We start from the raw sequence: 115343 nt of genomic DNA, 5'->3' as shown, positions 1-115343 counted from the left end.
TCTCACGCCTCGAGTATAGCCCTACCACTTCTGACAAAAGTAAGATTCTGCCCGACAAACGCTTTGGTTAACGGATTCTAAACATCCATCAGGTTTCAAGCTATTAGGTATATCCACGATAGAAACGTAATGGGTAGCGAAAGGGTAATTCACGAGGCCGCGCCGCTGCAAACCCCATAATTCGCACTTCCGTTGAGCAGCATGATATTTCTATCGCGGGCGCACATAACCCCCCCCCCGAGCTCTTGTGGGAATCGGGTTGAAGGAAGCTGGCCCTAGCGCGACTTCACTTCCGACCAGACTTTGTTGAACGCGTCGGCCTGGTCACCCAGGTCGGCCAGCAGCTCGAGGCGGGCTCTTTTCTCCTCTGTGGGGTAAATGAGAGGGTTGTCCCTCTCTTCGATTTTGTCCATCGCAGCCGCTACCGGGGTGGCGTAGCCAATCGAGTTGGAGATTTGTGCAGCAATTTCGGGCTCGAGCAAAAAGTTGATGAACTTGTGTGCCAGCTCGTGATTGGGGCTTTTCTTGAGTATCACCAGGTTGTCCGTCCAGAGCGTAGCCCCTTCCACCGGAATCACATACTTCAGCTTGGGGTTCTCGGACTGCGCTGCCAGGATATCCCCTGAATAAGCAGGCCCTACCGCAATATCGCCAGCAATCAGGCGGTCGCGAATGCTGGTGCCCCCAGCAAAGCCCTGGGAGCGGCGCTTGGCCTCGAGGAGCAGCGCCTGTACCTCGGCCAGCTTGGCCGGGTCGGTGGTGTTCACCGACTCACCCTTGTACTTCAGGGCCGCTCCTATCATCTCGCGCATTTCGTCCAGCAGAAGGAAACGTCCAACCTGCTTGGCGGGGTCGAAGAGCACCGCCCAGCTCTCCACCGGCCCGCTCACCAGGTCTTCGCGGTAGGCCAGTCCAGTAGTACCCCACTGGTACACCACGCTGTACTTCCCACCGGGGTCAAAGGCAGGGTCGGCGAACTGCGGGTCCAGGTTCTGCAGGTTGGGAATTTTGCTCTTGTCCAGCTCCAGCAAGCTGCCAGCCCGGGCCAGCGTGCCTACCGTGTAGTCGGGGGTAATCAATAGGTCGAACTCACTATCGCCGCCTGCCTGAAGCTTCGAGAGCATGGCTTCGGGGGAGTCGTAGGTATCCTCCACCACCTTGACCCCCTCGCGCTTTTCGAACTCGCTCAGCACCTCGCGGGGCATGTAGTCCGACCAGTTCAGCAGCCGAAGCTCCTTTTTCTGCTGCCCACAGCCCGCTACTAGCAAAGCCAGTAAACCGACCACCCAGATTCTGTGCACACTCCACCTCCCATGCCTGGCCCCGGTGCGAGGCTCAGGCCCGTTTCCTCCAGAACAGTGTCCCAAGAAGCAATACCAAAATTGTAATCCCCACCATCAAGGTAGATAGGGCGTGAATCTCGGGGCTCACACCCAACTTCACTGAGGAGTAAATGTAAAGCGGCAGGGTAGTCGAGCCAGGGCCCGCCGTAAAGAAGGTCACCACGAAATCGTCCAGCGACAAACTGAAAGCCAGCAGCGCCCCCGAGACCACCCCCGGCATAATGAGCGGCAGGGTGACCTCACGGAAGGTAAGCCAGGGGGTAGCGCCCAGATCTTTGGCAGCCTCTTCCAGGGTAGGATCCAAGAGCATCAGCCGGGCCCGCACCACCAGGGTCACGTAGGCTATCTGAAAGCTGATATGGGCCAGGATGATGGTAAAAAGCGAGAGCCGGGGCCAGCCGATGGCATCGCGCACCACATCAAATAAAAGTAAGAGCGAGATGCCCATCACCACATCCGGCACCACCACCGGCACGTACAGTAAGTAGCGCAGGGCTGTTTGCAGGCGAAACTGGTAGCGCACCAGCCCCACGGCCAGAAGGGTACCCAGAATGGTCGAAACGACCGTGGAAACCACCGCCACAATCAGGGTGTTGGTGAGGTACTCCAGAATGCGCTCGTTGCTAAAAAGCCGGATATACCAGTCGAAGGTGAAGCCCGTAAACCGAACTCCAAAGCGGCTTTTGTTGAACGAAAGCGCCACGATGACCACAATCGGCAGATACAAAAAGGCAAACACCAGCCAGGCGTGAAAGGAGAGCAATCGCTTCAAGTGAGCCTCCCGAAACCGCCCCGATGGGAACTGCTAAATCGCCGAGAGGAATGGGCCCAGGGCTCTGTGCAGTCTGCACATAAAGCTTTGGGCCTCTGACTTGTAGCGCTGAACCTCATACCAGTTTGTCCAGCCCCCTTTCGCCCTGGGTACGGGCGTAAAGCCACAAACCCAGCAGCACCATGGCCATCAGCACCATGCTGGCCGCGCTGCCAAAAGCCCAGTTCTGTGCAGAACCAAACTGGAGCTGAATCAGGTTGCCGATGAGCGTGACCTTGCCCCCGCCCAGCAGGTCGGCAATCACGAAGGTACCCACCGCCGGGATAAACACCAGCAAAAAGCCCGCAAACAAACCCGGCACCGTCTGGGGGAAGATGGCCTCCCAGAAGGCCCGGATGGGCCGGGCCCCGAGGTCGTAGGCGGCCTCGAGCTGGCTCCAGTCAATCCGCTCGACAGCGGCATACAACGGCAGCACAAAAAAGGGCAGGTAGGTATAAACCGTTGCCACATACACCGCCAGTGTGGAGGGTAGCAGTTCGGCAGGCGGGAGCCCAAAAGCTGTGATCAGGCCATTGAGCAGGCCTTCTTTCTGAAAAACCACAATCCAGGCATACACCCGAATCAGAAAGTTGGTGAAGAAGGGAATCACCACCAGCAGAAGCAAAACCTCCTTGTGGCGGCTCTGGGCAATGTAAAAGGCCAGCGGATAACCCAGCAGCATGATAAAAACCGTAGACCAGAAGCCGATCCACAGGCTGCGACCGATAATCTCAACAAACAGGGGGTCGGAGAAAAAGCGCAGGTAGTTGTGCAGGCCCAAGGGCGGCACCAACTGGCCCAGGCTGCCCCGGCTCATCAGCGAGGCCACCAGCATGATGAGCGTGGGAATCAGGACAAACAGCCCCAACCAAAAAGCCCCTGGCCCAATGGTCAGGAGCACCTGGCGCAGGCGCTCCCAAGGGGTTGCAGCCTCACGCATAGGGGTTACTCCCTTCCACCCCACCTTGAATGACCACCAGTTTTTCGGGGGTGAGCGCCACCCAGACTTCCTCGTCGTAGGTAAACTCCTCGTGGCCGGGCTCCTGAATGTCCTGGTTGAGGGTCTCGCACATCAGCCGTTGGCCGTCGGCAAGCAGCACGTACTGGTTCTCCGAGCCGGTGTAGATGATGTCGTCTACCTTGGCCCGGAATACGTTGGGCAGGTTGGGCTTCTCCCGAAAAAGCCGTATTTTCTCGGGCCGCACTGAAAGCAGCACCTCCTGGCCTGGGGTAAGGGCGTCCTCGTCGTCGAGGACAAACTCGCCAATGGGGGTACGCACCTTGCGCGGCTCCAGAGCCTGGGCCGGAATCAGGTTGGAGTCGCCGATAAACTTGGCCACGAAAGCGGTTTTGGGAAGCTCGTAAATCTCCTCGGTGGGGCCGAGCTGCTCAATGCGACCCTTGTTCATGACCGCAATGCGATCCGACATCACCAGGGCCTCTTCCTGGTCGTGGGTGACGAAAATAAAGGTGATGCCAAGGCGCTCTTGCAGGTTCATCAGGTCTACCCGCAGCTCCTGGCGCAGTTTGAGGTCGAGGGCCGAGAGCGGCTCGTCGAGCAGCAAAACTTCCGGCTCGTTGACCAGGGCCCGGGCCAGGGCAATGCGCTGACGCTGCCCCCCCGACATCTGGTCGGTGCGGCGTTTTTCGTAGCCCGGTAGGTTGATAAGCTCCAGGGCCCACTGTACCCGACGGGCAATCTCGTCGCGGGGCATTTTCTTCATACGCAATCCAAACGCGATGTTCTGTTCCACCGTCATGTGGGGGAAGAGAGCATAATTCTGAAAAACCGTGTTGACCGGGCGCAGATAGGGCGGCACTTCGGTCATGTCCTTGCCGCCAATGATGACCCGGCCTTCATCCGGGGTATCGAAGCCCGCAATCATGCGCAGCAGGGTAGTCTTGCCGCAGCCCGAAGGCCCCAGCAGGCTAAAAAACTCGCCGTCTCGAATTTCAAGGCTCACGTTGTCTACCGCTTTGTGCTCGCCAAAGCGCTTGGTGACGCCCTCGAGGCGCACGGCAACATTCTCGCCCAACTTCCGGTCGCGTCGGCTGCGGAATAAGGTGGGTTCCACAGGGCAGAGTGTACGCTGTAGCAAAGGTTGTGAGCAACAAGCTGAGGTTTCGGTGGGAGATTCGGATGAGTACACCGTCGTATAGTTGTTCATACACCTCCAGGTTTCTGGAAGGAATTGACCTCGAGCCCCCTCCCTACTGCGTAGGGAGGGTGGGAAGGGTATTGGGCGAGGCCCTCAACCGATCGACTACACGAAGTGGCTGCTCAACAAACCCACCTAAGTGCCTCCCGGCTATGTTTTGGCTACTGTGATGATCGAAAATCACTCGGGTATTGCGCCCGGATCATGATTTTCTGGCACGGTCTAGATTCATCTCTAGACCTTATACAGGCACAACTTAACCTCCCCCCTATGCCGCAGGGGAGTAATGAACAGTCACCGGATTCGGCTTCCGACATACAGCGCAGCTAGAGCCGTGACGTTGCCTTTAAACCTAATCATGTATCTGTACAGGCATTTCTACGACTGTGCATTGAATGGGCTTCGCCCAATACCTCTTGACGAAAAGAACAGAACTGGCTACTATTCTTGTTGCCCTGAGCCGGGATGGCGGAATTGGTAGACGCACATGATTCAGGGTCATGCGCCCGCAAGGGTGTGCAGGTTCAAGTCCTGTTCCCGGCACCAAGCTCCCCCTCCTCATGGAGGGGGTTGTTTACACTAAAAACCCTGGTTGGCAGCACAACGCAAGCTACCTCACTTTACCCTCTCATCAAACAGTGATATAACGTTGAATGATAGGAACTCCCAAGATTCCAGGGGGGTGGGTTGCAAACCCACCCTTCTTTCTTGGGGAGGAGGTGAGCGAGTGAAGCCAGAGAATCCCCAGCCAGAAGGGTCTGCTATTGTCAGCAGTGGCGTCCCCCAGTGGGATCAACTGGCCGAAAGCGTCCTGTCGCCACTCGGCTACGATGTGCTCGAGGCCAGCCTCAAGGGTGGCAAGAACCGGGTGCTGCTGGTGCGCATCGAGCGCAAGGATGAAATACCCATCTCGGTCTCGGATCTGGAACGGGCCAACCGTGCCCTGGGAGCCCGGCTGGATCAGCTCGAGGCCCTCTTGCCTGAGCATTACCTGCTACAGGTGGAGTCACCCGGCGCCGACCGCCCACTCTTCACCGCCCGGCATTTTGAGCGCTTTGTGGGACTCAAGGTAAAGGTGCGTAGCCCTGAAGGCAACTTTACCGGGCGGGTGGGGCCGGTCAGGGGCGATATGGTGGAGTTTGTGCTCGAGCATGACCAGACCCGCACCCTAAAGCTCGGCACCTTCAAGGCCCATCTGGCGGAGTGGCCGGATAAACCAAGGTGAGCCAATAGCTGATAGTCCATAGCTCAAAGCCTTTTCGCCATCAGCCATTAGTTATCGGCCATCAGCATCTAAAAAGGAGGCAAATTCTGTGAACAAAGATTTCGTAGACGCCCTTTCCCAGGTAGCCCTCGAGCGCGGGGTCACCGCCGAAGAACTCATCTCCAACTTCGAAGAAGCCCTGCGGCTGGCCTACCTGCGGCAGAAGGGTTTTCGCCCAAAAGAAGTAGAAGAAGAAGGCAAAGGCCCCATAGTGGAGGTGCACCTGGACACCCAGGAAGGCAGCCTCGAGGTGCTGGAAATCCGCCGGGTGGTGGAAACCGTTCAGGATCCCGACAAGGAGATTGACCTGACCACCGCGCAACAGTACGACCCCGAGGTGGCCGTAGGCGAAGAGATGGAGTTCCCGGTAGACCCCGAGGAATTCAGCCGCATTGCGGTACAGATCGCCAAGCAGGTGCTTACCCAGCGCCTCAAGGAAGCCGAGCGTACCCGCGTTCACAACGAATACAAAGACAAAGAGGGCGAGGTGGTAACCGGTAGCGTGGCCCGGGTGGACAACCGGGGCAACGTGTATGTAGAGCTGGGGCGCGGCGAGGCCCTGATGCCCCCAAAAGAGCAGATTCCCACTGAGCGCTACCACCCAGGCCAGCGCATCAAGGTCTATCTCAAGCAGGTGCAGCGCTCGTCCAAGGGCCCCAGTCTGGTGGTCTCCCGCGCCCACGAAGAACTGCTGCGCTACCTGCTGCGCCAGGAGGTGCCCGAGATTGCCGAGGGCATCGTGGAGGTCAAGGCAGTGGCCCGCGAACCTGGCAGCCGCTCCAAGGTAGCGGTGATGAGCCACAACCCCAACGTGGATCCCATCGGGGCCTGCATCGGACACAAGGGCCAGCGCATCCAGGCGGTGTCGGCAGAGCTGGGCCGGGAGCGGGTGGACATTATCCAGTGGAGCCCGAACCCCAAAGAGTTCATCCGCAACGCGCTTTCGCCTGCCACAGTTGGCGAAATCACCATTCTGACCACAGAAGACGGTAAAAATCGCGCCAGCGTCGTTGTTCCCAAGGATCAGCACTCACTGGCCATTGGCAAGGCCGGTCAGAACGTGCGTCTGGCTTCCAGGCTCACCGGCTACGAAATTGACTTTGAGGAAGCCGAGGAAATCACCGACCTTGATGCAGCCCTGCTCAAAGCCGCCGAAAAGGAAGAGGGTGTCAAGGTTTCGCAAGACGCCAAGAGCCGCTTCGAGAGCCTGTTCAAGGATGGCGAGTAGGGAGGAGGGCCGGGGTGTCAAAGGCCAGGCACATCCCCATACGCCAGTGCATCGCCTGCCGAGAGCGCAGGCCCAAGCGTGAGTTGTTGCGGATTGTGCTAACCGAGGCAGGCCCCATCCTCGACCCCACCGGGCGCAAACCAGGGCGCGGTGCGTATGTATGCCCCGACAAACCGGAGTGCTGGGCCGAAAAAAAGCTGCGTCGCTTTGCCGGGGCCAGGGCCCGGGAACTTTCGCAGGCCTTACAAATTGTTCTTGGAAGGGTGGATAGTCAGGCATCACAGGTCGGCAAACCTTCGACCTGAGGCCTGCGACGTACACAGGAGGTCAGCATGGCCAAAATCAGAATCTATCAGCTCGCTAAAGAGCTAAGCATGACCAACGACGAGTTGCTGAAAATCCTCGACGAGATGGGGGTGGCCTACAAATCTCATGCCAGCACCCTCGAGGAAGACACCGCGAGCGCCGTCAAGGAACTGATTGGTGAACAGAGAGTGGCCGAAGCAGCCCGAAAGGCTGAGGAAGCCCGCAAAGCCATTCCCCACCGCCCACCGGTGGTGGTGATTATGGGGCATGTAGATCACGGCAAGACCAGCTTGCTGGACTACCTGCGTAAAAGCCGCATAGCCGAGAAAGAAGCGGGCGGCATCACCCAGCATGTGGGAGCTTTTGAGGTTAAGACGAAGGGGGGTACGGTGGTGTTCATCGACACCCCCGGCCACGAGGCCTTCACCACCATTCGGCAGCGGGGGGCCAGGGTAGCCGATATTGCGGTTATTGTAGTGGCTGCGACCGAGGGGGTCATGCCCCAGACCAAGGAGGCTATTGCCCACGCAAAGGCTTCTGGGGCGAAAATTATCTTTGCCGCCAATAAAATGGATCTGCCGGGTGCAGACATCAATAAGGTCTACCAGGACTTGATGCAACTCGGGATGGTGCCGGTGGCTTACGGGGGCGATGTGGAAGTGCTACCCATATCGGCCAAGACCGGCCAGGGCATCGAGGATTTGCTCGAGACCATCTTGCTCATAGCCGAACTCGAGGATCTGCGGGCCGACCCCAAAGCCGAGGCCCAGGGGGTGATCCTGGAAGCGCGGGTGGACAAGCAAGCCGGGGTGCTGGTGAGCCTCCTGGTACAGCAAGGCACCCTCAAGATTGGCGATTATGTGGTGGCCGGTGAACACTGGGGCAAGATCCGGGCCATGTCCGACGCCGAGGGTGCCCGGCGCAGCGAGGCCGGGCCCGGCAGCGCAGTGCAGGTGCTGGGCTTTTCGGATTTGCCGGTAGCCGGTGACGCCTTCACCTGGGTGCCCGACCAGGTAGCCGCCAAGGAAATTACGGAGGAGCGCATTGAAGAGCGCAAGGCCCGCCAGGTAGCACCAGAGCAGGGCCGGGCCCGCAACCTGGCCGACCTGATGCGCTCCATGCACGAAGCCGAGCAGAAAGAAATCAACCTGATCCTGCGTACCGACACCCAGGGTTCCCTCGAGGCCATCCAGAACATCCTGGCCCGGGAGTCCAGCGAAGAAGTCAAGATTCACGTCTTGCTGGCCGGGGTCGGGGCTCCTAGCGAATCGGATGTGCTGCTGGCCTCTACCGCCAACGGTGCTATCCTCTCCTTCAACGTCAACCCCGGCGGCTCGGTTCGGAAAATGGCCGAGCAAAAAGGGGTACCGCTGCAATCCTTCCGCATCATTTACGAGCTGATTGACGAGATTCGCAAGATGATCAAAGGGCAGCGCGAACCGGTGTTCAAGGAAGAAATCCTCGGTACCGCCGAGGTGCGGGCCATCTTCAAGCTCTCGCGGGGCACCATTGCGGGCTGCATGGTCACCTCGGGCAAAATTACCCGCAACGCCGATATGCGGGTCTTGCGCAAAGGTAAGGAAATCTGGAAGGGCAAGATTGAGGGTCTCAAACGGCTCAAGGACGATGTGCGCGAGGTGGCCCAGGGCTTCGAGTGCGGCATTATGCTGGATGGCTTTACCGATTTCCAGGAGGGCGATATCCTCGAGGCTAGCCAGCAGGTCGAAGTGGCAACGGACTAAGTTGCGCCTGTATAAGGTTTAGAGATGAATCCAGGCCACGCTAGAAAATCATGGTTCGGGCGCAATACCCGAATGATTTTCGATCATGCCACTATCCAAAAACATGGGCGGGAGGTACTTAGCGCGGTTCGCGGACTGTTCGGTTGTAAGAGGGTGTAACCCAAAGGGTATTCTCCATTTCCCGGCTTGTTATCTGCAACCCATACCCTGGGGCCCCTTTCAACAGCGGCGGTATCTATGGGAAACGTCGCACGGTGGATTTTCAACCTGCTGTTCACCCTGATTCCGGTGATCCTGCTGGTGGTGTTCTTCGTGAGCCTGTCTGCGTTTTTCCGCGACCTTAAGGAGTACCGCACCCGGCAGGCCCAGGAAGCCGAGGCCCGTCTGGAAGTGGTTCGGTTGCGGGCAGTTGGGAACGTAAACCCCCAGACGCTCGAAGAAACCCGCCGCCTGTTATCCCGGCGCCTGCAAAACGTCGGGGTGCGGGGCTTTCGGCTCGAGGTTCAAAACAGCACCGTGATTGTGCGCCTGCCGCCGCTCGAGGCTGCGGTACGCAACAGGGTCAAGGCTTTGCTCACCCAGCGGGGCAATCTGGCCCTTCAACTGGTCAAAGCAAGCGCCAGCAATCGCTCCGTTGCTCAAATCCGGCCCACCGACCTGGAAGCACCGGCCCTTACCAACCGTGACCTGTACAGGGTACAAGCCGGCCAGGGAGAGTCGGGCCGCCCCGCCCTGATCCTGCGCCTGAATCGGGAGGGTGCCGCCAGGTTTGCCCGCCTTACCTCAGCCAACGTAGGCCGCCGGCTGGCCATCGTGGTGGATGGGCGTATCCTGATCGCCCCCACCATTCGCAGCCCCATTACTGGCGGTGTGGTCTCCATCTCGGGCTTTAATTCCCCCCAAGAGATCGAGCGCCTGAACGACCTGTTGCAAACGCCCCCACTGCCGGTACGGCTTGAACTGGTCAAACCCTGAGCGGCGTTATAGAGTAACCTGGTCATATTTATGAAGCACTGGCAACGCTGGACAGCCCTCGCAACCCTGGCCATACTGGCCCTGGGGCCGGGGCTCTTCTGGTCACCCTGCAGGGTCAAGGCCGGAAGCGGGCTGAGTCAGGGCTGGACTGCCGTTCCCCTACCCCAGCAGCTGCTCGAGGCCAAAACCAAGCTCAACCCTTTGAGCGCTGGCCTGATGGCCGTAGCCTTTGAACTAACCACCCGCCGCCGCCTCGCCCCAGTTTTTTTACAAGCCCCTCCGTACTCAAACCCGACCTCTCATCAGCGGCTTTACCTGGTGTATGCCCGTCTGCAAACCGATGGTGGCTAACGCCGGAGCCCTCCGTCGGTATATTGTGTCAAGCCCACAGCTAAAAGCTGAAGGGCGAAAGCTCGGAGCCGATGGATTACAACTCAACATCTACAAGTCATCGCCCAGACCATGAACTCTTGACCCTCGAGGTCACTCGGCTCGACCCCCAACCCTTTGATTAGGAACCAATATGACTAATCGCTTGTGGAAATCTGTTTTTCTAATTGGGCTGCTCATAGCAGCCATGGTGGGGCTTTTCCGCCCCTGGGAAGCCCGCAACCCGCAAAACCCTTTGCTACCCCGCGACGGCCTGATTCGCCTGGGCCTCGACCTGCAAGGGGGCCTGCGCATCACCCTGAAGGCAGTGAACCCCAACCCCGACCCGTCGGTTGCCAAAACCGAACTGGACGTGGCCCGTACCGTAATCGAAAACCGGGTCAACGCGATTGGGGTGGCAGAGCCCCTGGTGCAGGTGCAGGGCAACGACCGAATCATCGTGGAGCTGCCGGGCCTGAAGCAGGATCAGCAGCAACGCGCCCTCAGCCTGATTGGTCAGACCGCCAGGCTCGAGTTTCGCATCGTCAACCAGGGGGCGACTGGCACCACGGTTGCTCAGATTAATGAAGAGCTGCGCAATTCCGGCCTGACGGGCGCTGCGCTGGCCGCTCGCCGCGCCGAACTCGAGAAAAACCTGTACAAGCTCCAAGACCTGGGGCCAGCTTTGCTCACCGGAACCGACCTCCGCACCGCCAACGCCTCCTTCGATCAGTTTGGTCGTCCGCAGGTAGACATGGAGTTTACCCCCGAAGGGGCCAAAAAATTCGAGGAGGCCACCCGGGCCAATGTAGGCCGGCAGCTAGCAGTGGTGCTGGACGACAAGGTTTTTACCGCCCCCAACATCCGCCAGGCCATTGCGGGTGGGCGAGCCGTTATCGAAGGGCTTTCGGGCGTCCAGGAAGCCTCCGACATCGCCCTGGTGCTACGCTCCGGCTCACTGCCGGTGAAACTGGAAGTGGCCGAGACCCGCGCCATTGGCCCCACCCTGGGTCAGGACGCCATCAATGCCGGTATTCAAGCCGGCATCATCGGCACGGTCTTGCTGTTTGTCCTGATCTTCGCCTACTACGGTTTCTGGATGGGGTTGGTTGCCGCACTGGGCCTGATTTATACCTCCATCCTGCTGCTGGCCTCCATTTCCATGCTGGGGGCTACCCTCACCCTGCCGGGCATTGCCGGTCTGATTCTGACCCTGGGCGCCGCGGTGGACGGGAACGTGCTTTCCTTCGAGCGCATCAAGGAAGAGCTCAAGATGGGTAAGAAGTTCCGCCAGGCCATTCCGGGTGGCTTCTCCCATTCCATCATCACCATTCTGGACGTAAACATGTGCCACCTGCTGGCCGCAGCCGCGCTCTACCAGTACAGCACCGGGCCGGTGCGGGGCTTTGCGGTGATGCTGGCGCTGGGGGTGGTGACCTCGGTCTTCTCCAACCTGGTCTTTAGCCGCTGGCTCCTGGAGACCATCGGTGACCGCCGCGAGGTCAAACCCCCCTATTGGCTGTGGGGCACCAAAATCAACTTCCTGGGCATTTCTCGCTACGTGACCGCCGCTTCGCTGGGGCTGGCGGTTATTGCAGCAGGCATTGTGCTAACCAAGGGCTTCAACTTCGGCATTGACTTTACCGGCGGCACCGCCTTTACCATCCGGGTACCCGACAGCACCCGGGCCGATCAGATACGCAGCTTCCTGGACAATGCCGGGATTGCCGAAATACGCGGGGCCGAGTCGGTCATCACCTCGCTTTCCAGCGTCAGCGGCAACGAGTTTTCGGTGCGGGTGCGACAGCTGAGCGAAGAGCAGCGCATCGAACTCGAGAAAAAGTTCCAGGAAGGCTTACAAGCAACCATCCTCCAGTCCGAAACGGTAGGCCCGGCCATCGGGGCCGAGTTGCGCCAGAACACCATTCTGGCCGTACTGGTGGGCTTGGCGCTCATTTTGATTTATGTGGCGTTCCGCTTCGACTGGGTGTTCGGGGTAGCCAGCGTAATTGCGGTGGGGCACGACGTAGCGATTGTGGCCGGGATGTACAGTTTGCTGGGGCTCGAGTTCTCCATCCCGACGGTGGCCGTCCTGCTCACCATTGTGGGCTTCTCAATCAACGACTCAGTTATCATCTCTGACCGCATCCGCGAAAACCTCAAACTGATGCGCGGACACAGCTACTACGAGATCGTCAACGCCTCCATCAACCAGACCCTCTCGCGCACCCTCATGACCTCGCTTTCAACCATGCTTCCTGTCCTGGCCCTGCTGTTCCTGGGTGGTCCAGTTTTGCGCGACTTTTCCCTGGCCATATTCGTGGGCTTTATCGTGGGAACCTACTCCTCCATCTATGTGGTCTCGGCCCTGGTGGTCTGGTACAAGACCCGCGAGCAGCAACGCAAAACCGCCACCAAAGCCCGCTCGGCCTGACGCACTCTATCGCGTTTTGACCTTCCCTGCATCGGGGAAGGTTTACTGTCTTGATTCGGATCCGCATCTCCCCCATTCGATGCCCGTGCTGGAGCGAGGAATCCTACATGGCCAAACCACCGTACTGGTGCAAGCGCGTCCAGGGCGTTCTTCAAATATTCTGAGTCATCCGACCTCAAAAAAGCCCTGTCCTGGACAGAACAATGGCCGCCGGGAAACTCGAAACCCAACTCGCCAATGCACCCAGAACGTGGAAACCGGTGAGGGCTTTGCCCACCTCATTTGCCAGTGGAGGTGTGTCCCGATGGGGGTCGTCCCGGCCATACTCGGCTCGTGGAAAATGCTCTACTCCCACTCGATGGTGGCCGGGGGCTTACTGGTAATGTCGTAAACCACCCGCCCGATCTCCGGCACCTGGCGGGTAATTTTGCGGGCCACTTCGTCCAGAAAATCCAGCGGCAAACGGGCCCAGTCGGCGGTCATAAAGTCCACCGTGGACACCGCCCGCAAACCCAGCACGTAGCCGTAGCTGCGTTCATCCCCAATCACCCCTACGCTCTGCATGGGCGTCAGGATGGCCGCGGCCTGCGAAACCTGGTCGTAGAGGTTCCAGTCGCGCAAACCCGAGATAAAAATATCGTCGGCGCGGCGCAAAATGTCCAGCTTCTGGGGGGTGACTTCCCCCAGAATGCGAATGGAGAGACCCGGCCCCGGAAAGGGATGGCGCATGCGAATAGGTTCGGGCAGGCCCAGCAGCAAGGCCAGTTCGCGCACTTCGTCTTTGAACAGGTAGCGGAAGGGCTCGAGCAGCTCAAATTTCAAGTCCTCGGGCAACCCCCCCACGTTGTGGTGGCTCTTGATGTTGGCGCTGCCCTCGCCACTGCCCGCCGACTCGATCACATCGGGGTAAAGCGTCCCCTGGGCCAGCCACCGATAGCCTTGAGCGGACAACTGCCGGGCCTCACGCTCAAAGACCCGGATAAACTCCCGTCCTACAATTTTGCGCTTCTGTTCGGGGTCGGACACCCCCTGCAAGGCCGACAAGAACTGCTCCGAGGCATCCACCACCCGCAAGGCCTTCCCTAAAGGACGCAGGGCCTGCTCGACCTCGAGGCGTTCGCCCAGGCGCAGCAAGCCATGATCCACAAACACCGCCGTGAGCTGGTCGCCAATGGCCCGCGAAAGCAGCAGGGCCAGGGTGGAGGAATCCACCCCCCCCGACACGGCCAGCATCACCTTGTCGTTGCCTACTTTGGCGCGAATCTCGGCGATCAGGTTGTCCAGGGTATGCTCTGCCGTCCAGTCGCGCTCTACTCCGGCCAGCTCGAGGAAATTCTCCAGTACCTGCATTCCCTTGGGGCTGTGCACCACCTCGGGGTGGAACTGTACGCCAAAGGTGCGCCCGTCCGGCGCCGCAATGCCTGCTACTGGGTTTTCGTCGGTTCTGGCAATCACACGCCAGCCTTCGGGCAACTCGGTTACGGCGTCGGAGTGCGACATCCACATCTGCAATTCGCCCTCCAGTCCTGCAAAAAGCGGGCCGTCGTGAAAGACCAGGTTGGCCTTGCCATACTCACGCCGTCCGGCTCGCTCGACCTTGCCGCCATAGTGTTGAGCCAGGTACTGCATGCCATAGCAGATGCCCAGGGTGGGCCAGCCCTGCTCGAGCACCCCCGGCGCAGGTTTGGGGCTGGCAGGGTCGAACACCGAGGCCGGCCCCCCCGAAAGAATCAGGGCCTGGGGATTTTCGGCCTGGATGCGCTCCAGGCTGGCAGTTCCCGGCAGTATGACCGAATAGGCTCGCAACTCGCGGATGCGGCGGGCAATCAGGCGGGTGTACTGGGAGCCATAGTCGAGGATAACCACACTCATGCCAGCAGCATAAGGCCAGGGTAAGTGAGCGTCGAGGGTCAGAGGTCAAAAGCCTGTTTGCCCACCTGACAGCAGGTATAACCTGGTTGACCTCTACCGCAGACTTATGGTTACTCCGCCGGGGTTGGGCACCTCGATCAGCGATTCCACCGGGGCCCGGCCCTGCACCCGCACACGAATGCGGTAGACACCGGGTTTGTCGAAGTCTACCCGTCCGGGGAGCTGAGCAATTTCAGTGTTGAGCGGCATTTTGGAACCTTCGGGAATTTCCAGCAGCACAATACTGGCACTGGGGCCGGGGGGCTGCAGGCGAAACTCAACCGGATAAACTGTGGTTTGTCCCGATGGTGGCGTCCTCGAGCGCAACCATAAGCCAATCCCCCCGGCCAGTAACAAAAGCGGAACAATTAAGAGCCAGAGCAAAAATGTCCGGCGGCTGGCAGGCGGTGGCTCGAGCACCTCGAAGGAGGGCTCGAGGCGTTCCTCAATGCGAATCCGGCGGGGTGGGGTAGTGGTCGGTTGGGGCACCGTTGGTTCGCTCACCTGCACCTTCAAGCTTTTGCTGGTCGCTGGTTTGGAGGGCATGGGTTCAGGGGCGGGTTCGGGGGACGCCGACACCACTGGGGTGTCCACCGACACTGGTGGCAACTGATTGGCGGCAGCCTCGAGCTGCTCCATTAAGGCTGCATAGTCGAGCTGGCCCGTGACATAGTTTTCCAGGGCCTCTCTCCAGGGCAGGGCCGGGTAGGCATCCCCCGCCAGCACCCTGACCGTGTTCAGCAAACCCACAAAATCCCACTTCTGCTCAGGGTTGGCCACCCCCACCCCACCCAGCCATACCCGGCTGCCCCTGGCCCAGATCAGCTCAGGGATAATGTATCCAACAGGAATATCGTTCTCCTGGGCCTGTTTCAGCACCCCTAGCAGTTGCCTGACCCACTGCACCAGGCGGGCTAACTCGACCCGCCCCGCCAGCCAGGAGGTCTGCACCGCTCCCACGGGAATCTCGGCAATCCAGGCATCCTCTTCCCGGTCTATCCAGGAGAGGGTGTGGGGTATGGATAGTTTGGGTGGTTCTTCAGGCAAAGACTTGAAGGCCAACACCTCGATGCCGGTTCGTATATCCTGCCCTTCATACACCTCTGTCGCACTTCCCCCCGGCAGCGCAATACGCCCCCGTAACAAGTAGTGCCCCAGGCTTTCCATAACCCGTAGTATAGAGTACCGATCGTCTTTGATTGCTGTAAAACATCGGCCAGCGTTCAGGCTTTTGTAGTTTTACCCCTTTCCCTCTCCCCTGTAGGACAGGGTGGCGACACCTCCGTTCAGCCCGGCACTCCTTTTACCGGATCGGAAACTTCTGATGATGAACCGGCGTTGCCGGATGAGGGGGCTGCATCCAAAGCTTCCGAACCTGGCTAGCGACTCAGGTCAGGCGCCGCCCCCAAACACATCTCGCCAGAGCACTCAAGACCAGAGCACATCACTACAACTGATTCAGATTGCTTACAAACAATATTGCGTTGACACCCTATTTTTATGAATCCTATAATCGCATTGGTAAGATCAACCCTAATCCCCAGGGGTTCTGCGTTGAAAGGAGCAAGGATGGAGTACAAGGTGACACTCTCCACCGAGGAAATTGTGCGCGGCCTCAAACACTATCGCCGCATTGCCAAGCAGGATGTTCTTCGGGCGCCGGAGACACCGAACCCCGATATCTTCCGCCAGCATGCCGAAGCCCGGCGTGAAATTTATGCCAAACTGGCCGAGGTAGCTGAGGCCGAAGGCCCCGATGCAGTAGTCAGCCAGGCTCTGCAGTTGTATCAGGAACTACCCTTCGTAACCGGGACAGCGGAAGATGCCCACCCCGAGATCAAAGGACAGGAGAATGCCCTCGAGAACTTCTTCCTGATGATTGGCCTCGACCCCAAGGTTCGCCGGGAGGCCCGTAAAGCGCGCAAACCCGTACAGTAGAGTGAACAGAAAACGGGGGACAGGGTACAGGCTCGTCCTGTTGTGGTTGGTTTACGTCTAAAACACTGCTTATGAATCTGGAACTCCTAGCTGCCCAAGCCAGAGCCTGTGTGGCCTGTGGCCTGTCCAAAAGCCGAACCCACGTGGTTTTCGGCGAAGGCAACCCGGATGCCAAGCTGATGATTGTGGGCGAAGGCCCCGGCGAGGACGAAGATTTGCAGGGGCGGCCTTTTGTGGGGCGCAGCGGACAACTGCTGGACAAAATCCTCGAGGCCGCCGGAATTCCCCGCCAGAGCATCTATATTGCCAACATCGTCAAGTGTCGCCCACCGGGAAACCGCGTACCCGAGCCCCTCGAGGCCAAAACCTGTACCTCGCTCTGGCTCCTCAAGCAAATCCAGCTTATCAAGCCCCAGATCATCATTCCGCTGGGTGCTACGGCGCTCGAGTTCTTCGCCGGCGAGAAGCTCCCCATCACCAAGTTGCGGGGCAAGTTTTTCGAGTGGCAGGGCATCCAGATCTTCCCCATGTTTCATCCGGCCTATCTGCTGCGAAACCCCTCCCGCGAGCCCGGCAGCCCCAAACACCTGACCTGGCAAGACATCCAACTGGTCAAAAAAACCCTCGACCAGCTCGGCCCCAAGCAGGGCGTGGAGATCAAAACCATCCAGCAGGAATCCCTGTTCTAAAGAACCTGAGCTTGCAGCTTCCTTTCCAGACCCAACATGCCCCTCTCCCGCGCTGGCCTATTCCACCTGCTGGTGGTTTATCTGGTCTGGAGCAGCACCTATCTGGCCTTCAAGCTTGGCCTCATCAACGGCTTTGAACCGTTCTGGATGGGGGCCACCCGCTTTATTCCGGCCTCCTTGCTGCTGCTGGGGTTTGCGGTCTGGCAGCGCTTCCGGGTGCGGCTAACCTGGGCAGAGGTACGAATGCTGGCCCTCTCGGGGCTGATGCTGTGGCTGGGCGGCAATGGCCTGATTCTGATCGCCACCCAGTACGTGCCTTCCGGCTATGTAGCGCTGATGATTTCCACCGCGCCGATCTGGGCCGCCACGCTGGAGGGCTTGCTGGACCGCAAGCGGCCCCCTGGGCTCTTGATGCTGGGCCTTTTGATTGGTTTGCTGGGTATCCTGGCGTTGAATCTCCCCAAACTGGGTGAAGGCACCCCCACCAACCTGCTGGCCTTTGCCCTGCTGCTCATCTCCCCGCTTATGTGGGCCAGTGGCACCATTTACATCCAGCGCCAAAGCCCCCGGCTGGAACCCGTGGTCATTTCGGGGTTCCAACAGCTATTTGGTGGGGTGGGGTTCCTGCTCCTTTCGCTGTTGCTGGCCGAGCAATGGAACAGCGCTACGCTCCTGGGCTGGGCGGCCAATCTCTACCTGATTGTCTTTGGCTCCCTGATTGCCTATACCTCATACATTTTTGCAGTGCGGCTATTGCCCCTGAGCCTGGTCACCACCTATGCCTACGTAAACCCGGTGATTGCATTGCTGCTGGGCTGGGCCTTTTTGCGAGAACCCCTGGGGGTTTGGACCTGGGTGGGCGCGGCCCTGGTGCTTCTGGGGGTGGGCCTGGTTTTTCGCAGCCGCATGAGGCCTGTGGTACAAACCACGCCCTAGACCCGATACAGCATTATGTGCTTATCTTCACGATAAAATGCTCATGAAGATATTATCCAAGTAGCAGTTGCCATGTGTGGCCGAGCCTTGCAGTGCTTCCACAACGCGTTTTGCTGCTCACCCAGAGCCATTCTCAAAATCAATGTGGCAATCCGTAAGCGTCAAGGTGCTGCGTTGAACTTACAAGGATTGGCGCTAATGAAGCCGATATCCCGGCTTGCTCTTGATCCGGGTACTGCGCTTTTGGTCGTGCCGCCAGCAAACGAAGAGCGGTTTTGGTTCAGTGCTTGAAGTGCCTCGAGCCCGTAAAGACCATCGCCACGCCCAGCTCGTTACAGGCCGCAATCACCTCTGCGTCGCGTTTGGCTCCACCGGGCTGCACAATGGCCGTGACCCCAGCCGCCGCCGCTGCGCGCACCACGTCGTCGAAGGGGAAAAAAGCTTCAGAGGCCAGAACTGCACCTCTGGCCCGTTCGCCGGCATTCTGAATGGCCCGTTCGGCGGCCCAGATGCGGCTGACCGCGCCCGTACCCAGGCCCACCGTCACGCCGTCTTTGGCCAGCACCACATTGTTGGAGCGGGTGTGCTTGCCCACATACCAGGCAAACTTGAGGTCGAGCAGTTCCTGAGGGGTGGGGATTCGCTCGGTCACGTAGGTCAGGTGCAGCTCCTCCCAGCGGCGCAGATCCCGTTCCTGGGCCAGAAAGCCCCCCACCAAGGGGCGAAACTCCAGCAGGTCGGCGTCCTGGCGGGCGGCTACCAGCACCCGGAGGTCGGGTTTTTTGTCCCGGAACCAGTCCAGGGCCTCGGCGCTGACCTCGGGGGCGATGAGCACCTCGAGGAACGTCCCCCGGGTCGCCATCGCCGTCTCCAGATCCACCGGGCGGTTGAAGGCCACTACCCCCCCAAACACCGAGAGCGTATCGGCATCGCGGGCCCGCTCCCAGGCGGTTTTGGGGTTATCGGCCAGGGCGACCCCGCAGGGGTTGGCGTGCTTGACCGCTACACACGCCGGCAGTTCGAACTCCGAGACCAAAGCCCAGGCCGCATCGGCATCGGCGTAGTTGTTGAAGCCCATGGGCTTGCCGGAGCGCACCTGGGCGTGCAGTACCGGCCCGGTCTGGCCCTCGAGGGCATACAGCGCTGCCTGCTGGTGGGGGTTCTCCCCATATCGAAGCGCAACCCCCGGCAGGCGCTCGAGGGTGAGCAGTTTGGTTTGGGGGAACTGCTCGTAGGCCAAAAACTCGGCAATAGCTGCGTCGTAGGCGGCGGTGTGGGCAAAGGCTTTGTGGGCTAGGCGGCGGCGGAACTGGCTGCTAATCCCCGCCCACAAGGCTTCCAAAACTTCCCCATAATCGGCAGGGTCGCAGACCGGCAGCACCGCCTCGTGGTTTTTGGCGGCAGCCCGCAACATGGCCGGCCCTCCTATGTCTATATTCTCGAGGCACTCCTCAAAAGAAGCCCCCCGTGCCAGGGTTTCCCGAAAGGGGTATAGATTCACGCAAAGCAGGTCTATGCGGGTCAGGTTGTGGGCCTGCAACTCGGCCTCGTGCTGGGGGCTTTTGGTTGCCAACAATCCGGCGTGAATGCGGGGGTGGAGGGTCTTGACCCGCCCATCCAGAATTTCCGGAAAGCCCGTAATTTCGGAGACATAGGTTACCGACAGCCCCGCCGACTGCAAGGTTTTGTGGGTTCCGCCGGTAGAGACCAGCTCAAAACCCAAGTCCAGCAAACCCTGGGCAAACTCCACCAGACCCGTTTTGTTTGATACCGATAAGAGCGCTCGCATACCGGAAAATCATACCCTCCATAAACCCAGCTTCTAACCTGGGCTCTGGAGAGTCCTGCGCCAGAGGCTGAAAGCGTCCGAGTAGGTGACTTGTTCAAAGCTCGACGAATCTCGCCCCCTGCTCCCGCCCCCTACAACCCTAAACGCAGCGCCCATCCATTGGCACCTTTACAACGGTGTGAGAACCCAGGGCCGGCTAGACTATGGGCATGAGCACCGCTATTTACGACGGAATCAAAAAGGAGATTATCGAGGCTATGAAGCGCGGCGACACCGCCAGCCGCGACTTTGCCCGGGTGGTCAAGGCCGAAATCGACCGCAAAGGCGACGGCAGACCCCTGCCCGACGCCGACGCCGTGAAGATTCTAAAGGCCCTGCGGGTCACGGCGGAGGAAAACCAGAACGCGTTTGAGATGGCTTTTCTGGACAAATATCTGCCGAAGGAGATGAGCGAGGCCGAAATTGAAGCCTGGGTACGGGCCAATGTGGATTTTAGCTCGCTTAAGTCCCCCATGGCGGCCATTGGAATTGTGACCAAAGCGCTGGGGCCGGTAGCGCCGGGGGATCGTGTGAAGAAGGTTGTTGAAAGGATGGTGGGTGGGCAGAAATAAGTCGCTCAGGAAGCGCATTGAGGGAGAAGAGAGGGTGATTCGAGAACATCAGGAGAAAATTGCCCTCGAGCTCGCCCAAGCTTTCCCCAATCGGCATTTGATCAAAAAGTGGCAGAAGGACATTGAGCGACATGAGCGGATTCGCGCTAAACATAAGCAAGCTACCCGGAAAGGAATAAAGCATGAGTGCCCGCACCAGGCCCCTCAGCGAACATTTATTGGAGGAACTCGAGGAGGAGTGCCTCAAGTACCTCGAGTTGCGCCACCGCTTGCGCAACATGCCCGAATCAGAGGAGCGTGCAGACCTCGAGGGCTATATTTACGCTTGGCTAACCCAACTTGAAAGCACAGCCAGCCAAGCCAGGGAAGCACTGGACAGCGAGATTGAAACCAAAGATGACTAAGCCGGCCAACCCCTGGACGAGGCTGCACCTCGAGGCCCTCACCCAGCACCCCTACCCTATCGTGCGCGAACGGCTCCGCACCCACAACGGGCGCGAGGTAACGTACATGTACGTGCCGGGGCAGCACCAATGGGTCTCCATTTTGCCCATCACCCAGCAAGGTAGCGTGCTGCTGGTACATCAGTACCGCCACGTATGGGGCCAATACTTCTTCGAGCTTCCAGGGGGTGCTGCCGAGCCGGGCGAAACCCCCGAAGAAGGTGCCCGGCGCGAGTTGCGCGAAGAGTTGGGGGCCGAGGCCGGGGCGCTGGTTCCAATTCAGCCCTTCCGCCCCCTGGCGGGCATCGTGGCCGCTACCATCCATCCCTTTGTTGCCCTGCACAGCCAGGTGGTGCGGCCCGCCGAACCAGAGGACGGCGAGCTGATCGAGGTGGTGGAGTTTTCCCTGGACGAGGTGTACGAAATGCTCGCCAGGGGTCTGTTGAACGAGGCTACCCATGTCATCACCCTGCTGCGGGCCAGGCCCATCCTTACCGAAATGGGCTATCTGAGCTAAAATATGAGTGTGGGAAGGGGGCGCAGCCGCTGGTGCTTCACCAGAGGAAAGTCCGGGCAGCACAGGGCATGATGCCAGCTAACGGCTGGGCGGGGTAACCCGACGGAATAGTGCAACAGAAAGCAGACTGCCGGGGCAACCCGGTCAAGGTGAAACGGTGCGGTAAGAGCGCACCAGTGCCCCTGGAAACAGGGGCAGCTAGGCAAACCCCATCTGCTGCAAGTCCCGTAAGTCCGACAGGCAGAACTGACCCGGTTCGCTACGACCTGCGGCAGGGACGCTCGAGGTGAGCGGCGACGCTCATCCCAGAGAGATGGCTGCGGAAACAGAACCCGGCTTACGCCCCTTCCCTCACCAAAAGAATGGTTGCCACCCTTTGCGAGCCCAAAAAACTCAGGGTGGCATTTTTGCAAAGATTCCTCGCCCAACTTTGCGGTGGCATGCCATATCTGTTCCTCTTGCTTTCTCCCCCAGGAGAGATGGTGGCGACCCCTCGCCAGCGTTTTTACAAACAACGACTGCAACGCCATTGATTGCTCCTGGAGTGTTGCCAGATGAGTGGGCTTAGAGATGCCTCTCAAAAAAACTACCCAGGCACATGTTCATAGCCTCGAGTTGGCCCGGCAGGCCGCAACGCAGATGGCAGGGTTTGGAGCGGTACAATCCCAGCTATGAACCGCCGCCTTATCGGCAAGGAGCTTTTGCGCCCACACGAAGAGCGCGGCCCCAACGGGCGCAGGCTGTGCCGTTATGTGCACTGCAACAACGAGGTGCCTCCGGGTCGGCGGACCTGGTGCAGCGACACGTGCGTGCACCAGTACCGCCTACAGGCCCACTGGAGCTATGCCCGGCAGCATTTGCGAAAGCGCGAGAAAGGCGTTTGCCAGGTCTGTGGTACCGACACCCGCCCCCTCAAAAGCGCTCTGATGAAACTGTGGAAGGCGGCGGTGCAAATTGGACGCGAAAACCGGCTTCACCCGAATCTGTACCACCTCGAGGCGTACCGTTTGCTGGCTTTGCAGTACGCCCAACTGACCCAGCAGCTTACCGAGCGGGGCTTTCATGGCTTTTTGCCCGAGCTGCCCAGGAGCTGGCGGCCCCGCAAAGCCTGGAAGGCCCCCTCAGACCTGTGGGAGGCGGACCACATCCGTCCGGTGGTGGAGGGCGGCACCCATGCGCCCGGCAACCTGCGAACCCTGTGCCAGCCCTGCCACAAGCAAGCCACCCGGGCGCTGGCGGCCAAGCGCAAACAGCTTAGCGCCGTTGCAGGATAACAACCGAGAGCAACACCAGGCCCCCACCCAGCAGTTGGGCCAGGCTCAGGCGCTCCCCCAGGATCAGAACGCCCAGGGCAATGGTAAAAAGGGGCTCGAGCATCGAAACAATTGAGGCCTGGGTGGCACGAATCCGGCGCAGGCCCACAAAAATTAGAACCACCGGGAAGACCGTGGCAACGGTGCTGATCCCCAGGAGCAGACCCCAGTCCGGCAGGCTACCAGGCACTTGAAACCGACCATCCAACCAGGCCAGGGCGGTAAACGAGAGCGCTGCCCCCACAAACACATAGCCCGAAGTGCGCACCGGGTCGCTGACGCGGCTTACCCGTGCGCTCAGCAGCAGATAGGTGGCATACACGGCAGCGGAGGCCAGGGCCAACAACACCCCCAAAAGCCCCACCTGCCCGGAGAGATCGGTGGTCAGGGCGATGCCCACCAGGGCCAGGCCCATGGCCAGCAAAGCTGTCTGGGTGGGTCTTTCACGCTCGAGCAGCCAGGCCAGGAGCACCACAAACACCGGGTAAACATACAGCAGCAAAACCAGTACCCCCACCGGCAGCCGCTCGAGGGCTGCAAAGTAGAGGGTGGTCTGGGTCGCATACCCCACCGCCCCCAGCAGAAAGGGAGCCAGGGCCTCGGAGATTTGAAAGCGCCACCCCCCGCGCCAGAGCAGCCAGCCCCAGACCCATACGGCAGCCAGCAGCATCCGCCAGGAGAGCAGTTCCGAGGACGACCAGCCCAGACCAAAAGCAATCTTGCCAAAGATCCCCAGGGTGGCAAATCCCAGGGCCGAGAGCGCGACGAGAAGGATTCCGGCCCGATCCACCCCAGGAATCTATCAGTTGGAGGGCACGACTCCAAGCATTAAGGCCCTTAGCCTCATGCAATCTGAGCGAGTTAGAGACGATGCCCCCCTCAATCAAAATACAGGGGCTTTTCCACGTCCTGGGCAATATAAGTTAGCCAAAGTATATCCGACCAAAGCCCGTTTTCAGCTTGGTGGGGATTCTGCCCATTTGGCTTTCCCAAGGTGGGAAAAAGTGGGACTGAGGTGGGAGATGGTGGTAAAAAGTGGGGAATGCGTGGTACATTACTGTACAGAACAGCACCTCCGGTGGGAAACGCTCGTGGGGAGACGAGCCTGAAAACCGAATCTGCACAGGAGAAAACAAGATGCCCTTCGGTGAACACCAGTATAGCCTCGACGACAAGGGAAGGGTTGTGATCCCACAGCCCTTCCGCTCGTTTATCGAGGATGGGGTGGTGATTACCAGGGGCCTCGAGGGCTGCCTTTACATGTACCCCCTGCTGGCCTGGAGCAACATTGAACGCCAGTTGCAAAACGTACCCCTGATTGACCGGGCCGCCCAGGAGCTGGTGCGCTTCCTGTACTCCGGCGCCCACAAAACCCAGATGGATAGCGCCTCGAGGGTGACCATCCCCCCACCCCTGCGCAAGTTTGCGGGCCTCGAGGACACCAACGATGCGGTGGTGGTGGGCGCGCCCACCCGGTTGGAGCTGTGGAGCGAGAGCCGCTGGTGGGCCAGCATCACCAAGTTTGTGGAGAACCCCACCACCCCCGAGGCCCTGCGCGGCCTGATTGGATGAGCCATGTATGCGGCCCCTGCACGGTTTCCAAGCGCCCAGCCGCCCGTTCAGCAGAGGAGGGGTGTGAGCCATACTTCGGTGCTCTATCACGAAGCCCTGGACTGGCTGGCGGTTCAACCTGGAGGGGTGTATGTGGACGCTACCCTGGGCGGGGCGGGCCATACCCAGGGCATTCTGGAACGGGGCGGGCGGGTGATTGCCTTTGACCAGGATCCCGAGGCCATCGCCCGGGCCCAGGCGCTGGGCCTGGCGAATCTGACGCTGATTGAAGCCAACTTCCGCGAGCTGGTGCCCGAGCTAGAGAAGCGGGGCCTGAGGCAGGTAGACGGCATCCTGGCCGACCTGGGGGTGTCCAGCTTTCACTTCGACGATGCCCGGCGGGGCTTCAGCTACCAGCAGGAAGGCCCCCTGGACATGCGGATGGGCGCAGGTGCGCTTACCGCAGCCGAGGTGGTCAACACCTACCCCGAAGAAGACATCGCCGACATCCTCTACCGCTACGGCGAAGAGCCGCGCTCACGGCGCATCGCCCGCTTCATTGTGGAGAACCGCCCCATCACCACCACCACCCAGCTGGCCGAGGTAATCCGCCGGGCTACCGGGTACCGCGAGGCCGGGCACCCCGCCCGCAAGAGCTTCCAGGCCCTTCGCATCTACGTCAACGACGAGTTAGGTGCGCTGGAGGCGTTGCTTCGGGGCGCCGAAGAAGTGTTGAAGCCCGGGGGCAGGCTGGTCGTCATCAGCTTTCATTCGCTCGAGGATCGCCTGGTCAAGCACTTCCTGCGCGACTCCACCCTGCTAAAACCGCTCACCAAAAAGCCCATTATTCCTTCGGAAAGCGAACAGCGCGCCAACCCCAGAGCCCGCAGCGCCAAGATGCGGGTGGCCGAGCGCACAGATGGAGGCACAGCATGAAGACGGTATTGCGATGGGGCCTGGTGTATTTGCTGCTACTGGCAGGCTTGACCGCCCTAGGGCACTACAACCAGCAACTGAGCGCCAATTTGATGGCGCTCCAGGCCACCGAGGCCGACCTCCGGCAGAAAGAGACCCGGCTGCTCTTGCAGCGCTATCAGTTGGTTTCCCCCCTGGCGCTGCGGGAGTGGGCCGAGGCCAATGGTTATATCCCCATGAGCCTGGCCCGCTGGGCCAGCCCTGTGCCGCCAGAAAGGAGCGCCCCTTGAACCGCCTGGGTACGAGCGAACAGGCCAGCCTGAGCCGGGGCTGGGTGGTGCTGGCAGCCTTTGCCGCCTTTCTGCTAGGGCTGGGATATGGTTTTTATGTGCTGTGGCACAACGCCCCCAGCCTTCCCCTGCGGCCCGTCTCGGCCCGGGCGGACGCGCCTCCTTTGCGCGGCAGCCTGGAAGCCGCCGACGGCACCCCGCTGGCCTTCAGCACCCCGGAGGAAGCGCGCTTGTATCCCCTGGGTCTTTCGGCTACTCAGCTCATTGGCTTTGGTGAGCGCAGCACCGGTAAGGGGCTCTCGGGCCTCGAGCTCGACCTGGAAAAGCTGCTCGCCCAGGGCCAGAGCCTGCGCCTGACCCTGGATCCACTGGTGCAGTCCATCGCCGAGCAAGCCCTGTGGAAGGGCCTCGAGGCCGCCCAGGCCGACTGGGGTTCGGTGGTGGTGATGGAAAGCAAAACCGGGCGGCTCCTGGCGGTGGCCAATGGCCCGGCCTTCGACCCCACCGCCCCCCGGCGCAGCACCCAGCAAGATGTCTCCTGGCGCAACCACGCCTTCGCATACGCGCTGGAACCCGGTTCGACCATCAAACCCCTTACGGCTGCTGTGCTGATGGAGGAAAACGTGGCCCGGCTGGACACCCGGGTCTATGCTCCCATGAGCCGACGCATCGCAGGCTGGATCATTAATGATGTGGTCAAACACCCCGAGACCCTGACCCTGAGCGAGGTGCTCAAATTCTCCTCCAATGTGGGCATCACCACCCTGGCCGAGCGAATTCCGCGTGAGACGCTGTTCAACTTCTTCAAGAAGATGCACTTCATGGATGCGGCGCTCCTACCGCCCCTCTCTTACCAGCCCCGGATTGCCGTGCAGGTTGCGGCCCCCCAGGTGCGCCCGGTGAACCGCTGGGGCCCTGCCGAGTACGCCAACGCCACCTTCGGCCAGGGTTTCCTGATTACCCCCCTGCACCTGGCGGCAGCCTACAACATCCTGGCGAACGATGGAATCTATCGCCAGCCCATTCTGTTCGAGGGCAACACCTCCCAAAGCAGTGTGGTATTCCGGCCCCAGGTAGCCCGTGAAATCCGCAAAGCTCTGACCGAGGGCATCGCCGAAAATGCCAGGCTGCCTGGCTATGTCCTGGGGGGCAAAACCGGCACGGCCCAAGTGGTGGTGAATGGCCGCTATAGCAGCAGCGTCTATGCGGCGCTCTTTGCCGGTTTCATTCCGGCCAACACCCCCCGCGTGACGGTGGTGGTGAACCTTTTCCACCCCAAGGGGGGGCGAATCCACGGCTCGCAGGTGGCAGCCCCCATCTACCGGGATATTGCAGCCCGGCTCTTTGCGCTCTGGGGCGTCCCGCCCCAATTGGACAACTCATCTGGCAAGGGTAAACTGGTCAACCGATGAGTGTGTTGTGCAACTTGAGGACAATACTCATGTGAGGCTATGGTGCAGATCAAAGGGCCTAGAGAACTCCAACCCAACTGGGTAGCCAGCCTGACGGGTGGAAAAGTGCACGAAGGCGCTACCGTGGCCCACGACTTGCACTGGGACTCGAGGAAAGTAGCGCCGGGGATGGCCTTTTTCGCCCTGCCCGGCGCAAAAACCCACGGGCGGGAGTTTGGCCCAGAAGCCATCCAGGCCGGGGCGGCCTTTGTGGTCACCGACCTGGCGCACCCGGGCGCGGTGCAGGTCGAGAAGCCCGAGCGGGCTTTGCTGGCGGTCGGGCGGGCCCTGCGCGACCGGTTTGGCGGTACGGTGCTGGCGGTGGGGGGTAGTTCGGGCAAAACCACCACCAAGGAGTGCCTGGCCCAGGGCCTGGGCTGGTCTGCCCCCGAGGGCAACCTGAACAACGCGCCCGGCCTGACCCGCTTCTTTTTGCATCTGGAAGAGGGCGAGGGTGCTGTAGTGGAGCTGGGCATAGACCGGCTTCTGGAGATGGCCGAACTCACCTATCTGGCCCGGCCCGACTTTGCCGTGCTCACCAGTCTGGGGGAGGAGCACCTGGAGGGGCTCGGAAACCTGGAGAACGTGATCCGCGAGGAGAGCTGGCTTTTGCGGGTGAGCCCCGTGCGGCTGGCCAGCACCCAGGCCGCCGAGATGGTTCAACTGCCAAACCTGAAGACCTACGGCATCGGGGCCGGGGATTTTCGGGCCGAAAACCTCGAGCTCGGCCTCAACGCCAGTCGCTTCCACTTCGAGAGCCGCCCGGTCAGCCTCCCCTATCCGGGCGTGGGGCCGGTGATGGGGGCGCTGGCCGCCCTGGCCGCAACCCGGATGCTGGACAAACCCCTTGCCGACACCATCGAGCGGCTGGCCGCCCTCCGGCTCCCCCCAGGCCGGATGCAGCGCTTGCAGCTGGGGGGGGTGGACTTCATCCACGACGCCTACAACTCGAACCCGCTTTCCTTCCGGGCCGGGATGCAGTTCCTGCAAACCCAGCCGGGGCGCAAGTGGCTGGTGCTGGGCCGCATGGCCGAGCTCGGCGAGGAGGCCCTGAAGCACCACCTCGAGGCCGCCCGGCTGGCCCAGAGCATCAGCCCCCATCTGGTATTCATCGGGCCTTTCGCCCAGCAACAGGCGGCCCTGGTGGGGGGAACCGCCGTGGAGACCCTCGAGGAGGCCGCCCTGTATCTGGCCGGGCAGGTTCGGCCCGGCGACCTGGTGTACTTGAAGGCCTCGCGCAGCGTGGGCCTGGAGCGCTTGCTCGAGCTCTGGCCCAGGGAGGAAGCATGAGAGCAGGGCTGGTGGCTCTCTCCCTGGGCCTGGCGGCGTGCGCGCCCCAGCCGCAAACCCCCCCAACCCCCACGGAGCCCATCCTGATAGAAGGGGGTGTGGTGGAGGGGCGGCTGGTACGGGCCATCGGGCTGCAACTGGCCCTGCCCAGCCCCGCCCCACTGGTCGCCCGTAGCGGCGAGACCCTGCTGGCCGCCTACCCCTTTCAGTTGCTCATCTACCAGAACGGCTTTATTCGGGAAAGCCTGCCCCTGCCGGGGGTGCCCACCTTTGTACGGGCAAAACCGCTGCCCCTGGTGGGCCTGGCGGATCGGCTCTATGTACCTGGGCTGGGCACCCTCCTCTACAAAGCCAAAGACGCCCTCAACACCAAAGAGGGGGTCTACTGGCTGGACGACGAAGGCATTAGCCTCGAGCGCCGGCGGCTGGCCGAGGGGCGCTTCAACTTCCTGGCCGCCGGCGAACGCCATGTGTACGCCTTTGGGCGCGAGGCCCTGCGCCTGCCCGACCGCACCTGGGTACCCCTGCCGGGGGTCGTGCGGGCGGCGGTGGTGCTGGAAGACCTCTACGTGCTCACCCCGGAGGGCCTCTTCCGGCTCAGCCCGGAGGGGCTGCGCCTGGGCTTCCGGGCCGGGGCTTTTAGCGGCCTACAGACCGACGGGGTGTACCTCTACACGCTCGAGGCGGGCCGTCTGGTCACCCTGCGGCTCAATCTGGATGTGGCCAGCCGCTCTGCTTTCACAGCCTGGGCTCCAGCGCGTCAAAACCTCGTCTCCCCCACCGCCCTTTTCGCGTCACGGGAGGTGCGATGAACACCCTTGCGGCCGCCGCCCTTCTGAGCTGGTTCCTGGTGGGGCTCTGGATTACCCTGATGCAGTCGCTGCGGCTCGGCAAGCAGGTGCGGGCCGACGGACCCCAGAGCCACCTGGCCAAGATGGGCACCCCCAGCATGGGCGGGGTGGCTTTTTTGCTGGCTGCTGCCCTGGTGTACGGGCTCTCGGGGGGCGACAAGTGGGCCGGGCTGTGGCTGCTGGTGCTGGGCATGGCCCTCCTGGGCCTGGCCGATGACCTGGCCGGTTCGCTACGCCGACCCCTCAAGGCCCGCGAGAAGCTGGTGGTGCAGTCGTTGATGAGCCTGATTTTTGCTATCTGGGCGGCCCGACAGGTGCAGTACACGCCGTATCCCGTGCTGGATGTGCTGCTCTTCACCCTTGTGATCATTGCCGCCTGCAACGCCTTCAACTTCACCGACGGGGTAGATGGGCTTTTGGCCAGCGTTTCGGCGGTGATTTTGCTGCCCTTTGTGGGGCTCCCCACCGCGCAGGTCATGGTGGGGGCCTTGCTGGGCTTTTTGTGGCACAACGCCCCCAAGGCCACGGTCTTCATGGGCGACACCGGCAGCATGGCCCTGGGGGCGCTGGTGGCCGGACTGTTCATCCTGGAAGGCAAGCTCTGGTGGCTGCCCCTGGTGGCCCTGATCCCGGTGCTCGAGGTGCTCTCGGTGGTGATCCAGGTCAGCTACTTCCGCCGTACCGGCAAGCGCCTCTTCAAGATGAGCCCCCTGCACCACCACTTCGAGCTGTCGGGCTGGCCCGAAAGCAAGGTGGTGTTTCGCTTTGTGGTGGTCACGGCACTCTGCACGGCACTCGCGGTACACCTCTGGGGAGGCCCCGTATGAGGCGGCTGGTGTATGGGCTCGGGCGCAGTGGCCTGGGGGTGCTGGGCTACCTGCGTCGGCACGGCCTGTCGGCCCGCTTCTACGACGACCAGCTCAGGCCCGAAGAAGCAGCCGAGGCCCGGGCGCTGGGGTTTGAACTCGAGCCCGACCCTCAGCCCGGCAGCTACGATGAAGTGATAGCAGCCCCCGGCGTACCCATCCAGCACCCCCGCCTGCAAGCCCTGCGGGCCGGCGGTGCGGAGGTGATTGGGGAGGCCGAACTGGTTTACCGCCACTCCCCAACCCCGCTCATCGGCATCACCGGTACCGCCGGCAAAACCAGTTGCACCCTGTTCACCGGCCACTTTTTGCGGGCGCTGGGCTTCAAAGCCCTGGAGGGCGGCAACATCGACCCGCCGCTGGCCAGCGTGGTGGACGAGGCCGAGGTGGTGGTGGTGGAGATGAGCAGCTTCCAGCTCGAGCGCACCCTCCACTTCCGCCCCCGCGTGGCGGTGCTGCTCTTGCTCGGGGTGGATCACCTGGATCGGCACGGCAGCCTGGAGGCCTACCACGCCGCCAAGCTCAACCTGATCAAGAACCTCACCGCCAAAGACGCCCTGGTCTACAATGCCCTAGACCCCAAGATCCTGGCCGCCCTCGAGGGAAACCCGGCCCAGCGCTACCCCTTCGAGCCCCATAGCGACCCCCGCGAAACCAACCTGAACGCAGCCCTGCAGGCCGCTCTGGCCTATGCCCACATCATCCAGCGCGAACAGCCTGAGCGGGTTCTTGCGCTCGAGGCCACCCCCGCCGCCCTCGAGCCCTTCCGCGCCTCGGCCCCCCGTCCCGAAGCCCGTTACGAAATCTTCGCCCACATCGGCCAGCTACTGTTCATAGACGATTCCATCGCCACCCGCCTCGACTCGGTGCGCATGGCCCTGGAGGCCGCGCCCCCGCCGGTGGCCTGGGTGCTCGGAGGGGTGGACAAGGGGGCCCCGGTGGAGGAACTGCGCGAGGTGGTGGCCCGCAAGGTCAGGCTAATTCTGGCCATTGGCCGCGACGGTAGCCGGCTGGCCGCACCCTTCAAGAACCTGGTGGAGGTGGTGGAAATCCCCGAGCCCGACGGGCGCAAAGCCCTCGAGCAGGCCGTGAGTGAATCCCTGCGGCGGCTTGCCTCGGGCAGCGTGCTGCTGGCCCCACTGGCCACCTCGTTCGATCAGTTCAGGGATTACAAGGAACGCTCTAAAGTCTTCCGGGAAGTGGTGCTGCAACTGGGAGGTATTCGTGGATAGCATTCTGCTACTGGCACAACTTTTGCTTTTCGCCCTTTCGGCGCTGGGGGTGGCCACCTCCGACTGGATGCGGGCCGCACCAGCGCAGCACAGCCTGGAAAACCTGCGCAACATGGCCATCTCGCTGGCCCTGATGCTGGCAGTCTCGCGCCTGCACACCCAATGGGCGATCTGGGCGGCGCGGCCCTTTTTTCTGTTCTCGCTCCTGCTGTTGGTTGCGAACCTGGTGGTGGGGTTCGGGCCGGGCAGTGAGCGCAGGTTTATCGACCTGCCCTTCACCTCCTTCAACCTGCAGGCTTCGGAGTTTGCCAAGCTGGCGGTGGTGCTCTACCTGGCGGCTTTTTTCCACAACAAACCCACCGATTACCCCATCATTGGCCCCATCATTGCCATCAGCCTGGCGGCGGGCCTGATCATCGCCTCGCCCGACCTGGACACGGGCCTGTTTGTGCTGTTTTTTTCGGGCTTCTTGCTGGTGGTGATCGGGGTTCCTTTGCGGCGCTTGCTGGCCATCGGGGCCACCGCCTGGATTCTGGCCATCTCGGTCTCGGGGCTGTACCTCGATCGCTTCGAGAAAGTGCGGGATCGCTTCGAGGGCTGGAGCACCTATGTCAGCGGGCGGGTGAGCGAACTGAGCCCCGAGGTCATCCGGGGCCCCCTGTACCAGATCACCCAGGCGCACAAGATCATCGTGAACGCAGGGCCTTTCGGGCAGGGGGTAGGGGCCCGGATGCCCAACCTGCCCGAGTCCCACAACGACTTTGTGCTGGCCTCGATCATCTGGTCGGGGGGCTGGCTGGCGGGTTTCATGGTTCTGCTGGCCCTGTGGCTGATACTGGCCCGCGGGCTCCAGATTGCCGCCAACCTGGAAGGTTCCCGGAGTGTGCTGGCGCTGGGCCTGACCCTGTACCTGGTGTTGCAAGCCGCCCTGAACATCGCCGCCGTGATCGGCACCATCCCGATTGGGGGTTCCCCGCTGCCTATGGTGAGCATGGGCGGCAACTCGATGATTATGGCCGGTCTGGCCATGGGGCTCTTGCAGGCCCTCTCACGCGAAGCCTTCGCTCACAAACAAGAGCACAAAGTCAGGGGGGCTCAGCCGTGAAACCGTGCGAGGGAGTCAGAATGCAACGTGCCTGGAAGCCCTGCAGCGGCAGCCTGCTGGTTATGGAATGGGCAAGAAAGCTGGCTGCTCTCCCCTGCTCACTTTTCGCATCCTCCCCTCCGCTCCGCCCGGTTCCCCTGCGCTGTAAAGGAGGCGCATGGTGATCGTGACCGGCGGGGGTACCGGCGGCCACCTCTATCCGGGGCTGGCGGCGGCGAAAGCCCTGCTGGAAGCGGGCGAGCCGGTAACCTACGTGGGGGCGCTGGGTGGAATTGAAGAACGGGTTCTGCCGAATAGCGGGCTGCCCTACCGGATGATTCCGGCGGGCAAGCTCTCGCGCGACGCCCTGCGGCCCGCCGAAGGAATGAAGGTGCTGCGGGGCCTCTGGGCGGCACAGCAGGTGCTGCGGGAGCTGAGGCCCAGAGCCGTACTGAGCATGGGCGGTTATGCGGGCTTTCCGGTGGCTTTTGTGGCGGCCATGCGCGGGGTGCCCATGGTGATCCACGAGCAAAACGCCAAACTGGGCCTGGCCAACCGGATGCTGGCCCGGCTGGCGCGGCGGGTCACCCTGGCTACCCCCATGGAGCTGCCCCCCGGACTGGCCCGTAAAACCCAGGTGGTGGGCTATCCGGTGCGGGAGGAAAAACGCCCCCCCGCCGAGGCCCGGGCGGCCCTTGGGCTCGAGCCCCACCGCCCCACCCTCCTGATTCTGGGCGGCAGCCAGGGCAGCAAGGAACTCAACGAGCAACTCCCCGAGCGACTCTACCCGATACTGGGCGAATGGCAGGTTCTGCACCAGTGCGGGGTGCGCTGGGAGCCGGAACTCAAAGCCAAAGAACGGCCCCACTACCTCGTGCGGGGCTATGTGGACAGCGTGCTGGCCTGGAGCGCCGCCGACTGTGCCATCACCCGGGGCGGGGCCGGTACCATGTCCGAAGCGGCCTACCACCAGGTGCCGGTGCTGGGGGTGCCGCTGCCGCGCCACCTGGACGGGGGCGCCCAGTGGGCCAACGTGGGCTTTTATGCCGAGCGCGGCGCGGCCCTGCGGCTTGAGTCCTGGGCCCAGTTTGAAGCTGCGCTTAATACTCTGCTCAACCCCTCCACGCGGGCCCAAATCCGCGATAGACTTGGGGGGTTGTCGCCAGCCGGAGCAGCCCAGCGGCTGGCCCGGATCGTTTTGGAGGCGGCGTGAAGCATTATCACCTGATGGGCATTGGCGGTATCAGCATGAGCGGGCTGGCCCGCATTCTGCGCAAGGACGGACACCGGGTCAGCGGCTGCGATAGCCAGCTTTCCGACCTGACCCGCCAGCTCGAGCGCGAGGGCATCCAGGTTCAGCAGGGCCACAGCCCGGCGCACCTCGAGGGTGTGGATGTGCTGGTGGCCTCCACCGCCATCAAGGACACCGAGCCTGAGCTGGCCACGGCCCACACCCTGGGCATCCCGGTCTGGCGGCGGATTCAGGTGGTGGCCGAAATTCTCAAGGGGGGCTACAGCCTGGGCGTGACCGGCTCCCACGGCAAAACCAGCACCTCCTCCATGCTGGCCAGCATCTTCCTGGCCGCCCAGAGCGACCCCACGGTGCTGTTGGGGGCCGAGCTGGGCCTGATTGGCGGCAGCGCCAAGGTGGGCTCCGGGCACTACCGGATTGCTGAGGTGGACGAGTCCGACCCCCTGTTTCGCTTTTTAGAGCTCGATGTGGCGGTGATTACTAACCTCGAGGCCGACCACGTCTCGCCCGATGGGCAGGCCCGCCCCAACTACCACACTTCCTTCGAGGCACTCCAGGACGCTGTGCGGTCGTTTGCCAGCCGGGCCCGGCACGTCATTTACAACGGCGAACCCCGCTGGCGCCTGCTGGACAATCTCACCCAGGGCCGCCCCCGCAGCAGCTTTGGGTTGCAGGAGGGCGACTGCCACGCCGCGCATATTGCCCTCGAGCCTTTCGGCAGCCAGTTTGAGCTGGTCTGGCAAGGCCAGCCCCTGGGTACAGTGCGCCTGCAAGTGCCCGGCGAGCACAACATCAGCAATGCCCTGGCCGCCTCGGCTGCCGCGCTCGTGGCAGGGGTTCCCTTCAAGGCCATCCGGGAGGGGCTCTACCAGTACACCGGGGCCAGCCGCCGCTTTGAAAAGGTGGGCGAGCTCAACGGCGCTTTGATTGTGGACGACTACGCCCACAACGCCACCAAACTCTTTGCCTTGCTCAAAGCAGCCCGCAACACCGGCCTGCGGGTGCGGGCAGTCTTCCAGCCCCACCGCTATGGCCGCAGCGAACAGGAGTGGCCCCTCTACGCTAAAGCCCTCGAGCTGTCCGACGAGGCCCTGATTCTCGATGTCTACAGCGCCGAGGAGACCCCTCTCAGCCTCACCAGCGCCCAGATTGCCGGGCGCATGCTGGAGCATCTGCACGCGCGGGGACACCGGGCCCGCTACGATAGCTGGGACAACATCCTGAGCTACCTGCGCCAGACCGCAGCCCAGGGCGATCTGATTCTGACCATCGGCGCCGGGAGCGTCTCGAGGCTGGGCCGTCTGCTGGCGGCGCAAAAGGAGGCCGTATGACCGGGTTCAGGGCCAGGAGCGCCGGGCTCGGGAAACGCAACAGCCCTGAGGTACTGCCATGAAAATAGTCCGTCTACCGCTGGCCAGACTCACCACCCTCGGGGTAGGGGGCGAGGCCGAGGTCTGGACAGTGGAAACCCTGGCCGACCTGGTACAGGCCACCCAGGCCCCCTACCGGGTGCTGGGCAACGGTTCCAATCTGCTGGTCTCGGACGCCGGGGTAGCGGAGCGGGTCATCCGGCTCTCGGGCGAGTTTGCCGAGTGGAACCCCGACCTCTCGGGCTGGGTGGGGGCCGGGGCGCTGGTGCCCAGCCTGCTCCAGGCCTCCGCGCGGCTGGGGTTGAGCGGGCTGGAAGGCTTGCACGGGGTGCCTGCTCAGGTAGGCGGGGCCGTCAAGATGAACGCCGGTACCCGCTTCGGCGAGATGGCCGATGCCCTGGAGGCAGTGGAGCTATTCCACGATGGCCGTTTGCATCACTACCGGCCCTCGGAGCTGGGCTTCCGGTACCGCCATTCCGAGCTGCCCGAAGGTAGCATTGTAACAAGGGTCAAGCTCAAACTAACCCCCTCCAGCGAAGAAGCCGTGCGGGCCAAAATAGCCCTGGTAGACGCGGCCCGCAAAGGCCAGCCCAAAAAGAAAAGCGCCGGCTGCGCCTTCAAGAACCCGCCCGGCGACTCGGCAGGTCGGTTGATTGATGTGAAGGGCCTCAAGGGCACTACCGTGGGCAAAGCCATGATTAGCCTCGAGCACGGCAACTTTCTGGTGAACTTAGGCGGAGCCACTGCCGCCGAGATGTATGCCCTCATCCGCAAGGTGCAGGCTGTGCTGCCTTTAGAGGTGGAGTGGGAGATCTGGGGCGAGATTGCGCCCGCCGAGGCGGAGGTGAGCCGATGAAAATGCGCTTGGCCGCGCAGGAGCGTTGGGGGGTCGGGAATGCCCACGGGCCCATGCCCGCCGGGCGTTGCAACCGCCTAACCAAAGGAAGGTCAACGTCTCCGAGCGTTGCCCGAACGTTCCAGGCAGAAAGGAGGTGGTGATGATCCGGGCGGTTTTGATTGCCCTGCTGCTGGCCTCGTTGGCAGTGGGTTCGTATGTGGTGCTGCCCATCGAGCAGGTCGAGATTGTGGGCAACCGTCAGCTTTCGCGGGCCGAGATCGAGCGGCTAACCGGCCTCGAGCCGGGGCGTCCGTGGCTGTGGGCCTGGCCCTCCCGGCTCGAGGCCCTAAAGCAAAACCCCTGGGTCAATTCGGCCCTGCTCGAGCGCCCTGCGCCGGGCCGGTTGCGCATTGTGCTGGAAGAGCGCACCCCCATCGCCCATCTGGTTCAGGGCCAGGAGCGCTACGGCCTGAGCGCCGACGGGGTGCTGCTGCCGGGCGCGCCCGCGCGAAGCCCGGTGCTCGAGGGGCGGGGCGAACTTCCCATTGCCGATTTGCTTTTGCTGATCCACACTTTTCCAGATGCAAAGCGCATCCGCTACAACCTCGCAGGGTATCAGGTCGTGACGCCAGGTTTTGTTGTTTGGGGCAGGAGCGTCAGAGAGTTGCAAGATTGGGCCAAAGCCCGCAGAATAGGCAAAAGTGACGCAAGTAACCCTCTTGCGCACCCCGGCGCTTCGACGGAAAGCCGTATCTATGTGTATTCCTGGGGGGTGAGTGCTCGCCGATGATTCTCGTAGGTTTAGATGTTGGAACCACCAAAGTGACTGCGGTCATCGGTGAACTCTCTTCCGATGGCATCCTGGATATCATCGGAGAGGGCACCGTGCCTTCACACGGGCTGCGCCGGGGGGTGGTCACCAACCTCGAGCGCACCACCGAGTCCATCCGCCAGGCCATCTTCCAGGCCGAGCGGGTGGCCGGGGTCAAGGCCGAGCGGGTCTGGGTGGGTGTGGCCGGCGCCCATGTCCGCAGCGTGACCAGCCACGGCCTGGCAGCCATCCGCCGGGGCCAGCAGATCTCGGCCACCGATGTCGAGCGGGCCATCGAACAGGCCAAAGCCTATCCCTTCGAGGGCGACTACGAACTCATCCACGCGCTGCCCCTGGAGTTCCGCGTGGACGGACAGGAGGGCATCCGCGACCCCATCGGCATGGCCGGGGTGCGCCTGGAGGTAGACGTTCATCTGGTCGCAGGGAGCAAGGGCCCCCTCACCAACCTGCGCAAAGCGGTCGAAGATGCCGGCCTCGAGCTGCAGGGCATGGTCTTGCAGGCCTACGCCTCCGGGCTGGCCGTACTCTCGCCCGAGGAGCTCTCCATGACCGTAATGCTGGTGGACATCGGCGGGGGCACCACCGATGTGGCCGTATTCCGTCAGGGCCGCCTGGCCCACTCGGCGGTCATTCCGCTGGGCGGCGACCATGTCTCGCAAGACATCGCCAAATTGCTGCAAATCCCGGTAGAGGAAGCCGAGCGGGTCGCCAAAAAATATGGGGCGGCGCTGCCCGAACTGGCCGACCCCGAACTGGTGCTGGAGGTGAGCCAGGAGGGGGCCGCGCAAATCTCCTACCAGGCCCCCGACTTAGCCCGCATCATTCGCCCGCGCCTGCGCGAGATCCTGCACCTGGCCCGCCAGAGCGTGGACGAAGCCTTAGGGCCGCTGGAAATCACGGTGGGTAAGGTTATCGTGACCGGCGGCGCCAGCATGGTGCGCGGCCTGGAAGAACTGGCCCGCAAGCAGTTCAACCTGCCCGTTCGGCTGGGCAAGCCCTTAGGCGTTCAGGGGCTCACCGATGTGGTGGCCTCGCCGACGCACTCAACAGCAGTGGGGCTGGTTCGTCATGCGGCCAATCTGGCCGCCCAGGCGCCCCTACCCCGCCACCGTCCAGCCCGTAGCAAAGCCAGCCCTGTCAGCAAGCCTGTCCTCAACACCGAAGGTGCTGCCAGCGCCGCGAGTGGACTGTGGGAGCGCATCAAGGGGATGTTCAAGAACTTTTTTTAGGGGTATTTTCGTAACGACTCAAAGCACTCTAGCCACCAGCAGAGGGAACCAGGAGAGATTATGGGTGACGTGCAGATCAAGGTAATCGGACTTGGGGGCGCAGGCAACAACGCGGTTAATCGCATGATCGAGTCGGGGCTTACCGGCGTGGAGTTTATTGCCGCCAACACCGATGCCCAGGTTCTGGCAACCAGCCTGGCCGATGTACGCATCCAACTGGGCGATAAACTGACCCGTGGACTGGGCGCAGGCGCCAACCCCGAGATCGGTGAGAAAGCGGCTCAGGAAGCCGAGGAGCTGATTGGCGAGTACCTCGAGGGCTCCGACATGGTCTTCATCACCGCCGGGATGGGCGGCGGCACCGGCACCGGAAGCGCTCCGGTGGTGGCTGAAATTGCCAAAAGCCTGGGTGCCCTCACGGTCGGGGTGGTCACCCGCCCCTTCGCCTGGGAAGGCCCGCGACGGCTACGGGCTGCCGAGGAAGGCATCAAACGCCTGCGCGAACAGGTAGATGCCATGGTGGTCATCTCCAACGACCGCCTGCTCAACGCCCTGGACAAAAAAGTTTCCGCCAAAGACGCCTTCATGATCGCCGACCGGGTGCTCTACCACGGGGTGAAGGGCATCACCGACGTAATCAACCTGCCCGGCCAGATCAACCTCGACTTCGCCGATGTGCGCACCCTGCTCACGGGCGCCGGCCAGGTCTTGATGGGCATCGGGGCAGGTCGGGGCGAAAACAAGGTCTTGGAAGCGGCCCAGTCGGCCATCCAGAGCCCTTTGCTAGACCGCTCGGTAGATGGGGCCCGCAAGCTCCTGATCAACGTGGTGGGTGACGAGGATATCTCGCTGATGGAAGCCAGCAGCGTGGTGGAGCAGATTCGCGAAGCCACCGGCATGGAAGACGTGGATGTGCTGTATGGCCTCACCTACGACAACCGGGCCCAGGACGAGATGCGGGTCATCCTGATTGCCGCAGGCTTCAACGAGAGCGCTGTGGTCGCCAAGCCGGGGGGACGGCCTCTGATGGACTTCCCGAGCAGCAACGTGGACATCAGCAACTTCGATATCCCCGCCTTTATCCGTTACGGCGACGGCGACTACCCTCCCAAACGGGGCAACTGATTTCGTGTCAATAGCGGATAGCTAATAGCTTATAAAGCAGTTTCGCTATCAGCTATTTGCCTTCAGCCATAAGCGATGATTGTCTTAGGCATTGACCCCGGCATCACCAACCTGGGCCTGGGGGTGGTGGAGCAGATCGGCAAGCAGGCCCGGATGCTCCATGCCGAGGTGATCAAGACCAGCCACGGAGAACCCGCCCCGGCGCGGGTGGGCAGGCTCTACCGGGCGGTGTACCAGGCTGCCGCCGCCTACCGGCCCCAGGCCATCGCGGTGGAGGAACAGTTTTTCTACCGGCAAAACGAGCTGGCCTACAAGGTGGGCTGGGCCATGGGGGTGGTGTTTCTGGTAGCCGACCAGCTAAGCATTCCGGTTCATGGTTACGGCCCGCCCCAGGTCAAGCAGGCCCTGGTGGGCCACGGCCAGGCCGACAAGGCTCAGGTGGCCTATATGGTACGGGCCATCCTGGGGCTTAAAACGCTGCCCAAACCCACCCACCTAGCGGATGCCTTGGCCATTGCCCTGACCCATTGCTTTTATCAACCGCTGGTGACAGGTAAACCTGTTAGATAACCCGGTCACCCTAAAATACAAAACGGTATGAGACACCTGATGTGGATATTGGTGATTGCGGCTGGAGGGCTCGGGCTCTCCCAGGGGGTACGCAGCCTGGGCATGGCCGGCCTGGTGCTGCCTGGGCCCGGCGCAGCGTATCTCAACCCGGCCTATGCAGCTTTTCCGGGGGGACTCTACGGTGCTGACCAGGGTTTTCAACTGCCCGTTGGGTTGCTGGGTCTGGTGCTTCGGCCTGAGAGCAACCCCCTGCCCGCGCTGAGCGGCCTCTCGAACCTGACCAATGAGAACAGTCCCTTCGATGCGCTGACCTTTTACGACCAGTTCACCCGTCCCTATGAGTTTTTGATTAACCCGGCTTCCTCGAGGGCCTTTATCAACCCCAACACCGGTTACCCCGAAATTCAAATTAACATTGACGCCTCCGGCCTCCAGATTACCGACTACCAAGGCAACCCCATCAGCCTGGACTTTGGACTGGGCACACCCGCAGGGGTGGGCTCCAGCAAGGCCCTCACACCCGCCCCCCTGCTGCGGATACCCCTTTCCCTGGGGAGCAACCTCTACCTTGACTTTGGTCTTTTCGCGGGGGGCTTTGGCCTGGGCCTTTCACCCAACGACACCCTTCGCCAGGCGCTGCGCAGCGGTCAGCTCGAGCCCAACACCGAGTACGCCTTGAACCTGACCGGAACAGCACAAGCAGGCATCAGTGTGGGCTTTGGCTATGCCACCCGGCTGCCCGACGTGCCCATCCCCGACTTCGGGATGGCCCGGCTGTATGTAGGGACTCGAGGCGAAGCTTTTTATGGACTCTCTTACCTCGAGAGCAACCTGAGCGCGGGTGTCCAGACCAATTCCCAGGGCCAGTTCGACCCCAACCAGCCGCCGGTCTACCGGGGCAGCGTGTTTTACACCATTCCCGGTAATGGCAGCGGTTTTGGCGCCCGGGCCGATGTGGGCGTGGTGATGGAAGCCCAGGGCACCACCGTGGGCCTGGGCATCCGCAACGCGCTGGGCTTTGCCCGCTGGAGCGGAACCGAGCTGCGCTGGGATGGCACCTCCAGCAACCCCATCACGGGGCAGGGTGAGCGCAGCAGCTTTGGCTTTGTGCCGGCGTTCTTCCTGAACGCTGCAACCCAGGTACCCCTCGAGGTCGGCGCTTTGATGGTAGGCGGCGATCTGGGCTACGAGTCGGGCCTCTATGGCCGGGTGGGCGGCGAGTACAGCCTGGGGCCCGCCCGCTTCCGGGCCGGGCTGGGCTTCGACAACGGCTTCCGCTTTGGGTTGGGAGCCGGGTTTGTGGGGCCAGGGTTCACAGTGGATACGGCCCTGACCACCCACCGGGCGCCCATTGTGGGCAACACCGTGTTTGGCATCGCCCTGAGCCTGGGTTTGGGGTTTTGAGGTGAAACATGCCTAGACTTGCTCTTATTGCTCTGATCTTGCTGCTAGCTGGATGCAGCGCCGCTACCCGCTACATCATCAACGTCAATGTTCTCAGCTTTATCCCGCAGAACCAGCGCAGCCTGAATATCCCAACTGGCTACTATCTGGTGGTTTACCCAAGCCTCGAGGGCCAGCAAGTACCCATACCGATAAGCCTAGACATCCTCGAGCGCGGACAGTTGAACATCCAAGGCAGCCTGACCAATACCGGAGCTATTCTCATGACCGGGAATTACGAGGTCAGGATTGCGCCTGAGAGCGATACAAACCTGAATGACAACACCGGTGGAGACGTGGGACTCGGCAGCACGAGTTTCAACGTGGCCCCCGGAGGTACCCAAGCAGTCAACACAAACATTCAGCTCAGTGCAACTCAAAATAGTGCAGCCTTCAACATCCTCAAATCGGGCAGTTTCCGCATTGCACTTAGAGTCGAAACTAACAGCAACGGTGGTCGCTTCGATCTTAGCAGTGCTCGAATCAGTTTGACAGGAAGGCCCTTTGCTTTGGTAAAGTGAACTCGCAACCCCGCGTTCAAATTTCAAAGTTGACTGAGAACTCGCACCCTGCTCCCCTTGGGTGCGAGTATTCCTTCTGTGGTGGTCGCGCCCATCACAGACATGGCAGCCTTTCAAGGCGGTCAGTGTTCTGTCAGGACGCAAGGAATTCTCAGCATCGCATAGCCCTATCGCTGTGAGGAGCGCCTTGCAAGAAAAACCCTCGTTTACTGGGCCTCGCTCACCTGACGGCGGGCCAGGACGATTTCTTTAGTGGGAATACGGCTGTGGATATACCAGAAGCCCACCAGGCCAAGCACCAGAACCACCACCTTCACCCAGAAGACTGGAATCAGAAAAATGGCGCTGGTAAGGGCGAAAAAGCTCAGCATACACAGGGCAAAAATTTTGGCTTTACGGGACATTCCCAGGCCATCGCGGTAATCGCGTACAATTGGGCCCACCTTGGGAAGGTTCAGCACCCAGTTAAGAAAGCGCTGGCTGCTACGTGAAAAAAAGTAAGCAGCCAGGATAAAAAACACCGTGGAGGGCATCCCCGGTACCACGGTACCAACAAAGCCCAGTCCTGCAAAGAAAAACCCCAAAGATAGCCAGAGCGGGCGAAGCGGGTTGATGGACGACCTCATAACTTCTCAACAGTATGCCAGAAAACCAGCCGGGATAAATGTACCCTGTAGCCTTCACGAGCACCGCAGCCAAGCAAAAAGCCGATGGCCCTTGCCATCGGCTGCAATCCGAGCCCGGTGCTAGAGCAAACCCGCCTCGCGCAAAAGCTTGAGTGCCGCATCAAGGGGCAGCTTTTCAAAGTCCACTTTGGGGCTCTTGGCAATCGCTTGGTTGATGGGGAGCAGGTTGGAGGTGAGCACTATGCCCCTGGCAACCGGGTACTCGATGATTTCGCTGGTAAAAAACTGCTGGCCCTTGGGCGACAATAGCCATAGCAGGAAGCGATTGGCCGCGGCCGGGTTCTTGTTGGTCTTGAGGATACCCGCACCCGTCACCAGGGCCAGCCCACCCACGTCTCCATCGGCAAAGTAGTAAGTGCCAATAGGTTGTCCTGCGCGCACGAAGCGCTGGATGTAGTAGTGGTTGGTCGAGCCCAGGTCAATTTCGCCCGAGCGAATGGCTTCCATCATGGCGGGGTTGGAGGCGTAGGCTTTGGGCTCGAGGGCCTTCATCTCGTTCAACCACTGCCGGGTGCGTGCCTCGCCGTGCACCGCAATCATGGCCGCAATCATGTCCTGGAAGCTGCTGTAGGTGGGTGTCCAGCCTATGCGGCCCTTGTACTGGGTCAGCTTGGGCAGGTCCAGAATGCTCTTGGGCAGGTCTTCGGGCTTGACCCTGGCCGGGTTGTAGGCCAGCACCCGCAACCGAATGGTGAGGGGAACCCACTGACGGCTGGCCGGCACAAAGGCAGTGGGGACTTGAGTGATTGCATCTCCCAGACGAATAAAAAGCCCCCGCTCAGAGGCCACCCCCAAAGCACCGGCGGTGTTGGCCCAGAAGATATCGGCTGGGCTTCGACTTCCCTCTTCTTGAAGCGCCGCCAGTATTTCGGCATCGCGCCCGTAACGCACATTAACCTTGATGCCGGTCTCGGCTTCGAACTGCTTGACCAACGGTTCAACCAGCCCTTGCCCCCGGCCCGTGTAAATGGTCAGGCTCTGCTGAGCGAGAGCCAGGCTCCATAACGCCAGCGCCAGAACAGTCAGGATACGGTATATCTTCACTTCCTTCCTCCTGTAATCATTTCAAGCCTCTTTCGGCTCAGGGAGAGTTTATTGGGGTCTAAAAATAAAGTCAAGTATTCCAGTCGGATTTATTGAGTATTTGGCAATGGGAATCACTTGCAATCCTTCAAGCAGGATAGACTTGAAAGCGTGCGCAGGCTTTTAACACCCAGAGTGATTAAGGCTATTGGCCAAATCCTGGCGGTTTCCTATCCCCTGCTGGCGCTTTCGGCGGGGGCTCGAGCGGTCTATCAGCTTTTCTTCAAACCCGGCGTAACCGACTACTTCCCCCCGGCCCTCTCGGCGGTGGCTGCGGCCATTTATCTGGTGGCGACGGTGGCCTTCGTGATACGCAAACCCTGGGCCTGGTGGGTCTCGGTAGGGGCCCTCTCGTTCGAGATGATTGGGGTGTTGATGGTAGGCACCCTGAGTCTGGTAATGCCGGAGGTCATTGGGCGCACGGTCTGGCACGACTTCGGCATTGATTATGGCTTTCTGCCCCTGGTGCAACCCCTGCTTGGGCTGGTCTGGCTGTTCTGGCCCGAAAACCGCAAGCAGTTTTTCAGCCCAAGACCCACGTTTAGCCAGCCCCCTCGCTAGCAGGCAGGTTTACTTTTATCATCCCAGCCGAGTACCCAGTGCCGTGGCCCCCACCACCAGAAGTCCCAGGGCCATCTGTGTCCAGCCCACCACCTTGGCCGGGACGGGGGGCTTGTTGAAGGTATACAGTGGCAAGGGTAGCAATACCGCCAGGGCCGCCACGCTCAGCCAGGGTACCAGCCCCGCCCAGGCCCCAATCGAAAGCCCCAGCAAGGCCAGCAGCTCGGCCCAGTACACGGCTTGTAAATTTGCTATTTCGCCCCGTGCACGACGAACCTGGGCACGTGCATAATAGATGGAGGCTACCGAACGGGCGGCCAGCACCCCCCACAGGCCATAGGCCAGACCGGCCTCATAGTTGGCAGCCAGGGCCATGCTGGCGGCAATCGCTCCCATCGCTACCGCCCCCGCCAGCTCCGGGAGCAGGTTGCGCCCCTGGTTGTGGGCATCGAACCAGAGCTGCACCCCCACCAGGGGCAACGCCAGAAGCAGGGGCCAGCCAAAGGGCCCACGGGACGTCCAAAGCGCCAATAAAAGCCCTGCCAGGGCCAGGCTTCCGTACAGCAGAGCGAAGTTCCGGGCCAGCGGGGTACGCGGAAAGCACTTACCGCGCCGGAGGTCGGCCAGCCAGAGCTTGAGGGGGTGTCGGGTGAAAAAGGCTGCCAGGGCAAAAATCCCCAGGCCCAGTCCGGCCCAGCCTGGGGCCACCAGCAAGCCCAGCAGAATGGGCTCGAGGGTAAAGCCCCAGCCGCCGTGTTCGCTGGGAAGGGCCACGGTCTTGAGGGGCACTCTGGGGGTGGATGAGATCGGCATCATACTTTGGGCAACAAGGTTAGGAGCATCACCAGGGGATTTTCGACCCGTATGGCGTGTACCAGACCGGCGGGCATGTACACCCAGCCCCCCGGTTTGGCTTCCTGTTCATCCTCACGCAGCTTCAAGCGCCCCTGCCCTGAAAGAATCTGGAGGATGGCCGGACGGGCGGCGGTGTGCTCGGAGAGTTCCTGCCCGGTATCGAAAGCGAAAAGCACGGTCTTGACGCCCCCTTCGCTATACAGGGTGCGGCTCAGAGTGCCTTCGGAGGGCACCTGCGCCTCTTTGTAGAGGTCGGGTATGAAATGGTAGGCGGTCTTCATGAGGCTACGCCTCGAGTTTTTCAGAACACCCCGTGACATCTGTCCCGCCGAGCGAGGCTAGAGCGCTCTTCACATATTTTGAGTCATCCGGATAAGGGAAAGCTTTGTCCTGGGCATAACAGTGGCCGCCGGGATGGGCGGCCACGTCTGTGAAGAGCGCGATAAGCTCTTCCTGAACATGTCCTTCTACGAGTATCTGTTTGTGCGCAGCAGCCTGTTTTTTTGCTGTACACGGTGCTCACCGGCACCGCTTTTTACCTTTGGCCCGGCCTGGTGCCCTACCTCAAGACCACCCACGTCCACGCCGGGCTGGTGGGGTTCTTCTTGAACCTGGTGATGGGGGTGGCCTTCTGGATGATGCCCCGGCCCGCGCAGATACGCCAGGAAGGGCTGGAGGCCATGGCCTACTACACCCTAAATGCGGGGTTGCTCTTGCGCCTGGTGGCGGAGCCCTGGCGCTTTACAGCGCAAACTCGAGCCTGCGGGCATGGCTGGTGCTGTCGGGGGTTTTGCAGGCCGCTGGGGTGGTGGTTTTTGCCTATGCCATGAGCAAGAGAGTCTTTACCCGAGAGCAGCTTTTGCAGATGGCCGAAGTGCGGAAAAAGAAAAGTGTTTGATACCAACCTTACATGGATGGTTACCTTTGAGAGCCATTCCCGAGCCCCCTCATCCGGCGGCACCCCAGGTGTGGCCAAGCGCGTTCCCATCACTGTTCGTAAACAACGTGGTTGGGGTGTCGCCACCTTCTCCCGCCAGGGAAGAAGGAAAGGGGTTCTGGTGGATTTGGCATGAAGCGAGGCCACTGGGCCTGTTACATTCAAAGTCCCTACCAGCCGTAGCCAGGCAGCGCTATAGATGCACTACACACTCCCATTGCAACCTGAAAACGGCTTGATCTGAGCCTACACCTGGAAAGCCATCTCCCTGGAAATCTCTATTCCATCCCGCTCCATGCGGCTTCGGTACTGCTCGAAGAGGTTTCGAGCCTCGGCTTCCTGGCCGCTTTGTCGGAGGGTTTCCAGGAGGCGCAGGTAGGCCTCTTCGCGCCAGGGGTCGAGGGTCAGGATGCGGCGGTAGGCTTCCTGGGCCTCGCGGGGCCGGTGCTGCGAAAGGGCCATCTCGGCCACCCGGAACAAGGCCCCCACTGCCCGTTCGCGCAAGTAGCTGCGCTCGAGCTCGGCCCAGTCGGCGTAGGGCTCGTCGGCCAGGAAGTCGCCTTTGTAGAGGGCCAGGGCTTCGCGGTAGCGCTCGAGGGCTGCTGTGCCCTCCAGACCATCGCCCTCGTGCAACAGCGCCTCGAAGCGCTCCACGTCCAGGAAATAGCGAACCTGCGGAGCAAAACGGTACCCCTCACCCTCGCGGAGCACAATCTGCGGCCGGGTGGGGTCGGTTTCCAGGGCCTGGCGCAGACCGTGCATCAGTACATGCAGGCGGCGCTGGGTCTCGCGGGGGTCTTCTCCCGGCCACAGGCGCTCACAAAGCTCTTCTCTGGAAAGGGTCTGGCCCCGGTGGGCAAGTAGCAGTTTGAATAGCGTGAGCGCCTGGCGGCGACCAAAGGCCCTGGGCGAAAGCAACTCGCCCCTACGGCGTACCTGCAAGCCCCCCAGGGTCTGAATCTCCAGCAAGGGGCTTTCCTTCTCAGCTTGCTCCGAATGGGGCCAAAGGGCCTCGGCCCCCAGACGCTCCAGCCAAAGGATCGGCGCGACCGCCTGGCTGGGCGGCTGAGGTGTGCGGGCAAAGTAAAACTGTTGCACCCCCACCACGCCCCCACCCGACCACAGCGGCAAGCAGTAGCGGGGCCGCCCTTCTGCGGTATGGGGGCAGGGCTCCAACCCCACCTTGACCCCCTGTACCTTGCCCTGCCAGACCGGGCACTGCTGCACGTGCGGGCACTCCGGCACTTCGCAGCGGCCCTGGGTGAGGTTGCGCCCATCCTGAAGTACCAGCCGCACACACGAGGCCCCGCTGAGGGCCGTAGTCTGAGCCAGGAAAGCCTCGAGGCCCTGGGATTCGTGGCCCTGCCGCAGCGCCGCCGCAATGGAGAGCAGACCTCGCTCGCCCAGCCGGGTCAGCACCATGTACAGCGAGGCCGCCAGCATGGGGCCCATCAGGGAGAGCTGCTCGAGCAGGGCTTCGTCGTCTATCTGGGGGTCGCGGCTGGCCAGGTTCAGCACCCCAATCAGGCCCTGGGGAAGCTCGAGGGGGTAGCACACATAGGTCTTGTAGCCCAGCTTCTTGACCTTCTGCCGCAGGTAGCGGGCGTCCGAAGCCAGGTCGTGGGTGACCAGGGCCTGGTGCCCCAGGGCAACCAGCCCCGGATAGCCCTCGCCCCAAGCAAACCAGGGCTTCTCCATAAACGCCTCGCGGTGTACCCCATCGTAGGCGGTCAGCACCAGGTAGCGCTCCTGGGGGTCGGCCAGGAACAGCTCGACCGCTTCCATGCCCAGGCTTTTGCGCAGACCCGCCAGGAAAACCTGCAAGGTCTGGAAGAAACGCTCGGGCTCCTCGGTTAGCTTGCGTACCGCCCAGGAGAGCGAGGCCAGCACCTCGCTGGAATCTCGCTGGCTTTCGGACTTGAGCTCGACTTGGATATCGCCATTGGCAAAGCCCTGGCAACGCAGGCGCTTGCCGCCACAAGAGAGCGCAGTGCTGGCCTGGTAGGCCCCGTATTTGATCTCGCGCAGCACCGGGCAGCGCCCACACAATGGGCGGCCAAACCCGTCGGTACCCCGAACTACCTCGGCGCAGGGCTTGCCCAGCACCTGTTCCGCTGGCAAGCGAAAGAACGCGGCAGCCCCCGGCCCCCAGGCGCGGATGCGCCCCCGAGAATCCAGTTGCCATCGGATGCAGTTCAAGCTTTGCCTCCCGTTGGTTTAAAGCCTAGAGGCTTCGAATGGTGCAAATGTCCCAAGGCTGTAAGCGGGCGTTTAGAGGGTAGGTGAAAGCTAGGGGTGTATGGCACAGGAGCCCACCCCCCGCAACCTACCCCCGCCCAGGTCGCCGGTGTATCTGGTGCTTTTGTGGCCGGATGAGGCCGGCCACTGGGAAGGCCGCATCAAGGATGCCCGGACGGGCCTCGAGCATCCCTTCTTCGAGCTCGAGGAGCTGCTGTCCTGGCTGGAGAACCACAAGCAAAGGAGGCTGGCATGAAACAACTTCTGGTGGTCATGGCCGCCTTGCTCGGTCTGGCGATTGCTGCCGATGGAGGGCAGCTTTACAGCCAAAACTGCGCGGGCTGCCACGGCGCAAGCGGTCAAGGAATTCCTGGGGTTTTCCCCCCTCTGGCTGGCAACCCTCGAGTACAGGACGAGGCCTACGTGGTCAAGGCGATTCGCCAGGGTATCAGCGGGCCGCTCGAGGTGAACGGCCAGGCCTACAACGGGGCGATGCCCGCCATGCCGCAAATTTCCGAAGCAGACGCCCGGGCGATTGCCGCCTATACCAGGGAACTGGGTAGAGCCCCAACGGCCACCCCTGCTTCCCCTGAGCCCGCCACAACCCCCGCCGACCCCGCCCTCGCAGCCAGGGGCAAGGCGCTCTTTTTGGGCCAGACCCGTTTCCAGAACGGCGGCGCACCCTGCATGGCCTGCCACACAGCAGGCAACTTCGGCCCCATGGGCGGGGGCAGCCTGGGGCGCGACCTTACCGACCTGCACACCCGCTTAGGCGCGGCGGGCATTCAAGGCGTACTCAGCAACATCGCCTTCCCGGTGATGCGCGAAAGCTACCAGGGCAAACCCCTCACCCCCGAAGAAATTTCGGCCCTCACTGCATTCTTTGCCCGGACAGCAGGCCAGCCTGCCAACACCAACCAGATGGACATGGCCCGCATGTTGTTTGCCGGGCTTATTGGCTTTGGGGGGCTCTTTGGCGGGATGTACCTGTTCTGGAGCAACCGCCGGGTGGGCTTGGCCGAACGGATACGCAACAGGAGGAGCGCATGAGCGACTGGATTAAGGAAATCGAAGCCCCCACCGAACGCAAGTGGGAAGAGTTTTATCGAAACCGCTTCGCCCACGACAAGCGGGTTCGCACCACCCACGGGGTCAACTGCACCGGCAGTTGTAGCTGGGAGGTCTTTGTCAAGGACGGCATCGTGACCTGGGAGCTCCAGGCCACCGACTACCCCGCCATTGACCCCAACCTGCCCGACATCACCCCCCGGGGCTGCCAGCGTGGGGTGAGCTATTCGTGGTATCTGTACAGCCCCATCCGGGTCAAGTACCCCTACGTGCGTGGGGCCCTGCTCGACCTGTGGCGCGAAGCAAAGGAGAAACACCCCGACCCGGTAGAGGCCTGGAAAAGCCTGGTGAACGACCCCGAGAAGCGCAGGCGCTGGCAACGGGCGCGGGGCAAGGGCGGCTACCGGCGGTTTAGCTGGGACGAAGCGCTGGAAATCATTGCGGCTTCGCTGGTACACACCATACAGCAGCACGGCCCCGACCGCATCATCGGCTTCAGCCCGATTCCCGCCATGTCGCAAATTTCGTATGCGGCGGGCTCGAGGTTCCTCTCACTCCTGGGCGGGGTGCCGATGAGCTTTTACGACTGGTACTGCGACCTGCCCAACGCTTCTCCCGAAATCTGGGGGGAGCAGACCGACGTGCACGAGGCCGCCGACTGGTACAACGCCCGCTTTATTGCAGTGGTGGGCTCCAACCTGAACATGACCCGCACCCCCGATACCCACTACATCGCCGAGGGGCGCTACGCCGGGGCCAAGTTCACGGTTTTTGCCCCGGACTTCAACCAGGTGGCCAAGTACGCCGACTGGTGGCTGCCGATTAATCCAGGCCAGGATGGGGCCTTCTGGATGGCGGTGAACCACGTCATCCTGAAAGAGTTTTACGTGCTGAAGCAGGTTCCGTACTTTGTGGACTACCTCAAGCGCTACACCGACAGCCCCATGCTGGTCGAGGTGAAGGAGGGCCGGCCGGGGCGCTATCTGCGGGTCAATCAACTTGCGGATTACTCGACCGAAGAGAACGGCGACTGGAAACTGCTGGTCTGGGACGAGAAGGCCGGGCAGCCCAAGATGCCAGGTGGAACCATCGGATTCCGCTGGCAAACAGAGAAGGGTAAGTGGAACCTCGAGCTTAAGGATGCCAGGACGGGTGAGGAAATTAGCCCACTGCTGAGTTTTAGGGACATTGCCGACACGGTGGAACAGCTCGAGTTCGACGACTTCGGCGCAGACAAAAAGTCCAGACGCGGTGTGCCCGTGAAGCAGATCACCAGCAAGGATGGTCAGCCAATTACGGTCACCACCGTCTTCGACCTGCTACTGGCCCAGTTTGGCGTGGATCGGGGCCTGGGGGGCGACTACCCCCAGACCTACGATGAAGCAGGCCCCTATACCCCGGCCTGGCAGGAGCAGTACACCGGCATCCACCGCGACACCCTGATCCGCTACGCCCGCGAGTGGGCCGAAAACGGTGAGAAGACCCAGGGTAAGAACCTGATTATTATCGGGGCCGGGGCCAACCACTGGTACCACAACAACCTGCTGTACCGCGCGGGCATCGTGGCGCTGATGCTCACCGGCGCGGTGGGGGTGAACGGCGGCGGGCTGGCCCACTATGTGGGGCAGGAGAAGCTTGCCAACCAGGCCAGTTGGGGGCCCATTGCCTTTGCGGGCGACTGGGGCTACCCCTCCCGCCAGCAAAACACCCCCAGCTTCCACTACGTGCACTCCGACCAGTGGCGCTACGAGCGGGGCTACAAGGACTACGACAAGACCGTAGGCCCCAGAACCGACCACACCATAGACCACCAGGCCCGCGCCGTGCGCAAGGGCTGGCTACCCTTCTTCCCGCAGTTCAACAAATCGAGTTTGGAAGTGGTCAAGGAAGCTCAGGCCGCTGGAGCGCAAAGCGACCAAGAGATCATCGGGTATGTGGTCAAGCAGCTCAAGGAGGGGAAGCTCGAGTTTGCCATAGACGACCCTGATGCGCCCAGTAACTGGCCCAGGGTCTGGTTCATCTGGCGGGGCAACGCCATCGGCACCTCGGCCAAGGGCCACGAGTTCTTTCTCAAGCACTACCTGGGTACGCACACCAATGCGGTGGCCGAGGAACAGGCCAATGGGCATGTCTCGGAAGTGCGGTATCGCAAGGAAGCCCCCCAGGGCAAGCTGGACCTGGTGGTGGATCTGAACTTCCGCATGGATACCAGCGCCCTGTACTCCGACATCGTGCTACCCACCGCCTCCTGGTACGAAAAAGAGGACCTCAACACCACCGACCTGCACACCTACATCAACCCCATGCAGGCGGCGGTTCCGCCTTTGTGGGAATCGAAAAGCGACTGGGAGATTTACAAGGCCGTGGCCCGGAAGTTTTCTGAGCTGGCCCAAACGCACCTCTCCAAACCCGTCAAGGACATCGTGATGATTCCGCTCCAGCACGATACCCCCGACGAGCTGGCCCAGCCCGACGACCGCGACTGGAAGAAAGGCCAGGTCGAGCCCATCCCCGGCAAGACCATGCCCAAGTTCCGCATCGTCGAGCGGCAGTATCCGCTGGTGTACGAGAAGATGATCTCGCTGGGCGACGCCATCGAAAAGAACGGCGTGGGGATGCACGGCCTGACCATTCCGGCAGCCGACTTCTACAACGACCTGCGCCAGCGCCAGGGCCGCAGGCTAAACGGGCGCGTGTACCCCAGCCTCGAGGACGCCAAACAGGTCGCCGAGGCCATCCTTTACCTCGACCCGGTCTCCAACGGCGAACTGGCCTACCGCGCTTTCAAAGACGAGGAAAAGAAAACCGGCGTAAAGCTCTCCGACCTGGCCGAGCCGGTGCGCGATACCCGCATCAGCTTCTCCGACCTGGTGGCCCAGCCGCGTCGCCAGCTCACCACCCCCACCTGGAGCGCCATCATCAACCAGGGCCGGGCCTACAGCCCCTATACCCTGAACGTCGAGCGGCTCATCCCCTGGCGCACCCTTTCCGGACGGCAGCACTTCTACCTCGACCACCCGAACTACCTGGCCTGGGGCGAGCACCTGCCCACCTACAAGCCGCGCCCCGACCATTCCATGCTGCTGGAAACCGAAATCTCCAAAGCCCAGGCCCAGGGCAAGCTCTTGAACTACATCACCCCGCACGGCAAGTGGAGCATCCACTCCACCTACTCCGACAACCACCGCATGATGACCCTCTCGAGGGGGGGCTACCCCATCTGGCTCAACGACAAAGACGCTGCCGAGCTGGGCATCCGCGACAACGACTGGGTGGAACTCTTCAACGACAACGGGGTCTTCGTGCAGCGCTGCATCGTTTCGGCCCGCATCCCCAGGGGCACGGTCTTTGTTTACCACGCTACCGAACGCACCCTGAGCATCCCTAAGTCGCCCCTGCGGGGCAAACGGGCCGGTATGAACAACTCCATCACCCGCGCCCGCCTGAAGCCCGTGCTGATGAGCGGCGGCTACGCCCAGTTCACCTACGCCTTCAACTACTGGGGGCCGGTGGGGGTGAACCGCGACACCTTCGTGTATGTGCGGCGGATTGAGGAGCCGAAATGGTGAGGATGTCTCAAGTCTCATGTCGCAGGTCTCAGATCAAAAGCCTTTTTTCATGCGACTTGCGACCTGCGACCTGTGACACCTCCGAAGGAGAACTATGAATGTCCGTGCTCACATCTCCATGACCTTCCACCTCGACAAGTGCATCGGGTGCCACACCTGTTCGGTGGCCTGCAAAAACCTCTGGACCGACCGCAAGGGCACCGAGTACATGTGGTGGAACAACGTCGAGACCCGGCCTGGCACCGGCTACCCTACCGGCTGGGAAGACCAGGAGCGGTTCAAGGGGGGCTGGGAGAAGAAAAACGGCCAGTTGGAGCTCCGGCTTCATTCCCGCGCCCGCGGCCTGACCAACCTGTTTTATAACCCCGCCCTGCCTGAACTCGACGACTACTACGAGCCCTTCACCTTCGACTACCAGCACCTCTTCAGCGCCCCCGAGGACGACGACCAGCCGGTAGCCCGCCCGGTCTCGATGATTACCGGCGAACCCCTGAACCTGGAAGCGGGCCCCAACTGGGACGACGACCTGGGCGGAAGCAACCTGTACGCCCAGAACGACCCCAACTGGGCGGGCGTGGCCCCGGAGATTCAGGCCCAGATGGCCGAGATTGAGCGGGTGGCCTTCAACTACCTGCCGCGCATCTGCAACCACTGCCTGAACCCGGCCTGTGTGGCGGCCTGCCCCAGCGGCGCTATCTATAAACGCGCCGAGGATGGGGTGGTACTGGTCAACGAGAACAAGTGCAAGGGCTGGCGCATGTGTGTGGCGGCCTGCCCCTACAAGAAGGTCTACTACAACTGGGCCACCGGCAAGAGCGAGAAGTGCATCCTGTGCTTCCCCCGCCTCGAGACCGGCCAGGCCCCGGCCTGCTTCCACTCCTGCGTGGGCCGCATCCGCTACCTGGGGGCCATCCTCTACGACGCCGACCGGATTGCCACGGCGGCGAACGCCGAGACCCAGGAACTGGTGCAGGCCCAACTGGACGCGATCCTCGACCCCTTCGACCCCCAGGTGATTGCGGCGGCCCGGGCCAACGGCCTGGGCGAGGACTGGATCAAGGCCGCGCAGGCCTCGCCCGTGTACAAGTTTGTGAAGGTGTGGAAGCTGGCCCTGCCGCTACACCCCGAGTATCGCACCATGGCCATGCTCTTCTACATCCCCCCGCTCTCGCCCATCGTGAGCAGCATCGAAGAGGGGCTGGTGCGGCTCGAGCTCCCGCCCGAAAAGGTAGATTTTGAGCTGTTCAACCACCTGGAAAAAGCCCGCCTGCCCCTGGAGTATCTGGCCAACCTGTTCGCAGCGGGCAATGTGGAGGTCATCAAACCCATCCTGCGCAAGCTGCTGGCAGTACGCATCTACAAGCGCCGTCAGAGTGTGGAAGGAAGCATAGACCCGGCCACCCTGAACATCGTAAAGGCGGCAGGCACCACCCCCGAGGAGATCGAGGCCATTTACCAGCTCACCACCAAGCCCACCCTACAGGAGCGCTTTGTGGTGCCGCCCTACCACCGCGAGATGGCCACAGAAGTCTGGAACGACCCCCTGGCCCAAAAGGGGGAGACGGGGGTCGGGTTTATCGAGTTGCCCGTGAGGGGGGATTAACCGTGAAAGGACTGCTGCAAACCCTGGCGCTCGCTTATCAATACCCCACTGCTGGCTCCACAAAAGCGCTCTGGGAGCGGGTCAACGCTTTGCCGAAGGCTCGAGCCAAAGATCTACTCGAGCGCTTCTTAAGAGTCATCTCCGAACTGAGGCTTTCTGAGCGGGAGGAGCTTTATACCCGCACCCTCGAGCTCACCCCCCTCACCGCGCCCTACATCGGCTACGCGGTCTATGGCGAGGACTACCGGCGCGGGCGCCTGATGGCCGAGCTCAACGCGGCGTACCTGGAATTGGGCATAGACACCGCAGGCGAGATACCTGACCACCTGATCCCGGTGCTGCGCTACCTGGCCGTGGCCGACCCCCCCCTACCCGAGCTTTTGCAACTCCTGGGGCCGGCCCTACACCAGATCGTCCACACGCTCAAGACCCTCGAGCCGAAGAACCCTTACTTGATGCTGTTGGAGGCGACGCTCGAGGCGGTCAAACCCTATACCCAGCAGGCTGCAATGCCCGAGCAATCCTCTCAGCTTCCCATCGTGATGGGCTCCTTGGTGCGCAATCTCCCGTTCTGGAAGGGAGGTAACGAATGAACTGGAATATCCTCTTGTTTCAGGTGTTTCCTTATGTGGCCCTGGCCCTTCTGATCATCGTCAGCTTTCAGCGGATGCGGGGCAAACCCTTTAGCGTTTCTAGCTTGTCCAGCCAGCTCTTAGAGCGCAAGCTGCTCTACTTTGGCTCGGTGCCCTTTCACTGGGGCGTGCTGTTCATCCTATTGGGGCACCTGCTGGCACTCTTGCTGCCCCAGGGGCTCTTGCTGTGGAACGCGGTGCCGATGCGGCTGTTTGTGCTCGAGATTACCGGCCTGGCCCTGGCCCTCTGGACCCTGGGGGGGCTGTTGGTGCTGCTCTACCGCCGCCTTTCCAATCGGCGCATCCTGGCCGTAACCCGGCCCACCGATGTGATCGTGCTGCTGCTCCTCCTGGTCTCGATCCTCACCGGCATCCTGACCGCCGTGATGTACCGCTACGGCTCTTTCTGGTTTCCTTCGGTCTTCACCCCCTACCTCTGGTCCATTTTCACCCTGCGCCCCCGCCCCGAGCTGGTCGCCGATCTCCCCTTCTGGATTCAACTGCACGTCTTCAACTTCTGGGTGCTGCTGGCGGTCTTTCCCTTCACCCGGCTGATCCACATCATCACCGTACCGCTGGGCTACCTGTGGCGGCCCTGGCAGCTCGTAATCTGGGTACGCAAGCCCCGCCGTTTGCAACCGATTCCACCCGTTGCCCAACCGTACCCGACCACCGCTTCAGCCAAACCCCAGGCCGTCTTGCAAGACAAAGGAGGCGCTTATGGTTCAGACTAGCGCCACGCCAAACGCCTCCGAGCGCAAAGCGCGTTTGGAGGTGCTCACCCTTTCCACCTTGGGCTTCACACTGATGTTCGCGGTCTGGCTGATGTTCGGGGTACTGGGCATCCCCATCCGCAAGGAGTTCGGCCTGACCGACGTACAGCTAAGCTGGCTCTCGGCGGTAGCCATCCTGAACGGCTCCATCTGGCGGCTTCTGGCCGGCATCCTGACCGACCGCTATGGGGGCAAGGTGGTCTTCACGGCCATGCTCCTCTTCACCGCCATCCCGGCTTACCTGGTTTCCCAAGCCACCAGCTACCAGGCACTGCTCCTGTACGCCTTTCTGGTAGGCTTTGCGGGCAACGCCTTCAGTGTGGGCATCGCCTGGAACGCCGCCTGGTTCCCCCGCGAGCAGCAGGGCTTTGCGCTGGGCATGTTCGGGGCGGGCAATGTGGGGGCCAGCGTGACCAAGTTCATCGGGCCGGTCATCATTGCCTCGGTGCCGGCAGCAGGCTACCTGGGCGGCCTGGTACCGGGCGGCTGGCGCTTTGTACCGTTCCTGTACGCCGTCTTGCTGGTCTTGATGGCCCTGGCTATGTGGCTCTTCACCCCCCGTATAGACCGCAAGCCGGGGCAGGGGCGGCCCTTCCTGGAGATGCTACGCCCTTTGAGCAATATCCGGGTCTGGCGCTTCAGCCTCTACTACGTGGTGGTCTTCGGGGCCTACGTGGCCCTCTCGGCCTGGCTGCCCAAGTACTACGTGGATGTGTTTGGGCTGCCGCTGTACCAGGCGGCCCTCCTTACCGCCCTCTTCATCTTCCCGGCCAGCCTGCTGCGCCCAGTGGGGGGCTATTTCTCCGACCGCTACGGGGCCCGGCGGGTGATGTACTGGACCTTCGGCTCCATGCTCTTTGCCACCTGGCTTCTGTCCATGCCCGATGGGCACATTGTGCTATACCTGCCGAGCCGCCTCGAGCCCGACGGGATGCGCGAGGTAATGCACTACACCATGACCGTGTGGCCCTTCACGCTGCTGGTCTTCATCGTGGGGGTGGCTATGGGCATCGGCAAGGCCGCCGTGTACAAACACATCCCCGAGTACTTCCCCAAGGATGTGGGCGCGGTGGGCGGCCTGGTGGGCCTGCTGGGGGCCCTGGGCGGTTTCTTCCTGCCCCCCCTCTTTGCCTACGCCCAGTCCTGGACGGGGCTGCCCCAGATGACCTTTGCAATTCTTTTCCTGCTGACCGCAGTGAGCGCCATCTGGATGCACCTCACGGTGATCGCCATGCTCAACAAAGCCGCACCCCATCTGAGGGGCAAGCTCGAGCATCATCCCGAGGGGCACTGAGGTAGTTCATGTTTCTACCGGAGCCCATCCAAACCCTGCTACAAAGCCACAACCATGGCATACCCTTTGCGCCCTTGGCCAAACCGGTACTGGCCGTGGTCACTTGCATGGATTTTCGCATCCACCTGCGGATGCCAGAGAACTTCGCCTTCGTGCTGCGAACCGGTGGGGCCAACCCCGAGCCGGTGGAGCCCTACCTGGCCTTTTCGGTGGCCCGCATGGGGATTCAGGCCATCGCCCTGATCGGGCATACCGACTGCGCCATGCAGTACCCCGACCCCTATGTGCTGAACCACCTTCCCACCGATGAAGATCACATCCGGCACTACCGCGCCCAGATTGCCGCTCTGGCCATCGGCGAGGTGGAGCTTTTTACCCGGCGACAGGCTCGCAAACTAAGCGTTCGCTTGGGGTTACCGGTCGTGCCCCTTTTATATCGAGTGGAAGACCACCAGTTGCAACACCTGGATGCAACCTTACCGGAATGCCCAAGCCAACTGATGGGCCTCGAGAGGAGTCTATGAACCCTTCCAAACCCTTTCCTTCTACCTGGCTTGCCCGATGGGAGCCCGAAGACCCCCAGTTTTGGGAAATCCAGGGCAAATCTTTGGCCTGGCGCACCCTCTGGATTACCACCTTCAACCTGACCCTGGCCTTCATCACCTGGTTTGTGGTGAGTGCGCTGGTGGTACGCCTGCCCAATGTGGGTTTTCAGCTCAGCACCTCGCAGCTTTTCTGGCTGGCAGCCATGCCCGGTCTGGCCGGGGGCACCCTGCGCATTATCTGGACGTTTTTGCCCCCCATGCTGGGCACGCGACACCTGGTCACCTTTTCAACCTTGCTGCTGCTAGTACCCCTGCTCGGCTGGGCCTGGGCGGTGCAAAACACCGCGACCCCCTTCTGGCTCCTGATGCTTCTGGCCTTCCTGGCCGGCATTGGCGGGGGCAATTTTTCGGGCTTCATGCCCAGCACCAGCTATTTCTTCCCCAAAAGGCTGCAGGGCACCGCCCTGGGCATCCAGGCCGGGGTGGGCAACTTTGGGGTCTCGGTGGTACAGTTCGTGACCCCCTGGATCATCGGCTTTGCCCTGCTGGGCTCGCTACTGGGCGACCCCCAGACCTTCACTCGAGGCGAGGTCAGCAAGCCCATCTGGCTACAAAACGCCACCCTGGTGTACGTGCCCCTGGTGGTATTGGGGGCGCTACTGGCCTGGGTCTGGCTCAAAAGTGTACCGGTGCGGGCCAACTTCCGCGAGCAGTTCGACATCTTCGGCGACAAGCACACCTGGTTCATGACCAGTCTCTACATCATGACCTTCGGCTCCTTCTCGGGGTTTTCGGCCACCTTCCCGCTCCTGATTCGCACCGTGTACGGCAGGTTTGAAGGGGCCCCTGACCCCCTGGCCTTTGCCTTCCTGGGGCCACTGGTGGGTTCTATGATCCGGGTGCTGATGGGCCCCCTGACCGACCGCTACGGCGGGGCCATCTGGACGCAGGTGAGCGGTATTGGGTTGCTCTTCTCAGCTCTTGGGGTAACCTTTTTCCTGCGCCCGACCTCCCTGGAGCAGTTTCCCTGGTTTGTGCTGTTCATGCTGCTGGTCTTTCTCTTTGCCGGCATTGGCAACGCCAGCACCTTCAAGCAGATGCCCATGATCTTTGAGCCACGCAAGGCCGGCGGGGTAATCGGCTGGACGGCGGCCATCGCCGCCTATGGCCCGTTTGTGTTTTCCTCGCTGATTGGCGCAGTGATTGCCAGCACGGGCTCGGCCAGCGGATTCTTCTACGGTGCAGCCGTGTTCTATGCCCTCAACATTGGGCTCAACTGGTATTACTACGCCCGCAAGGGCGCAGAAAAGCCCTGCTGAATTGCACCCCCAGTAGCACACCCTTCTTCGCCGGGCTGGTAGTCTGCTAGACATGCAGGCAGCTGAACCCAGGAACGCGGCGCGAGCCTTTTTGCTGGCAGGTCTGATAGTGCTGTTTGGGCTGGGGAGCTATCTGGCCTGGGATATCAGCCGGCTGCAGTCCGGATTGGTGCGCCCCTCGGGCAAGGCCCGCCAGGCTGCAGAGGCCCGGCTGGCCCAACTGCCCAGCTACCCCCCCATCCAGCGCTATCAGGGCTTTGCGGTGGAGTCCGACGGAATTGAAATCCGGGTATGGGCCGCCGAAGCAAACCGCCCCGAGGCCCTGTTGCTGGTGCATGGTGCAGGGGGCGGGGCCTGGGTCTGGGAGGCTTTGCTGCCCCGCCTGCGCCAGCAGTTCGATGTCTATGCGCTCTCGTGGCGCGGCCACTTCGATTCGGGTGAGGCCCGGGAGGGCAACCTCGAGCTCTATACGCGCGATACAGAAGCAGTCCTGCGAGCCATCCGGCAGCGCAATCCAGGGCTGGAACGGGTTCACCTGGTCGGGCATAGCTGGGGCGGGCCGGTAGCCATTGCCACGGCCCTTGCCAACCCTGAAGCCGTGGCCTCCGTCACCCTGCTGGCTCCGGTCTTGCCGCTGGCCTATACCCCCGCCCAACGGTTTTTTTATCCCAACGTCATCCGGCCCATCGTGCGGCGGGTGCTCGAGGCCGGACGGGCCGGCGATAGCTTCAAGGGCATGTTTCTGGCCCGTTCCCAGATGCAGCGCTACCTCGAGGCCCACGCCGCCAAGCCCTACTCGGTAGAGAAGCCCGGCCTGCTGGCCGACGATGGCTTTCTGCCCGAACGTCAGGCCCTGCTGGTACGCAACAACGTGGAGCTGGTAAAGTTGCAGATTCCCCTGCACCTGGCCCTGGCCCGCTACGATAACGTGATTCCACCGCCCCGGGTGCGGGCCTGGGGGGTGGCCTGGAACAGCCCGGCTGAAGAGTTCGAGAGCGGACACTACCTCATGCTGGACGCAGCCTATCCTGAAGTAGCAGACTGGCTGCTAAAACGCCTGGCCCGCCCTACCCTGGCAGCTCGATAATAGTTCTCGTTATCAATACTCGTAAATCCCGACAAACATACTTGATTTATTTTCTATAGCTTGTTAGTTTTGGGTTGGGGCGCGGAACACAGCTACATTTCGCCTGGCTGCCGTCCAAAAAGCCCCGTTTAGCCTCTCATGGTTCCTGGCCCGGCAGCGCCCTAGGGAAGCTTGTGTTATGCCCTGGCGCAACGTCTCCTGAGATCTTCTCAGTGCCCAAAACGCTTCCTGTAGGGCCTTGGAAAGGGGAAAATCTAACAAAGGGCACTTTGCGATGATTTCTAGCCTGAGCCGACCCGTTCCGAAATCACTTCTGGCCGTGGCCTTCCTGGTGGGTCTGGCGGTGGTTTTGCCGCTTTTATACCTGGTACTGAGGGCCGCCCAGGCCGAACCTCAGCAACTTTTGGAAATTGTCCTGCGGGAACGCAACCTGCGGCTGCTGGCAAACACAGTAGCCCTCCTGCTGGGGGTCATAGTCCTGACCACCCTGCTGGCCCTGCCGCTGGCCTGGATTACGAGCCGGAGTGATTTGCGCGGTAAGCGCCTCTGGACGGTGCTGCTGGTGCTGCCGCTGGCAGTGCCGGGGTACGTGGGGGTCTTTGGTTTTTTTGGCGCTACGGGGGCCAACGGCTGGCTGGAAGACCTGCTGGGCTTTCCCTGGCCCCGGCCTACGGGCTACCTGGGGGCTTTGGGGATCTTGACCCTTTTTACCTATCCGTACCTGTTTTTGAACCTGCGGGCGGCCCTCCTGGGGCTGGACTCGGGCCTCGAGGAGTCGGCGCGGAGCCTGGGCTACCGAAACTTCGAGATCTTCTGGCGGGTGGTACTGCCACAGCTAAGGCCTGCGCTCTATGCAGGCTGGCTGCTGATTGGCCTGCACGTGCTGGGGGACTTTGGGGTGGTCAGCCTGGTGCGCTTTGAGACCTTTAGCTACGCCATTTATCTGCAATACTCGGCCTCCTTCGACCGGGTGTATGCGGCCTGGCTCTCGCTGATGCTCATCCTGCTCACGGGAAGCCTGCTCTGGCTCGAGGCCCGATTACTGAAAAACCTCTCCTTGAGCCGGGTGGGGCTGGGCAGTGCAAGGCGGCAGAACCCCATCCCGCTGGGAAGGTGGCGGCTCCCCTCACTGGCGCTGATGGGGGTGCCTCTCGTGGGAGCGCTGGTGGTACCGCTGACCTCCATTGTGTACTGGACGGTGCAGTTCCCCAACGATTACGTAAACGGGCTGCCGGGCATCCTGGAAGCCCTTCGCAACTCGGTACAGGCCGCTGCCCCGGCAGCCCTGGTAGCGGCCTTGCTGGCCCTGCCGCTGGCCTACCTGGGAGTGCGCTACCCCAGCCGGCTCTCGAGGCTGCTCGAGCGAACCGCCTACATCGGCTACGCCACCCCTCCGCTGGCCTTTGCGCTGGCCCTGATTTTCTTCAGCCTGCGGGGGGTGCCCTTCCTCTACCAGACCCTGACCCTGCTGGTGCTAGCGCTGGCCCTGCATTTTCTGGCCGAGGCCATTGGCCCCATTCGCAGCGCGCTCTACCAGGCCCCGCCGCGCCTCGAGGAGGCCGCCCGCAGCCTGGGCTACAAGCCCTTGCAGGCTTTTCTCCGGGCCACCTTTCCCCTGCTCCGGCGCGGGGTGCTGGCCAGCATGGCCCTGGTGTTCTTGTCGGCAGTAAAGGAACTACCCCTCACCTTCCTGCTGGCTCCGGTAGGTTACTCTACTCTTTCGACACGGATCTGGGGCTACACCTCCGAAGCCATGTTTGCCGAAGCGGCCCCCTTTGCCCTCCTGATCGTGCTCTTTTCGGCTGGCCTGGTGGGCCTCTTACTCACCCAGGAACGACGATGAAAACCCAAAGCACCCAACCCCCCGTCTCGAACCCGGTCGCCCCCCCCATTCTGCGGGTGCAGGGCCTCTGCAAACGCTTCCACCCCGGCTTTCCACCGGTGGTGCAGGAGGTCAGTTTCGAGGTGGGTCAGGGCGAAATTTTTGCCTTGCTGGGGCCCTCTGGCTGTGGCAAAACCACCACCCTGCGCCTGGTTGCCGGCTTCGAGCAGGCCGATAGCGGCCAGATCTGGCTGGACGGGCAAGAAATCAGCCAGCGCCCCCCCGAAGAGCGGGGCATTGGCTTCGTTTTCCAGGACTACGCCCTGTTTCCCCACCTGAGCGTGCTCGAAAACGTGGCCTTTGGCCTGCGCCACCTGCGAGGCAAGGCGCGGCAGGAACGGGTGCTCGAGGTGCTGGGGTTGGTGGGCCTGACGGTGTTCAAAGACCGCAAACCCGGCGAGCTTTCGGGTGGACAGCAACAGCGGGTGGCCCTGGCCCGGGCCATCGCCCCCGGCCCCAAGCTGGTGCTGCTGGACGAGCCTTTCAGCAGCCTGGATGCCGCCCTCCGCCAGTCCACCCGCGACGAGGTGCGCTCGCTTTTGAAGCAGTCGGGGATTGGGGCCATCCTGGTCACGCACGACCAGGAAGAGGCCCTCTCGGTTGCTGACCGGCTGGCCGTCATGCGGGCCGGGCAGCTCGAGCAGACCGGCACGCCGGAGGAGGTCTACCACCACCCGCGTACTCCTTTTGTGGCCCAGTTTTTGGGGCGTACCAACCTGATACCTGGCGAAGCCCGGGGCCTCGAGGCCGACACCCCCCTGGGGCACATTGTGCTCGCGGAGGAAGCCCATGGTGCCGTACTGCTCTCCCTGCGCCCTGAAGGGTTGAGTCTGGCTGCTCCTTTAGGACACCTGGGCCTCTCGGGGAAGCAGCTCGAGGGCACCGTTCTGGCCCGCGAGTTCAAGGGCCACGACATGACCTACCGCATTCAGCTTGGCAACCGCGAACTCATCGTGCAGGAAAGCCCGGAAAGCCCCTTCCGCCCCGGCGACAGGGTGCGGGTGCTGGTGCGGGCCAGGGCGGTGGTGGTGGGGCGGGGAAGGTGAATGAAGGGTCTATGGTTCATGGTCAATGGTCTATAGCCCCAAAAACCAACGGATACACTTCGTGAGCGCTTGCGGGCATGTTGCAGGTGATGGCTTGTCTCCAGACGGCCTGCGGTTAAAATGACACTCGCTTTGGAAGATCGGGCGATATTGGAAAACTCATGTCTGAGGCGCATCTTGCTCACCCTCGAGTACGACGGCACCCATTTTGCGGGGTTGCAGACCCAGGCACAAGGTGAGCGTACGGTTCAGCAGGTGCTCGAGGCCGCCCTGGGCAAAATTCCCGGCGCCAGGCCGAAAATCTGGCCCTGTGGCCGCACCGATGCTGGAGTGCATGCGCTGGCCATGCCGGTGCATTACGACACCCGCGATCGCATCCCTACCGAAAAAATCCCCTACGCGCTGAATAGCCTCCTGCCCCCGGACATCCGGGCCTTGCGGGCCGAGGAGGTCTCCCTGGATTTCCACGCCCGCAAGAGCTGCCACTGGCGGGAGTACCGCTACCGCATCCTTCAGCGCAGAATGCCTCCGGCCCTCGAGCGCCACCGGGTCTGGTGGATACCCCAGTCGCTAAATCTCATTCCCATGCGCCATGCGTTGGAAGCCCTTTTAGGCACCCACGACTTCCGTGCCTTTGCCATCAAGGAAGAGCGAACCACCGTGCGGGAAATCTACCGGGCTCACCTGGAAGTCTGGCCCACCGAAGGCGGGCGGGAGATCTGGCTCGAGTTCGTGGGTTCGGGCTTTCTACGAGGGCAGGTACGCAGCATGGTGGGCACGCTGGTGGAGGTAGGGCTGGGCAAGCGGGACTCGAGCAGCATTGCCCATCTGCTACAGCACGGCACCCGCAAGGATGCCGGGGCTACTGCCCCAGCCCAGGGCCTGTATTTTGTACGCGCCGGCTACCAGCCCTACCGCCACTGATACCGCACATAAAACCGGATGGCCTCCACCGGTGCTCTGGACAGGTCTACCGCCAAACGAAGCTGCTCATTCCAGTTATATGCCATCCCAACCAGCAGCTTGCGGGGCTCCAGCAACCAGGCCCGCAGCCGCTCCTGAGGCAGGAAGGGGCTGTTCTCGCCCAGATAATCCCACTCGGGGTTCCACCACAGGGATACCTCCAGCCGGCTTCGGTCCAGGGCCTCGAGCCAGGCTTCGGTATCGGCCTCACAGGGGCACTGCAGAACCCAACCCAGGGCCTGCCGCAACGGCAGCGGCAGGGAAGCACGGCTCCAAAAACCCCGGTCAGCCTGCCAGAAAACCTCTACATCCCGAACATACGCACCTATTCTGGGGAGGAGGCGCAGGGTGGGCTCCTGTTCCGCCAAACCGTTGGGAACCTGCACGATTTCAATAAAGGTACCAACTCTCAAGATTTCCGCCGAAACCCCTACAAAACCCTGTCCACCAGCCAGTCCCGTGTTGGGCAGATAGGCCGCTTCAAGTCCCAGCCAGGGCACCTCCGCAGGCCGATACCGGCCAAACACCCCCCAGCGCCCATCCCGCCCCATCAAGGTATCGTCCCAGGGACCGCTGTAATCGCGGCGCTTGCCAAAACTCACACCAAACTCCCCCAGGTCGGCCTGGGCAAAGGCCTCCAGAAGGCCAAACTGCACTGCCCCTTCGTACCAGATGCCCAGGTCTGCAAAATACCCAACGCCTTCCCAAAGCGTCTGAACTTGTAAACGAGCGCCCAAAGCCAGTGCAGGCTCCAGGGGCGCAGGCTGGTTGAGGGCTCCATTCCGACTGAGACCAAACTGCACCAGCCCCGAGGGCTGCAAACAAACCACCTTCTCCGCTGGAACCGCGCAGTCCCATGTAACAGCAGATTCGCTCTGGGCAAAAGCAAGCGGTAATAAAGCCAGAAAGCTACCCAATAACACCACACGCATTCCCCTACAATACAGCCCTCCACCCTAAACGCTGGCTGCAATCTGCACACGTGTATGCAAACAGCCCCCTTCTGTGAGGGCCACAAAAAAGCTCAACAAAAATCCTGGGGGAACCAAAGACCCCCAGGACCGAATGCCAATCCCGCTAGAGCCTGCTGCGCGGGTCGAGCGCGTCCCGCAGGCCATCCCCCAGATAGTTGAAGGCCAGCACTGTCAGGAAGATCATGAAACCCGGCGCCAGCGCCAGCCAGGGTGCATCAAAAACGTATACCTGGGCATTGTTGAGCATATTGCCCCAGGTGGCTACCGGCGGCTGAATGCCAAAGCCCAGAAACGATAGAGCGGCTTCGGTAATGATAGCCCCGCCAACCGCTAGGGTGGCGTTCACTATCAGTGGAGCCAAGGCATTGGGCACCAGGTGGCGGAACATGATTCTAGCCTCGCTCGCCCCAAGCGCCTGGGCAGCCGCCGTGAAGTCCTGTTCCCGCAAGCTCAGTACCGCCCCCCGGATTAGCCGCCCTGTGCCGATCCAGCCAAACAGCACGATGATGGTGATGATGATGAATACCGAGGCTCCCTCCTGAAAAACCGAGGCTGCCCATTGTCCGGCAACTCCCTGGGTATCACGAAGCAGGGCGGATAGAACCAAGAGCAGAGGCAACTCGGGTATCGTAAGCATGAAATCCATGAACCGAGAAATCACCACATCAAGATCCAGGCGCCCCTGGCCGAACAGACCCCACGCCCCAACAGCCAGCACAACACCCCAGGTGAGAATCAGGCCAAGAAGGGATGCAAAATTGTTGAATGAGTTGTTACCGGATAGGAGCGCCTCAACATTAGGGCCCGCTAGCCGCCAGGCGAGTTCTGCCACAAAAAATAGCGCTGCATACAAAAGTACCCACGAGAAAACACGCCAAACTGCGAAAGGCCCTGGCTTCCATCCCCCCTGTACCTTTGCGAAGGGCCCAATGTAGAAACGCAAAGGACGTCCAGAGAAGTACCCTGCAATGACGCCCAGGGTAGTTCCAATTAGAGCGGAAGCTAAGGCTGCCACAAATCCAACCAGCAAAGAGATTCGAGCACCGTACATGATACGCGATAACACATCACGACCTAGGTCATCGGTACCCAGCAGGTGTTCACGGGTGGGTCCCAGGTAATACTTGGAAGCCAGGTCATCACCCGTGGGTTGCGCAGTCGGACTATAAGGAGCAATCCATGGAGCCAGTATAGCCATGAGAACTAGCGCAACCACAATCCAGAGAGAAACCATAGCCGCTTTGTGTTTCTTGAAGCGGCGCCAAGCCAAAGCCCAGGTTGACTGGGATTTTTGTTTTGGAGCAGTAGCGATAGCAGCCATAGAACCCCCTAACTATAGCGGATGCGGGGATCTACCACCGCATACATCAGGTCGGCCAGCAGGTTGAACATTGCCGTCAGCACGGCCAAAAAAGCCAGGGCTGCCATGGCGACGTTGTAGTCTTTTTCAATCAGTGAGTCCAGAATAGCCCGACCCATGCCGGGATATGAGAATATCGTTTCGGTGATAACGGCTCCACCAAAGACCCCGGGAATGGCCAGACCAACCAGAGTCACGATGGGAATCAGGGCATTGCGCAGGGCGTGCTTATAGAGCACAATCCGCTCGCCCAACCCCTTAGCACGGGCGGTGCGGACGTAATCCTGGTTCAAGACTTCCAGCAGGCTTGCGCGCATATAACGGGTCCAGGAAGCCATCTGAATGGTTGAGAGGGCGATCACCGGCAGGATTAGCTTGAAGGCCCAGTCCCCAATAAACTGCCAGAAGCCAATTTCGCCGCTAACAACCTGCGACCACTGAAGGTCGGAGATACTCTGCACCGGGAACTTAGGAAACCACGGTATTCGCTCAGGCAACCAAAATGCGAACACATACAGTAGTAAGATGCCCAGGAAGAAAATGGGCATGGAAAACCCTACAAACGACAAAAAGGTGATGGCGTAATCGGCGCGGCTATACTGCCGCACCGCCGAAAATATCCCCACCGGGATGGCCACCAGCAAGGCCAGTGTCAAGGCCGCTCCGGAGAGCACCAGCGTGCGCGGCAGGCGCTGACCAAAAATGATCTGCCCCGCAGGAGAGGCGTAGGTACGGGACTGACCAAAATCGCCCTGCAAAGCCCGCCCAAGCCACTTGAAGTAGCGTACGTAGATGGGCTGGTCGAGGCCGTAGGCCCGGCGCAGTTGTTCCAGCTGTTCGGCGGTGATGCGGGGGTTCTGCTGGCGCAGTTCGTCCAGCGGGTCTCCGGGTTGTAGGGCCAACAAAGTAAAGATCACTACAGAGGCTGCAAACAACAATGGAATCATTTGCAGCAGTCGGCGAATCGTGTAAGCAAACACAGGCCCATATTACCGCCCCTTGACCTTTTTTGTATCTGTGAGCCCCCTCACAACTATCCACCGAATGGTGGATGTTTCTTATCCAAAAGAGAACTCCCCCTCCGGCCTGGAGGGGGCTACGCCAACAGAAGCCCGGTTATCTCGCTCTTAACTGGTGTGGCCGCCCATACAGGCGGCCACTGTTCCGTCCAGGACAAAGGATTCTGAATCCTGGATGGCTCGAGTTTTATGAAGAGCGCTCTACTTGATGGGTTGGCCGTATTTGGCCTGATCGTAGACCTTCTGGGCCCCTCTGGACTGCCAGCCAATCAACCAGGGCTCGATGGTTGGGTAGGCCGAGCTAGCAAACGTGGACGAGACGTAGTTGACCAGCCCTATCCGGAAAATTCGCGCATCGGAAACAAAGTAAAGCGGAATCATCGCCACTTCGTTCGCCCAGATCTCCTGCATGCGGGCAAAGAGCTGCTTGCGACGGTTCACGTCGAATTCCACCACCGCCTGGTTTCTAAGGCGATCGTATTCCTCGTTACACCAGCCGCCAAAGTTCAGGCCGCGGAAGCCGTTTTCACGGGTCGGAACATACACCAGCTTGCCTTCGTCGTCACGGCAAGCCGAACGCACGCCATCGTCGGCCTGACCCATGCTGAAGGCGAAGTGCAGGAAGCCCGTCCAGGTGCCTTCCTGGGCCCTCGAGCGGTACTGAGAACTCAAGAGAACCGCACTGGGCGAGTTGTTTACCCGTACCGCGATGCCCACCTGGCGATAGTTCTCCGCCACAAACTGCTGAATGCGTTCACGCACCTGGTTGCCCGCAGTGGTAGCCCACTCGATCTCGAAGCGCACCGTGCGACCGTCTACGGTACGCTGCAGAATGCCGTCCGGGCCAGGCCGCCACCCCAGCTCGGCCAGCAGCTGGCGGGCCCGCTCGGGGTTATACGGATACTTGGCAACGTTGGGGTTGAACATGGGGTTCTGCGGGGAAACCCAGGTAGGGGCCACCGTGTAGAGCCCGTCAAAGAAGGCTTTGGTAATGCCCTCGCGGTTCATGGCAAAGATCAGGGCTTGCCGCGTCTTGACGTTGTCGAGCTGGAGGTCTTTGACCCGTTGCACATTGGTGAACTGGTTGATCTCCAGGTGCTCGAAGAAGGGAGTGGAGACGGTCCAGATTTCAAAGCGCCCAGGTGCACGGCTGGTAAGCTGCTTGCTGCGGGCCTGGTCGAAAGTGATTGAGACGCTCGAGGCCGCGTCAATTCCCCCACCCAGAATGGCCACCAGGAGCGAGTTGGTGTTTTGAATGATGCGATAAATTACCTTCTGGACGTATTTGTCTTCACCGCCAGGGGGCTTGATCCAGAAGCGCGGGTTGCGCTGCATTTCGATGGTGCTGCCGGGCACCCAGCGGGTCAGGGTAAAGGGCCCCGAGTAGACCATACGCCCGCTGTTCAAGTACTGCGGGTTGGAGAACTGGGCAAAGAAGTTACGGAAAATTTCTGCCTGGCGTGCGGTGTCGTTGGTCTGGGCGGCAGCGGCTTTGGCCTTGTCCCACTCGGCCCGCATGATGTGGTTGGGCGCATAGTAAACCTGGTTGATGTCCAGGTCATAAAAGTAGGCCGGTTCTAAGCTCACCGTAAAGTTGCGGGCGTCGCGCACGCGCAGGGTGGCCCGGTCAAAGAAGTCTACGTTGGTGGAGGGCACGCCCCTGGTCTTGCCCATCTCGAAGTAAAGCGCCACATCCTCGGTGCTGATGGGCCGCCCATCCGACCAGACCGCATCCGGGCGGATGGTGTAGTCGAGCTCGAGGCGACGCACACCGGGCCGCACATTCACAAAGCGCAGGCGGTTGTTCTGAACCGTGGGCACTTCCGTCACCACCACCGGAATCACATCCAGGTCGCGGTTGGTTTGCACAATGGGAGCAAACAAGAAGTTCTCGATTTCGAACTTGATGGACTGGTTCGAGATCGCGTTGACCACGTCCCCGGCCAGCACCCTGGGCTCCTGGGCCGCCCCAATAATCAAGCTGTTGTCCTGTGGGCCGGCCAGGGCCAATCCGCTCAACAACATCAGCGCAAAGAGCTTCTTTTTCATGGCTCCTCCTCGTATAGCCAGTGTTTGGCTGGGCTTGATTTTATTGTCGAACCGGCAATTTGTGTACCCTCTTGACAGTCCCCTTTTTTGCAGGTATCCAGGCCACTATTCGTTGAAAACATGGGCGCTCAAAGGGAAACCAGGGGCGAACCCCTGGTTTCCCCTACCATTTGGGTAAGGCTACTTAATGGCAATACCACCCGCCTGAGCCTGATCGTGGCGCTTGACGGCCCCGCGGCTGGCCCAGCCGATCTCCCAGGAGTTCCAGCCAGGGTAGCCGTTACCGCCCGAGTAGGTCGCGGCCACGTAGTTAACCAGGCCGCTGCGCACAACCAGGAAGTTCGAGCGGAAGCGCAAGGGCAGTGCGGGCAGCTCCTCAGCCCAAATCTCCTGCGCACGGGCAAAGAGCTGCTTACGGCGGGCTTCGTCGAACTCGAGCACCCCCTGGCTGGTCAGACGGTCGAACTCGTCGTTGCGCCAGTTACCGATGTTCTGTCCAGCGTAGTTGTTATCCTTGCTGGGTACCAGTTGAGCGCCGGTGTTGAGGTTCTTGAACTGGAAGAGGTTGCCATCTTCGGCCAGGCTGCTCACCCAGGCGAACATGAAGAACAGCCACTTGCCTTCCTCGCCACGCTGGATGAAGTCGTCGGCAAAGACCACCGCACTGGGGGCGTTGGCCGTCTTGACGGCGATGCCCACCTGACGCCACTGCTCAATAAAGAGCTGTTGCGTGCGTTCGCGGATGGCGTTCCCAGCAGTGGTCACCCAATCAAGCTCAAATCGCACCGTGCGGCCATCCACCGTCCGCTGCAGGATGCCATCGGGGCCTGGACGCCAGCCCACCTGGGCCAGCAACTCGCGGGCTCGAGCCGGGTTGTACTCGTACTTTTTGACGTTGGGGTTGAAGAGAGGGTTGGAGGGCGCCACCCAGGTGTGCGAAACGGGCTCTGCGCCATCGAAGAAAGCCTGCACCCAGGCATCCCGGTTGATGGCGTGCAGAAGAGCCTGGCGGGTGCGCTTGTCATCCAGGGTAAGGTCGCGCACGCGCTGCACGTTGGTGAACTTGTTGATGTCGATGTGCTCCCAGATGGCTCCGGGGATGGCCCAGATGTCGAAGCGGCCAGCGGCGCGGCTGGTAAGCTGCTTGCTGCGGGCCTGGTCAGCCGAGATACCCACAGTCGAGGTGGCGTCAATACCGCCGCCAAGGATGGCTACCAACAGCGAGTTGGTGTTCTGAATAACGCGGTAGACCACTCGCTGAACGTACTTGTCCGCTCCACCCTGTGGCACAATGGCGTTGAAGTTGGGGTTGCGCACCAGCTCGATGGAGCTGTTGGAAACCCAACGCGAAGCGCGGAAAGGCCCACTGTAAACCATGCGGCCCGCATTGATGGCCTGGTTGGAGCTAAATTGCTGGAAGAAGTTGCGGTAGAGCTCGTTCAGGCGCTGGGCGTCGCGGTCGGGGTTGAGAGGAGCTGCCGCAGCCTTGACCTTCTCCCATTCAGCCCGCATGATGTGGGAAGGTGCATACCCCATGGGCGAGCCGTAGGTGTCATAGTAGTAGGCCGGCTCAAAAAGTTCTGCTTGTCGCGCACCCGCAGGTTGACGCGCTCCCAGTAGTCGGGGTTGTTGAGGGCCATGCCTTTAGCCTTGCCGACCTCAAAGTAGAAGGCAAAGTCGTCGGTGTCCAGGGGGTCGCCGTCCGACCAGCGCAGGTTGGGCTTGAGGGTGATGTCAATCTCCAGGCGGCGCTTACCACCTCCAATATCCGTCACGCGCAGACGGCGGTTGGCCAGGGTGGGTACCTCGGTGGCCAGCACCGCCTCGTTCTCGGCCCGCAGGTTCTGAACGATGAGGGGTGAGAACAGGTAGTTCTCAATCTCAACCTTGATGGACTGGTTGGAGATCACGTTAAGGAAGTCGCCCCCGAGCACCCGTGGCTCCTGGGAAGTCCCAATGACCAGGCTGTTGTCAGCCGGGCCAGCCATGGCTGCACCGGCCACCAGGGTTAGACCAAGTGCAACAATCTTGCTAAAGCGATTCATCTAGCCTCCTTTGGGATTCTGCGTCGCAGAATCTTTTATTGCTTGGCATTTGCCGCCCCTATTATAGCCATCTGGCAAAACACGTCAAACTGGGGGCAAACTTAGACCTGTCCCTTTCAGACTCAAAGCGTTTATTCTCCAGGACAGATATACGAACACGCAAACACAATCCATCCACCGATTGGTGGATGGAAAAACCCATCGAGATATTGGTTTATAGCGCGAGTTACATTTGATGTTTTTTGGGCTTGCCAAGGCTCACTGCCGACCAACGCTTAGCTTAGCCCTGCAGCGCGTCCCCGGAAATGCATATGCGGGCAAAAGTCGTCTAGCTGCTGCAGCAACTGCCGCCTTCACCGTTGGGCACCTTGGCGCCATCGGTGCGGAAGGAGTGGCCGCAGCCGCAAGAAGACGTAGCCTGTGGGTTGTTGACGCTAAAACCCCCACCCATCAGATTTTCTACCCAGTCCACCTCTGAGCCCGCCAGCAGGGGCAGGGACATGCGATCTACCACCAGCCGCACCCCGTGCATTTCCACCGTGGTATCCCCCTCGAGCTCCCGCTCGTCCACGGCCATGCCGTACTGATAACCGCTACAGCCGCCCGACTTGATGAAAACGCGAATCGCCGCATTAGGCTTGTTGTACCGATTCAAAATCTCCCTGGCCCGTTCGGCGGCCAAGGGGGTAATGGAAAGCACGGTCTGCTCCTGAACCACAGAAAACCTCCTTCCTAAGAGTAGCACGGAACCCTCACCAAAACGTAAGCAAGTACACGCCAGGTAGCCCAGCGTCCAGGGTTGAGGGTACAGGGCCGCTTGCTTCGCCTGGCAAAAGGCCTGGCGGCGCGGATAAAAACCGAGTCCAGCTTTACTCTCGCCTCAGACTCTATGCCTTCGGCTCCGTGAAACCTGTCCCCGGTTCCCCTTAGTATGGACTCATGGACATCGCTAAAGCCCAACAAGCCCTGCAAGAGGCCCGCATACCCGGTTGGCTGCTCTACAGTTTTCAGGGGAGCAATGTGCTCGCCCTGGAAGCCCTGGGGTTGCAAGGCCGCATGCTCAGCCGCCGCTTTGCGTATCTGATCCCCGCGCAGGGTGAACCCGTTTTGATCGTTCATGCCATCGAGAAGAGTAGCTTTCCCAACCTGCCGGGGCAGTGGGTGGTGTTCTCGAGCTGGGAACAATTCGCCCATGCCCTGCAGACCCACGTCGCCCCACTGGGGCGTATCGCCATGGAATATCACCCCGGCGGGGGCATTCCCTACCTTTCCCGCATCGATGCCGGAACCCTGGAACTGCTGCGCGGGATGGGCCTCGAGGTGATCTCTTCGGCAGAAATCCTGCTGCAGTTCCAGACCTGGGCGCCCGCCGACCTGGCCGCTCACAAGCGGGCTGCTCAGGGCATTCGCGCAGCGCTGGAACATGCCCTGGGCTTTGTGCGGGCCCGGCTCGACCAGCCGCCTTCTGAACGGGAGGTGCAGGCCGAGATTAGCAAGGTCTTCGAAGCTAGGGGCCTGGTCTTTGATCACCCTCCTATGGTGGCCTACGGCCCCAATGCGGCCAACCCCCACCACACCGTGGGGGAAAGCCGATTGGAGCGGGGGCAGGTCATGCTGATTGACCTGTGGTGCAAGGAGCCGGAGGGCCCCTACGCCGATGTGACCTGGATGGCCGGGTGGGAGGTCTCGGATCGGGTTCAGGAAGCCTGGATGGTGGTGCAGGAGGCGAGGGACACGGCCCTCGAGGTTTGTCGTCAGTCGTTGGCCCAGGGCCGTAGACCCAGGGGCTACGAACTCGACCGCGCCGCCCGCCAGGTCATCGAAAAGGCTGGTATGGGAGCCCACATTCTGCACCGCACCGGCCACCACCTGGGCTATAGCGCCACCCACGGCAACGGAACCCATCTGGACGACCTCGAGACCCACGACACCCGCCCCCTGATTCCCGGCCTGGGCTTCACCATCGAGCCAGGGGTCTACCCCGGCCCTTTTGGCATTCGCAGCGAGATTAATGTGTTCCTGCACGAGTCTGGCCCGGAGGTCACCACTGGCCTGCAAACCGAAATAGAGCGGCTGTAACAACTTTAGTCATATACCCAACTTTCCACGACACCCAAGCTGAGAGCGGGCAGCAGGAGAAGGGTTGCGGTTTTCAAAGGCCTGTCCCCTATCCCCTAACCCCTGTTCCCAACTTCATCGCTCCCATGATTGGCCAGGTGTTCAGATAAAGACGTTATAAAATAGGATAAGGCGACCGGGTCGCGGTTTGGGGAGGTTCGTATCACCGCCCATCGCTTTCTGCGTTGTATGCTTTCAGGCGGCATATGGAACGACCTCTGATGGTTTTTAGTGGACAGTCCAACCGGCCCCTGGCCCTGGAAATAGCCGAGAACCTGGGGGTGCCCCTGGGCAAAAGCACCACCGAGCGCTTCGCCAACGACTGCCTCTTCGTCCGCTACGAGCAGAGCCTGCGCGAGGGCGATATTTTCATCATTCAGTCGCTCACCCCTCCGGTGCAGGATCACCTGGTGGAGCTCCTGATGATGATAGATGCCGCCAAGAGCAGCAGCGCGGCGCGGGTCACGGCCGTGATTCCCTACTACGCCTACGCCCGCAGCGACAAGAAAGACGCACCCCGCATTTCCATTGCGGCCCGCCTGGTCGCCGACCTGATTCAGGCCGCAGGCGCCGACCGGGTGCTGACCATGACGCTCCATTCGGCGCAGGTACACGGCTTTTTCAAGGTTCCGGTAGACCACCTGTCGGCGGAGCCGGTAATTGCCAACTACTTTGCCACCCAGGTAGACAGGTTGGAAAACGCCGTAGTGGTTGCGCCCGATGCAGGGGACATCAAGCGGGCCAGCTCTCTGGCCCGCCGACTGGCCCTGCCCATTGCGTTCATTGACAAGCAGCGCCTCTCCGATACCGAGGTGACCTCGAGGGGGCTGGTGGGCGATGTGCGCGGCAAGACCGCCCTGATCGTTGACGACGAGGTCTCCACCGCAGGCACCCTGATCCAGGCCGCCGAATCGCTCACACAGAATGGAGCCCAGGCGGTGTACGCGGCCTTTACGCACGGGGTGTATGTGGGGCCCGCCATTGATCGAATTGAAAAAGGCCCCATTCTGGAGGTGGCCGCCACCAATACCTGCACCTACAACGCCCGGCCCAGCTCCAAAATTAAGCAACTGAGCGTGGGGCCGCTCTTCGCCGAAGCCATCTGGCGGATTCACCGGGGGGAGTCGGTCTCGAGCCTGTTCACCTAACCCTCAGTGGCTCAGGCTCGCATCTTCGATCTCGAGCCTGTTCACCTGAATTTCAGGTGGTTCGGGCTCGCCTCTTCGGTCTCGAGCCTTTTCACTTGAGCCAGGGCACCAGGTCGCTCAAAAAGCACCACACCTTCTTGCAAGGCGGGCCGTACCATTCCCCAGCCCTCCCGCCAGCTTTGCCGGGCTTCCTCCAGGGTGTACGGAAAAACCTCAACCCCGATGCTCAGGCCCTGGGGCTTGTAGACAACCATCCGCTCCGCAAACGGCAGTGCGCTCTCCCGCAGAACAATCAAAACATCGGCGTCGCTCATCGCAGTAGCCCGCCCCTGGGCCAGGGAGCCAAACAGCACCACCGCCAACACTTCGCTTCGCTCAGATAGGCTCCGGGCCCAGACCGAGAGTTCAGAACGCCAGCGTTCGGGTTCAGCTTTCCATACGCGCAGCACAAAAATGCACCACCTCGACAGCCAGGCGCACCGCAGCCTCAGCCTCCCCCGCAGTATAGTGCCTGGCCGCCGGACCGGCGGGGTGGGCATCTGGATAACGGGTTGGGATGTAATACTTATCCAGAACCCGGGCCACATCCAACAACGAGTTTGGCACACTGGCCGCTGCTGGCAGGGCCCCCAGCAAATCCAGGAGGGAGTGGCCCCAGACCACCTGCCCCAGATGAAGATGCAGGGCTTTGAGAGCTGCTTCGGCTGCCTGTTGGGCTGCAAAGCAAGCCCAGGCGTAGTCTCCAAAGGCCAGACTGCGCTCGGCATGGCCCAGGTTGGCCCGGGCCTGCTCGAGCCAGTCTTTGGCTCGGTTCACCTTACCTCCAGCTCCGAACGGTGGGGCTCGAGAACCGGTTGGGGCTTGACCGCCTCGGCCACAAACGCCCAGATAACACCCAGGAGCAAGCCCAGAACCCCAGCCACTACGGTGAACAGCAAGGGCCTGGGGAAGCTGGGGCGCAGCGGTTCGGCGGGGGGCACCAGCACCTGTACCAAGAGGGCCTGGCTGACCAGCTGACCGATAGCCTCGGGTTGCTTCAGGAAGTCGGTCAGGGTGGTGATGCGGGCCTCGAGCTGGGCAATCTGGGAGCGTAGGCGGGACTCGTCCAGGCTCAGGCTGGTGTAGGCCGGGTTGCTGGCACGGGCCGTTTGGGGGTCGTTGCCCCGGGCCTCGAGGCCCGCCGCAATGGTGGCATCGGAAACAGCCCGATCAGGAGCAATTTTGAGCTGCGCCTGGATGCCCTTGAGCCCGTCCTGTGCGGCCCGAAGGTCCAGGCGGGCCTGGGTTTGGGTTGCCCGCAGGTTGGCCTGGGCCCCTTCCAGCAGGTTGCGCTCGAGGTAGCTACGGGCTACCTGCAAAATCCGCTCAGCCCGTTCCCCGGCCTCGGCAGCCGTGCGACCCTGGGCCGTTAAAAAGAGCAGCCCGCGCTTTTCGTCGAAGCGGGCCTTGTAGAAGCGGGTGGGGTCGTCTACCCCCAACTGGTTGGCCAGCAGTTTGGTCTGTTGCAAATCCACAAACCCCTGGGCCAGCCCTGCCAGCGAGGGCAGGTTGTTGAGCAGGCCCTGACTGGACTGGTTGGAGAGCGATAGACTGACCACCACCTGGCTGGTGTAGGTTTTGGGCCAGAGCAAACTTCCGATTAGGGTGAGCAAAACCAGTATGACTGGCAGCCCTATAACCAGGCGCGAATTGCGCCGCAGCACCAGGTAAAGGTCGCGCAAAGTGATCTCGTCGGCAGATGACATCGGTTCATTCACGTCGGTATTGTACATTCCCCAGTACCCAGCCCACTCCCACCCAGAGCGAACCAAACACACCCGCATAGAAAAAGGTGTAGTCTAGGATATTAAGCCCCAAAGCCAATCCCCACAATGCCATTGCTGGCCAGGCTTTATGCACTACAAGTTTGTAGAGCACCGCCAGGGTCAAAAACAAGTAAGCCCCTACCAGCACCAGCCCTCCTTCGGCCAGCAGAGACAGCAGCAGGTTGTGGGCGTGGGTCGGAAACTCGATGAAATCCTTGGGCAAATTCATTTGAAAAAATAAAGGGAAATGCCCCCAACCCACACCAAACCAGGGGTGCTGAAGAAAAGCCTCCCAGGCCACCTGCCAGAACTGCAAACGAGACTGTCCACTGGAGTCCACTCCCAGTTGTCCCAGTCTACCTAACACCTCCGGCCAGCGCCAGAACGCCAGCGCCAGAAAACTCATTGTAATAAATACCCACCGACGCCCTCTGGGCAGACTCCACATCCAGAACATCCCAAGAACTAAAAGGGCCAGAAAGGCCGTCCGGCTCCCAGAGACCACCACCCCCAAGCCCGCCCCCAACAAGCCCAGTAAGCCAACCCGCCAGCCACCCAGCATAAGCACCAGCCCAGCGGACATAACCGCTGTGTGGCCTAGTAGATTGGGCTGTGGCGTGAATCCCCAGGTACGTTCCAGGTTGTGATCCTGAAGTTGCCAAAGCGCATAACCGAGATGTATTGCCAACCCTAACAGCAGAAACCCCACTACCCAGCGGGCCTCAAGGTATCTGCGCCAAAAACCCACACCCGTGAATACCAACCAACCTAGCATTATCTGGCTTGCCCACGCCCAGGCACGCTGAAAATTAGATAGCTCGCCCGTGGGACCCGGCCGGTAGGCCGTGGGTACCGTGCCCACCTCGAGCTGCGCCCAGCCCACATCAAGGTAGGTAAAGTCGCCCCCTTGGTTCAAAAAATCAATTGCTCGTAAGGAAACATCACCCTCTCTTGCGGTATAGCTACCCCAAACACGGTATACTCCCGGTGCTACCATGTTCATCTGGGTGGGTACAGGATGATGACCCTGATAGGTAAAGAAGGTGATTTGTAGGTTGGCCTGTTGCCCGTCGTGACGCAGATAAAAGCTTTGGGTATAGGTTCGACCAGGCTCGAGAGGATATTGATGATCAGTCAGGAACTCCAACTGTTCACGACGCGACTGAGGGTTATATCGTGGTAATCTCCAGAATCCGTCACCTTGAGGAACCGCCCACCCACCTCTTTCATCAATATTGTTCCAACCGTGCAAAGCGTTCAGATCAGGAAGCCTGATTAGATTTTGCACCTCACCTTCGGATGCCAAATTCTTGACATAAGCTGGTAAGGCGGGCATTGAATAGAGGCTTGCAGGAGCAAAAAACTGGCCCACCATACCTAAAAACGCGATCAACCCGAACAGTCCCGCCATAGGCCGGTGACCCTGAATCACACACCACACGCCGACAATCCCGGCCAAAGCCACAAACCACGTGGGCTGCAAGGGCAATAGCATGAAAGGCGCAGCACTGAGCCATCTCAAGGCTAATAAGCTCCTTTGGCAAATAAAACTACCCATACCGTCCGAGCCAGAATGTACAGGTCTAGCCAGGGCGACCAGTTGCGCACGTAATAAGCATCCATCGCTACACGCTCGGCATAAGTGGTGTCGTTGCGACCCGAAACCTGCCAAAGCCCTGTCAGTCCAGGTCGAACCCTTGTGTAGAGGTCAAAAAGTGGGCCATAGCGCCGTATTTCCTCTTCCACAATGGGCCGAGGGCCCACCAAGCTCATTTCTCCCCGAAGAACATTCCAAAGTTGGGGGAGCTCGTCCAGGCTGGTTTTGCGCAGAAAACCCCCCACTCGGGTGATGCGGGGATCGTTTTTGAGTTTTTGATCCCGTTGCCACTCGATTCGCAATTCCGGATGTTGATTCAAGTACTCCTCTAACTTCAGGTCAGCATTCTGCACCATGGAACGGAACTTCCAAGCCTGAAACATTTTGGATCGAAAGCCCAAGCGCTTGTGCCCATAAAAAACGGAGCCCGGTGAATCCAGTCGCACCAGTAAACCCAATATAGCCACTGCCAGTCCCAAGACCGGGGCTAGCACCAAACAGAAAGTTATGTCCATAGCCCGTTTGATCCAGCGTGGCCCTGGCTGTAAAAGCCGCTGCCGCACCTCGAGGCCCAATACACCCCCCAGATCCCGTGCCGAAATCCACAGGCTCGAGAGGCCAAACAGGTCTGGCACCAAAAGGAGATGAGGGAATGCCGCACCATGCCGCTCCAGCAGCTCGAGAAGCTGGTTTCTGGGTACCCCTGGCATGGCGACGATGGCATACGCTACTCCCTGGCGGGCCAGTTCGGCAGCCCGATCCAGTCCTCCCAGCACCCGCACCCCCTCGACTTGCTGGCCTTGCTTCGCCGGATCGTCGTCCAGCAGCCCCACAGGCTTCAGGCCCAGGCCTGGCTGCTTATTCAAAGCCCGTAGCACGTTTTGCCCAGTCTGGCCTGCGCCTAGCACTACCACCGGAACCCCCCACCAGGGCTTGCGTGCCCATAACTCGCGTACCAGAGCCCGCCCCAACGGTACCAGAAACAGCATCAGGCCCCAGGCAAACACAAAAGCCCCCCTCGAGTAGTCGGCCCCGGCCTTGTACATAAAAGTTGCACTGCCCAGCACTATAAAGACCAGACTTGTGGCATAACTCAGACGGCGCAGCTCCTCTGGCGGTGCAATTCCCATTCCGTACAACCCGGCTAAACCGTAGGCCAGGGGAAACAGCAAAAGCGCAGGCCACAGATCAAGGTATAGCTCCCACAGCAGGGAACGATCCCATACATAACGCAGCAAAACCGCCAGCAAAAAGGAAGCTACTACAGCAATAGCATCTGTCAGCAGCAACACCCAAGCCGTGCGGCGGGGAGAGGCCAGAACGGCTGGAGAGCTGGATAGGGTTTCATGGCTCAGCGCTTGCATACACCTCCAGGCCTACATGCTAAAGGATTTCACTCAGCTCTTCTGGAAGTACTTTTTATTCATGGCCAAGTGTTGTTTCAAGCGGTTGGGCAGGAAAGCCTCCAGGCGGCCCAGGCGATACGCTGCATACTTGAGTACAGTGCGTAACAGTGCGGAGGGAATCTTTTGGGGTGCCTTTTGCAGCAAGTAGGTTAGCTCAGAGCGCACAAACCGCAGGCCCTCGCCTTCTACGCTACCAAACGCCTCCAGCAGCAATCGCTCTCTGGAATGAAAGACCCCAATATCGAAGTAGCGCTGAAACTCTTGCCTCAGGGTGTAGTCGTGCGAATGATAGACCTGGGCTTCTGCAACATAGGCCACCTTCCAGCCAGAAAGAAGCATCTTGGCCGCCACATAGGAATCCTCTCCAAAGATAATGTTGCGGGGAAACCCCCCCACTTGCTCGAGCGCACTTTTCCGGTAGCAAGCAAACGAGTCGGAGTTAAAGGCCGCCTTGAACCCCTTAGAGGCAATATCTTGCTGGCTACGAACCTCCGAACGTTCGGGGTAGTTGAACAATCGCGCATGGGTTCCTATGGGACCTGCATCTGGATAAGGCAACTGGCGACCATAGGCCAGACCCACAGTGGGTTCCTCAAAGACGTTGATCAGGTACTCCAGCGCGTCTGGTCTCGCCAGAACGGCATCTTGTGTCATAAATATAAGTAAGTCTGCATCAGGTAACAGTTCGATTCCGACCTGACGAGTGCCGCCGTGATCAAATGCAAGTCGGTCTATGCGATGAACCATGAATCCAGCCTGGGATGCCAAAGCAGCAGTTTCATCGTCAGAGGCTGAATCTATGACCAAGATATACTGTGGTTTGACGGTTTGGGAGCTACATGCCTCAATCCATTTATGAAACGCTTTGCCAGCATTCAAAGTAGGAATAATCAAGCCTAACTTTCTCATCTTAGTTCTCTGGAGTTCTCGGAAAACGCAGAAAGCCTTGAATTCTGGAGGCTATCGAGAGCCAGCGTTTGCGTACTTCGCCAGAATCCGACCTGAGGAACGCTCGCAACAGACCCAGAGTGTGGTAAGTCAGTACACCCAACAACCAATACACCATCACAAAAGACAAGTGCTTCCTCGTCAGGGCTCCGAAACCCAGACCATACTGCCAAATCTTTATTTCGTTGAACACATGCATATTCTGCTCTTCGTGCCAGACCTCTATGGTTGGGTCATAAATTGCCCCCTTATCACGCAACAAAACACTATAAACAAAGTCTGCATCCTCATACGAGCCAAAGTAGGTACCCACACCCAAGCGCTCGTCAAAATATGGGCAATTTTTTGCAAAAATAGTTATGGAACTGTAGTAGGTCAAAAAATTCATCCTAGAGACTATTTTTGGGCTGGTTGGCCATTTGCGAAGCATCGGTTTCCCCGTGCTCCGATCCACAATTCGGCCCAATATTAGATTGCTAGTTGGGTTTCGCCGAAAAGCCTCCCTAACCTTGTCAAGGGTGTCTGGATAGTACAAGCAGTCGTCGTCCGGGAAAGCTACAATCTGCCCTTTGGCCACGTCAAGACCTAAATTCCTATTGTGCGAGAGGCCAGGTTTAGGGCTACGCATGTGCAAAATATGGAGACGATTCTGATATTGATTGATAACTGGCTCTAGGTCAATGTCGCTATTTTGATCTACAATTACAATTTGAATCTCAGAAAGGTCGATAGTCTGTTTAGAAACGGAATCCAGGAACGAATCTAGCTCTCTTTCTCGCCCGAGCGTGGCAACAATTAAGGTAAACAGTGGCTTTTTCATAACGTTCTGCAGATATGTTCTATATTTGCCGATAAGAGAGTTCAGCCTTCGCCTGAATTTGGGTGGGACAATTCCTTTTTGGGCAGGACAAAATCGAACCTTGCAATATTATCCATGAGGCTGATAAATATACCATAATGTCGTTGTCATAGCCCACATACTGAAGGCTAGCGCAGGCAAGCAGTGGAAGCAGCAAAAGAAGTCGAGTGGATAAAGCCACTGGGCGAGAGAAGATGGTAGCAATCATAAATATATATAACAACAACCCTAGTGCACCAAAGTCCACGAGGTGGTTCAAGAAGACATTGTGAAAGTTGTCGTTACCCAGAAAGACGATCTCAGAAAAATAGTAGCGGCCATACTGAATGCCGTTTCCCCAAAGATAATTGAAGTCGCCGGGGTTCCTCAAAAAAGACATCCATAGCAAAAGACGGCCCTGAAAACCATCTTTCTGGGCATCCTGCGAAAGATCAAATAGAGACCAATCAAATCGTAGCAGGCTACTCAAGTACTGTAGGATAAATGGTGTCAATAGCAGTATTAGTCCGAATAGAAAAAGCCGATATAGCCGCTGTCTCGAATTGAGTACTATCAATAAACCGAACAGGGCAAGTCCAATAAACGTCGCCAATTGAGCCGTTCGTCCGAAGGTATACAAAACACAAAACAAACCTAGTCCAATAATTACTAAAGACAACAAGCTCACCCTTCGCTCGACCCAGGAAATACTTATGTATAAGATAACCACAAAGGCGATTTTGGTAGCCCAGATATTTTTTTCCACTCCTCCGAAAAATACTCCTGGAGTAGCGATCAAGTAGGCAGCAGAAGAGTTCGATATCTGTCCACTAAACGGCCAAAGCCAGGCATTGAGCAGGGCCACATTCAGAGTAACCTGAACCGCGCTCAACGCGATCAGTAGGGCTAGGAGATGTTTGAGCGAGCGAAGCATCCAGATTGAATGTTGTCTATGTTGCTCGAAAAACACTACTGAGGCAACAAAGAACGACGTGTTAAGGACTAACTTTATATACTGCTTAGGGACTGAGAATTCCCGGTTCAGTGCAAACACTAAGCTCGCCCACACAATGTAGGTAACCCCGATAAACACTAAGGCTAAACCTCGAGGTCTCGCCAAACCGGCATTGATTCGAAAAACGACCAGTAAGGTAACACAAAATATAAACGATGCGAAAAGTAGAACATAGACTTGTGTGGGTACAAAAAGCGAGAAAACGCAGATAAGCCATAAACCGAAGGTAAGTAGACCAAAACTTAAAGCAAATCGTTTTGGGGCTGTTGAGGAGGTGAGAATCATTTGCAGATCCCAGTACTATTCATAAGAGAATGATTTACTCTGGCTCTGGAACATATGAACTACATGTAGATACAAAAGGTGGTATAGTCGAATCAACGCCCAAAAAACGTTTACACCAGCCATCCGCAACTTGTTGGGTAGGCTGTTGGGCTCTCTGCGAAGCATGAGCTTCACTTTTGTTCTATGCGAACGAATGCTAAGCATAAATCGTTCGATCAAGCCAAAGTTGCTGGCATTCTTTCGCTCAGATAGGACTTCATCTCTCAATATATGTTCTGGCGGCGGGGCCGAAAGTCTGGCTGGATCTATCCTGTAAGCTGCCACAGGGTAGTTCACAAAGCCTAACCCATCACGAGAGATAAGTCTAAGGTAATAATCACGATCCTCAAATGAAAGAGATTCGTCATAAAGGCCAACCTGGTCAGGATGAAAAGTGCCTTTGCGCAACATGACTGATGGGCCTGGGGACCACCAGCGCACCAACAGTTCGCGGCGTAGGGTTTTCGGATGGTCGAACACCCATGCTTGTCTCTTAGCAAAGCTGATAGCCCCGCTCGTATCCAAAAGGTTGTTAGCAGGATCGACAATGTAGGTATCGCCAATTACCGCCAACCATCCTGGGTTGGCTTCCAAAGCCTTCACACGAGCAGCAATACCACCCTGAAGCAAGTAGTCGTCGCTCGCCAGCAGAGCGATATACTCGCCTTTTGCTCTTTCTAATAAACGATTAAGGGTACGAGGTAAGCCTTGGTTCTGCTGCCGAGTTAGTTCAAAGCGTGTCAATTTTGTTGAATGTCTATCTGCCCACTCCTGGGCGATTTCGAAGGAATTGTCGCTTGAGCCGTCATCTACAACTAATGCCTCGATGTTGTCCCAGCCATCCTCAAGCAGACTGTCAAGACAGCGCGAGATATATTGCGCATGATTAAAGATTGGAATCAAGACGCTAACTAAGGGGCTACTCATTACTAACTCCTACTAAGTGACGCTTTCCCAAAGTATCTTAGCAACAGCGATATACATACCAAACCCCACAGCAAAGTTAGCATAATCTTCCCGACTTCTGGCAATGCGATGGTTGCAGCAGCCACACCTATAGCACATAACAACAAGAATACATTTGTAAGACTGGGCCGCCAGCGCAGCCCGAATGCGACCACGATACCTGTGATTATTAGATAACAAAAGTAGGTCAATAACCAGCCAACCCCCAGCCCACTCGTTCCAAAACGATCCATACCCCACAGGCTGAAGATGAGCAAGCAGACTCCACCAAGCGTCTCTGTGACGAGGTAAGCGCGGTTCGGTAAACCAGCAAGCACAGCATACCCAAGTGTCCAGCTCACGAACCGGAACAAGTCGCCCAAAAGATGCCATTGTAGTATATCGGCTGTCGGTCTGAATTCAGAGGAGAATAGAACGCTAACCGCCAACGGGGCTACGGCCAGCGAAAACACAACCAGCGGGCTACCTAAAAGTAGGACGAATCGTTGTTGGAGATCGAGGGCAGCACAAAAAGCTTGAGGTTTGTTCTGAAGCGCTGAAAGCCTGGGGTAAAAATCCTGACCGAGGGCGTTGAGCAGGAACCCAATATAAGCCGTGGAGAACAGGATGGCGGCTCGGTAGTAGCCTACCTCGATCTGACCAAGTTGATGCAGTACCAGAAAGGGCATCCCCAGTTGCACTGCGCTTCCTACTATTTGACTACCCACAAATGGGAGACCGAAGCGCAGCAGCTCAATACGAGCCGCTCTGATGTCTCGAGAGTTAGCCTTGATCAAGGGCATACGCAGTCTTCCCAGAAAAATTCGGGAAAGAACGAACTGGCCCAGAGGCATACCAAGAACCACCCAGGGCAGAGCGTTCTCTCTCCAAAACCACACCAGCGTAATACCCCAAACCGCACCAAAAATGCTGGACAAGGCAGTCACTTGTGCTAGCAAGCCAACGCGATGGTAAGCATTGAGAAGACCTATTTGTATCCCGGCAGCAAGGCTAAGAGCTAGGCCAAAGGCTAACACTCCGACACCCCAAACCGGGCTGTTAGCGAGCAGATGCTCAGCAATCGGGTGGCTGAAGGCGAGGATGATAGTCGTACATAGCAATAGCGTAATTCTGTAGATTTGCCAAGCTGCCTGTTGCAGCGCAATTAGCTGTGAATTACTAGCTTCCTCCTTGGCGTGAGGGGCACCCAACCGTACCAACCCGGACGACAATCCCATGCCAGCCCCAATGGCTGTAATACCTAGGAAACTCTGAAAGAGCCCAAGAAGGCCCAAACCATCCGGGCCAATCCAAACTGCATAGGCTTTGTTGCTCAGAAAACTAGCAATAAGGCTAATTACAGAGCTGCTGCCAAGAATGACTGTAGCTCTTATGATTGAACCCATGCGAATGAACCAACGGCCTCAACGACCCGCTTCGCTTCCTCAAGGCTCATGTGCGGCCCTATCGGGAGGCTCAACACCTCGCGGTGAATTGCTTCAGAGATTGGCAGAGTACCTTCTCTCAGACCCAGATTGGCATATGCCTGTTGACGATGCGGCGGGATCGGATAGTGAATCAAGGTTCCAATCCCACTGGCCTCAAGGTGCTTCTGCAAGTTATCGCGCTCAGGTGTCCGCACAACGAACAGATGCCAAGCAGGCATAGCCCAATCAGGGACGTAAGGAAGAATCAGGCCGGTATGCTTAAGCTGCTCAAGGTAAAAATTTGCTAGTGTATGCCTGCGATGATTCCACTCATCGAGATATTTCAGCTTTACCCTCAGTACGGCGGCCTGTATCGGGTCAAGGCGACTATTGTAACCCGCCAGCTCGTTGACGTACTTAACTTTAGAGCCATAGTTGCGTAGCAAAGCAACTTTCTCGGCGATCTCTGGGTTGTTCGTAGTAATAGCCCCCGCATCACCGAAAGCCCCCAGATTTTTGCCTGGAAAGAAGCTCCAAGCCACAGCGTCACCATGAGCACCAACATGACGCCCCTTATAGCGAGCGCCATGAGCCTGGGCAGCATCCTCTAGTACATACAATCCATGCTTACGGGCCAATTCCAAAATCGGATCGAGGTTAGCGGGTTGGCCGTATAGGTGCACCGGAAGGATGACCTTTGTTTGTGGAGTGAGTGCAGCCTCGATTCGAGAGGGATCAAGGTTATAAGTAGCAGGATCAGGCTCCACGGGGACGGGAGTAGCACCACTGTACGAAACTGCCAGCCAAGTAGCAATGTAAGTATTACTGGGGACAATCACCTCATCACCCGGCCCAACCCCCATTGCCCTAAGTGCCAAATGAAGTGCGTCCAATCCGTTCCCTACTCCCACACAATATTCGGCACCGACATACCTAGAATATTCAGTCTCAAATGCTTCGACTTCCGAGCCACCAATATACCAACCACTCTCTAGTACACGTCCCACTGCAGCATCTAGCTCAGCCTTAAGTTCGCGGTACGTGGCCCCCACGTCAAGAAAAGGTACTTTGGCTATCACATCTCACCACCTTCAGAAACTCGTTATAATCACGGATGTAGTCGTCAGGAGAGTAGAAGTCTGAGGCAAGCACGAGACAAACTGAACTTGAGGAAAAGTTGTCCAGCTCACGCCAGAGGTATGTGGGAATGTACAGTCCAAAGTATGATCGGTTCAAGTGAAACCGTTGTTTCATCAAACCATTGTCTACAATTACGTCAAAACTACCCGAGACCGCAATTATAAGTTGTGCAGTTTTAGTATTGGCATGACCTCCTCGGCTCTCACCACCTGGAACGTCATATAGGTAGTATACCCTCTTAATGTCGAAGGGTATGTGCTTGCTTTCTTCAATAAAAGTGAGGTTGCCTCTTGGATCCTCAACCTTTGGCAGATTGATAATTCTGGCTTGCTCGAGCTTCATTCCTCCTCCAAGTACCTCTTATGTTTTGCAGGCACCCCCATGACTACGGCCTTGGGCTCCACGCTTCGGCTTACGACAGCACCAGCACCTACTAAAGCCCCTTTCCCAATCGTTACTTTAGGAAGGATTACAGCACCAACCCCAATAGCGACGTTATCCCTAATAGTAGGCCCTACTACGTCGCTCTCTCGGTAATCTGCTGTCAACCCTATAGCGTTATCGTTAGCTGTGAGTACACCCCCTGAAATGAAGACGTTATCACCAATAATCATGTTGCCAGCCAACCAAGAGTGATCCATAATTTTCACACCGCTACCAATTCGAGTGTTGTAATTAACGGTAACGTACCTTCCGATAATCGTCTTACTTCCTATATATGTCTGTTCACGAATCGAGGCTCCATCTCCAATAAGACAGGACTCGCCAATTTCGAGGTCTAAATACAGTACGCAGTGTGGGCCTATGGACGAGCCTGCACCGATAATCAGACGGCGAGTAAAAATTGGCTTACGAGCCAAAACACCCGGGCTCTTAGGCTCTTTGCCGAGATAGGCGCCGGGGAAGACTTCCACGCCGTCTCCAAGCTCCACACCTGATTCGATCACAACGTGGGGATGAATCACAACGTTGTCTCCAATTCTTACATTGGATCGAATGACACAAAATTCGCCTATCTTGACGTTTTGACCTAGGTGAGCAGTTTGAATTACTGCCAACGGGCTGATTCCTTCACTCATGGTGTACCATCACAGGTGTTTGGCTCTGATAACCAACAAGGTAGTATATTTCTCCGGAGGTTGTTTATCCATGCCCTTCAGGTTTATACCCCAAACCATCCCCGAAGTCATCTTAGTCGAAGCCAGGGCTTTCCCCGACGAACGGGGCTTTTTTATGGAAACTTTCAAGCAGTCCGAGTTTGGTCGTGGGGGCATCCGGCGAAACTTTGTCCAGGATAACTTCTCCTATTCACATAAAGGCGCAGTGCGGGGCCTGCACTATCAGATGAACCCCTCGGCCCAGGGCAAGCTGGTAGCCTGCCTGAAGGGTGAGATTTACGACGTGGCGGTGGACATTCGCAAAGGCTCCCCTACCTACGGCCAGTGGGTGAGCGCCATCCTGAGCGCTGAGAACCGCCGCATGCTTTGGATTCCCGAGGGGTTTGCGCACGGCTTCCAAGCCCTGAGCGAGGGTGTAATGGTCTGGTACAAGGTGACCGCTGAATACAGCCCCCAGACCGAGCGGGGCATCCGCTGGGATGACCCCGCCCTGGGCATCAACTGGCCGCTTGCCCAGGAGGCCCTGCTCTCGCCCAAGGATGTGATTCTGCCCACCCTGGCCGAGCTGACCGAGGCCGATAACAATTTCGTTTACGAGGTAATGGCATGAACAAAATTTTGTTGACAGGGGCTGGGGGCTACATTGGCAGCGTGATGACTGAGTTGTTGCTCGAGGCTGGCTACCAGGTACGTGCGCTGGATCGGTACTTCTTTGGCCCGACCCTGAGCCGCCTGAAGGAAAACCCCAACCTGGAACTGGTCAAGGCCGATGTTCGGGACTTCGACCCCAGGCTACTGGAGGGCATCTGGGGGGTGATTGACCTGGCGGCTCTCTCCAACGACCCCGCCGGGGAGCTCGACCCCGAAACGACCCTAGCCATTAACCACCGTGGGCGGGCCCGCGTGGCCCAACTGGCCAAGGAGCGCGGCGTGGAGCGCTATGTACTGGCCTCTTCGTGCAGCATCTATGGGTTCCAGGACGGCATCCTGGACGAGACCGCCCCCACCAACCCACTCACCACCTACGCCGAAGCCAACCTGAAGGCTGAGCAGTCTAACCTGCCCCTGGCTGACGACACCTTCTGCGTGACGGCGCTGCGCCAGGCCACCGTGTACGGCCTCTCACCCCGAATGCGCTTTGACCTGGCCATCAACGGGATGACCCTGGGGCTGTGGCGCGACGGGAAGATCCCCCTCCTGCGCGACGGTACCCAGTGGCGGCCTTTTGTGCACGTGCGGGACACCTCGAGGGCCTTCCTGATGGTGCTGGAAGCCCCTAAGGAGAAGGTAAACGGTCAGATTTTTAACGTGGGTGCCGACGAGCAGAACTACCAGATTATGCCGCTGGCCCAACAGGTGGCCGAGGCCCTGGGCAAGCCCTTTGCCTTCGAATGGTATGGGCTACCCGACCACCGCTCGTACCAGGTCAGCTTCGCCAAGATCAAAAACACCCTGGGCTATGCTCCCAGGTTTACCCCCGCTGATGCGGCGCGGGAGATTGCGGCGGCCCTCGAGGCCGGGACGGTGGTGCCCGACGACCGCACCATCACACTCAAGTGGTACAAGAATCTGATGGAGTGGCAGAAAATTATCCACGAGGTGGAGCTGGATGGGCGCATCCTCTAGGGTGGCGGTCATCGGGGCCCGTGGGCAGCTCGGTAGCGATCTGGTGCGGGTGCTCTCCGAGCATTACGAGGTGGTGGGGTTGACCCACGAGGAGCTCGAGGTCAGCGACTCAGCCTCGGTAGAACGAGCGCTGGGCGGCCAGGCCTGGGCGGCCATCATCAACACTGCCGCCTTGCACAAGGTGGAGACCTGCGAGGCCGAGCCGGCGCGCTCCTTTCAGGTCAACGCCCTGGGAGCTTTGCACGGAGCGCGGATAGCCAAGACCACCGGGGCCAAATATGTGTTCATCAGCACCGATTACGTTTTTGATGGGGCTAAGGGAGCTCCTTACCTCGAGTCCGACTCCCCCAACCCCCTCAATGTCTACGGGGCATCCAAGGTGGCAGGGGAACACCTCTGCCGCATCGCTCTGGAAAACACCCTGGTGCTGCGGATTTCCAGCGTCTTTGGAAAAGCTGGCGCAAGCGGCAAGGGGGGTAACTTCATCGAAACCATTTTGCAAAAAGCCCGATCCGGAGGGCCCTTACGGGTGGTGGCCGACCAGTTCATGAGCCCCAGTTATACCCTGGACGTGGCGCAGCTTTTATTGAAATTGCTGCAACAAGACGTGCGCGGCATCGTACACGGGGCCAACCTGGGGGTCTGCTCCTGGCATTCTTTTGCACAGGAGGCGGTTCGGCTGTGCGGGCTGGAGGTTCCGGTGGAGCCCATACCCGCAAGCACCTTTCCCTCGCCTGTCAAGCGCCCCGCCTACTCTGCCCTGGGAAGCGAGCGGCTTTCCGCCCTGGGTCTAAAGACCCGCCCCTGGACAGAAGCCCTGCGGGATTATCTGCGGGAAAAGGGATATATTGCCTAGGAATGCACGACCTCTCCATTGTGGTGGTGAGCCACAACGCCCGGGCAGTGCTACTAGAATGCTTGGGTCGGCTGGCACAACACTACCCCCAAGCCGAGGTAATCGTGGTGGACTCGGGCTCGAGCGACGGCAGCGCCGAGGCCGTAGAGGTTCAATTTCCCCAATACCAGCTGATTCGTACCGAAAATCGAGGCTACCCTGCTGCGGTCAACCAGGGCCTAGCAAGAACCACCCGGCCCTACCTGGTGCAGATGAACAGCGACGTGTATCTCCAGGCGGGCGACCTCGAGGCCCTGCTCCAAGCAGCCCAGGCCCACGCCAGAACCGCGTTGGTGGGGCCTACCCTTATCACCCCTGAGGGGCATTACCAGTCCTTTGGCCCCTTGTACGCTTTCAACTACTGGAATCTGTACAAACCCCGTGCAGTAGCCTGGATTTCAGGAGCGCTGACCCTGATGCCCCGCGCGGCTTACGAGGCCATCGGCGGGATGGACGAGCGGTTTTTCTTTTACAACGATGACCTCGAGTGGTGTACCCGCGCCCGCCGCAAGGGCTGGCAGGTCTTGCTGGTGCCGCGGAGGGTGCTACACCTCGGTGGTAGTTCCACCCCCAGCAACCCCCGCTTTCTGGCCGAAGGCTACCGGGGGGGGCTGCTGTATACCCGCGAATACTACCCCGCCCTGCACGGCCTGCACAAAAAAGCCGTCTGGCTCGAGGCCCATTTGCGTATCTGGCTCGACCCCAACCCCGCCCGCAAGGCAAGCTACAGCCTGATATTGAACAAGATAAACGAAGGCAGTTTGGGCATTCCTTTCCTACCCTAACCACACAGGTAGCGCCTCCCAGGGCTCATCCGTGGGCTTCGTGGGCTGCTCGTAGCGCAACAGGGTGCCCCGGAGGCGCTTTCGCACCTCCTCGCCCCGGTATGGGCGAATTTCCAGCACCAGCCGGCCCCGGTCGCTCAAAATCAGGGGCTCGCCCGTAGCCTCTACCCGGCGCAAAAGCTCGAGGGCATGGGCTTTGAAATAGCTTTTGGAAACTTTTATGTCTAGGGCCATAGTACATGGTCATTTTGGGGAGAGCAAGGCAGGTCACTTTGGGCCAAGATACGTCCGGTAAAGGCTCGAGCCAAGAGTTACAACCTTACCCGGCTGCGATCCCCTAACACAAGCTGCAGCGTGTGGCGCCTCGTGTTCCCCTTGCCATCCACCACCACCCCCTGCCCCAGAATGCTGCTGTCCAGGCGATAGGGCAGCGCATAGACCTGGGCATCGTCCATCAGGATGGAGTACTCGACCTCGCTGGCCATCAGTTTGGCGTTCTTTCCAATAGCGGTGTAGGGGCCCACATAGCCATCCTCAATAAGGGCTCCTGGCCCAATATAGGCCGGGCCGCGCACCGTGCTGCGCACAATTTTGGCTCCTGGCTCCACCACCACTTCCCCAATCACTTCGGCCTCGAGCAGCTCGCCCTCCACCCGCCGCACGACCTGGGAAAGGGCCAGCCGGTTGGCATCCAGCAGGTCTTCGGGCTTGCCAGTATCTTTCCACCAGCCCCGCACCTGGTGGGCCACGACCCTCTGACCCCCATCCACCAGGCCCTGGATGGCCTCGGTAATCTCGTACTCGCCGCGCCCGGAGGGCTTCAGGCGGTTGATAATGGCATGAATGGCCGGGCTAAACAGATACACCCCCACCAATGCCAGGTTTGAGGGGGGATCCTGGGGTTTCTCCAGAAGGCGAACCACCTGACCGGCCTGGTTCAGCACCGCCACCCCAAAGGCCCGGGGGTCTTCCACCGGGGTGAGCAGCACAATGGCTTCCGGGCGGGTCTGGCGGTACTCGGCCACCAGGTGCTTGATGCCGCCCGAAAGCAGGTTGTCACCCAGGTAGAGCACAAAGGGGCTGTCGCCCAGGAACGGCTGGGCCGTCTTGACGGCATGGGCGATGCCCAGGGGGGCCTCCTGCACAATGTAGGTGAGGCGCACGCCCCAGCTCGAGCCGTCGCCCAGGGCAGCCCGCACCTCGTCGCCAGTTTCGGGGCTCAGAATCACGCCGATGTCGGTAATCCCGGCGGCCACCAGGTCTTCCAGGGCGTAAAAAAGGTTGGGCTTGCCCGCAATGGGAATCAGTTGCTTGGCGCGGGTGTGGGTCAGGGGGCGCAAACGTGTGCCCTTGCCGCCCGAGAGTACCAGTCCTTTGAGTTCCATAGCGGTGTACAGTGTATAAGATTTGTTGTGACCCACTGGGCTGTTTTGGTTCAAAATAGCCCAAAAATGGCCTAGAGAGCAAGGAAAAACGATGGTGTAGAATACATCGCGTGGCGTACAGCAACTACCCGCGTTTGCGTAACTACCTGCCCTGCGTTGAGCGCTAATCATCAAGTCGGGTTTCTTGGAGGGTTTCATCATGATCCAGTCCAAAAACGACTACAGCTCCATCCTAGCCCTGCAATCACCGCCCACTTTTACGGTTTTTGGCCAGCCCACGGCGGGCCTCGAGGCCCTGTCCCAGGAGCTTCCCACCGTGTTGCAGGCCCAGGGCTATCGGTTTGAGTCTGAACCCGATAGCCCTCGAGCCGTCCTGAACTTTATCCGGGCCGAGAAACCCATCCCCTACCGGCGCAAGGCCCAGGGAACCATGGTGATTTCCTTTCTCGAGCTGCCCCAGATGCCCGCCGACCCCATCGCCTCGCTGTATGGGTATCTGGTCAGGGCCCTGTCCAACATGCTGGTGGTCTATGTACCGGGGCAGGGGGCTTATTTCCTGACCCTGGAGCTCGGCCAGTACCACGAACCCGAAGGCCCAGGCTTTGCCGAGCGGCTTGCGGAGCGCATTCACCCCATTGCCTCCTCAGTGCTGGTGGTTAACAACCTGTTTGAACCCGACCTCGAGCCCGAGCTCTGGCAAGGCGACGCCCTGACCGAGAGCCTGAGCGCCGCCGGGCGCAAACTGGCCGAGTGGGACTTGCTACCCACCGCCTTCCCCATCGAAGAAATCCTGCCCCCCGAAGACTTCCGCCACGTCAAGCGGCTCTATGGCATCGGGGGGCTCTCGTATGGCAACCTCTCGGTACGCAAGGATGAAAAGCGCTTCTGGATGTCGGCCAGCGGGGTGGACAAAGCCAACCTGCGGGAGGTAGGGCGCGACATCCTGATGGTCACCGACTACGACGCAGAACAAAACGCCATGCGCCTCTCGGTGCCCCCGCACGTCGAGCCCCGCCGGGTGAGTGTGGACGCCATCGAGCACTGGATGATCTACCGCGAACACCCCCAGGTGGGGGCCATCCTGCACGTTCACGCCTGGATGGAAAACATCAGCTCGACCCAGTTCAACTACCCGTGCGGCACCTACCAACTGGCCGATGCGGTGGCCGAAAAAGTGCGCCAGGCCCCCGACCCCAGCCGGGCCGTGGTGGGGCTCAAGAACCACGGCCTGACCATCACCGGCCATAGCCTGCCGGAAATCCTGGAGCGCATCGAGGGCCGCCTCCTGCGCCAGGTGCCGATGTCCTAGCAGGGTTGCTGAACCGCATCCTCGCGTGGCCGATTAAGGGCCTCGCCCTATACCCTCCCCTGCTGCCCTCCCTACGTGGTAGGGAGGGGGCCCAAAGGCCATTACTCGTGGAAATTTGGAAGTGCATTGGTGTCTCTAAAACTGTGTACTTCGGAGTTTCCCTAACCGCTCAACAAACTGTCAAAAACCAGAACCAAGTCCCATGCTTGCGCTTGACCCCAGACCTGCAACCTCTACTCAAAGCTTGCAAATTCATCCGCCGGACTCTCCCCCATTCGGAGCCGTAAGCGCTTAGCCCGCTCCAGTAATGGCTCGGCTTTGCCGGCGAGCTGGGCCTGGAACTCGAGCGCCACCACCTTGCCGGGGGTGAAGGCCCGACCATCGGGGTTGGGGAACAGGCTGTTGAGCAGGTCAAAGTCTTGGTCTGAGCGCCAGCCCGCCTCTTTTTTGAGCTGATCCAGGTAGCCCCACTGGAAGCGCTCCTCGCTCAGTTGTCCACTGAGGAAGCGATCCAGTAGATCCCTGTACACATGCAACCCGGCCACAGCAGGGTTTCGCACCGGCTTGCCGATGTGAACCGGGAGCGACTGAAGCAGAAGGGGCTCCAGGTGGTCGGGGTTGATTTTCCAGTTATCCAGGTCGAAGAGGGGCCGGGCCTGTCGGAAGAGGATCAACTGCGGGCTGTGGTGCTGGATGCCGGTGCGGGCCTCCACATGGTTGGAAGCCGGGCGGTCTTCGGGAATGCGGATGATGCCTATGGCCACGTCCGGGCGGGGCTCGAGGTACTTCTGGACGTACTGCATGGCCTCCAAAGTCTTGTCGGTGGTGCTGGCCTTGAAAATCGCCGCGAGTTCGTGGCGCTCGAGAAAGACATCTACGTCCTCAGGGGTTTTGAGGGGGAAAACGCGTTCGCGCAGGCTCATGGTGCTACCAAGATATGCACTTTTGGGCCAAACCTTCGTGGGATACGTCGCGGTTTGCCGGATGAACGGTGCCGGTACCTGGTATATGTGGGAATCGCCCTGCCTGGGCTCGAGGCTTTCCACTTTTACCCAAGTGTGACCGATAACAAAGGTGATTCTCATTCATTGCGATACCCTGGACTTTGGAATGGAACGACTTCCTGCATCACGGCCCCTGCCCATACTGCCCATACTGCTGGCTTTGCTGCTGCTCACGGGCGCACTGGCGGGCTCCTATTTTGTCTTCCCTGGCTTCAAAGAGCGCATTGATGGGGCGTATGGTTTGCTCTCCAGCGGGAACCCGCAGGCCCTCCAGGCCTGGGTGGCCGGGCTGGGCTTCTGGGGCCCCCTGAGCATCATCGGTCTGATGATTGCCCAGACCCTGGTCTCGGTGGTGCCCATGACCCTGGTGATGCTGATCTCGGTGCTGGCCTTTGGGCCGGTGGTGGGGGGTGTGCTGGGCTGGGTTGGGGCCATCATTGCCGCCATGCTGGGCTACAGCCTGGCCAGGCTGCTGGGGCCAGTGGTGGTGGATCGCTTTGTCAGCGAGAAAATTCGCCTGAAGGTGGAAGAACAGGTCGAGCGCTACGGCCCCTGGGCCATCATTGCGCTGCGGCTATCGTTTGTGGTACCCACCGACAGCGTGAACTTTGTGGCGGGGCTGGTGCGGATGCACCCCCTCAAGTTCTTGCTGGCAACCTCGGTGGGGGCCGCCCCGGTGGCGGTGGTGGTGGCCTGGCTGGGCGCCGATTTCTCCCGCCTGGGGCCTTTTTTGCTGGTGGCAACCATTGTGGGCCTCGCGGCCCTGGGTGGCTGGATCCTCTACGACCAGTCCCGCCTGCGCAGACAAACCAACCCCGGCGAGCGCGAGTCAGCCTGACGCGGCCATCAGGGCTTCCATCCCCTCCACCGCCCCCATCCTGAGGGTACAGTCGGCCCAGCTCGAGAGCGGGGTGGGGTCGGGGTTTATTTCAATCAGATAGGCCCCATTCAGGCTGGCCAACCGACCCAGGCTGGCCGCAGGTTCTACCTCGGCGCTGGTGCCCACCACCAGGGCCACCTCGGCCTGGGCAAAGGCTTGCTCGGCTTGCTCGAAAGCCCCCATCGGTAACATCTCGCCAAACCAGACCACGTCCGGACGGCCCCGACCCCCACAACCAGGGCAGTACGGCGGCGGAACGAACTGGGCTGGGTCGGGCAGGGGGAATCGCTCTCCACACCGCTCACAGCGGCCCCTGGCGATGTTGCCATGCAGCTCGACCAGGCGGGTCGAACCGGCCCGGCTGTGCAGGCTATCCACGTTTTGCGTTGCCAGCAAAAAGCCCTCCCCTACACGCTTTTCCAGTTCTGCCAGCAGGGTGTGGGCCCGGTTGGGCTGGGCCTGCATCACGTTCTTGTAACGCCAGGCATACCACTCCCAGACCTTTTGGGGGTTGCGGGCATAGGCGCTGGGGGTGGCGTATTCCTCGAGGTCAAAGTCCTTCCACAGCCCCGCCGCATCGCGGAAGGTAGGAATGCCAGAGGGCTTGGAGATGCCCGCCCCGGTCAACACCGCGACCCGCCGAGCGCGGGCCAGACGCGCCTGGGCAGTGTTCAGGTTGCTCATGCTTCCAGTGTACGCTGGGGCCCCAGACTTCATAGAATAGGCTTGGGTTGCAGGAGCGCAACCGGGCGCCTGCTTTTTGGGCCCTCGCCCCTGACTCCTCGGCTCTCGAGCTTTTCCTATGCGACTTTTTACCGCTCAAGCCATGCGCGAGGCCGACCAGAAGGCCGTGGCGCTCGGCTATCCGAGTCTGATACTGATGGATGCCGCCGGGCGGCGAACGGCCAAGCGGCTGTTGCAGCATTTCGAGGGTCGCAAAATTGTGGTGTTGTGCGGCAAGGGCAACAACGGAGGAGACGGTCTGGTGGCCGCCCGCTGGCTGGCCCACTGGGGGCACGAGGTCGCGGTGTACGCCGCTGAGGGCCAGGAAGGCGACGCCGCCACGGCCCGGCAAGCGCTGCGGGCCCACGGCCTGGAAATCGAGGCGCTTTCGGCCTGGAAACCCGAAGCCCATAGCGTGGTGCTGGATGCGCTGTTTGGTACCGGCTTGCGGGGGCCACTGGAAGGTTTTTATGCCGAGCTAGTGGAAAGAATTAACCAATCCGGACTGCCCGTAGTGGCAGTGGACATGCCCTCGGGGCTGCCCTACGAGCCGCACGTCCGCGCCGACCTGACCGTGGCGCTGGCGGGCCTGAAAAACGAACACCTGTTTTATCCGCACCGGGCCGCTTGCGGGCGCATCCTGCTGGACTCGATTGGCATGCCCCCCAAAGCCCTGGAGAACCCCCAGCTCCCCGAACTACTGTGCCGCGAGACCTTGCGCCCTTTGCTACCGGTTCGCCCGGGTAACGCGCACAAAGGCTCGGTGGGGCGGGTGCTGGTGGTGGGGGGGTATCGAAGCTATACGGGTGCGCCCAGCCTGGCGGCCCTGGGGGCGTACCGAACCGGAGCCGGATTGGTCACGGTAGCTTACCCTGCCGACTGCGACGTACAGCCCCCTCTGGAAGCGGTGCGGCTTCCTTTGTTCGAGTGGAACACCGCCAACCTGCAAATGGCCCGGGCCGAGGCGGTGGCGGTAGGGATGGGGGCCGGAGAAGGGGGGATGGAGGCGGCCCTGGCTGCGTTGGGCCTGGCCCGCCCTACCGTACTCGACGCCGACGCTCTGCACGAGCGGGTGCTGCAAGCCTATGCCCAGGCAGGGCTTCCCACCATCATCACCCCCCACCCCGGCGAGGCCAGCCGACTGCTGGGGTTTTCTGCCGAGCAAATTACCCGCTTTCCCCTCGAGGCCGCCCAGAGCCTGGCCCAGCGCTATCCGGGCCTGGTGGTGGTGCTGAAGGGAGGCCCCACCGTGCTGGCCTGGATGCCACCCGATGCATCGGAGGCCAGGCTGGCGGTCAACAACACCGGCAACCCCCAGATGGCCACCGGCGGGATGGGCGATGTGCTGGCAGGGGTGATGGCTGCCCTTCTGGCCGCAGGCGTATCGGCCTGGGATGCTGCCCGCCTGGGGGTGTACCTGCACGGCCTGGCCGGGGATCGAACCCGCAAAACAGGTCTTCTGGCCCACGAAGTAGCCGAGGCTCTACCCGAAGCAATAGAACAGTTGCGCCGGGGTCTGGTCAAGGACTTTTGGGAGCCGGGGTGTGATACCAACTTTCGTAGACAGTGGTCTTTGAAGATCGATCCTTAGCCCCCTCATCCGGCGACACCCCAAGTGCAAGCAATGGCATGACTGTAACCATTTGGTTGTATCGCAGACCGGGTGTCGCCACCTTCTCCCGCCCAGGGGAGAAGGCAAGAGGTTCATTTGGGCTCTGTATGACGAGCACCCAGCAACAGCACACTCATCGCCAGCATCCACAGAACGTCGTAGGCCACGATAGACCACTGCGCCGGGGGAGCGCCGCCCAGCACATAGACCACTCGAGCCAGGCTACCCAACACCAGCGCCCAAACCACCCCCTGCAGGTATCGCCCTATACGCCCCCCGGCCAGTACAGGGGTTTGCTGGACAAACAGGAGGGTCAGGTAAAACGCAACCCCTGCATAAATCAGCTCGACCACGTTCAGGGGTCGAATTAGCGTGGTGAGACCTGCAAGCAACACCCCCCCCAGTACCGCCACCAGCACCAATCGCTGCGAAAAACCCAGCAGATACAACCCTTGGCGCTCCATGCTGATGGGCAAAAGCGTTCCCATAACCAAAAAGAAGGCCACCCCCATCAGGTAAATGCCCTCTCGAGCCGCCTGGGTGCTGATACCGGTGGCCACGTTGTAGGTAAACAGGAGATCTCCCAGTCCCAAGAAGAGCATCCCAACCGCCAGACCCCCCAGGGCCCGCCGCAAAATGGCAGGAGAACGAGCCGTCACGTACCAGAGCGCATAGGCTCCCACAAAGTTCGAAAGGCTAACAGCCAGGCTCCGCACGAAAGAATCGGTGAGCAACCCCCCCAGCCACACCAGCCAGAGCAAACCCAGCAGTCCCGTAATCACCATGAACCTGGTTATCATACGACCTCGGTGAAGCCTCCAGGTCAAGAAAGGCATCCAGCGACTTTGTGATGGGGTTATCAAATAGCCCTGTGTCCTTTGGCCTAATCCGGTTGCACCCTCTAGTCCAAAACCCCCTGAACCCCTTTCCTTCTCCCCTTGTGGGAGAAGGTGGCGACACCCTGTCAGCAGCAAGTAGGAACGACGTTGATGAGGTAATAGCAGCGTCTGGGGTGTCGCCGGTTGAGGGGTTGGGAAGAACCTCCTTATGAGTACTTTTGACCTGAGTTTGGCATTAGAGCGTTGGGCGGAGCAGTCGATCAAAAAGGGTGGCCGCGTTGGGCTCGAGGCTTTCGCTCATCCAGCGGCGCAGGGCTTTCTCCAGGGCAGCGGGGTCATCGGTGGTATGGATATTTCGCAGGCGCTCGAGGGCCAGCGGTGCGCCGCGCCCCATATATTCCCTGAGCACTTCCTGGGCCGCGTTCCAGACCACGTTCAGGCGAATGGCTCTTTGCTCCTGGTCTTCTTGCCGGGCCAGCTCGAGCAAATCGGGGGGCGCTTTGCTGGGGGCCTGCACCAGGTGTAGGTAGCCCTCGCGGAACTGGGCGGGCAGCTCTCCACCAAAAAGATGCTTTCCCCGCGCCAAAAACCAGGCCCGCCCCACCAGGCCATCCTCGAGCACCAGGGCACCGGTAAACTGCTCCTGCACCAGCGAATCCACCAGATCTGCTACCACCACACTGCTCGCGGCCACCGCAGTTATGCGCAATAGCCCCTGGGTAAGGGCCACCACCGGGGGCAGGTCGTCGGGTTGCAGCCGGTAAAGCGAGAGCGTACCCTGACCCAATTCACGCTGCAAAGCCCGGTAGGCCACGGTGCCGGAAAGGTGGCCGTAGGTGGTCTGTCGCCAGGCCTCCAAAAGCCGCCCCCGGTAAAACGCCAGCCAGCCCCGCTCCTCACCCGGAAAACGGGCCAGCGCGTAGCCGCAGAAGCTGTCTTCCCGCAGCCGCTCGACCAGTTCAGGCGTTAGCAAGCCGCCCGGCACGTTTTCGGCCAGGGGGTCTTGCTGGGGCAGAAAGCTCAGCAAGTAGCCCATCAGCGCAGGCGAGAGGCGCTCGAGCAAACCCCGGTTCTCGCTCACAGCTTCCCCTGCCCCGATGCCCGTCCCGCCGAAAGCGGACGCAGCCTCCGTAGGTTTGAGGCGCGATGCCTAAAAAGCGCTTCAATCCGCATACCGAAATTCAAGGCATTTCCTTGCTGATCGGGCCTCAAACCCGCCATACCCTGCTACCGATCCTCATGCCCTGGCCTCGAGGCCATTCTTAGACTCGCCACCAGGCACAAGCAATGGGTAAAGGGCTTTCGCATCCACAATAAGCTAATGGGCAGTGTACCATGTCAGCCGTCTGGATTATGGCTTGGCAGGCTCCGATTAGGGGAAGTCTCCTTCGTAGTTTTTGAGCACTTCCCGAGAAGGTCTGGGGTTATGATGACATGAACCGCTTCTGGCGGGAGAGCTATGTCCGACGAAGCCCTTTACGTTCAAGTTCCGGCCACCCTGGCCAATCTGGGTTCTGGCTTCGATGCGCTGGGGGTCGCCCTTGATCTGTACCTCGAGGTCAGCGCCTCGCCAGCATCCACCGATCAGTTGCACTACACCGGCCAGGGGCATGTACCCAATACCCCCGACAACCTGATCCACCAGGGTTACCGGGCCGCCTGGCAAGCCCTGGGCGATGCCAATCCGCCCCCCCTGGCCATCCAGGCTCACAACCCCATCCCGCTGGCCCGTGGGATGGGCAGCAGCTCGGCGGCTCTGGTCGCCGGGGCTGCGCTGGCCGACCTGCTCTCGGGGCATCGGCTCGGCAAAGAGGGCATATTTGCGGTCACCGCCGCCCTGGAAGGCCACCCCGACAATGTAGCGCCTGCGGTGTACGGGGGCTTTGTGGCGGCTCTGGCCGACCCCCCTCTGGCCCTGCCCCTGCCCACCCCTAAAGGGCTGGTGTTCGTCTTGGGAGTTCCCCCTTACGAAGTGCCCACCCCCCTGGCCAGAGCAGCGCTACCCCAAACCATTCCCCTTGCCGATGCGGTCTATAACCTGGCTCGCAGCGCACTCTGGCCGGCAGCCCTTTACTCGGGGCGTCTGGTGGCCTTGCGGGAAGCGGCAAAGGATCGCCTGCACCAGCCCTACCGGGCACACCTGATGCCGGGCCTCGAGGCGGCGCTTGAACGGGTTTATGCGGCGGGTGCGCTGGCCGCTTTTGTGGGAGGGGCTGGCCCAACCCTGGCTGCACTGACCGAGGTTCACCATACCGAGGCCATTCGCAGAGCCATGCAAGACTATGTGGGGCAGGGCTCCACCCTGGTGCTGGGGCCAGGAGAGGGTTTGCGGTGGAAGGCAGTTTCAGTACCATCCCGCTGAGCGATGTTCTGGAGATGATCCACGCCAACCGTGGAACCGGGGTTTTGCACCTGGAAAGTGGCAAACTCCCCCTGCATTTGCACTTTGAGGAGGGCGAGGTAGTTGCGGGGGGCATTCTGGACTGGGAGGGCTTCGAGGCCATCTCGACCTTTCCGCTACACCCCGAGCAAGGGCGCTTTAAGTTTGAAGCCGGGGCAGTACAGGGTGTTCCGCTAATGCCCTTCAAGGCATTCATGGGAGAGTGGGCCCGCCTGAACGACCAGTGGACCCGCTTTCGCAGTGTGATGGACTCCCCCAGCCGGGTTCTGGAAACCCCCCGAGCGGTAGAGCCCTATGCGGTCTTTGTGGGGGGCAAAAGTGTGCGTGCGGCGGCCAAAAGCTGGGGGGTTCCCCTCATTATCGCTGCCGAGCGGGCCTGGCGCGGGCTCCGGGAGGGCGACCTGACCAAACTGCGTAAATACGCCTGGTTCGCCCTGCGTATCCGCCACCCTTCAGCCCGCCGTACCCAGGCAGGCATCCGCGACCCCAGGGATATGACCGTGCTGCTGGATGGAAGCCGTAACCTGGGGGAGCTCATACACGCTGGCCTGCCCATTGCCAAAGTCCGCCATTATCTGATTGAGCGGATCGGCAGTGGCGAGCTGCAAGCGCCCGGCAGGGGCTGGATTCTGCGCGACTTGCTGTGGGAACTCGAGGCCGAGCAAAACCCACAGAAATAGAGCATAAGGTGCTGGATCGGTACACTTGAAGTTGTCATTCTACGAGGCTGCTGAAAGCCTAAAGCCGAAGGCCGAAAGCGTCCTGGCTGATGAAACGAGACCTATCTCAAGCCAAGCAACCATCCAAAAACCCTGCCAGTCTGTCCAATGGCTATCGGCTGTGGGCGATTTGCTACCAGCTGTGGGCTCCGGATAAACATGCTCCGCCTTTAGCTCTGGTATACCATGCCCTACAATAGCCCTTGTGAGTGTGAGCGCACCGCGTGACTTCTTTGCCGAGCAAGGCATCGAACCCCTGACCGCCCAGGGCTACCAGCGGGCGGCCCGTGCAGAGGCTTTCCCGTATCTGAAAGCCCTTTCGGAGCGGGTGCTGGTCTACGACGGGGCCATGGGCACCGAAATTTTCAAGTACAACCTGAGCGACGCGGATTATGGGGGCGAGCAGTATAGCGGCTGTCCTGAAATTTTGAACCGCACCCGCCCGGATGTGATCGAGACGATTCACCGCAGCTACCTCGAGGCGGGCGCAGACGTTATAGAGACCAACACTTTTGGCTGTCTGCCACACGTGCTTTCCGAGTACGGCCTGGAGGCCGAGGCCGAAGACCTGGCCTTTGCCGCCGCCCAGATTGCACGGAAGGCCGCCCAGGCGTACTCGAGCGCAAGACGAGGGCTTCACAGTGTGCCAAGTCCCCACCCTCAAGCAGTGGGCTCGCGCCTCTCGGCCTCGAGCGAAAAGCCCCGCTTTGTGGCTGGGGCCTTGGGGCCCGGCACCAAGCTCATCTCGCTGGGGCAGATTGGCTGGAAGGAGCTTTTTGCCTCGTACCGCACCGGGGCCAGGGGGTTGCTGCGCGGCGGGGTAGACCTGCTTCTGATTGAAACCTGCCAGGACATCCTGCAGGTGCGCTGTGCGGTGCTGGCCGCCCGGCAGGCCATGCAGGACGCAGAGCGGGAGGTGCCCCTGCAGGTGCAGGTCACCATCGAGGCCACCGGCACCATGCTGGTCGGCACCGACGACAGCGCCGCCCTGGCCGTGCTGGAGAGCCTGCCGGTAGATGTGGTGGGCATCAACTGCGCCGTGGGCCCCGACCTGATGGACTCGCACATCCGCCATTTCTGCCAGCACAGCACCCGCTGGGTGAGCTGCCTGCCCAATGCGGGCCTGCCCCGCAACGAGGGAGGCAAGGCGGTATTCGACCTCACCCCCGCCGAGCTGGCCCGCTGGCAGCTCAAGTTTGTGCAGGAGTACGGCCTGAACGTGGTGGGCGGTTGCTGCGGCACCGGGCCGGAGCATATTGGGGTGCTGGCCCAGGCCGTCCGGGGTCTGGCGTCCAGGGCCGAGCGCAGCCCGAACGCACTCCTAACCCCAGCCTCCCGACCCAGCGGGCAGGTAGCCAGCCTCTACCAGAGCGTCCCGCTCAGACAGGACACCGGCATTTTGATTGTGGGGGAGCGAACCAACGCCACGGGGAGCAAGAAGTTCCGCGAGCTGCTGTTTGCCGGCGACTTCGACGGCATGAGCGAGCTGGCCGCAGAGCAGGTGGCCGAAGGCGCTCACGTGCTGGATGTATCGGTGGCCTGGACCGGGCGCGACGAGGTGCGGGACATGCGCGAGGTGCTGAGGCGCTTTGCTACCAGCGTGCCCATTCCCATCATGATTGACTCCACCCAGCCCGAGGTGATGGAGGAAGCCCTGCTGCACCTGGGCGGGCGGGCCATATTGAACTCGGTGAACCTCGAGGATGGCCTGGAAAAGTTCGACCGGGTGGCGGCCCTGGCCAAACGCCACGGGGCCGCGCTGGTGGCCCTGACCATAGACGAGGACAAAGAAGCCGGCATGGCCAAGACGGTCGAACGCAAGGTGGAGATTGCCCTCCGCATGTACGAGCGCCTTACCCAGGTACACGGCATTATGGGGGAGGCCATCCTCTTTGACCTGCTCACCTTTCCCATCACCCAGGGCGACGAGGACACCCGCAAGCTGGCCCTGTGGACCATCGAGGGCATCCGCCGGTTGCGCCAACAGCTACCCGAGGTGGGCTTCATTCTGGGCATCTCCAACGTTTCCTTCGGGCTCTCGCCGCAGGCTCGGGTGGTGCTCAACTCGGTCTTTCTGGACGAGTGCATCCAGGCGGGCTTGACGGCAGCGATTCTGAATGCCGGTAAAATTCTGCCCATCAACCAGATTCCCCAGGAACAGTACCAGCTTGCCCTGGATCTGATCTACGACCGGCGGCAGTTCGGGCCGGACGGCGAGGTGACCCACGACCCCCTGTTTGCCTTTGTGGACTACTTCGCCAAGAACAAGGTGGACAAGGCCCTGGCCCGCGACCCCCTGGCCGGGCTCCCCCTCGAGGAGCGTCTGCAAAAACGCATCATCGAGGGACGCAAGGTGGGCCTCGAGGCCGACCTCGATCTGGCCCTGACCCAGTACACCCCCGTCGAAATCATCAACAAAATTCTGCTGGAGGGCATGAAGGTGGTGGGCGACCTGTTCGGCGCAGGCAAAATGCAACTGCCCTTCGTGCTGCAAGCCGCCGAGACCATGAAGGCCGCGGTGCGCTACCTCGAGCCCCGCATGGAAAAGCTCGAGGGCGTCCACAAGGGCACCATGGTACTTGCCACGGTGAAGGGCGATGTGCACGACATCGGCAAGAACCTGGTAGATATCATCCTCTCCAACAACGGCTACAAGGTGGTCAACCTGGGCATCAAAAAGCCCATCGAGGAAATTCTGGCGGCGGTGGAAGAACACCAGCCCGACGCCGTGGGCATGAGCGGGCTGCTGGTCAAGAGCACCGTGGTGATGAAGGAAAACCTGGAATACATGGCGGCCCGCAACATCGGGCTGCCGGTGGTGCTGGGCGGGGCGGCGCTCAACCGGCATTATGTGGAAAACGACCTGCGCCAGACCTACACCACCGGCCCGGTTTTCTACGCTTCCGATGCCTTCGATGGGCTCCAGATTATGGAGGAGCTGACCGGCCATGCCCCGCCCCGCCTCACCAGCCGTGAAGTAAGCGGCCACAAGTACAAGACTGCTTACGAGATTTTGCAGGAGAAGCTGATGGCCGGTTCAGCGTACATCCCCTCCAACATCCCACCGGCTCCCCGCATCCCCCGGCCCCCCTTCTGGGGACGGCGGGTGGTGGATCAGGGCGAGCTCGAGATCGGGGTCATCTCCCGCTACGTCAACAAGAACGCCCTCTTTCGGGGGCAGTGGGGCTTCCGCAAGGGCGAGATGAGCCAGCCGGAATACGAGGCCTACCTCGAGCGCCTGGCCGAGCCGATGTTCGAGGATATGGTGCTCCAGGCCATGGGCGAGGGTTGGCTCGAGCCCGCCGTGGTCTATGGCTACTGGCCGGTGGCCTCGGACAAAAACGACCTGATCGTCTTCGACCCAACCTCTGGAGCTGAGCTCTTCCGCTTCAACTTCCCCCGCCAGATGGGCGCGGGCTCCCGCCACCTGTGCATTGCCGACTTCTTCCGCCCCCGCCATGCCGAACCCCTGGGCGATGAAAGGGCGTGGTTTCCCCCCGCGGCCTGGGATAACGGGGCCAGAGACGTACTGGCCGCCCAGGTGGTCACGATGGGGCGCAGGGTCTCGCAGGTGGCCCAGGAGCTGTTTCAGTCCGATGCCTACCAGGATTATCTGTACCTGCACGGCTTCTCGGTGGAGATGGCCGAAGCCCTGGCCGAGTACTGGCACAAGCGCATCCGCCAGCAGTTGGACATTGCCCAGGACGACGCCACCAGCCTGGAAGAGCTCTTCCGACAGGGCTACCAGGGCAGCCGCTACAGCTTTGGCTACCCGGCCTGCCCCCGGCTGGAGGATCAGAAACACCTTCAGGATTTGCTCCAGTGGCAGGAAATTGGGGTCGAACTCAGCGAGGAGTACCAGCTTCACCCCGAGCAGTCCACCAGCGCCATTGTGGTGCACCACCCCGCCGCCAAGTATTTCAATCTGTGAGTGGCGCAGCCGCCGGGGTTTCGGCCAGAACCGCTTCTAGCTTCTTCAGGCCGGCCTCGAGGTCATCCAGCGCAGCGGCCCGCAAGGTGATGTGCCCCACTTTGCGCCCAGGGCGCACCGCCTTGCCGTACCAGTGCAGGTGTGCGCCGGGAATTTCCAGCACCCGAGCGGTGTTGGGCCTCTGGCCGATCAGGTTGAGCATGGCCGAATGCCCCCTGGCCTCGGTAGCCCCCAAAGGCCATCCCAGCACAGCTCGCAGGTGGTTCTCGAACTGGCTGGTCTCGGCCCCCTCAATGGTCCAGTGACCAGAGTTATGTACCCTGGGGGCCATCTCGTTGGCCCAGAGGGTGCCCTCCACTTCGAATAGCTCGATAGCCAGCACCCCCACGTAGTCCAGTTTTTCCATCACGCGGAAGGCCATGCTTTCGGCCTCGTGCTGCAAGCGGGCCGGGGTCGCCGGGGCGGGCGCCAGGCTTTTGCGCAAGATGCCCCCGGTATGGTGGTTTTCCACCAGGGGGTAAAAGGCCACCTGACCGCTTCGGCTTCGCACCGACAGGATGGAAAGCTCCCGCTCAAACGGCACAAAGGCTTCCAAAATGAGGGGCTGGCCCCCTAGCTGGGCCCAGGCAGGCTCTACATCGGCCTGTGAGCGCAGGAGCTTCTGGCCCTTGCCATCGTAGCCCAGTCGGCGGGTTTTGAGCAAAGCCGGATAACCGGTGCGCTCCAGGCCATCCAGCAGGTCGTTGTGGGTCTGTACCGCGTAGAACAGGGGGGTAGGGATGCCCAGCCCCTGAAAAAAGGTCTTTTCGGCCAGCCGATCCTGGGCTACCTCGAGGGCTGCCGGCGGCGGGTACACGCTCAGGCGTTCGGCCAGCCAGGTCACCGCCCCCACCGGTACATTCTCGAACTCGTAGGTGATGAGCTCGAGGCCCTCGGCAAAGCGTTCCAGCACCGTCTCATCTGCATAATCGCCCACCACCAGCCCGGCAACCTGGCCCGCCGGAGCCTCTGCCACCGGATCCAAAAACCGGAAGCGAAGCCCCAGCGGATACCCTGCCAGAGCCAGCATTCGCCCCAGTTGTCCTCCACCCAAAACGCCTATCTGCACGCCTATAGCCTACTCGAGGATTACTGAAGGACCAAATAGGCTTCCAGTCCAATGTCGTTTCGCAGCTTGCGTGTACTCCATCAAGCTGCACGATAAGTTTGCAAGACCAAAATCTGCCCAGAAGTGACCCAAAAGCGATATACAAGTCCCTCGGACGCGCCCCCTGGCGCGGCAAGTGAAGGGCGCATTTAGCGCCGCTCACGCGCAGAGTTGGTATAAGACCAACTCCAGCCAGATACTCATCTTTCAGCGACGCACAAGGTGGAAGGGGGCGACAGGAGGTAAGTTTTCACACGCCTGTCCCCTGTCCCCCATTCCCTGCTTCATCGTTCCCATAATAGGCAAATTGCTCAGACAATGATGGTAAAAGACCTCGAACTTCACGCTGCACGGTGAACGCACAGCAATCGAGGGAGTGCCGAGTGTTCTGCGGGGCAAACAGGCCCTGGTCTCTTAGCCGTCTGCCTTGATCGAGGGGAGCATCAACCGCTCGATGGGACGCGCTGGCGGCCAGTGTTCAATGGAGGCCGGGTGACCTACCAGATAGCCCTGTACCAGGTCGCAGTCGTTTTCAAGTAACCACTCGAGCTGCTGGGGCGTTTCTACCCCCTCGGCCACCACGTCGGCCTCTAAGCTATGCGCCAGGTCTATGGCCGCCCGAACCAGTTTCTCGTCCCGCACACTGCTGCCAAGGTAACTGATAAAGCTGCGGTCTATTTTGAGGCGATCCAGGGGAAGCTGGCGCAAATAGCCCAGCGAAGCATAGCCGCTGCCAAAATCGTCAATCGCCACCCGTACCCCCAGGGCTTTGAACACACTGAGCACCCTTCGGGCCTGGTCAGGGTCGCGCAGCAGGACACTCTCGGTTATTTCCAGGGTGAGCCACCGGGGGTCTACCTGGGCATCGGTCAGTTGTTGCAATAGCTCCCGTACTACCTCCGGCTGCACCAGCGACTGGGTGGAAATGTTGAGCGACAGGCGGTAAGGCAGTTTGAGCTGATGCCATCGCTTTAGTTGTCCCAGGCCCTTCCGCAGAACCAGGAGATCCATCTGCTCGATTAGATGAACCTCTTCGGCCAAGGGTACAAACTCCGAGGCGCTCAGCACTTTACCCTGATAGGGCCAGCACAAAAGCGCTTCTGCCCCTTCTATACTGCGCTTCTTGAGATGCCAGATCGGCTGATACAGCAGCTCTAGTTGTTGCTCCTGGGTAGCCTTGCGCAAATCCGCTTCGAATTGCAGCCGCTCATCGGTATAAGGGCTTTTGGAGGGGTCGTAGATGACCACCCGGCTGCCCGAGTCCTTGGCCTGGTACATGGCAATATCGGCCACCTTGAGCAGTTCGACAAACGTGCGACCATCCTTGGGGAAGCTGGCGATACCCACGCTTACCCCCAGGCTGGGCAGGTTAAGCGCAGATTTGCCCATACCCAGGCTGCTGCGGATTGCTCTAGACATTCGAAACGCGACCTGCTGGGCCTGTTCTGCATCGGTGTTGAACAGAATGCAAGCAAACTCGTCCCCTCCCAGCCGGGCCAGCAGGTCATCGGATCGGAGTTGTTTGCTCAAGACCTGTGAAACCTCCACCAGCAGTTCGTCGCCCACATCGTGCCCCAGGGAGTCGTTGACGGTTTTGAAATTATCCAGATCGAGGTAGAGCAAGCTAAGCGGCACATCCTGTTGGGTCGCCCTGGTCAGTAACTCCTCGGCAGCCCGCCGCAAAGCCCGGCGGTTGGGGAGCTTGGTCAGCTCGTCGTGGTAGGCCATGTACTCCACATAAGCCTGCTGTTGTTTGCGTTCGCTGATGTCCCGCATCCCGACCACAATGCCTTGCAGCCGGCCCGATTCCTCCCATACAAAATTAACCAGGCTCTCGATCCAAACCAAGTATCCGTCCTTGTGCCGACAGGCGCACTCGGTTTTGTAGGCGCGCCGTTCCCGAATGGCTTGCAGACCTTGCTGCCGAATGGAGGGCCACTGTGCTGAATCGGCCAGTACTGATACAGGATGGCCGATGAGTTTCTCTGGCGTATATCCCAGAACCTCCTGCACAGAAGGGGTCACGTACTGCACCCTACCCCTGGAATCGAGCAGCAACACCACGTCCTGGATGGTGTTGGTAATCTGGCGCAGGCGATACTCCCGTTCTCTAAGGGCCTCTTCGGCTTGCCGCCGCTCGGTGACGTCACGCCCGCTAACCACACTACCAATGGGGTTGCCCTGTTCGTCACAGATAAAGTTGACCAGGGTATCAATCCAGAGGTAGTGACCCTCCACATGGCGGTAACGGGCCTCGAGGCGATAGGAACCCCCACTTGCCAAACTGCGCTCGGCCAGAATCATCGCCTTTTCACGGTCTTCTGGCGCCAGGTAATCGAAGACCAGCTGCCCGAGCAGCTGCTCGGGCTTGTACCCCAGCAAGCGCTCCACCGAGGGGGTGACGTAGCGCATGTAGCCCAGCGGATCGGTCAGGGCTACCACATCCTGCATGGCATTGGTAATTTGCCGGAGCATCTGCTCGCTCTGGCGCACCGCCTGCTCGGCCTGATAGCGCTCGGTTACGTCTCGAATTCCCGTCACCGCCCCCCGGTCGCGGCCCTGGGCATCGAACAGGAAGTTGATGGAGGCTTCCATCTGGAGTTCGCGGCCATCGGGCCGCACAAAGGTAAAGCGGGACTGGGCGTAAGGCTGTTCAGGAGTTGCAGCCGCCGACAGGGCTTGAAAGCGCTCAGACTGTTCGGCATCCAGAAGGCCATAAGCCGAGCGTCCCACAATCGCCTCAGGGGCAATGCCCACTACCTTCTGCACCGATGGGGTAACGTAGCGAACGATGGCATTTTCGTCGGTCAGCAGCACGATATCCTGAATGGCGTCCGTAATCTGCCGCAACATCTGCTCGCTTCTGCGCAGTTGCTCTTCGGCCTCGCGGCGGTCTTGAATCTGGCGGGCACCCAGCACTATACGCAAGGGCTGGCCCTCCGGGTCGTAGATAAAATCGAGGTTGGTCTCGAGCCAGACCCTTGAACCGTCCCTGTGGCGGTGCTGGTACTCCAGCCGCAGGGGTCGCTTGCCTTCGCGGGCGGCACGTACAGCTTCCAGCACCCACGAATGGTCTTCGAGGTCAAAGAAGTCAAACGCACTGCGGCCCAGCAGTTCGTCGGGATCGTACCCGAGCGCCGCTTTCACCGATGGCGTGACGTACTCGATGACGCCTTTCACGCTCAGCAGCATGACCACATCGCGCATGGAGTTGGTCAGTTCACGCAAACGCTGCTCGCTTTCGCGCACGGCCTGCTCGGCCTGATAGCGGGTAGTGACATCGCGCACCCCGACCACAGCCCCCTGAAACACCGCCTCTGTGAAAAGGAAGTTGATGGAGGCCTCCAGCACCCGTGGTCTGCCATCGGGGTGCTGGTACACAAAACCGACCTGGGCCGTATGCGCCTGGGGTGTGGCCGCCTGGGTCATCTCCCTGAAGATACGGGCCTGCTCCGCATCGAGCAGGCTGTAGGCCGAACGGCCCAGCACCTCCCCGGGCTTCAATCCTGCCACCGAATGTATGGAGGGGGTGGCGTACTGGATGTTGGCCTGATTGTCGAGCAACAGCACCACATCCTGCACTGTTTCGGCGATCTGCAAGAGGGTCTTTTCGCTTTTCTGGCGCTCTGCCTCGGCTTGCTCGAGGTCGGTAACATCTTGCCCTACAGAAAAGGTTCCGATAACCCGTCCGTTTTCATCGCGCAGCAAGGCGTTATTCCACAAAACCCGCCTGCGTTCTTTGTTTCGGGTCAGGATACTGTTTTTGTACTGGGGTACCAGATCCCCATTCGCCATGGCCCGTTCAAAAATTTCCCGGACGCCCTCTTCAACCGGAATGAACCAATCGAACCAGTTTTGCCCGGCCAGCTGCGGCCATGTCCAGCCGGTAAGCTCGAGGAAATAGCGGTTACAGAAAACAATCCGGCCCTCCCGGTTGAGCTTGACCACCAGCAGTTTGGCATCTTCAAAGACTTCCTCCGCTTGGCGTTCAGAGTGCTCATACTTTCGCTCGAATAGGGTAAGTTGCCTGTACAAAAACCCCACCAGAGCAACAAAAAGCACTCCGGCGATTACCAAACCCCAGGGCTGGGGCAGCCTATGCAAGCCCACAATCACAAGCCCCACCAGCACGGCTGCCAGCAGTGCCCGTTGATAGGCTTGCTTGCCCTTGCTCACCCTTCTTAGTTTAGAGCATCGCCCGCCCTATTCCCGTCAAAAATCCACCTTGTCACCTTTCCCGACGAGGGTCGGGGTCGGCCAGAACCGACTCGGTCTGGGTTTTGCGGTACGCTTCCAGTGCCCTTTTACACTGGGGGTATTTGTTACCCAGGATGCTCGCGGCCAGCAGCGCCGCATTCACCGCCCCGGCCCGGCCAATCGCCAGGGTACCCACCGGCACGCCCGCCGGCATCTGCACGATAGACAAAAGGGAATCCAGCCCCTTCAAGGTTTTGGATTCCACCGGAACCCCCAGCACCGGAAGGCTGGTTTTGGCGGCGGTCATACCCGGAAGATGAGCTGCCCCACCGGCCCCGGCAATGATGACCTCGAGGCCCCGCGCTTCGGCTTGCTCGGCATACTCAAACAGCAAGTCCGGCGTTCGATGGGCCGAAACCACCCGCACCTCGTATGGAATCTGGAGCTGCTCGAGGGTTTGTGCGCTGTGCTGCATGGTTTCCCAGTCCGACCGAGAACCCATGATGATACCAACCAGGGGGTATTGTGGCATATCCATTGATACGCAGTTTATCGCATGACGCTTTTGTGCTTGACCCAAGGCACTTCACTAACGCGCTTTTTCACAGACCTAGTGTCCGGCTTGGGACGCTACTACCACCTGGCGCACAGACACCAGCCCGTCCCCCAGGGGATCGTCCTCTTCCCGAGATCATCCCTTGGCGCACCGCAAGGCGCTATCAAGGTGCAAAACCTTTAGAACAAACCGCTTAGCTCAAAAGCTGTTATTCCCCAGCGTAAGGGGTAGTGTAACAGAAATTGACCATAACGCAACCCGATTTTTCTTGCACCTGGTTGACCTAGATTGAGTTTCAAGCGCCCGTCGGCGCAAGGAGAACAAAAATGAGCAAAACACCCATCACGGTAGCTTTTGGCGATGGCATCGGCCCGGAGATTATGCGGGCAGTGCTGCAAATTCTAGACGCGGGAGGGGCCGAGATTGAACCCGAAATCATCGAGATTGGCGAAAACGTCTACCAGCGCGGACACACCAGTGGTATCGAGGAAAGCGCCTGGGAAAGCTTGCGGCGCACCAAAGTATTCCTCAAGGCCCCCATCACCACCCCCCAGGGTGGGGGCTACAAAAGCCTCAACGTAACCGTGCGCAAAACCCTGGGCCTGTATGCCAATGTGCGCCCCGTGCAAAGCTACGAGCCCTTCGTCACCACCAAGCACAAGTCCATTGACCTGGTGATTGTGCGGGAGAACGAAGAAGACCTCTACGCCGGCATCGAGTACCAGCAAACCGACGAGGTCACCATGGCCCTCAAGCTCATTTCCAAGCCAGGTACCGAACGGATTGTGCGCTATGCCTACGAGTTCGCCCGCCGCAACGGACGCAAAAAGGTCACCTGCATCTCCAAAGACAACATTATGAAAATTACCGATGGGCTCTTTCACAAGATGTTCGACGAGATTGGGGCCGAATACCCGGAGCTACACAAGGAGCACATGATTGTGGACATCGGCGCAGCTCGTCTGGCCGAGATACCCGAGCGCTTCGATGTGATTCTGGCTCCGAACCTGTATGGTGATATTCTCTCGGATATCGCCGCCGAGGTGGCCGGTTCGGTAGGTCTGGCGGGCTCGGCCAATGTGGGCGACGATTGCGCCATGTTCGAGGCTGTACACGGCAGTGCACCGGATATTGCTGGCAAGGGCATCGCCAACCCCTCCGGGCTGTTGCAGGGCGCCATCCTGATGCTGGTGCATATTGGTCAGCCCGAGGCCGCCGCCCGTATCAAGAATGCCTGGCTCAAAACCCTGGAAGACGGCATTCACACAGCAGACATTTACGATGAACGGGTCAGCGAGAAAAAGGTGGGCACCGAAGCGTTTGCCCAGGCCGTAATCGAGCGGCTGGGCCAGCTACCTGAACGCCTGCGGCCTGCCAGGTTTGGCGAGGCCAGCAAGGAGCCCATGGTGCCCCTTATGGTTCGGAACCCCAAACCGGCCCACAAGGAGCTTGTCGGAATTGACGTGTTCTTCAACTGGCGTGGCACCAAACCTGAGGAGCTGGCCAGGCTTTTGGAGCCCCTTTCCACCCCCAAACTCAAGCTCGCACTCATCACCAACCGCGGGGTGAAGGTATGGCCAGGGGGTTTCCCCGAAACCTTCCGCACCGACCACTGGCGGGGGCGCTTCATGGCCCAGAACGGAACCCCCAACCATCACGACATTGTAGAACTGATGGGCAAAATTGCCGCCGCCGGGATGGACTTTATCAAGACCGAACACCTCTACAACTTCGATGGCAAACCAGGGTATTCGTTGGGACAGGGGCAGTAGAGCAGACCAGGGAGGTTACCGGGGTAGGATTTCGAGAACAGTTAACCTGGCCTTCGACTTTGGGTAAGCACCCAGGAGGAGCGCGAACTAAAGGTCTCGGGCCACACCTAGCATCGTTTGCTTTTGGCTTTTGCCTTCGACATTTGACTACGAGGCTGATCCAACCCTTCCCCCAGGTTCCAACGGTAGACTATGCCCAATGGAGTCCAGAAGGCGCTTTGGTCATCGCAGGGTGGTTGTTGAAGGCGACATAGACAGCCTGGGGCACGTCAACAACACCGTTTACTTGCGCTACATCGAAGACTGTGTGACCGCCCATGCCGAGAGTGTCGGAATGGGCCTACCCCGCCTGCGGCAACTGGGGGTGATTCCGGTGGTACACCGCCACACCATCACCTACCACCGTTCGGCCCTTCTGGGAGATGAGCTCGAGGTCAGCACCGAGATTGTGGCCTTCCGGAGCTTTCGCGCCACCCGCCACAACAGGATAGAGCGAGCCGGGGTCTTGCTGGTGGAGTGCCAGACCGAGTGGGTCTGGGTTGACCCCCTGCGTGGGCGCCCCAAGGCAGTTCCGAAGGAGATCCAAGCAGCTTTTGGGCTAATCTAAGGCTATGAGCCTTCCCATCCGGCGAGTTACCTTTTACAAGCACGGTCTGGGTTTCTTTGAGCGGCAAGGGCTTTTTGTGGGGAACGAGCTACGCCTCGAGTTCCCCCGCGCAGCCATGGACGACGTTCTCAAGAGCCTGGTAGTGATTAGCCAGACCGGGCAGGTGCTGGGACTGGAGTTCGAAACCCCGCCCGACCGCAACCCAAAAGTGAGCCGCCAGCCCCTGGAGCTCTCCCCCGAGCAAAGCCTGACCGACCTGATTAAGGCATTTCGCGGACGCCTGGTGCGGGTACGGGCGGGGAGCGAGACCCTAGAGGGCCAGTTGATCGGCGCTGAACTCGAGGGCGAAGAGCACCTCAAACGGGGCAGGCTGAGTTTGTATCTGCCAGCAGAAAAGGTGGTGAGGGTACTGGAGCTACCCCAGGTTGAGCGGGTAGATCTGCTGGACGAAGGGGCCAGCCGCGACCTGGAGTTTTTTCTGCGCACTGCCGCTACCAACGAGGAGCGCAGCAGCGCCCTATTGCGCCTGAGCGAGGGCCGCCATGACCTGCGGGTAAGCTACATTGGCCCCGCCCCGGCCTGGCGGGTGAGCTACCGGCTCCTGGCCGACAGCCCCGAAAACGCCCCCGACCCCAACAGCCGCGAAATTCTGCTACAGGGCTGGGGGCTTTTCGACAACACCCTGGACGAAGACCTGGAAAAGGTGCAGCTATCGCTGGTGGCTGGAATGCCGGTCTCGTTTCGCTACGCCCTGCACCAGCCCCATACCCCTGAGCGTCCACTGGTAGAGGACGAAGAACGCACCGTGGAAGGCCCCATTGAGTATCAAGCAATACACGCAAGCAGGGAACCATCCTTTATTGAGTATGAGAGGCCCGCGCCAGCCGCTGCGGCGCTCGCCTTGCGGGCTCGAATTGATGACGAGGTGGAAAAGTCCAATCAGGCCATCGCCAGCGGCGCCGAGCGGGGGGCACTTTTTGCGTATCGGATTGAGCACCCGGTAAGCGTACGGCGGGGCCAGTCGGCCATGGTGCCCATTCTCAGCGCCCGGCTTTCAGGGCGGCGGGAGCTGTTATTCAATGAGCGCAAACAAGACAAAAACCCCGTCGCCAGCTTGCGCTTCAAAAACACCACCGGACTCTCGCTCGAGCGTGGGCCGGTCACGGTGCTCGAGGAGGCCGAATAAGCGGGCGAAGCCGTGCTGGACTACAGCCCGGACGGGGCGGAGATTATCGTGGCCTACGCAGTGGAGTTGGGCGTGCAGGTACGCACCCAGGAACGAAGACAAAACCGCACGGCCAAACTCTTGCTCAAACCTGGCTATCTACTCGTTCAGAAATACAACATCCAGCACACCCACTACGAAATCCAGAACAACACCCGCAAACCCGTGGAGGTTGTAATTGAACACAACCGTCAGCCCGGATACGCTTTATTCGATACCCCCGAGCCCGCCGAAAGCACCAGCGAGGTAGCCCGCTGGCGGGTATTTTGTGAAGCCCAGAGCCAGTCCCGGCTCGTGGTAGCCGAACGCCAGCTACAAGCCCGACGCGAAGAGGTTCGTCAGCTAAAAATGAAAGCGCTGGAGTCTTACTTCAAGGGGCAGTATCTCGACTCGGCCAGTTATGCCAAACTCAAGGCTCTGCTGGCCCTCTATGAGCAGCTCGACAGCCTCGAGGCCGAGCAGAATCGCCTGGAAAAGGAACGTCAAAAAATCCACACTCGACAAACCCAGATCCAGGGCAACCTGGCTCCCCTGGGCAACGCAGGCGAAGAGGGTCGGCTACGTTCGCGCCTGGTGGGTGAGTTGGAGCGGCTCGAGGATGCGCTGCAAACCCTGGAGGCGCAAGAAGCGGGGCTGGTTGCCCAAAAAGAAACACTACAACAGCAAATCGAAAAAGCGCTGGAGCAGTTGGAATAAGCCAGGCTTTTATCACAACCCTCGGATTAGCTTGAGTAGAGGATAGGGATTAGCCGAGAACTTTCTAACCGAGCGCAACACCGGCCACTTTTTGAGGTGCAAGAGGCTCAGGATTACATCTCGTAAGTA

104 protein-coding genes, 1 tRNA gene, 1 other RNA gene and 1 pseudogene (1 of these 107 running past the window's edge) are annotated in these 115343 nt (G+C 60.5%); 65 read left to right on the top strand and 42 right to left on the bottom strand.

What is annotated here, in order from left to right; genetic code table 11:
* The 5 genes from J3L12_RS04420 to J3L12_RS04400 all read right to left on the bottom strand — a co-directional run.
* Positions 1-6, bottom strand: partial view of a cytochrome c gene (locus J3L12_RS04420; protein WP_347708832.1) — the start only. It extends 447 nt beyond the left edge of the window; only the first 6 of its 453 coding nucleotides appear in the window; it begins with the start codon at positions 4-6; its stop codon lies off the left edge, out of view.
* Between the two features lie 269 nt (positions 7-275).
* Positions 276-1301: a spermidine/putrescine ABC transporter substrate-binding protein gene (locus J3L12_RS04415; RefSeq protein WP_208013831.1), complete on the bottom strand. Its 1026-nt coding sequence runs from the start codon at positions 1299-1301 to the stop codon at positions 276-278.
* A 34-nt stretch (positions 1302-1335) separates the two neighbouring features.
* Positions 1336-2115 (bottom strand): ABC transporter permease, encoded by a 780-nt coding sequence (locus J3L12_RS04410; RefSeq protein ID WP_208013830.1) that lies wholly within the window; start codon positions 2113-2115, stop codon positions 1336-1338.
* A 115-nt stretch (positions 2116-2230) separates the two neighbouring features.
* The gene (locus tag J3L12_RS04405; RefSeq protein WP_208013829.1) at positions 2231-3094 is read right to left on the bottom strand and encodes an ABC transporter permease; all 864 of its coding nucleotides are present in this window, start codon (positions 3092-3094) and stop codon (positions 2231-2233) included.
* Positions 3087-4229, bottom strand: a complete 1143-nt coding sequence (locus J3L12_RS04400; protein WP_208013828.1) for an ABC transporter ATP-binding protein — start codon at positions 4227-4229, stop codon at positions 3087-3089. Before J3L12_RS04400 ends, J3L12_RS04405 begins: the two co-directional genes overlap by 8 nt.
* A gap of 543 nt (positions 4230-4772) precedes the next feature.
* Between J3L12_RS04400 and J3L12_RS04395 the strand changes: the two genes are divergently transcribed.
* The 8 genes from J3L12_RS04395 to secD all read left to right on the top strand — a co-directional run bounded on the left by J3L12_RS04395 (position 4773) and on the right by secD (position 12631).
* Positions 4773-4859 (top strand) — tRNA-Leu (locus tag J3L12_RS04395).
* Positions 4860-5076: 217 nt separating this feature from the next.
* Positions 5077-5538, top strand: a complete 462-nt coding sequence (rimP, locus tag J3L12_RS04390) for a ribosome maturation factor RimP (RefSeq protein ID WP_208013863.1) — start codon at positions 5077-5079, stop codon at positions 5536-5538.
* Positions 5539-5626: 88 nt separating this feature from the next.
* Positions 5627-6805: a transcription termination factor NusA gene (gene nusA, locus J3L12_RS04385; RefSeq protein WP_208013827.1), complete on the top strand. Its 1179-nt coding sequence runs from the start codon at positions 5627-5629 to the stop codon at positions 6803-6805.
* 14 nt (positions 6806-6819) lie between these two features.
* Complete coding sequence (locus J3L12_RS04380) at positions 6820-7110, top strand: YlxR family protein (RefSeq protein WP_208013826.1); 291 nt, start codon at positions 6820-6822, stop codon at positions 7108-7110.
* Between the two features lie 27 nt (positions 7111-7137).
* Positions 7138-8853, top strand: coding sequence for a translation initiation factor IF-2 (gene infB, locus J3L12_RS04375; RefSeq protein ID WP_208013825.1), 1716 nt, complete (start codon positions 7138-7140; stop codon positions 8851-8853).
* 237 nt (positions 8854-9090) lie between these two features.
* Positions 9091-9828, top strand: a complete 738-nt coding sequence (locus tag J3L12_RS04370; RefSeq protein WP_208013824.1) for a hypothetical protein — start codon at positions 9091-9093, stop codon at positions 9826-9828.
* Positions 9829-9858: 30 nt separating this feature from the next.
* Positions 9859-10179 (top strand): hypothetical protein, encoded by a 321-nt coding sequence (locus J3L12_RS04365; protein WP_208013823.1) that lies wholly within the window; start codon positions 9859-9861, stop codon positions 10177-10179.
* 172 nt (positions 10180-10351) lie between these two features.
* On the top strand, positions 10352-12631 hold the full coding sequence (gene secD / locus J3L12_RS04360; RefSeq protein WP_208013822.1) for a protein translocase subunit SecD: 2280 nt from the start codon (positions 10352-10354) through the stop codon (positions 12629-12631).
* Positions 12632-12976: 345 nt separating this feature from the next.
* Here the strand turns inward: secD and guaA are convergent, their stop codons facing one another.
* Together guaA and J3L12_RS04350 are read right to left on the bottom strand one after the other, a co-directional pair.
* Positions 12977-14503 (bottom strand): glutamine-hydrolyzing GMP synthase, encoded by a 1527-nt coding sequence (guaA, locus tag J3L12_RS04355; RefSeq protein ID WP_208013821.1) that lies wholly within the window; start codon positions 14501-14503, stop codon positions 12977-12979.
* A 93-nt stretch (positions 14504-14596) separates the two neighbouring features.
* Positions 14597-15709, bottom strand: a complete 1113-nt coding sequence (locus J3L12_RS04350; protein ID WP_208013820.1) for a hypothetical protein — start codon at positions 15707-15709, stop codon at positions 14597-14599.
* 402 nt (positions 15710-16111) lie between these two features.
* Here J3L12_RS04350 and J3L12_RS04345 point away from each other — a divergent pair, with 402 nt between their 5' ends.
* The 3 genes from J3L12_RS04345 (at position 16112) to J3L12_RS04335 (ending at position 18105) form a co-directional block, all read left to right on the top strand.
* Positions 16112-16480, top strand: coding sequence for a hypothetical protein (locus J3L12_RS04345; RefSeq protein WP_208013819.1), 369 nt, complete (start codon positions 16112-16114; stop codon positions 16478-16480).
* A gap of 71 nt (positions 16481-16551) precedes the next feature.
* A complete protein-coding gene (locus J3L12_RS04340) occupies positions 16552-17169 on the top strand; it encodes a uracil-DNA glycosylase (protein WP_208013818.1) in 618 nt (205 codons plus the stop codon).
* Positions 17170-17205: 36 nt separating this feature from the next.
* Positions 17206-18105: an EamA family transporter gene (locus J3L12_RS04335; RefSeq protein ID WP_208013817.1), complete on the top strand. Its 900-nt coding sequence runs from the start codon at positions 17206-17208 to the stop codon at positions 18103-18105.
* 280 nt (positions 18106-18385) lie between these two features.
* Here the strand turns inward: J3L12_RS04335 and purH are convergent, their stop codons facing one another.
* Positions 18386-19894 carry a bifunctional phosphoribosylaminoimidazolecarboxamide formyltransferase/IMP cyclohydrolase gene (gene purH / locus J3L12_RS04330; RefSeq protein ID WP_208013816.1) on the bottom strand — a complete coding sequence of 503 codons (1509 nt, stop codon included), beginning with the start codon at positions 19892-19894 and terminating at the stop codon, positions 18386-18388.
* A gap of 209 nt (positions 19895-20103) precedes the next feature.
* Between purH and J3L12_RS04325 the strand changes: the two genes are divergently transcribed.
* The 5 genes from J3L12_RS04325 (at position 20104) to J3L12_RS04305 (ending at position 22739) form a co-directional block, all read left to right on the top strand.
* Positions 20104-20505, top strand: a complete 402-nt coding sequence (locus J3L12_RS04325) for a GatB/YqeY domain-containing protein (protein WP_208013815.1) — start codon at positions 20104-20106, stop codon at positions 20503-20505.
* 182 nt (positions 20506-20687) lie between these two features.
* Positions 20688-20909, top strand: a complete 222-nt coding sequence (locus tag J3L12_RS04320) for a hypothetical protein (RefSeq protein ID WP_208013814.1) — start codon at positions 20688-20690, stop codon at positions 20907-20909.
* Positions 20902-21465: an NUDIX hydrolase gene (locus J3L12_RS04315; RefSeq protein WP_208013813.1), complete on the top strand. Its 564-nt coding sequence runs from the start codon at positions 20902-20904 to the stop codon at positions 21463-21465. The genes J3L12_RS04320 and J3L12_RS04315 overlap by 8 nt, the downstream gene beginning before the upstream one ends.
* 10 nt (positions 21466-21475) lie before the next feature.
* An RNA gene (gene rnpB / locus J3L12_RS04310) (RNase P RNA component class A) lies at positions 21476-21821 on the top strand.
* A gap of 315 nt (positions 21822-22136) precedes the next feature.
* Positions 22137-22739 (top strand): HNH endonuclease signature motif containing protein, encoded by a 603-nt coding sequence (locus tag J3L12_RS04305; protein ID WP_208013812.1) that lies wholly within the window; start codon positions 22137-22139, stop codon positions 22737-22739.
* Here J3L12_RS04305 and J3L12_RS17060 read toward each other — a convergent pair.
* Entirely contained in the window at positions 22720-23568 is an 849-nt protein-coding gene (locus tag J3L12_RS17060) for a DMT family transporter (protein ID WP_208013811.1), read from the bottom strand. The two genes, J3L12_RS04305 and J3L12_RS17060, sit on opposite strands and share 20 nt — an antisense overlap.
* Before the next feature lie 347 nt (positions 23569-23915).
* On the opposite strand from J3L12_RS17060, the gene mraZ reads away from it, so the two are divergent.
* From mraZ to J3L12_RS04210, 18 genes are all read left to right on the top strand, one after another.
* Positions 23916-24350, top strand: coding sequence for a division/cell wall cluster transcriptional repressor MraZ (gene mraZ / locus J3L12_RS04295; RefSeq protein WP_208013810.1), 435 nt, complete (start codon positions 23916-23918; stop codon positions 24348-24350).
* 3 nt (positions 24351-24353) lie between these two features.
* Positions 24354-25265 (top strand): 16S rRNA (cytosine(1402)-N(4))-methyltransferase RsmH, encoded by a 912-nt coding sequence (rsmH, locus tag J3L12_RS04290; protein ID WP_208013809.1) that lies wholly within the window; start codon positions 24354-24356, stop codon positions 25263-25265.
* Positions 25262-25534 carry a hypothetical protein gene (locus J3L12_RS04285; protein ID WP_208013808.1) on the top strand — a complete coding sequence of 91 codons (273 nt, stop codon included), beginning with the start codon at positions 25262-25264 and terminating at the stop codon, positions 25532-25534. The genes rsmH and J3L12_RS04285 overlap by 4 nt, the downstream gene beginning before the upstream one ends.
* A complete protein-coding gene (locus tag J3L12_RS04280; protein ID WP_208013807.1) occupies positions 25531-26946 on the top strand; it encodes a penicillin-binding protein 2 in 1416 nt (471 codons plus the stop codon). The genes J3L12_RS04285 and J3L12_RS04280 overlap by 4 nt, the downstream gene beginning before the upstream one ends.
* Before the next feature lie 39 nt (positions 26947-26985).
* Positions 26986-28275, top strand: coding sequence for a Mur ligase family protein (locus J3L12_RS04275; protein ID WP_208013806.1), 1290 nt, complete (start codon positions 26986-26988; stop codon positions 28273-28275).
* Complete coding sequence (locus tag J3L12_RS04270; protein WP_243454912.1) at positions 28272-29087, top strand: hypothetical protein; 816 nt, start codon at positions 28272-28274, stop codon at positions 29085-29087. Before J3L12_RS04275 ends, J3L12_RS04270 begins: the two co-directional genes overlap by 4 nt.
* Positions 29084-29953, top strand: a complete 870-nt coding sequence (locus J3L12_RS04265) for a phospho-N-acetylmuramoyl-pentapeptide-transferase (protein ID WP_208013805.1) — start codon at positions 29084-29086, stop codon at positions 29951-29953. The genes J3L12_RS04270 and J3L12_RS04265 overlap by 4 nt, the downstream gene beginning before the upstream one ends.
* Positions 29950-31224, top strand: a complete 1275-nt coding sequence (gene murD, locus J3L12_RS04260; protein ID WP_208013804.1) for a UDP-N-acetylmuramoyl-L-alanine--D-glutamate ligase — start codon at positions 29950-29952, stop codon at positions 31222-31224. Before J3L12_RS04265 ends, murD begins: the two co-directional genes overlap by 4 nt.
* Positions 31217-32329 carry an FtsW/RodA/SpoVE family cell cycle protein gene (locus J3L12_RS04255; RefSeq protein WP_208013803.1) on the top strand — a complete coding sequence of 371 codons (1113 nt, stop codon included), beginning with the start codon at positions 31217-31219 and terminating at the stop codon, positions 32327-32329. The genes murD and J3L12_RS04255 overlap by 8 nt, the downstream gene beginning before the upstream one ends.
* 157 nt (positions 32330-32486) lie before the next feature.
* The gene (locus tag J3L12_RS04250; protein WP_208013802.1) at positions 32487-33521 is read left to right on the top strand and encodes a glycosyltransferase; all 1035 of its coding nucleotides are present in this window, start codon (positions 32487-32489) and stop codon (positions 33519-33521) included.
* Entirely contained in the window at positions 33518-34891 is a 1374-nt protein-coding gene (gene murC / locus J3L12_RS04245) for a UDP-N-acetylmuramate--L-alanine ligase (protein ID WP_347708831.1), read from the top strand. The genes J3L12_RS04250 and murC overlap by 4 nt, the downstream gene beginning before the upstream one ends.
* A gap of 58 nt (positions 34892-34949) precedes the next feature.
* Positions 34950-35786, top strand: coding sequence for a UDP-N-acetylmuramate dehydrogenase (locus J3L12_RS04240; protein WP_208013801.1), 837 nt, complete (start codon positions 34950-34952; stop codon positions 35784-35786).
* A gap of 142 nt (positions 35787-35928) precedes the next feature.
* On the top strand, positions 35929-36558 hold the full coding sequence (locus J3L12_RS04235) for an FtsQ-type POTRA domain-containing protein (protein WP_208013800.1): 630 nt from the start codon (positions 35929-35931) through the stop codon (positions 36556-36558).
* Complete coding sequence (ftsA, locus tag J3L12_RS04230; protein ID WP_208013799.1) at positions 36555-37829, top strand: cell division protein FtsA; 1275 nt, start codon at positions 36555-36557, stop codon at positions 37827-37829. The genes J3L12_RS04235 and ftsA overlap by 4 nt, the downstream gene beginning before the upstream one ends.
* A gap of 60 nt (positions 37830-37889) precedes the next feature.
* Entirely contained in the window at positions 37890-38954 is a 1065-nt protein-coding gene (ftsZ, locus tag J3L12_RS04225) for a cell division protein FtsZ (protein WP_208013798.1), read from the top strand.
* Between the two features lie 75 nt (positions 38955-39029).
* Positions 39030-39524: a crossover junction endodeoxyribonuclease RuvC gene (gene ruvC, locus J3L12_RS04220; protein ID WP_208013797.1), complete on the top strand. Its 495-nt coding sequence runs from the start codon at positions 39030-39032 to the stop codon at positions 39522-39524.
* A 39-nt stretch (positions 39525-39563) separates the two neighbouring features.
* A complete protein-coding gene (locus tag J3L12_RS04215) occupies positions 39564-40928 on the top strand; it encodes a TetR family transcriptional regulator (protein ID WP_208013796.1) in 1365 nt (454 codons plus the stop codon).
* A gap of 8 nt (positions 40929-40936) precedes the next feature.
* Positions 40937-41488, top strand: coding sequence for a hypothetical protein (locus J3L12_RS04210; protein WP_208013795.1), 552 nt, complete (start codon positions 40937-40939; stop codon positions 41486-41488).
* A gap of 206 nt (positions 41489-41694) precedes the next feature.
* On the opposite strand, the gene J3L12_RS04205 is transcribed toward J3L12_RS04210, so the two are convergent.
* Entirely contained in the window at positions 41695-42114 is a 420-nt protein-coding gene (locus tag J3L12_RS04205; protein WP_208013794.1) for a YbaN family protein, read from the bottom strand.
* Positions 42115-42234: 120 nt separating this feature from the next.
* A complete protein-coding gene (locus J3L12_RS04200) occupies positions 42235-43218 on the bottom strand; it encodes an iron ABC transporter substrate-binding protein (protein WP_208013793.1) in 984 nt (327 codons plus the stop codon).
* 150 nt (positions 43219-43368) lie between these two features.
* On the opposite strand from J3L12_RS04200, the gene J3L12_RS04195 reads away from it, so the two are divergent.
* A complete protein-coding gene (locus J3L12_RS04195) occupies positions 43369-43818 on the top strand; it encodes a hypothetical protein (RefSeq protein ID WP_208013792.1) in 450 nt (149 codons plus the stop codon).
* An 18-nt stretch (positions 43819-43836) separates the two neighbouring features.
* On the opposite strand, the gene J3L12_RS04190 is transcribed toward J3L12_RS04195, so the two are convergent.
* Both J3L12_RS04190 and J3L12_RS04185 read right to left on the bottom strand, forming a co-directional pair.
* Positions 43837-44634: a YwiC-like family protein gene (locus J3L12_RS04190; protein ID WP_208013791.1), complete on the bottom strand. Its 798-nt coding sequence runs from the start codon at positions 44632-44634 to the stop codon at positions 43837-43839.
* Positions 44631-44954: a cupin domain-containing protein gene (locus J3L12_RS04185; protein ID WP_208013790.1), complete on the bottom strand. Its 324-nt coding sequence runs from the start codon at positions 44952-44954 to the stop codon at positions 44631-44633. The genes J3L12_RS04190 and J3L12_RS04185 overlap by 4 nt, the downstream gene beginning before the upstream one ends.
* A 222-nt stretch (positions 44955-45176) precedes the next feature.
* Between J3L12_RS04185 and J3L12_RS04180 the strand changes: the two genes are divergently transcribed.
* The gene (locus J3L12_RS04180) at positions 45177-45503 is read left to right on the top strand and encodes a hypothetical protein (protein ID WP_243454911.1); all 327 of its coding nucleotides are present in this window, start codon (positions 45177-45179) and stop codon (positions 45501-45503) included.
* 353 nt (positions 45504-45856) lie between these two features.
* Here the strand turns inward: J3L12_RS04180 and J3L12_RS04175 are convergent, their stop codons facing one another.
* Positions 45857-47809, bottom strand: a complete 1953-nt coding sequence (locus tag J3L12_RS04175; protein ID WP_208013789.1) for a BTAD domain-containing putative transcriptional regulator — start codon at positions 47807-47809, stop codon at positions 45857-45859.
* 100 nt (positions 47810-47909) lie between these two features.
* Here J3L12_RS04175 and J3L12_RS04170 point away from each other — a divergent pair, with 100 nt between their 5' ends.
* The 13 genes from J3L12_RS04170 to truA all read left to right on the top strand — a co-directional run bounded on the left by J3L12_RS04170 (position 47910) and on the right by truA (position 63590).
* Complete coding sequence (locus J3L12_RS04170) at positions 47910-48104, top strand: hypothetical protein (RefSeq protein ID WP_208013788.1); 195 nt, start codon at positions 47910-47912, stop codon at positions 48102-48104.
* Positions 48101-48898, top strand: a complete 798-nt coding sequence (locus tag J3L12_RS04165; protein WP_208013787.1) for a c-type cytochrome — start codon at positions 48101-48103, stop codon at positions 48896-48898. The genes J3L12_RS04170 and J3L12_RS04165 overlap by 4 nt, the downstream gene beginning before the upstream one ends.
* A complete protein-coding gene (locus tag J3L12_RS04160; RefSeq protein ID WP_208013786.1) occupies positions 48895-52485 on the top strand; it encodes a nitrate reductase subunit alpha in 3591 nt (1196 codons plus the stop codon). Before J3L12_RS04165 ends, J3L12_RS04160 begins: the two co-directional genes overlap by 4 nt.
* 94 nt (positions 52486-52579) lie before the next feature.
* Complete coding sequence (gene narH, locus J3L12_RS04155; protein ID WP_208013785.1) at positions 52580-54088, top strand: nitrate reductase subunit beta; 1509 nt, start codon at positions 52580-52582, stop codon at positions 54086-54088.
* A 2-nt stretch (positions 54089-54090) separates the two neighbouring features.
* Entirely contained in the window at positions 54091-54681 is a 591-nt protein-coding gene (locus J3L12_RS04150) for a nitrate reductase (RefSeq protein WP_347708830.1), read from the top strand.
* Positions 54678-55454, top strand: coding sequence for a respiratory nitrate reductase subunit gamma (narI, locus tag J3L12_RS04145; RefSeq protein ID WP_208013784.1), 777 nt, complete (start codon positions 54678-54680; stop codon positions 55452-55454). The genes J3L12_RS04150 and narI overlap by 4 nt, the downstream gene beginning before the upstream one ends.
* Positions 55441-56787, top strand: coding sequence for an MFS transporter (locus J3L12_RS04140; protein ID WP_208013783.1), 1347 nt, complete (start codon positions 55441-55443; stop codon positions 56785-56787). Before narI ends, J3L12_RS04140 begins: the two co-directional genes overlap by 14 nt.
* An 8-nt stretch (positions 56788-56795) precedes the next feature.
* Positions 56796-57311 carry a carbonic anhydrase gene (locus J3L12_RS04135; protein WP_208013782.1) on the top strand — a complete coding sequence of 172 codons (516 nt, stop codon included), beginning with the start codon at positions 56796-56798 and terminating at the stop codon, positions 57309-57311.
* Complete coding sequence (locus J3L12_RS04130) at positions 57308-58651, top strand: nitrate/nitrite transporter (protein WP_208013781.1); 1344 nt, start codon at positions 57308-57310, stop codon at positions 58649-58651. Before J3L12_RS04135 ends, J3L12_RS04130 begins: the two co-directional genes overlap by 4 nt.
* Positions 58652-58703: 52 nt before the next feature.
* Positions 58704-59738, top strand: a complete 1035-nt coding sequence (locus J3L12_RS04125) for an alpha/beta fold hydrolase (protein WP_208013780.1) — start codon at positions 58704-58706, stop codon at positions 59736-59738.
* Between the two features lie 274 nt (positions 59739-60012).
* The gene (locus J3L12_RS04120; protein ID WP_208013779.1) at positions 60013-61581 is read left to right on the top strand and encodes an iron ABC transporter permease; all 1569 of its coding nucleotides are present in this window, start codon (positions 60013-60015) and stop codon (positions 61579-61581) included.
* Complete coding sequence (locus tag J3L12_RS04115; protein WP_208013778.1) at positions 61578-62666, top strand: ABC transporter ATP-binding protein; 1089 nt, start codon at positions 61578-61580, stop codon at positions 62664-62666. The genes J3L12_RS04120 and J3L12_RS04115 overlap by 4 nt, the downstream gene beginning before the upstream one ends.
* Before the next feature lie 165 nt (positions 62667-62831).
* Positions 62832-63590, top strand: coding sequence for a tRNA pseudouridine(38-40) synthase TruA (gene truA, locus J3L12_RS04110; protein ID WP_208013861.1), 759 nt, complete (start codon positions 62832-62834; stop codon positions 63588-63590).
* On the opposite strand, the gene J3L12_RS04105 is transcribed toward truA, so the two are convergent.
* The 6 genes and pseudogenes from J3L12_RS04105 to J3L12_RS04080 all read right to left on the bottom strand — a co-directional run bounded on the left by J3L12_RS04105 (position 63578) and on the right by J3L12_RS04080 (position 71794).
* Positions 63578-64561 (bottom strand): hypothetical protein, encoded by a 984-nt coding sequence (locus J3L12_RS04105; protein ID WP_208013777.1) that lies wholly within the window; start codon positions 64559-64561, stop codon positions 63578-63580. The genes truA and J3L12_RS04105 overlap by 13 nt on opposite strands.
* A 145-nt stretch (positions 64562-64706) precedes the next feature.
* Entirely contained in the window at positions 64707-65924 is a 1218-nt protein-coding gene (locus J3L12_RS04100) for an ABC transporter permease (RefSeq protein ID WP_208013776.1), read from the bottom strand.
* Positions 65925-65932: 8 nt separating this feature from the next.
* Positions 65933-66943 carry an ABC transporter permease gene (locus J3L12_RS04095; protein WP_208013775.1) on the bottom strand — a complete coding sequence of 337 codons (1011 nt, stop codon included), beginning with the start codon at positions 66941-66943 and terminating at the stop codon, positions 65933-65935.
* Between the two features lie 240 nt (positions 66944-67183).
* Entirely contained in the window at positions 67184-69031 is a 1848-nt protein-coding gene (locus J3L12_RS04090; RefSeq protein ID WP_208013774.1) for a peptide ABC transporter substrate-binding protein, read from the bottom strand.
* A gap of 180 nt (positions 69032-69211) precedes the next feature.
* Positions 69212-71076: pseudogene (locus J3L12_RS04085) on the bottom strand (peptide ABC transporter substrate-binding protein).
* Between the two features lie 328 nt (positions 71077-71404).
* Complete coding sequence (locus J3L12_RS04080; protein WP_208013773.1) at positions 71405-71794, bottom strand: iron-sulfur cluster assembly accessory protein; 390 nt, start codon at positions 71792-71794, stop codon at positions 71405-71407.
* 221 nt (positions 71795-72015) lie between these two features.
* Between J3L12_RS04080 and J3L12_RS04075 the strand changes: the two genes are divergently transcribed.
* Positions 72016-73155 carry a Xaa-Pro peptidase family protein gene (locus J3L12_RS04075; protein WP_208013772.1) on the top strand — a complete coding sequence of 380 codons (1140 nt, stop codon included), beginning with the start codon at positions 72016-72018 and terminating at the stop codon, positions 73153-73155.
* 245 nt (positions 73156-73400) lie between these two features.
* The gene (locus tag J3L12_RS04070; RefSeq protein ID WP_208013771.1) at positions 73401-74342 is read left to right on the top strand and encodes a ribose-phosphate pyrophosphokinase; all 942 of its coding nucleotides are present in this window, start codon (positions 73401-73403) and stop codon (positions 74340-74342) included.
* 41 nt (positions 74343-74383) lie between these two features.
* Here the strand turns inward: J3L12_RS04070 and J3L12_RS04065 are convergent, their stop codons facing one another.
* From J3L12_RS04065 to J3L12_RS04005, 13 genes are all read right to left on the bottom strand, one after another.
* Positions 74384-74791 (bottom strand): nucleotidyltransferase domain-containing protein, encoded by a 408-nt coding sequence (locus J3L12_RS04065; protein ID WP_208013770.1) that lies wholly within the window; start codon positions 74789-74791, stop codon positions 74384-74386.
* On the bottom strand, positions 74769-75158 hold the full coding sequence (locus J3L12_RS04060) for a HEPN domain-containing protein (protein WP_208013769.1): 390 nt from the start codon (positions 75156-75158) through the stop codon (positions 74769-74771). Before J3L12_RS04060 ends, J3L12_RS04065 begins: the two co-directional genes overlap by 23 nt.
* Positions 75155-76087, bottom strand: coding sequence for a Wzz/FepE/Etk N-terminal domain-containing protein (locus J3L12_RS04055; RefSeq protein ID WP_208013768.1), 933 nt, complete (start codon positions 76085-76087; stop codon positions 75155-75157). Before J3L12_RS04055 ends, J3L12_RS04060 begins: the two co-directional genes overlap by 4 nt.
* Before the next feature lie 4 nt (positions 76088-76091).
* On the bottom strand, positions 76092-77558 hold the full coding sequence (locus J3L12_RS04050; protein WP_208013767.1) for an O-antigen ligase family protein: 1467 nt from the start codon (positions 77556-77558) through the stop codon (positions 76092-76094).
* Positions 77559-77671: 113 nt separating this feature from the next.
* Positions 77672-79108, bottom strand: a complete 1437-nt coding sequence (gene wbaP, locus J3L12_RS04045) for an undecaprenyl-phosphate galactose phosphotransferase WbaP (protein WP_208013766.1) — start codon at positions 79106-79108, stop codon at positions 77672-77674.
* A gap of 33 nt (positions 79109-79141) precedes the next feature.
* Positions 79142-80059 carry a glycosyltransferase family 2 protein gene (locus J3L12_RS04040; protein ID WP_208013765.1) on the bottom strand — a complete coding sequence of 306 codons (918 nt, stop codon included), beginning with the start codon at positions 80057-80059 and terminating at the stop codon, positions 79142-79144.
* Between the two features lies 1 nt (position 80060).
* Positions 80061-80918: a glycosyltransferase family 2 protein gene (locus tag J3L12_RS04035; protein ID WP_208013764.1), complete on the bottom strand. Its 858-nt coding sequence runs from the start codon at positions 80916-80918 to the stop codon at positions 80061-80063.
* Between the two features lie 19 nt (positions 80919-80937).
* The gene (locus tag J3L12_RS04030; protein ID WP_208013763.1) at positions 80938-82236 is read right to left on the bottom strand and encodes an O-antigen ligase family protein; all 1299 of its coding nucleotides are present in this window, start codon (positions 82234-82236) and stop codon (positions 80938-80940) included.
* 15 nt (positions 82237-82251) lie between these two features.
* Positions 82252-83202 carry a glycosyltransferase gene (locus J3L12_RS04025; RefSeq protein WP_208013762.1) on the bottom strand — a complete coding sequence of 317 codons (951 nt, stop codon included), beginning with the start codon at positions 83200-83202 and terminating at the stop codon, positions 82252-82254.
* A gap of 2 nt (positions 83203-83204) precedes the next feature.
* On the bottom strand, positions 83205-84626 hold the full coding sequence (locus J3L12_RS04020) for an oligosaccharide flippase family protein (protein WP_208013761.1): 1422 nt from the start codon (positions 84624-84626) through the stop codon (positions 83205-83207).
* Positions 84611-85726: a DegT/DnrJ/EryC1/StrS family aminotransferase gene (locus J3L12_RS04015; protein WP_347708829.1), complete on the bottom strand. Its 1116-nt coding sequence runs from the start codon at positions 85724-85726 to the stop codon at positions 84611-84613. The genes J3L12_RS04020 and J3L12_RS04015 overlap by 16 nt, the downstream gene beginning before the upstream one ends.
* On the bottom strand, positions 85701-86129 hold the full coding sequence (locus tag J3L12_RS04010; protein WP_208013760.1) for an FdtA/QdtA family cupin domain-containing protein: 429 nt from the start codon (positions 86127-86129) through the stop codon (positions 85701-85703). The genes J3L12_RS04015 and J3L12_RS04010 overlap by 26 nt, the downstream gene beginning before the upstream one ends.
* The gene (locus J3L12_RS04005; protein WP_208013759.1) at positions 86126-86866 is read right to left on the bottom strand and encodes an N-acetyltransferase; all 741 of its coding nucleotides are present in this window, start codon (positions 86864-86866) and stop codon (positions 86126-86128) included. The genes J3L12_RS04010 and J3L12_RS04005 overlap by 4 nt, the downstream gene beginning before the upstream one ends.
* A gap of 70 nt (positions 86867-86936) precedes the next feature.
* On the opposite strand from J3L12_RS04005, the gene rfbC reads away from it, so the two are divergent.
* Genes rfbC through J3L12_RS03985 form a run of 4 tightly spaced genes read left to right on the top strand, consistent with a single transcriptional unit; the run spans position 86937 to position 90211 of the window.
* A complete protein-coding gene (gene rfbC / locus J3L12_RS04000; protein WP_208013758.1) occupies positions 86937-87515 on the top strand; it encodes a dTDP-4-dehydrorhamnose 3,5-epimerase in 579 nt (192 codons plus the stop codon).
* Entirely contained in the window at positions 87512-88531 is a 1020-nt protein-coding gene (locus J3L12_RS03995) for an SDR family oxidoreductase (protein ID WP_208013757.1), read from the top strand. The genes rfbC and J3L12_RS03995 overlap by 4 nt, the downstream gene beginning before the upstream one ends.
* Positions 88515-89387, top strand: a complete 873-nt coding sequence (gene rfbD, locus J3L12_RS03990) for a dTDP-4-dehydrorhamnose reductase (protein WP_208013756.1) — start codon at positions 88515-88517, stop codon at positions 89385-89387. Before J3L12_RS03995 ends, rfbD begins: the two co-directional genes overlap by 17 nt.
* A gap of 2 nt (positions 89388-89389) precedes the next feature.
* Positions 89390-90211 carry a glycosyltransferase family 2 protein gene (locus J3L12_RS03985; RefSeq protein WP_208013755.1) on the top strand — a complete coding sequence of 274 codons (822 nt, stop codon included), beginning with the start codon at positions 89390-89392 and terminating at the stop codon, positions 90209-90211.
* On the opposite strand, the gene J3L12_RS03980 is transcribed toward J3L12_RS03985, so the two are convergent.
* Entirely contained in the window at positions 90203-90445 is a 243-nt protein-coding gene (locus J3L12_RS03980) for a type II toxin-antitoxin system Phd/YefM family antitoxin (protein WP_208013754.1), read from the bottom strand. The genes J3L12_RS03985 and J3L12_RS03980 overlap by 9 nt on opposite strands.
* Before the next feature lie 77 nt (positions 90446-90522).
* Positions 90523-91596, bottom strand: coding sequence for a glucose-1-phosphate thymidylyltransferase (locus tag J3L12_RS03975; RefSeq protein ID WP_208013753.1), 1074 nt, complete (start codon positions 91594-91596; stop codon positions 90523-90525).
* A gap of 199 nt (positions 91597-91795) precedes the next feature.
* Between J3L12_RS03975 and J3L12_RS03970 the strand changes: the two genes are divergently transcribed.
* The gene (locus J3L12_RS03970) at positions 91796-92905 is read left to right on the top strand and encodes a class II aldolase/adducin family protein (protein ID WP_208013752.1); all 1110 of its coding nucleotides are present in this window, start codon (positions 91796-91798) and stop codon (positions 92903-92905) included.
* A gap of 233 nt (positions 92906-93138) precedes the next feature.
* Here the strand turns inward: J3L12_RS03970 and J3L12_RS03965 are convergent, their stop codons facing one another.
* Positions 93139-93828: a monothiol bacilliredoxin BrxC family protein gene (locus J3L12_RS03965; protein ID WP_208013751.1), complete on the bottom strand. Its 690-nt coding sequence runs from the start codon at positions 93826-93828 to the stop codon at positions 93139-93141.
* Between the two features lie 151 nt (positions 93829-93979).
* On the opposite strand from J3L12_RS03965, the gene J3L12_RS03960 reads away from it, so the two are divergent.
* On the top strand, positions 93980-94747 hold the full coding sequence (locus J3L12_RS03960; protein WP_347708828.1) for a VTT domain-containing protein: 768 nt from the start codon (positions 93980-93982) through the stop codon (positions 94745-94747).
* On the opposite strand, the gene J3L12_RS03955 is transcribed toward J3L12_RS03960, so the two are convergent.
* On the bottom strand, positions 94739-95473 hold the full coding sequence (locus J3L12_RS03955; RefSeq protein ID WP_208013750.1) for an NAD-dependent deacylase: 735 nt from the start codon (positions 95471-95473) through the stop codon (positions 94739-94741). The two genes, J3L12_RS03960 and J3L12_RS03955, sit on opposite strands and share 9 nt — an antisense overlap.
* A gap of 118 nt (positions 95474-95591) precedes the next feature.
* Here J3L12_RS03955 and J3L12_RS03950 point away from each other — a divergent pair, with 118 nt between their 5' ends.
* The gene (locus tag J3L12_RS03950; RefSeq protein WP_208013749.1) at positions 95592-97103 is read left to right on the top strand and encodes an NAD(P)H-hydrate dehydratase; all 1512 of its coding nucleotides are present in this window, start codon (positions 95592-95594) and stop codon (positions 97101-97103) included.
* A 113-nt stretch (positions 97104-97216) separates the two neighbouring features.
* Here J3L12_RS03950 and J3L12_RS03945 read toward each other — a convergent pair whose 3' ends face one another.
* Both J3L12_RS03945 and J3L12_RS03940 read right to left on the bottom strand, forming a co-directional pair.
* Positions 97217-97909: a hypothetical protein gene (locus J3L12_RS03945; RefSeq protein WP_208013748.1), complete on the bottom strand. Its 693-nt coding sequence runs from the start codon at positions 97907-97909 to the stop codon at positions 97217-97219.
* Positions 97910-98198: 289 nt separating this feature from the next.
* Positions 98199-99044: a hypothetical protein gene (locus tag J3L12_RS03940; RefSeq protein ID WP_208013747.1), complete on the bottom strand. Its 846-nt coding sequence runs from the start codon at positions 99042-99044 to the stop codon at positions 98199-98201.
* A 378-nt stretch (positions 99045-99422) separates the two neighbouring features.
* Between J3L12_RS03940 and thrB the strand changes: the two genes are divergently transcribed.
* From thrB to metH, 3 genes are all read left to right on the top strand, one after another.
* A complete protein-coding gene (gene thrB / locus J3L12_RS03935; protein ID WP_208013746.1) occupies positions 99423-100325 on the top strand; it encodes a homoserine kinase in 903 nt (300 codons plus the stop codon).
* Positions 100295-101044, top strand: coding sequence for a DUF4388 domain-containing protein (locus tag J3L12_RS03930; RefSeq protein ID WP_208013745.1), 750 nt, complete (start codon positions 100295-100297; stop codon positions 101042-101044). The genes thrB and J3L12_RS03930 overlap by 31 nt, the downstream gene beginning before the upstream one ends.
* A gap of 250 nt (positions 101045-101294) precedes the next feature.
* Positions 101295-105014: a methionine synthase gene (gene metH, locus J3L12_RS03925; RefSeq protein WP_347708837.1), complete on the top strand. Its 3720-nt coding sequence runs from the start codon at positions 101295-101297 to the stop codon at positions 105012-105014.
* Here metH and J3L12_RS03920 read toward each other — a convergent pair.
* The 3 genes from J3L12_RS03920 to purE form a co-directional block, all read right to left on the bottom strand.
* Positions 105004-106122 carry a 5-(carboxyamino)imidazole ribonucleotide synthase gene (locus J3L12_RS03920; RefSeq protein WP_208013743.1) on the bottom strand — a complete coding sequence of 373 codons (1119 nt, stop codon included), beginning with the start codon at positions 106120-106122 and terminating at the stop codon, positions 105004-105006. The two genes, metH and J3L12_RS03920, sit on opposite strands and share 11 nt — an antisense overlap.
* A 453-nt stretch (positions 106123-106575) precedes the next feature.
* Complete coding sequence (locus J3L12_RS03915) at positions 106576-110337, bottom strand: PAS domain S-box protein (RefSeq protein WP_208013742.1); 3762 nt, start codon at positions 110335-110337, stop codon at positions 106576-106578.
* 52 nt (positions 110338-110389) lie between these two features.
* A complete protein-coding gene (gene purE / locus J3L12_RS03910; RefSeq protein ID WP_208013741.1) occupies positions 110390-110896 on the bottom strand; it encodes a 5-(carboxyamino)imidazole ribonucleotide mutase in 507 nt (168 codons plus the stop codon).
* A gap of 344 nt (positions 110897-111240) precedes the next feature.
* Between purE and J3L12_RS03905 the strand changes: the two genes are divergently transcribed.
* From J3L12_RS03905 to J3L12_RS03890, 4 genes are all read left to right on the top strand, one after another.
* Complete coding sequence (locus J3L12_RS03905; RefSeq protein WP_208013740.1) at positions 111241-112686, top strand: NADP-dependent isocitrate dehydrogenase; 1446 nt, start codon at positions 111241-111243, stop codon at positions 112684-112686.
* A 199-nt stretch (positions 112687-112885) separates the two neighbouring features.
* A complete protein-coding gene (locus J3L12_RS03900) occupies positions 112886-113293 on the top strand; it encodes a thioesterase family protein (RefSeq protein WP_208013739.1) in 408 nt (135 codons plus the stop codon).
* A gap of 4 nt (positions 113294-113297) precedes the next feature.
* Positions 113298-114479, top strand: coding sequence for a hypothetical protein (locus J3L12_RS03895; RefSeq protein WP_208013738.1), 1182 nt, complete (start codon positions 113298-113300; stop codon positions 114477-114479).
* Between the two features lie 12 nt (positions 114480-114491).
* Complete coding sequence (locus J3L12_RS03890) at positions 114492-115214, top strand: hypothetical protein (protein WP_208013737.1); 723 nt, start codon at positions 114492-114494, stop codon at positions 115212-115214.
* The last annotated feature ends 129 nt before the right edge of the window (positions 115215-115343 follow it).

This window comes from Meiothermus sp. CFH 77666, from assembly GCF_017497985.1.
GTDB lineage: Bacteria > Deinococcota > Deinococci > Deinococcales > Thermaceae > Meiothermus.
This window is presented reverse-complemented; position numbering and strand designations above follow the sequence as displayed.

What these genes read in the sequence shown, in the direction of transcription:
- J3L12_RS04405 (WP_208013829.1), bottom strand. Translation starts at nt 3,094, where the DNA reads ATGCGTGAGGCTGCAACCCCTTGGGAGCGCCTGCGCCAGGTGCTCCTG.
- infB (WP_208013825.1), top strand. Translation starts at nt 7,138, where the DNA reads ATGGCCAAAATCAGAATCTATCAGCTCGCTAAAGAGCTAAGCATGACC.
- J3L12_RS04370 (WP_208013824.1), top strand. Translation starts at nt 9,091, where the DNA reads ATGGGAAACGTCGCACGGTGGATTTTCAACCTGCTGTTCACCCTGATT.
- J3L12_RS04365 (WP_208013823.1), top strand. Translation starts at nt 9,859, where the DNA reads ATGAAGCACTGGCAACGCTGGACAGCCCTCGCAACCCTGGCCATACTG.
- secD (WP_208013822.1), top strand. Translation starts at nt 10,352, where the DNA reads ATGACTAATCGCTTGTGGAAATCTGTTTTTCTAATTGGGCTGCTCATA.
- guaA (WP_208013821.1), bottom strand. Translation starts at nt 14,503, where the DNA reads ATGAGTGTGGTTATCCTCGACTATGGCTCCCAGTACACCCGCCTGATT.
- J3L12_RS04350 (WP_208013820.1), bottom strand. Translation starts at nt 15,709, where the DNA reads ATGGAAAGCCTGGGGCACTACTTGTTACGGGGGCGTATTGCGCTGCCG.
- J3L12_RS04345 (WP_208013819.1), top strand. Translation starts at nt 16,112, where the DNA reads ATGGAGTACAAGGTGACACTCTCCACCGAGGAAATTGTGCGCGGCCTC.
- J3L12_RS04340 (WP_208013818.1), top strand. Translation starts at nt 16,552, where the DNA reads ATGAATCTGGAACTCCTAGCTGCCCAAGCCAGAGCCTGTGTGGCCTGT.
- J3L12_RS04335 (WP_208013817.1), top strand. Translation starts at nt 17,206, where the DNA reads ATGCCCCTCTCCCGCGCTGGCCTATTCCACCTGCTGGTGGTTTATCTG.
- purH (WP_208013816.1), bottom strand. Translation starts at nt 19,894, where the DNA reads ATGCGAGCGCTCTTATCGGTATCAAACAAAACGGGTCTGGTGGAGTTT.
- J3L12_RS04325 (WP_208013815.1), top strand. Translation starts at nt 20,104, where the DNA reads ATGAGCACCGCTATTTACGACGGAATCAAAAAGGAGATTATCGAGGCT.
- J3L12_RS04320 (WP_208013814.1), top strand. Translation starts at nt 20,688, where the DNA reads ATGAGTGCCCGCACCAGGCCCCTCAGCGAACATTTATTGGAGGAACTC.
- J3L12_RS04315 (WP_208013813.1), top strand. Translation starts at nt 20,902, where the DNA reads ATGACTAAGCCGGCCAACCCCTGGACGAGGCTGCACCTCGAGGCCCTC.
- J3L12_RS04305 (WP_208013812.1), top strand. Translation starts at nt 22,137, where the DNA reads ATGAACCGCCGCCTTATCGGCAAGGAGCTTTTGCGCCCACACGAAGAG.
- mraZ (WP_208013810.1), top strand. Translation starts at nt 23,916, where the DNA reads ATGCCCTTCGGTGAACACCAGTATAGCCTCGACGACAAGGGAAGGGTT.
- rsmH (WP_208013809.1), top strand. Translation starts at nt 24,354, where the DNA reads ATGTATGCGGCCCCTGCACGGTTTCCAAGCGCCCAGCCGCCCGTTCAG.
- J3L12_RS04285 (WP_208013808.1), top strand. Translation starts at nt 25,262, where the DNA reads ATGAAGACGGTATTGCGATGGGGCCTGGTGTATTTGCTGCTACTGGCA.
- J3L12_RS04275 (WP_208013806.1), top strand. Translation starts at nt 26,986, where the DNA reads ATGGTGCAGATCAAAGGGCCTAGAGAACTCCAACCCAACTGGGTAGCC.
- J3L12_RS04270 (WP_243454912.1), top strand. Translation starts at nt 28,272, where the DNA reads ATGAGAGCAGGGCTGGTGGCTCTCTCCCTGGGCCTGGCGGCGTGCGCG.
- J3L12_RS04265 (WP_208013805.1), top strand. Translation starts at nt 29,084, where the DNA reads ATGAACACCCTTGCGGCCGCCGCCCTTCTGAGCTGGTTCCTGGTGGGG.
- murD (WP_208013804.1), top strand. Translation starts at nt 29,950, where the DNA reads ATGAGGCGGCTGGTGTATGGGCTCGGGCGCAGTGGCCTGGGGGTGCTG.
- J3L12_RS04250 (WP_208013802.1), top strand. Translation starts at nt 32,487, where the DNA reads ATGGTGATCGTGACCGGCGGGGGTACCGGCGGCCACCTCTATCCGGGG.
- J3L12_RS04240 (WP_208013801.1), top strand. Translation starts at nt 34,950, where the DNA reads ATGAAAATAGTCCGTCTACCGCTGGCCAGACTCACCACCCTCGGGGTA.
- J3L12_RS04235 (WP_208013800.1), top strand. Translation starts at nt 35,929, where the DNA reads ATGATCCGGGCGGTTTTGATTGCCCTGCTGCTGGCCTCGTTGGCAGTG.
- ftsA (WP_208013799.1), top strand. Translation starts at nt 36,555, where the DNA reads ATGATTCTCGTAGGTTTAGATGTTGGAACCACCAAAGTGACTGCGGTC.
- ftsZ (WP_208013798.1), top strand. Translation starts at nt 37,890, where the DNA reads ATGGGTGACGTGCAGATCAAGGTAATCGGACTTGGGGGCGCAGGCAAC.
- ruvC (WP_208013797.1), top strand. Translation starts at nt 39,030, where the DNA reads ATGATTGTCTTAGGCATTGACCCCGGCATCACCAACCTGGGCCTGGGG.
- J3L12_RS04215 (WP_208013796.1), top strand. Translation starts at nt 39,564, where the DNA reads ATGTGGATATTGGTGATTGCGGCTGGAGGGCTCGGGCTCTCCCAGGGG.
- J3L12_RS04210 (WP_208013795.1), top strand. Translation starts at nt 40,937, where the DNA reads ATGCCTAGACTTGCTCTTATTGCTCTGATCTTGCTGCTAGCTGGATGC.
- J3L12_RS04205 (WP_208013794.1), bottom strand. Translation starts at nt 42,114, where the DNA reads ATGAGGTCGTCCATCAACCCGCTTCGCCCGCTCTGGCTATCTTTGGGG.
- J3L12_RS04190 (WP_208013791.1), bottom strand. Translation starts at nt 44,634, where the DNA reads ATGATGCCGATCTCATCCACCCCCAGAGTGCCCCTCAAGACCGTGGCC.
- J3L12_RS04185 (WP_208013790.1), bottom strand. Translation starts at nt 44,954, where the DNA reads ATGAAGACCGCCTACCATTTCATACCCGACCTCTACAAAGAGGCGCAG.
- J3L12_RS04170 (WP_208013788.1), top strand. Translation starts at nt 47,910, where the DNA reads ATGGCACAGGAGCCCACCCCCCGCAACCTACCCCCGCCCAGGTCGCCG.
- J3L12_RS04165 (WP_208013787.1), top strand. Translation starts at nt 48,101, where the DNA reads ATGAAACAACTTCTGGTGGTCATGGCCGCCTTGCTCGGTCTGGCGATT.
- J3L12_RS04160 (WP_208013786.1), top strand. Translation starts at nt 48,895, where the DNA reads ATGAGCGACTGGATTAAGGAAATCGAAGCCCCCACCGAACGCAAGTGG.
- narH (WP_208013785.1), top strand. Translation starts at nt 52,580, where the DNA reads ATGAATGTCCGTGCTCACATCTCCATGACCTTCCACCTCGACAAGTGC.
- narI (WP_208013784.1), top strand. Translation starts at nt 54,678, where the DNA reads ATGAACTGGAATATCCTCTTGTTTCAGGTGTTTCCTTATGTGGCCCTG.
- J3L12_RS04140 (WP_208013783.1), top strand. Translation starts at nt 55,441, where the DNA reads ATGGTTCAGACTAGCGCCACGCCAAACGCCTCCGAGCGCAAAGCGCGT.
- J3L12_RS04135 (WP_208013782.1), top strand. Translation starts at nt 56,796, where the DNA reads ATGTTTCTACCGGAGCCCATCCAAACCCTGCTACAAAGCCACAACCAT.
- J3L12_RS04130 (WP_208013781.1), top strand. Translation starts at nt 57,308, where the DNA reads ATGAACCCTTCCAAACCCTTTCCTTCTACCTGGCTTGCCCGATGGGAG.
- J3L12_RS04125 (WP_208013780.1), top strand. Translation starts at nt 58,704, where the DNA reads ATGCAGGCAGCTGAACCCAGGAACGCGGCGCGAGCCTTTTTGCTGGCA.
- J3L12_RS04120 (WP_208013779.1), top strand. Translation starts at nt 60,013, where the DNA reads ATGATTTCTAGCCTGAGCCGACCCGTTCCGAAATCACTTCTGGCCGTG.
- J3L12_RS04115 (WP_208013778.1), top strand. Translation starts at nt 61,578, where the DNA reads ATGAAAACCCAAAGCACCCAACCCCCCGTCTCGAACCCGGTCGCCCCC.
- J3L12_RS04105 (WP_208013777.1), bottom strand. Translation starts at nt 64,561, where the DNA reads ATGCGTGTGGTGTTATTGGGTAGCTTTCTGGCTTTATTACCGCTTGCT.
- J3L12_RS04100 (WP_208013776.1), bottom strand. Translation starts at nt 65,924, where the DNA reads ATGGCTGCTATCGCTACTGCTCCAAAACAAAAATCCCAGTCAACCTGG.
- J3L12_RS04090 (WP_208013774.1), bottom strand. Translation starts at nt 69,031, where the DNA reads ATGAAAAAGAAGCTCTTTGCGCTGATGTTGTTGAGCGGATTGGCCCTG.
- J3L12_RS04075 (WP_208013772.1), top strand. Translation starts at nt 72,016, where the DNA reads ATGGACATCGCTAAAGCCCAACAAGCCCTGCAAGAGGCCCGCATACCC.
- J3L12_RS04070 (WP_208013771.1), top strand. Translation starts at nt 73,401, where the DNA reads ATGGAACGACCTCTGATGGTTTTTAGTGGACAGTCCAACCGGCCCCTG.
- J3L12_RS04055 (WP_208013768.1), bottom strand. Translation starts at nt 76,087, where the DNA reads ATGTCATCTGCCGACGAGATCACTTTGCGCGACCTTTACCTGGTGCTG.
- J3L12_RS04050 (WP_208013767.1), bottom strand. Translation starts at nt 77,558, where the DNA reads ATGGCGGGACTGTTCGGGTTGATCGCGTTTTTAGGTATGGTGGGCCAG.
- wbaP (WP_208013766.1), bottom strand. Translation starts at nt 79,108, where the DNA reads ATGCAAGCGCTGAGCCATGAAACCCTATCCAGCTCTCCAGCCGTTCTG.
- J3L12_RS04040 (WP_208013765.1), bottom strand. Translation starts at nt 80,059, where the DNA reads ATGAGAAAGTTAGGCTTGATTATTCCTACTTTGAATGCTGGCAAAGCG.
- J3L12_RS04035 (WP_208013764.1), bottom strand. Translation starts at nt 80,918, where the DNA reads ATGAAAAAGCCACTGTTTACCTTAATTGTTGCCACGCTCGGGCGAGAA.
- J3L12_RS04030 (WP_208013763.1), bottom strand. Translation starts at nt 82,236, where the DNA reads ATGATTCTCACCTCCTCAACAGCCCCAAAACGATTTGCTTTAAGTTTT.
- J3L12_RS04025 (WP_208013762.1), bottom strand. Translation starts at nt 83,202, where the DNA reads ATGAGTAGCCCCTTAGTTAGCGTCTTGATTCCAATCTTTAATCATGCG.
- J3L12_RS04020 (WP_208013761.1), bottom strand. Translation starts at nt 84,626, where the DNA reads ATGGGTTCAATCATAAGAGCTACAGTCATTCTTGGCAGCAGCTCTGTA.
- J3L12_RS04010 (WP_208013760.1), bottom strand. Translation starts at nt 86,129, where the DNA reads ATGAAGCTCGAGCAAGCCAGAATTATCAATCTGCCAAAGGTTGAGGAT.
- J3L12_RS04005 (WP_208013759.1), bottom strand. Translation starts at nt 86,866, where the DNA reads ATGAGTGAAGGAATCAGCCCGTTGGCAGTAATTCAAACTGCTCACCTA.
- rfbC (WP_208013758.1), top strand. Translation starts at nt 86,937, where the DNA reads ATGCCCTTCAGGTTTATACCCCAAACCATCCCCGAAGTCATCTTAGTC.
- J3L12_RS03995 (WP_208013757.1), top strand. Translation starts at nt 87,512, where the DNA reads ATGAACAAAATTTTGTTGACAGGGGCTGGGGGCTACATTGGCAGCGTG.
- rfbD (WP_208013756.1), top strand. Translation starts at nt 88,515, where the DNA reads ATGGGCGCATCCTCTAGGGTGGCGGTCATCGGGGCCCGTGGGCAGCTC.
- J3L12_RS03985 (WP_208013755.1), top strand. Translation starts at nt 89,390, where the DNA reads ATGCACGACCTCTCCATTGTGGTGGTGAGCCACAACGCCCGGGCAGTG.
- J3L12_RS03980 (WP_208013754.1), bottom strand. Translation starts at nt 90,445, where the DNA reads ATGGCCCTAGACATAAAAGTTTCCAAAAGCTATTTCAAAGCCCATGCC.
- J3L12_RS03975 (WP_208013753.1), bottom strand. Translation starts at nt 91,596, where the DNA reads ATGGAACTCAAAGGACTGGTACTCTCGGGCGGCAAGGGCACACGTTTG.
- J3L12_RS03970 (WP_208013752.1), top strand. Translation starts at nt 91,796, where the DNA reads ATGATCCAGTCCAAAAACGACTACAGCTCCATCCTAGCCCTGCAATCA.
- J3L12_RS03965 (WP_208013751.1), bottom strand. Translation starts at nt 93,828, where the DNA reads ATGAGCCTGCGCGAACGCGTTTTCCCCCTCAAAACCCCTGAGGACGTA.
- J3L12_RS03955 (WP_208013750.1), bottom strand. Translation starts at nt 95,473, where the DNA reads ATGAGCAACCTGAACACTGCCCAGGCGCGTCTGGCCCGCGCTCGGCGG.
- J3L12_RS03950 (WP_208013749.1), top strand. Translation starts at nt 95,592, where the DNA reads ATGCGACTTTTTACCGCTCAAGCCATGCGCGAGGCCGACCAGAAGGCC.
- J3L12_RS03945 (WP_208013748.1), bottom strand. Translation starts at nt 97,909, where the DNA reads ATGGTGATTACGGGACTGCTGGGTTTGCTCTGGCTGGTGTGGCTGGGG.
- thrB (WP_208013746.1), top strand. Translation starts at nt 99,423, where the DNA reads ATGTCCGACGAAGCCCTTTACGTTCAAGTTCCGGCCACCCTGGCCAAT.
- purE (WP_208013741.1), bottom strand. Translation starts at nt 110,896, where the DNA reads ATGGATATGCCACAATACCCCCTGGTTGGTATCATCATGGGTTCTCGG.
- J3L12_RS03905 (WP_208013740.1), top strand. Translation starts at nt 111,241, where the DNA reads ATGAGCAAAACACCCATCACGGTAGCTTTTGGCGATGGCATCGGCCCG.
- J3L12_RS03900 (WP_208013739.1), top strand. Translation starts at nt 112,886, where the DNA reads ATGGAGTCCAGAAGGCGCTTTGGTCATCGCAGGGTGGTTGTTGAAGGC.
- J3L12_RS03895 (WP_208013738.1), top strand. Translation starts at nt 113,298, where the DNA reads ATGAGCCTTCCCATCCGGCGAGTTACCTTTTACAAGCACGGTCTGGGT.